At 74.7% G+C, this 115,343-nt stretch carries 99 protein-coding genes and 1 pseudogene (2 of these 100 cut by a window edge); 30 read left to right on the forward strand and 70 right to left on the reverse strand.

Annotation, left to right across the window (positions count from 1 at the left end; all coding sequences use genetic code 11):
* The 3 genes from LPU43_RS10755 to LPU43_RS10765 form a co-directional block, all read left to right on the forward strand.
* Positions 1-306 carry the 3' portion of an Lrp/AsnC family transcriptional regulator gene (locus LPU43_RS10755; protein WP_229400128.1) on the forward strand. It extends 174 nt beyond the left edge of the window, so only the last 306 of its 480 coding nucleotides appear in the window; the start codon falls outside the window, past its left edge; the stop codon is at positions 304-306.
* Positions 307-362: 56 nt separating this feature from the next.
* Complete coding sequence (locus tag LPU43_RS10760) at positions 363-1,367, forward strand: LLM class flavin-dependent oxidoreductase (RefSeq protein WP_305073921.1); 1,005 nt, start codon at positions 363-365, stop codon at positions 1,365-1,367.
* Between the two features lie 297 nt (positions 1,368-1,664).
* Entirely contained in the window at positions 1,665-3,104 is a 1,440-nt protein-coding gene (locus LPU43_RS10765) for a pyridoxal-dependent decarboxylase (protein WP_229400129.1), read from the forward strand.
* Positions 3,105-3,216: 112 nt separating this feature from the next.
* On the opposite strand, the gene LPU43_RS10770 is transcribed toward LPU43_RS10765, so the two are convergent.
* A complete protein-coding gene (locus tag LPU43_RS10770) occupies positions 3,217-4,119 on the reverse strand; it encodes a sulfite exporter TauE/SafE family protein (RefSeq protein ID WP_229400130.1) in 903 nt (300 codons plus the stop codon).
* 131 nt (positions 4,120-4,250) lie between these two features.
* Entirely contained in the window at positions 4,251-4,721 is a 471-nt protein-coding gene (locus LPU43_RS10775) for an RrF2 family transcriptional regulator (RefSeq protein ID WP_229400131.1), read from the reverse strand.
* A gap of 129 nt (positions 4,722-4,850) precedes the next feature.
* On the opposite strand from LPU43_RS10775, the gene LPU43_RS10780 reads away from it, so the two are divergent.
* Both LPU43_RS10780 and LPU43_RS10785 read left to right on the forward strand, forming a co-directional pair.
* On the forward strand, positions 4,851-6,155 hold the full coding sequence (locus tag LPU43_RS10780) for a serine/threonine-protein kinase (protein WP_229400132.1): 1,305 nt from the start codon (positions 4,851-4,853) through the stop codon (positions 6,153-6,155).
* Between the two features lie 29 nt (positions 6,156-6,184).
* Positions 6,185-7,951 (forward strand): vWA domain-containing protein, encoded by a 1,767-nt coding sequence (locus LPU43_RS10785; RefSeq protein WP_229400133.1) that lies wholly within the window; start codon positions 6,185-6,187, stop codon positions 7,949-7,951.
* Here LPU43_RS10785 and LPU43_RS10790 read toward each other — a convergent pair whose 3' ends face one another.
* Positions 7,952-8,821, reverse strand: a complete 870-nt coding sequence (locus tag LPU43_RS10790) for an acyl-CoA thioesterase (protein ID WP_373321692.1) — start codon at positions 8,819-8,821, stop codon at positions 7,952-7,954.
* A gap of 8 nt (positions 8,822-8,829) precedes the next feature.
* On the reverse strand, positions 8,830-10,278 hold the full coding sequence (gene pyk, locus LPU43_RS10795) for a pyruvate kinase (RefSeq protein WP_229400135.1): 1,449 nt from the start codon (positions 10,276-10,278) through the stop codon (positions 8,830-8,832).
* A gap of 395 nt (positions 10,279-10,673) precedes the next feature.
* Between pyk and LPU43_RS10800 the strand changes: the two genes are divergently transcribed.
* The 4 genes from LPU43_RS10800 (at position 10,674) to LPU43_RS10815 (ending at position 14,500) form a co-directional block, all read left to right on the forward strand.
* Positions 10,674-12,299 (forward strand): GMC family oxidoreductase, encoded by a 1,626-nt coding sequence (locus LPU43_RS10800; protein WP_229400136.1) that lies wholly within the window; start codon positions 10,674-10,676, stop codon positions 12,297-12,299.
* 10 nt (positions 12,300-12,309) lie between these two features.
* A complete protein-coding gene (locus LPU43_RS10805) occupies positions 12,310-12,930 on the forward strand; it encodes a hypothetical protein (protein WP_229400137.1) in 621 nt (206 codons plus the stop codon).
* Positions 12,931-13,047: 117 nt separating this feature from the next.
* A complete protein-coding gene (locus LPU43_RS10810) occupies positions 13,048-13,920 on the forward strand; it encodes an aldo/keto reductase (protein ID WP_229400138.1) in 873 nt (290 codons plus the stop codon).
* A gap of 136 nt (positions 13,921-14,056) precedes the next feature.
* Entirely contained in the window at positions 14,057-14,500 is a 444-nt protein-coding gene (locus LPU43_RS10815; protein ID WP_229400139.1) for a nitroreductase family deazaflavin-dependent oxidoreductase, read from the forward strand.
* Between the two features lie 86 nt (positions 14,501-14,586).
* Here the strand turns inward: LPU43_RS10815 and LPU43_RS10820 are convergent, their stop codons facing one another.
* The 5 genes from LPU43_RS10820 to LPU43_RS10840 all read right to left on the reverse strand — a co-directional run bounded on the left by LPU43_RS10820 (position 14,587) and on the right by LPU43_RS10840 (position 18,317).
* Complete coding sequence (locus LPU43_RS10820; RefSeq protein ID WP_229400140.1) at positions 14,587-15,087, reverse strand: effector-associated constant component EACC1; 501 nt, start codon at positions 15,085-15,087, stop codon at positions 14,587-14,589.
* A 14-nt stretch (positions 15,088-15,101) separates the two neighbouring features.
* The gene (locus LPU43_RS10825; protein WP_229400141.1) at positions 15,102-17,345 is read right to left on the reverse strand and encodes a M48 family metalloprotease; all 2,244 of its coding nucleotides are present in this window, start codon (positions 17,343-17,345) and stop codon (positions 15,102-15,104) included.
* A gap of 281 nt (positions 17,346-17,626) precedes the next feature.
* On the reverse strand, positions 17,627-17,920 hold the full coding sequence (locus LPU43_RS10830; RefSeq protein WP_229400142.1) for a hypothetical protein: 294 nt from the start codon (positions 17,918-17,920) through the stop codon (positions 17,627-17,629).
* Positions 17,917-18,135 (reverse strand): hypothetical protein, encoded by a 219-nt coding sequence (locus tag LPU43_RS10835; protein ID WP_229400143.1) that lies wholly within the window; start codon positions 18,133-18,135, stop codon positions 17,917-17,919. The genes LPU43_RS10830 and LPU43_RS10835 overlap by 4 nt, the downstream gene beginning before the upstream one ends.
* On the reverse strand, positions 18,132-18,317 hold the full coding sequence (locus tag LPU43_RS10840; protein ID WP_229400144.1) for a hypothetical protein: 186 nt from the start codon (positions 18,315-18,317) through the stop codon (positions 18,132-18,134). Before LPU43_RS10840 ends, LPU43_RS10835 begins: the two co-directional genes overlap by 4 nt.
* Positions 18,318-18,396: 79 nt before the next feature.
* Between LPU43_RS10840 and LPU43_RS10845 the strand changes: the two genes are divergently transcribed.
* Positions 18,397-18,612 carry a helix-turn-helix transcriptional regulator gene (locus tag LPU43_RS10845; protein WP_229400145.1) on the forward strand — a complete coding sequence of 72 codons (216 nt, stop codon included), beginning with the start codon at positions 18,397-18,399 and terminating at the stop codon, positions 18,610-18,612.
* Between the two features lie 207 nt (positions 18,613-18,819).
* On the opposite strand, the gene LPU43_RS10850 is transcribed toward LPU43_RS10845, so the two are convergent.
* The 5 genes from LPU43_RS10850 to LPU43_RS10870 form a co-directional block, all read right to left on the reverse strand.
* The gene (locus tag LPU43_RS10850) at positions 18,820-19,140 is read right to left on the reverse strand and encodes a helix-turn-helix domain-containing protein (protein WP_229400146.1); all 321 of its coding nucleotides are present in this window, start codon (positions 19,138-19,140) and stop codon (positions 18,820-18,822) included.
* A 74-nt stretch (positions 19,141-19,214) separates the two neighbouring features.
* Positions 19,215-20,453, reverse strand: coding sequence for a hypothetical protein (locus LPU43_RS10855; protein ID WP_229400147.1), 1,239 nt, complete (start codon positions 20,451-20,453; stop codon positions 19,215-19,217).
* A complete protein-coding gene (locus LPU43_RS10860) occupies positions 20,446-21,945 on the reverse strand; it encodes a type I restriction-modification system subunit M (protein WP_229400148.1) in 1,500 nt (499 codons plus the stop codon). Before LPU43_RS10860 ends, LPU43_RS10855 begins: the two co-directional genes overlap by 8 nt.
* Positions 21,942-23,342 carry a restriction endonuclease subunit S gene (locus tag LPU43_RS10865; protein ID WP_229400149.1) on the reverse strand — a complete coding sequence of 467 codons (1,401 nt, stop codon included), beginning with the start codon at positions 23,340-23,342 and terminating at the stop codon, positions 21,942-21,944. Before LPU43_RS10865 ends, LPU43_RS10860 begins: the two co-directional genes overlap by 4 nt.
* 14 nt (positions 23,343-23,356) lie before the next feature.
* The gene (locus LPU43_RS10870) at positions 23,357-26,851 is read right to left on the reverse strand and encodes a DEAD/DEAH box helicase family protein (RefSeq protein ID WP_229400150.1); all 3,495 of its coding nucleotides are present in this window, start codon (positions 26,849-26,851) and stop codon (positions 23,357-23,359) included.
* Between the two features lie 179 nt (positions 26,852-27,030).
* Here LPU43_RS10870 and LPU43_RS10875 point away from each other — a divergent pair, with 179 nt between their 5' ends.
* Positions 27,031-27,696 (forward strand): hypothetical protein, encoded by a 666-nt coding sequence (locus tag LPU43_RS10875; RefSeq protein WP_229400151.1) that lies wholly within the window; start codon positions 27,031-27,033, stop codon positions 27,694-27,696.
* A gap of 247 nt (positions 27,697-27,943) precedes the next feature.
* Here LPU43_RS10875 and LPU43_RS10880 read toward each other — a convergent pair whose 3' ends face one another.
* A complete protein-coding gene (locus tag LPU43_RS10880) occupies positions 27,944-28,846 on the reverse strand; it encodes a LysR family transcriptional regulator (RefSeq protein ID WP_229400152.1) in 903 nt (300 codons plus the stop codon).
* 110 nt (positions 28,847-28,956) lie between these two features.
* Here LPU43_RS10880 and LPU43_RS10885 point away from each other — a divergent pair, with 110 nt between their 5' ends.
* Positions 28,957-29,910, forward strand: a complete 954-nt coding sequence (locus LPU43_RS10885; RefSeq protein ID WP_229400153.1) for an FAD-dependent oxidoreductase — start codon at positions 28,957-28,959, stop codon at positions 29,908-29,910.
* 12 nt (positions 29,911-29,922) lie between these two features.
* Here LPU43_RS10885 and LPU43_RS10890 read toward each other — a convergent pair whose 3' ends face one another.
* From LPU43_RS10890 to LPU43_RS10900, 3 genes are all read right to left on the reverse strand, one after another.
* Positions 29,923-30,783 carry a hypothetical protein gene (locus tag LPU43_RS10890; protein WP_229400154.1) on the reverse strand — a complete coding sequence of 287 codons (861 nt, stop codon included), beginning with the start codon at positions 30,781-30,783 and terminating at the stop codon, positions 29,923-29,925.
* A 3-nt stretch (positions 30,784-30,786) separates the two neighbouring features.
* The gene (locus LPU43_RS10895) at positions 30,787-33,342 is read right to left on the reverse strand and encodes an FtsK/SpoIIIE domain-containing protein (protein WP_229400155.1); all 2,556 of its coding nucleotides are present in this window, start codon (positions 33,340-33,342) and stop codon (positions 30,787-30,789) included.
* Between the two features lie 103 nt (positions 33,343-33,445).
* Positions 33,446-34,264: an SGNH/GDSL hydrolase family protein gene (locus LPU43_RS10900; protein ID WP_229400156.1), complete on the reverse strand. Its 819-nt coding sequence runs from the start codon at positions 34,262-34,264 to the stop codon at positions 33,446-33,448.
* A 188-nt stretch (positions 34,265-34,452) separates the two neighbouring features.
* Here LPU43_RS10900 and LPU43_RS10905 point away from each other — a divergent pair, with 188 nt between their 5' ends.
* The gene (locus tag LPU43_RS10905) at positions 34,453-35,997 is read left to right on the forward strand and encodes a M1 family metallopeptidase (protein ID WP_229400157.1); all 1,545 of its coding nucleotides are present in this window, start codon (positions 34,453-34,455) and stop codon (positions 35,995-35,997) included.
* Positions 35,998-36,600: 603 nt separating this feature from the next.
* On the opposite strand, the gene LPU43_RS10910 is transcribed toward LPU43_RS10905, so the two are convergent.
* Entirely contained in the window at positions 36,601-38,106 is a 1,506-nt protein-coding gene (locus LPU43_RS10910) for a glutamate synthase subunit beta (protein ID WP_229400158.1), read from the reverse strand.
* The gene (gltB, locus tag LPU43_RS10915; RefSeq protein ID WP_229400159.1) at positions 38,099-42,808 is read right to left on the reverse strand and encodes a glutamate synthase large subunit; all 4,710 of its coding nucleotides are present in this window, start codon (positions 42,806-42,808) and stop codon (positions 38,099-38,101) included. Before gltB ends, LPU43_RS10910 begins: the two co-directional genes overlap by 8 nt.
* Positions 42,809-43,027: 219 nt before the next feature.
* Here gltB and LPU43_RS10920 point away from each other — a divergent pair, with 219 nt between their 5' ends.
* On the forward strand, positions 43,028-43,804 hold the full coding sequence (locus LPU43_RS10920) for a GNAT family N-acetyltransferase (protein ID WP_229400370.1): 777 nt from the start codon (positions 43,028-43,030) through the stop codon (positions 43,802-43,804).
* A 20-nt stretch (positions 43,805-43,824) separates the two neighbouring features.
* Here LPU43_RS10920 and LPU43_RS10925 read toward each other — a convergent pair whose 3' ends face one another.
* From LPU43_RS10925 to trpC, 5 genes are all read right to left on the reverse strand, one after another.
* On the reverse strand, positions 43,825-45,012 hold the full coding sequence (locus LPU43_RS10925; protein ID WP_229400160.1) for an FAD-dependent oxidoreductase: 1,188 nt from the start codon (positions 45,010-45,012) through the stop codon (positions 43,825-43,827).
* A 14-nt stretch (positions 45,013-45,026) separates the two neighbouring features.
* The gene (gene lgt / locus LPU43_RS10930) at positions 45,027-46,139 is read right to left on the reverse strand and encodes a prolipoprotein diacylglyceryl transferase (protein WP_229400161.1); all 1,113 of its coding nucleotides are present in this window, start codon (positions 46,137-46,139) and stop codon (positions 45,027-45,029) included.
* Positions 46,140-46,220: 81 nt separating this feature from the next.
* Positions 46,221-47,024, reverse strand: a complete 804-nt coding sequence (gene trpA, locus LPU43_RS10935) for a tryptophan synthase subunit alpha (protein WP_229400162.1) — start codon at positions 47,022-47,024, stop codon at positions 46,221-46,223.
* Between the two features lie 4 nt (positions 47,025-47,028).
* Positions 47,029-48,264 carry a tryptophan synthase subunit beta gene (trpB, locus tag LPU43_RS10940; protein WP_229400163.1) on the reverse strand — a complete coding sequence of 412 codons (1,236 nt, stop codon included), beginning with the start codon at positions 48,262-48,264 and terminating at the stop codon, positions 47,029-47,031.
* A 40-nt stretch (positions 48,265-48,304) separates the two neighbouring features.
* Positions 48,305-49,168, reverse strand: coding sequence for an indole-3-glycerol phosphate synthase TrpC (trpC, locus tag LPU43_RS10945; protein WP_229400164.1), 864 nt, complete (start codon positions 49,166-49,168; stop codon positions 48,305-48,307).
* A gap of 453 nt (positions 49,169-49,621) precedes the next feature.
* On the opposite strand from trpC, the gene LPU43_RS10950 reads away from it, so the two are divergent.
* Positions 49,622-49,882, forward strand: a complete 261-nt coding sequence (locus tag LPU43_RS10950; RefSeq protein WP_229400165.1) for a hypothetical protein — start codon at positions 49,622-49,624, stop codon at positions 49,880-49,882.
* Between the two features lie 17 nt (positions 49,883-49,899).
* Here the strand turns inward: LPU43_RS10950 and LPU43_RS10955 are convergent, their stop codons facing one another.
* From LPU43_RS10955 to LPU43_RS28770, 4 genes and pseudogenes are all read right to left on the reverse strand, one after another.
* Entirely contained in the window at positions 49,900-50,517 is a 618-nt protein-coding gene (locus LPU43_RS10955) for a Trp biosynthesis-associated membrane protein (protein ID WP_229400166.1), read from the reverse strand.
* The gene (locus tag LPU43_RS10960) at positions 50,514-52,067 is read right to left on the reverse strand and encodes an anthranilate synthase component I (protein ID WP_229400167.1); all 1,554 of its coding nucleotides are present in this window, start codon (positions 52,065-52,067) and stop codon (positions 50,514-50,516) included. Before LPU43_RS10960 ends, LPU43_RS10955 begins: the two co-directional genes overlap by 4 nt.
* Positions 52,064-52,492: a phosphoribosyl-AMP cyclohydrolase gene (hisI, locus tag LPU43_RS10965; protein WP_229400371.1), complete on the reverse strand. Its 429-nt coding sequence runs from the start codon at positions 52,490-52,492 to the stop codon at positions 52,064-52,066. Before hisI ends, LPU43_RS10960 begins: the two co-directional genes overlap by 4 nt.
* Before the next feature lie 336 nt (positions 52,493-52,828).
* Positions 52,829-53,494 (reverse strand): annotated as a pseudogene (locus LPU43_RS28770) (phosphoribosyl-AMP cyclohydrolase); the annotation flags it as partial.
* Between the two features lie 250 nt (positions 53,495-53,744).
* Between LPU43_RS28770 and LPU43_RS10975 the strand changes: the two are divergent.
* The 3 genes from LPU43_RS10975 to LPU43_RS10985 are packed head-to-tail and all read left to right on the forward strand — an operon-like array spanning position 53,745 to position 55,876.
* Positions 53,745-54,488 (forward strand): ABC transporter ATP-binding protein, encoded by a 744-nt coding sequence (locus LPU43_RS10975; RefSeq protein ID WP_229400168.1) that lies wholly within the window; start codon positions 53,745-53,747, stop codon positions 54,486-54,488.
* Positions 54,485-55,240, forward strand: coding sequence for an ABC transporter permease (locus LPU43_RS10980; protein WP_229400169.1), 756 nt, complete (start codon positions 54,485-54,487; stop codon positions 55,238-55,240). The genes LPU43_RS10975 and LPU43_RS10980 overlap by 4 nt, the downstream gene beginning before the upstream one ends.
* A 24-nt stretch (positions 55,241-55,264) precedes the next feature.
* The gene (locus LPU43_RS10985; RefSeq protein ID WP_229400170.1) at positions 55,265-55,876 is read left to right on the forward strand and encodes a TetR/AcrR family transcriptional regulator; all 612 of its coding nucleotides are present in this window, start codon (positions 55,265-55,267) and stop codon (positions 55,874-55,876) included.
* A 73-nt stretch (positions 55,877-55,949) separates the two neighbouring features.
* On the opposite strand, the gene LPU43_RS10990 is transcribed toward LPU43_RS10985, so the two are convergent.
* The 3 genes from LPU43_RS10990 to LPU43_RS11000 all read right to left on the reverse strand — a co-directional run bounded on the left by LPU43_RS10990 (position 55,950) and on the right by LPU43_RS11000 (position 60,491).
* Entirely contained in the window at positions 55,950-56,726 is a 777-nt protein-coding gene (locus LPU43_RS10990; RefSeq protein WP_229400171.1) for a DUF2470 domain-containing protein, read from the reverse strand.
* 127 nt (positions 56,727-56,853) lie between these two features.
* Complete coding sequence (locus LPU43_RS10995) at positions 56,854-58,638, reverse strand: ABC transporter ATP-binding protein (RefSeq protein ID WP_229400172.1); 1,785 nt, start codon at positions 58,636-58,638, stop codon at positions 56,854-56,856.
* Positions 58,635-60,491 carry an ABC transporter ATP-binding protein gene (locus LPU43_RS11000; protein ID WP_229400372.1) on the reverse strand — a complete coding sequence of 619 codons (1,857 nt, stop codon included), beginning with the start codon at positions 60,489-60,491 and terminating at the stop codon, positions 58,635-58,637. The genes LPU43_RS10995 and LPU43_RS11000 overlap by 4 nt, the downstream gene beginning before the upstream one ends.
* Before the next feature lie 175 nt (positions 60,492-60,666).
* Here LPU43_RS11000 and LPU43_RS11005 point away from each other — a divergent pair, with 175 nt between their 5' ends.
* From LPU43_RS11005 to LPU43_RS11015, 3 genes are all read left to right on the forward strand, one after another.
* Positions 60,667-61,296: a TIGR03085 family metal-binding protein gene (locus tag LPU43_RS11005; protein ID WP_229400173.1), complete on the forward strand. Its 630-nt coding sequence runs from the start codon at positions 60,667-60,669 to the stop codon at positions 61,294-61,296.
* A gap of 125 nt (positions 61,297-61,421) precedes the next feature.
* The gene (locus LPU43_RS11010) at positions 61,422-62,360 is read left to right on the forward strand and encodes a terpene synthase family protein (protein WP_229400174.1); all 939 of its coding nucleotides are present in this window, start codon (positions 61,422-61,424) and stop codon (positions 62,358-62,360) included.
* 113 nt (positions 62,361-62,473) lie between these two features.
* Positions 62,474-64,300, forward strand: coding sequence for an AMP-dependent synthetase/ligase (locus LPU43_RS11015; protein ID WP_229400175.1), 1,827 nt, complete (start codon positions 62,474-62,476; stop codon positions 64,298-64,300).
* Positions 64,301-64,544: 244 nt separating this feature from the next.
* Here LPU43_RS11015 and yczR read toward each other — a convergent pair whose 3' ends face one another.
* Positions 64,545-66,002, reverse strand: a complete 1,458-nt coding sequence (gene yczR / locus LPU43_RS11020; RefSeq protein WP_229400176.1) for a MocR-like transcription factor YczR — start codon at positions 66,000-66,002, stop codon at positions 64,545-64,547.
* 58 nt (positions 66,003-66,060) lie between these two features.
* On the opposite strand from yczR, the gene yczE reads away from it, so the two are divergent.
* Both yczE and LPU43_RS11030 read left to right on the forward strand, forming a co-directional pair.
* The gene (gene yczE / locus LPU43_RS11025) at positions 66,061-66,825 is read left to right on the forward strand and encodes a membrane protein YczE (RefSeq protein WP_229400177.1); all 765 of its coding nucleotides are present in this window, start codon (positions 66,061-66,063) and stop codon (positions 66,823-66,825) included.
* A gap of 67 nt (positions 66,826-66,892) precedes the next feature.
* Positions 66,893-67,354, forward strand: coding sequence for a hypothetical protein (locus LPU43_RS11030; protein ID WP_229400178.1), 462 nt, complete (start codon positions 66,893-66,895; stop codon positions 67,352-67,354).
* A gap of 95 nt (positions 67,355-67,449) precedes the next feature.
* On the opposite strand, the gene hisF is transcribed toward LPU43_RS11030, so the two are convergent.
* The 10 genes from hisF to hisD all read right to left on the reverse strand — a co-directional run bounded on the left by hisF (position 67,450) and on the right by hisD (position 74,839).
* Entirely contained in the window at positions 67,450-68,217 is a 768-nt protein-coding gene (gene hisF, locus LPU43_RS11035) for an imidazole glycerol phosphate synthase subunit HisF (RefSeq protein ID WP_229400179.1), read from the reverse strand.
* A 55-nt stretch (positions 68,218-68,272) separates the two neighbouring features.
* Positions 68,273-69,271 carry an NADP-dependent oxidoreductase gene (locus LPU43_RS11040; RefSeq protein WP_229400180.1) on the reverse strand — a complete coding sequence of 333 codons (999 nt, stop codon included), beginning with the start codon at positions 69,269-69,271 and terminating at the stop codon, positions 68,273-68,275.
* Between the two features lie 141 nt (positions 69,272-69,412).
* Positions 69,413-69,802, reverse strand: a complete 390-nt coding sequence (locus LPU43_RS11045) for a RidA family protein (RefSeq protein ID WP_229400181.1) — start codon at positions 69,800-69,802, stop codon at positions 69,413-69,415.
* A complete protein-coding gene (gene priA, locus LPU43_RS11050; protein ID WP_229400182.1) occupies positions 69,799-70,524 on the reverse strand; it encodes a bifunctional 1-(5-phosphoribosyl)-5-((5-phosphoribosylamino)methylideneamino)imidazole-4-carboxamide isomerase/phosphoribosylanthranilate isomerase PriA in 726 nt (241 codons plus the stop codon). Before priA ends, LPU43_RS11045 begins: the two co-directional genes overlap by 4 nt.
* Positions 70,525-70,589: 65 nt before the next feature.
* Entirely contained in the window at positions 70,590-70,910 is a 321-nt protein-coding gene (locus tag LPU43_RS11055; RefSeq protein WP_229400183.1) for a hypothetical protein, read from the reverse strand.
* A gap of 50 nt (positions 70,911-70,960) precedes the next feature.
* Entirely contained in the window at positions 70,961-71,584 is a 624-nt protein-coding gene (gene hisH, locus LPU43_RS11060) for an imidazole glycerol phosphate synthase subunit HisH (RefSeq protein ID WP_229400184.1), read from the reverse strand.
* Positions 71,584-71,754: a CG2302 family histidine operon protein gene (locus LPU43_RS11065; protein ID WP_229400185.1), complete on the reverse strand. Its 171-nt coding sequence runs from the start codon at positions 71,752-71,754 to the stop codon at positions 71,584-71,586. The genes hisH and LPU43_RS11065 overlap by 1 nt, the downstream gene beginning before the upstream one ends.
* A gap of 28 nt (positions 71,755-71,782) precedes the next feature.
* A complete protein-coding gene (gene hisB / locus LPU43_RS11070; protein WP_229400186.1) occupies positions 71,783-72,394 on the reverse strand; it encodes an imidazoleglycerol-phosphate dehydratase HisB in 612 nt (203 codons plus the stop codon).
* Positions 72,395-72,449: 55 nt separating this feature from the next.
* Positions 72,450-73,520, reverse strand: coding sequence for a histidinol-phosphate transaminase (locus LPU43_RS11075; protein ID WP_229400187.1), 1,071 nt, complete (start codon positions 73,518-73,520; stop codon positions 72,450-72,452).
* Positions 73,517-74,839 carry a histidinol dehydrogenase gene (gene hisD, locus LPU43_RS11080; RefSeq protein WP_229400188.1) on the reverse strand — a complete coding sequence of 441 codons (1,323 nt, stop codon included), beginning with the start codon at positions 74,837-74,839 and terminating at the stop codon, positions 73,517-73,519. The genes LPU43_RS11075 and hisD overlap by 4 nt, the downstream gene beginning before the upstream one ends.
* Positions 74,840-74,946: 107 nt before the next feature.
* Here hisD and LPU43_RS11085 point away from each other — a divergent pair, with 107 nt between their 5' ends.
* Positions 74,947-75,648 carry an LON peptidase substrate-binding domain-containing protein gene (locus LPU43_RS11085; protein WP_229400189.1) on the forward strand — a complete coding sequence of 234 codons (702 nt, stop codon included), beginning with the start codon at positions 74,947-74,949 and terminating at the stop codon, positions 75,646-75,648.
* Here LPU43_RS11085 and LPU43_RS11090 read toward each other — a convergent pair.
* The 25 genes from LPU43_RS11090 to mraZ all read right to left on the reverse strand — a co-directional run bounded on the left by LPU43_RS11090 (position 75,563) and on the right by mraZ (position 102,590).
* The gene (locus tag LPU43_RS11090; RefSeq protein WP_373321693.1) at positions 75,563-76,333 is read right to left on the reverse strand and encodes a DUF2567 domain-containing protein; all 771 of its coding nucleotides are present in this window, start codon (positions 76,331-76,333) and stop codon (positions 75,563-75,565) included. The genes LPU43_RS11085 and LPU43_RS11090 overlap by 86 nt on opposite strands.
* 515 nt (positions 76,334-76,848) lie before the next feature.
* Positions 76,849-78,687: a MinD/ParA family ATP-binding protein gene (locus LPU43_RS11095; RefSeq protein WP_229400190.1), complete on the reverse strand. Its 1,839-nt coding sequence runs from the start codon at positions 78,685-78,687 to the stop codon at positions 76,849-76,851.
* 76 nt (positions 78,688-78,763) lie between these two features.
* Positions 78,764-79,636: a hypothetical protein gene (locus tag LPU43_RS11100; protein WP_229400191.1), complete on the reverse strand. Its 873-nt coding sequence runs from the start codon at positions 79,634-79,636 to the stop codon at positions 78,764-78,766.
* Positions 79,637-79,651: 15 nt separating this feature from the next.
* Positions 79,652-80,533 (reverse strand): RluA family pseudouridine synthase, encoded by an 882-nt coding sequence (locus tag LPU43_RS11105; protein WP_229400373.1) that lies wholly within the window; start codon positions 80,531-80,533, stop codon positions 79,652-79,654.
* A gap of 50 nt (positions 80,534-80,583) precedes the next feature.
* A complete protein-coding gene (gene lspA, locus LPU43_RS11110) occupies positions 80,584-81,186 on the reverse strand; it encodes a signal peptidase II (RefSeq protein ID WP_229400192.1) in 603 nt (200 codons plus the stop codon).
* Positions 81,187-81,249: 63 nt separating this feature from the next.
* Entirely contained in the window at positions 81,250-81,666 is a 417-nt protein-coding gene (locus LPU43_RS11115; protein ID WP_229400193.1) for a TraR/DksA family transcriptional regulator, read from the reverse strand.
* A 225-nt stretch (positions 81,667-81,891) separates the two neighbouring features.
* Positions 81,892-83,397, reverse strand: coding sequence for a potassium/proton antiporter (locus tag LPU43_RS11120; protein ID WP_229400194.1), 1,506 nt, complete (start codon positions 83,395-83,397; stop codon positions 81,892-81,894).
* 22 nt (positions 83,398-83,419) lie between these two features.
* Positions 83,420-83,719 carry a DUF167 domain-containing protein gene (locus LPU43_RS11125; protein ID WP_229400195.1) on the reverse strand — a complete coding sequence of 100 codons (300 nt, stop codon included), beginning with the start codon at positions 83,717-83,719 and terminating at the stop codon, positions 83,420-83,422.
* A 6-nt stretch (positions 83,720-83,725) separates the two neighbouring features.
* Positions 83,726-84,358, reverse strand: coding sequence for a hypothetical protein (locus LPU43_RS11130; RefSeq protein ID WP_229400196.1), 633 nt, complete (start codon positions 84,356-84,358; stop codon positions 83,726-83,728).
* Between the two features lie 75 nt (positions 84,359-84,433).
* On the reverse strand, positions 84,434-85,243 hold the full coding sequence (locus LPU43_RS11135) for a DivIVA domain-containing protein (RefSeq protein WP_229400197.1): 810 nt from the start codon (positions 85,241-85,243) through the stop codon (positions 84,434-84,436).
* A gap of 55 nt (positions 85,244-85,298) precedes the next feature.
* On the reverse strand, positions 85,299-85,598 hold the full coding sequence (locus LPU43_RS11140) for a YggT family protein (RefSeq protein ID WP_229400198.1): 300 nt from the start codon (positions 85,596-85,598) through the stop codon (positions 85,299-85,301).
* Between the two features lie 29 nt (positions 85,599-85,627).
* Positions 85,628-86,353, reverse strand: a complete 726-nt coding sequence (locus LPU43_RS11145) for a cell division protein SepF (protein ID WP_229400199.1) — start codon at positions 86,351-86,353, stop codon at positions 85,628-85,630.
* Between the two features lie 189 nt (positions 86,354-86,542).
* Positions 86,543-87,289, reverse strand: a complete 747-nt coding sequence (locus LPU43_RS11150) for a YggS family pyridoxal phosphate-dependent enzyme (protein WP_229400200.1) — start codon at positions 87,287-87,289, stop codon at positions 86,543-86,545.
* A 9-nt stretch (positions 87,290-87,298) separates the two neighbouring features.
* Positions 87,299-88,414 (reverse strand): cell division protein FtsZ, encoded by a 1,116-nt coding sequence (gene ftsZ / locus LPU43_RS11155; protein ID WP_229400201.1) that lies wholly within the window; start codon positions 88,412-88,414, stop codon positions 87,299-87,301.
* Between the two features lie 275 nt (positions 88,415-88,689).
* Positions 88,690-89,505 carry a cell division protein FtsQ/DivIB gene (locus LPU43_RS11160; protein ID WP_229400202.1) on the reverse strand — a complete coding sequence of 272 codons (816 nt, stop codon included), beginning with the start codon at positions 89,503-89,505 and terminating at the stop codon, positions 88,690-88,692.
* On the reverse strand, positions 89,502-90,983 hold the full coding sequence (gene murC / locus LPU43_RS11165) for a UDP-N-acetylmuramate--L-alanine ligase (RefSeq protein ID WP_229400203.1): 1,482 nt from the start codon (positions 90,981-90,983) through the stop codon (positions 89,502-89,504). The genes LPU43_RS11160 and murC overlap by 4 nt, the downstream gene beginning before the upstream one ends.
* Before the next feature lie 139 nt (positions 90,984-91,122).
* Positions 91,123-92,232, reverse strand: coding sequence for an undecaprenyldiphospho-muramoylpentapeptide beta-N-acetylglucosaminyltransferase (gene murG, locus LPU43_RS11170; protein ID WP_229400204.1), 1,110 nt, complete (start codon positions 92,230-92,232; stop codon positions 91,123-91,125).
* Positions 92,232-93,647: an FtsW/RodA/SpoVE family cell cycle protein gene (locus tag LPU43_RS11175; protein ID WP_373321694.1), complete on the reverse strand. Its 1,416-nt coding sequence runs from the start codon at positions 93,645-93,647 to the stop codon at positions 92,232-92,234. Before LPU43_RS11175 ends, murG begins: the two co-directional genes overlap by 1 nt.
* A gap of 281 nt (positions 93,648-93,928) precedes the next feature.
* Positions 93,929-95,065, reverse strand: a complete 1,137-nt coding sequence (mraY, locus tag LPU43_RS11180; protein ID WP_229400205.1) for a phospho-N-acetylmuramoyl-pentapeptide-transferase — start codon at positions 95,063-95,065, stop codon at positions 93,929-93,931.
* Positions 95,062-96,462: a UDP-N-acetylmuramoyl-tripeptide--D-alanyl-D-alanine ligase gene (locus tag LPU43_RS11185; protein WP_229400206.1), complete on the reverse strand. Its 1,401-nt coding sequence runs from the start codon at positions 96,460-96,462 to the stop codon at positions 95,062-95,064. The genes mraY and LPU43_RS11185 overlap by 4 nt, the downstream gene beginning before the upstream one ends.
* Positions 96,459-98,021 (reverse strand): UDP-N-acetylmuramoyl-L-alanyl-D-glutamate--2,6-diaminopimelate ligase, encoded by a 1,563-nt coding sequence (locus LPU43_RS11190; RefSeq protein ID WP_229400207.1) that lies wholly within the window; start codon positions 98,019-98,021, stop codon positions 96,459-96,461. Before LPU43_RS11190 ends, LPU43_RS11185 begins: the two co-directional genes overlap by 4 nt.
* A 52-nt stretch (positions 98,022-98,073) precedes the next feature.
* The gene (locus LPU43_RS11195; protein WP_229400208.1) at positions 98,074-100,272 is read right to left on the reverse strand and encodes a peptidoglycan D,D-transpeptidase FtsI family protein; all 2,199 of its coding nucleotides are present in this window, start codon (positions 100,270-100,272) and stop codon (positions 98,074-98,076) included.
* A gap of 5 nt (positions 100,273-100,277) precedes the next feature.
* Entirely contained in the window at positions 100,278-100,880 is a 603-nt protein-coding gene (gene ftsL, locus LPU43_RS11200) for a cell division protein FtsL (RefSeq protein ID WP_229400209.1), read from the reverse strand.
* On the reverse strand, positions 100,877-101,956 hold the full coding sequence (rsmH, locus tag LPU43_RS11205; protein WP_229400210.1) for a 16S rRNA (cytosine(1402)-N(4))-methyltransferase RsmH: 1,080 nt from the start codon (positions 101,954-101,956) through the stop codon (positions 100,877-100,879). Before rsmH ends, ftsL begins: the two co-directional genes overlap by 4 nt.
* 202 nt (positions 101,957-102,158) lie before the next feature.
* Complete coding sequence (mraZ, locus tag LPU43_RS11210; protein ID WP_229400211.1) at positions 102,159-102,590, reverse strand: division/cell wall cluster transcriptional repressor MraZ; 432 nt, start codon at positions 102,588-102,590, stop codon at positions 102,159-102,161.
* Between the two features lie 356 nt (positions 102,591-102,946).
* Between mraZ and LPU43_RS11215 the strand changes: the two genes are divergently transcribed.
* Genes LPU43_RS11215 through LPU43_RS11225 form a run of 3 tightly spaced genes read left to right on the forward strand, consistent with a single transcriptional unit; the run spans position 102,947 to position 105,583 of the window.
* Entirely contained in the window at positions 102,947-104,194 is a 1,248-nt protein-coding gene (locus tag LPU43_RS11215; RefSeq protein WP_229400375.1) for a MurT ligase domain-containing protein, read from the forward strand.
* Complete coding sequence (locus LPU43_RS11220) at positions 104,184-104,903, forward strand: type 1 glutamine amidotransferase (RefSeq protein ID WP_229400212.1); 720 nt, start codon at positions 104,184-104,186, stop codon at positions 104,901-104,903. The genes LPU43_RS11215 and LPU43_RS11220 overlap by 11 nt, the downstream gene beginning before the upstream one ends.
* Positions 104,804-105,583: a TVP38/TMEM64 family protein gene (locus tag LPU43_RS11225; protein ID WP_373321695.1), complete on the forward strand. Its 780-nt coding sequence runs from the start codon at positions 104,804-104,806 to the stop codon at positions 105,581-105,583. Before LPU43_RS11220 ends, LPU43_RS11225 begins: the two co-directional genes overlap by 100 nt.
* A gap of 101 nt (positions 105,584-105,684) precedes the next feature.
* On the opposite strand, the gene LPU43_RS11230 is transcribed toward LPU43_RS11225, so the two are convergent.
* Positions 105,685-106,356: a CHAP domain-containing protein gene (locus tag LPU43_RS11230; RefSeq protein ID WP_229400214.1), complete on the reverse strand. Its 672-nt coding sequence runs from the start codon at positions 106,354-106,356 to the stop codon at positions 105,685-105,687.
* A gap of 296 nt (positions 106,357-106,652) precedes the next feature.
* On the opposite strand from LPU43_RS11230, the gene LPU43_RS11235 reads away from it, so the two are divergent.
* Positions 106,653-109,517: an AfsR/SARP family transcriptional regulator gene (locus LPU43_RS11235; protein WP_229400215.1), complete on the forward strand. Its 2,865-nt coding sequence runs from the start codon at positions 106,653-106,655 to the stop codon at positions 109,515-109,517.
* Between the two features lie 88 nt (positions 109,518-109,605).
* Here the strand turns inward: LPU43_RS11235 and leuS are convergent, their stop codons facing one another.
* Positions 109,606-112,443 (reverse strand): leucine--tRNA ligase, encoded by a 2,838-nt coding sequence (gene leuS, locus LPU43_RS11240; RefSeq protein WP_229400216.1) that lies wholly within the window; start codon positions 112,441-112,443, stop codon positions 109,606-109,608.
* A gap of 561 nt (positions 112,444-113,004) precedes the next feature.
* Between leuS and LPU43_RS11245 the strand changes: the two genes are divergently transcribed.
* Both LPU43_RS11245 and LPU43_RS11250 read left to right on the forward strand, forming a co-directional pair.
* Positions 113,005-114,063, forward strand: coding sequence for an AAA family ATPase (locus LPU43_RS11245; protein WP_229400217.1), 1,059 nt, complete (start codon positions 113,005-113,007; stop codon positions 114,061-114,063).
* A gap of 2 nt (positions 114,064-114,065) precedes the next feature.
* Positions 114,066-115,343, forward strand: the 5' portion of a protein-coding gene (locus tag LPU43_RS11250) for a DUF58 domain-containing protein (RefSeq protein WP_229400218.1). Its footprint extends 21 nt past the window's final position; the window shows 1,278 of its 1,299 coding nt (coding positions 1-1,278); it begins with the start codon at positions 114,066-114,068; its stop codon lies off the right edge, out of view.

Raw genomic sequence — 115,343 nt, forward strand, 5'->3', positions numbered from 1 at the left:
GCGATCCGGGGGTTCCACGCGGAGGTGGACCCGGCGGCGGTGGGGTTGCCGTTGCAGGCGCTGGTGTCGGTGCGGTTGACCGCGCACGAGCGGGCGGCGGTGGACGCGTTCCGGGCCCGGTCGGTGCGGCTGCCGGGGGTGGTGTCGGTGTTCCACGTGGCGGGCGCGGAGGACTACGTGCTGCACGTGCGGGCGGCCTCGGGGGACGCGCTGCGGGACTTCGTGCTGGACCACCTGGCGGTGGATCCGGCGGTGTCGCACACCCAGACGAGTCTGATCTTCGAGCAGGCGCGCGGGATGGGCTGAGGCACACGTAACCGGCGAGGGGAACAATTCCGGCGCGGCGCGGGTTGGATGGTCCCGTGATCGACGTACCGATGTCTGTTCTTGATCTTGCCCCGGTCGCGGCCGGCGCCCCCGTCGGCGAGGCCCTGCGGCACACCACCGAGCTGGCCCGGCGCACCGAGGAGCTGGGCTACCACCGGTTCTGGGTGGCCGAGCACCACAACATGCCGTCGATCGCGAGTTCCGCGCCGGCGGTGCTGCTCGCGCACCTGGCGGCGAGCACCTCGACGATCCGGCTGGGCTCGGGCGGGGTGATGCTGCCCAACCACGCGCCGCTGGTGGTGGCGGAGCAGTTCGGCACCCTGGAGGCGCTGCACCCGGGCCGGATCGACCTGGGCATCGGGCGCGCGCCGGGGACCGACCAGGTGACCGCGCTGGCGCTGCGCCGCACGATGGAGGGGCTGTCGGCCGAGGGGTTCCCCCGGGAGCTGGCGGACCTGATGAACTACTTCTCCGGGGAGCGGCCGGGGCCGATCACGGCGACGCCGGGTCGGGGCCTGCAACCGGCGGTGTGGCTGCTGGGGTCCAGCGGGTTCAGCGCGCAGCTCGCCGGACTGCTCGGGTTGCCGTTCTCGTTCGCGCACCACTTCAGCGCGCAGAACACGCTGCCGGCGCTGGCGCTGTACCGGCAGCACTTCCGGCCGTCGCGGTTCCTGGCGGAGCCGTACGCGATGGTGGCGGTGAACGCGGTCTGCGCGGACACCGACGAGCGGGCGGAGTGGCTGGCGGGGCCGAGTGCCCTGTCGTTCCTGAAGCTGCGCTCGGGACGGCCCGAGCCCCTGGCCACGCCGGACGAGGCGGCGGCGTACCCGTACACGGAGGTGGAGCGGGAGTTCGTGCTGGCCCGGCGGGAGGGGCAGGCGCTGGGGTCGCCGGAGACGGTGCGCCGGCAGCTCGGCGACCTGCTGGCCCGCACGGGCGCGGACGAGCTGATGCTGACCACGCTGGTGTACGACGTCGCGGACCGGGTGCGCTCGTACGAGCTGATCGCGGACGAGGTGGCGGGCGGGCTGCGCCGGTAGGGACAGCCACCGGGGGGAAGCCCGAAACACGATCTTCATATGGGCGTCACCCCCGCGTCGATGTCGCCGCGTAGCTTTGGTCGCGGTGGTGGTAAGGCACTCCCTGGTCGGGACGGGTCGGGGGTGCCGCGGTGTGGTGCACCGGGCCGGAGCTGTGCGGATTCCGCGGCTGCGGCCCGGTGCCTGCCGTTCGGGGTGTTTCCGGCGGATGCCAGGGCACCGTTTTCCCGTGGCAACCGCCGGGCGCTTCCCCGCCGGGGCCTTGCCCGCCGTGGCGGGCTTTGGTCGACTTGGCGGATGGCTGAGCACATGGACCCCGAGGAGTTCCGCCGGGCCGGGCACGCGGTGGTCGACTGGATCGCCGACTACTGGGCGACGCTCGACCAGCGCCCCGTCGCCTCGACGGAACCGCCGGGGTCGCTGGCCGCCGCGCTGCCCGCCGGCCCGAGCGCACACGGCGAGCCGGTGGAGGCGGTGCTGGCCGATCTGGGCTCCCTGGTCGCGCCGAGGCTCACCCACTGGCAGCACCCCGGCTTCTTCGGCTACTTCCCGGCCAACACCTCCGGCCCGAGCGTCCTGGGCGACCTGGTCAGCTCGGGGCTCGGCGTGCAGGGGATGCTCTGGGCCACCAGCCCGGCCTGCACGGAGCTGGAGACGGTGATGATGGACTGGCTGGCGGGGCTGCTCGACCTGCCGCAGCGGTTCCGCTCCACGGGCGCCGGTGGCGGGGTGATCCAGGACTCGGCCTCCTCGGCGACCCTGGTGGCCACCCTCGCGGCGCTGCACCGGGCCGGCGGGGGCCGGTGGCGCGAGGCCGGGATCGACCGCCGTTACCGCGTGTACGCCTCCACCGAGGGCCACTCGTCGATCGAGAAGGCGGCCCGGATCGCCGGCCTCGGCCGCGACGGGGTGCGGACGGTCGACGTCGACCCGGAGACCCTGGCCATGCGCCCCGACGCGCTGCGCGCGGCGATCCGGGCGGACGTGGCGGCCGGTGACGTGCCGGCGATCGTGGTCGCGACGATCGGCACCACGTCCACCACCGCCGTCGACCCGCTGTCGGACATCGGCGCGATCTGCGCGGAGCATGGCGTCTGGCTGCACGTCGACGCCGCGTACGCGGGGGCGGCGGCGGTCTGCCCCGAGCTGCGCTGGTCGCACGTCGGCCTGGAGTACGCCGACTCGTACTGCTTCGACCCGCACAAGTGGCTGCTCACCGGCTTCGACTGCGACGCGTTCTGGGTGGCCGACCGGCGCGAGCTGGTGGAGGCGCTGACGGTGCTGCCGGAGTACCTGCGCAACGCGGCGACCGAGGCCGGCGCGGTGGTCGACTACCGGGACTGGCAGGTGCCGCTGGGCCGCCGGTTCCGCGCCCTGAAGCTGTGGTTCGTGCTGCGCTGGTACGGGGTCGAGGGGCTGCGGGCGCACATCCGGGGGCACGTGGCGCTCGCCGACCGGTTCGCCGCCCGGGTCCGCGCCGACGACCGGTTCGTCCTCGCCGCGCCGCACCCCTTCTCGCTGGTCTGCTTCCGGCTCGCCGCCGGTGACGAGGCCAGCGCTGAGCTGCTGTCCCGGGTCAACGCCACCGGCCGGGTGCTGCTCACCCACACCCGGGTCGCCGGCCGGTACACGCTGCGCCTGGCGATCGGCTCGCCGCTGACGACCCGGGAGCACGTGGACGGGGCGTGGGAGCTGCTCGCCGAGACCGCCGGGACGGTGCTGACCGGGCTGCAGTGATCACACGCCGCGCCCGGGTGCCGGGGCCTCGGGGCGTTCACCGTCGACGCTTTGGAGCTGAGTCGTCCACGACATCGGGAACGCCCGGCCGGATGACACCGGGCGTGGACGTTCAGACCAGGACGGGAACGTCGGCGGCCTCGACCGTGGCACGGGCGCGGCGGGTGCGGCGCAGCGCGCGGACGGCCAGGACGACGGCGACGACCCAGCCGGCGGCGAGCACGCCGTAGACCGCCCACCGCGCGCCGCCGGGCAGGCCCCCGGCCTCGGTCAGGGTGCGGGCGTTGGTCAGCACGATCACGCCGCCGATGGTGGCCCCGAGGAGCTGGGCCGGGACGATGCGGACGAGCCAGGCGGCGACGGGGGCGGCGATCAGGCCGCCGGCGAGCAGCGCGAGGACGGTGGGCAGCAGGAAGCCCTCCGTGCCGAGGCCGATCAGGAAGCCGAGGCTGGCCGCGCCCGCCACCACGAACTCGGCGGTGTCGACGGAGCCGATGACCTTGCGGGGCTCCATCCGGCCGGAGACCAGCAGCGCCGGGGTGGCCACCGGGCCCCATCCCCCGCCGCCGGTGGCGTCGACGAAGCCGGCGACCAGGCCGAGCGGGCCGAGGAAGCGGCCGCGCAGCCGCCCGGCCGCCCGGTTGGCGCGCAGCGGCCGGGAGAAGCGCACCAGCAGGTACGCGCCGAGGGTGAACAGGATCGCGGCCATCCAGGGCGCGGCGGCCTCGGTGGAGATCGAGCTGAGGAAGGTGGCGCCGGCGAAGGCGCCGAGCGCGCCGGGGACGGCGATGCGGGCGACCACCCGCCAGTCGACGTTGCCGAACCGCCAGTGGGCCACCCCGGCGGCGAGCGTGGTGCCGATCTCGGCGAGGTGCACCGAGGCGGACGCGGCGGCCGGCGCGACGCCGGCGACCAGCAGCAGGGTGGACGAGGTCAGCCCGTAGGCCATACCGAGTGAGCCGTCGACGAGTTGCGCGACGAGCCCGACCAGGGCGAGGACCAACAGCTTGCGCACGAGCGCCCCCTACTTTTCGGCATCTCCTATCGACTTGGTCGACAATGCGGCACGAGGACCCCCCGGGTCAAGCCCCTATCGGTTGGTGGGACGCGCCGCACGGCCGGTGCGGCGGGACGGGATCGGGCCCGTCAGATCCAGGCGTCGGGGTCGGCGGCCAGCTCGCGGATCCGATCGGGCAGCGTCCCGTTGGCCACGTCGGCGACGGTGACCAGCTCGAGGATCTCCCGTTCGCTGGCGCGCAGCGCGATCCACACGTCCTGCAACGCCCGGGCGGCGCCCAGGTAGCCGAGCTGCTCGGGGCGCTGGCCCCGCACGTGCGCCAGCGGCCCGTCGATGACCCGGATCACCTCGGCGAGGGAGATGTCGGCCGCCGCCCGGGCCAGCCAGTAGCCGCCCTCGGGGCCGCGCTGGGCGTGCACGATCCCGCCCCGGCGCAGTTGCAGCAGGATGCTCTCCAGGAACTTCGGGGGGATCTCCTGGGCCTTGGCGATCTGTTCGGCGGTAACCGGGCGGGGCCGCCCGGCCCCGGTGCCGTCGCCGACGGCCGCGAGTTCGGCGGCCGCGCGAAGGGCATAGTCGACCCGGGCGGAGAGACGCATACGGCCAGGTTAGTCGGCCCGTCGACCGGCCGGACCGCCGCCCCTCGGCCGAACGGTCGAGCCGGTGTCGTCCGTGCCGCCGATCGGGCGAGCCCCCCACCGTGGCGCGGTCGTGGCACCATACCCGGCATGACACCGTTGGGTCCGCGTGATCCGGACCGGGCGGGCGCCTACGAGCTGCTGGGTCGGCTCGGCGCGGGCGGCCAGGGCGTCGTCTACCTGGGCCGCGACCACCGGGGCGGGCTGGCCGCGGTCAAGATGCTCAACCTGGAGCTGCACCACAACCCGCGCGCCAAGCGGCAGTTCGCCAAGGAGATCGACGCCGCCCGGCGGGTGTCCCCGTTCTGCACCGCGCAGATCCTCTTCGCCGACGTGGACAGCGACCCGCCGTACGTGGTGAGCGAGTACATCGACGGCCCGAGCCTGCAACGGCACGTCGAGGAGCACGGCCCGATCGGCGGCAACGCCCTGCACCGGCTGGCCGTGGGCACCGCCACCGCGCTCGCGGCGATCCACCAGGCCGACGTGGTGCACTGCGACCTCAAGCCCGACAACGTCGTGCTCGGCGCGGACGGGCCCCGGGTCATCGACTTCGGCATCGCCCGGGCCCTCGACGCCACCGAGACGATGACCAGCAGGATCATGGGCACCGCCCCGTACATGGCGCCGGAGCGGTTCCGCGACGAGGAGATCGGCCCGGCGAGCGACGTGTTCGCGTGGGCGGCGACCATCGCGTTCGCCGCGACGGGCCGGCCGCCGTTCGGCACCGGCGCGGTCGTGGCGGTGATGATGCGGGTGCTGCACGACCCGCCGGACCTGGCGGGGCTGCCCGGCCCGCTGGTCGAGCTGGTCGGGCGCTGCCTGGACAAGGACCACCGGGCCCGGCCGGCGGCCCCGCAGGTCCTGCTGCGGCTGCTGGGGCACGCCCCGCAGGCCGGCGCGCCGGTGCCGATCCAGGCGGCGCTGCGGGCGGGCACCGACGCGGCGGCCACCCACCCGGTCGCCGGCCGGCCGACGACCGGCGCGACGGCGGCAGCCCCGGCGTCGCCGGCTGCGACCGTCCCGGCGTCGCCGGCTGCGCCCGTCCCGACGGCACCCGGTGCGACCGTCCCGGCGGCGTCGGCCGCGACGGTGGTGGGCGGGCCGCGCGGGGCCGCGCGGGAGACCTGGCCGCGGCGGCTGCGCCGGGAGTACGCCGACGCGTGGGGCGTCTCGGCGGCCATCTTCCTCGGCGCGGTCGGCGGGGCCGCCGGGTACGTCGCGTCGGCCGCCGCAGGCACCGCCGCCGCCGTCGGGGCAGTGACCTTCGTCGTGGTCTACGGTGTCCGTCTGGTGATCGCCACCGCGCTTCCCGGCCGTGCCGCGCCGCACGCCCCCGCCCCGGCCGATCCGGCGACCGGGCGGGGCGGCCCGCCGCCGCGCCCCGGCGCCTGAACCCGCCGCACCCGCACAGGAGGAACCCGATGGGCACCGGTCAGACTTCCGCCCGGCCGTGGCTGCCGTACACGGCGGCCGTGGTCGCCGGGCTCGCGGTCATCGCCGCGGCGTACGTGATCGTGCGACCGGGCGCGGACCGCTCCGGCTGCGTGCCGCTGGAGGTCAGCTCCTCGACCGAGAAGGACGTCCTCCTCGGGCAGCTCGCCGCGCGGTACAACGCCGCCGACCGGCGCTTCGGCGGGCGCTGCGCCCAGGTGAGCGTGCACGGGCTGAACTCGGGCGAGGCGATGGAGGCGCTGGCCTCGGGGAGCTGGGCCGGCCTGCAGCCGACGACCCCGGCGCCGCAGGTGTGGCTGCCGACGTCGTCGCTGTGGACGGGGCGGCTGCGCCTGCTCGACGAGCAGGTCGGGCGGCCGGCGCAGACCCCCGGGCCGTACCGGTCGATCGCCAACAGCCCGCTGGTCATCGCCATGCCGAAGGACAAGGCTGAGCTGGTGCGCGGGCGCGGCCCGCTCGGCTGGGCGGAGATCCTCGGGCTCTCCGGGGACGCGGGCTGGGCGGCGTTCGGCCGGCCCGAGTGGGGCCGGTTCACCTTCGGCAAGGACAACCCGAACCTGTCCACCTCGGGGCTCGCGGCGACGGTCGCCACCTACTACGCGGCCGTGCGGCGCTCCAGCGACCTGGTCACCGAGGACCTCGCCAGGCCGGCGGTGACGCAGTTCGTCCGCCGCATCGAGGCGAACGTGTCGCACTACAGCGACGACTCGGTGGACCTGCTGCGCGACCTCGCCGAGGCGGACCTGGGCGGCGACGGCGACGCCCGGGGCACCGACATGAGCGCGGTCGTGGTCCAGGAGGAGCTGGTCTACCAGTACAACCAGGGGCAGCTCAGCCCCACCCCGGGCGTGAAGCCCCGGGTGCCGCTGGTCGCGGTGCGCCCGAAGGAGGGCACGTTCAACCTCGACCACCCGTACGTGGTGCTGCCCTCGGCCGACGCCGGGCAGCGCGAGGCCGCGCAGGACTTTCTCACCTTCCTCCAGGAGGCCCCGCAGCAGCGCGCCTTCGCCGAGATCGGCTTCCGCGACCACGAGCGTCGGCCCTCGGACGCGCTGGTCGCCGCGGTGGGGGGCGACTCCGGTGGGGAGGCCGTCTACTTCGACCCGCCCGCCCCGGAGGTGGTCGACGCGATCCTCGCCGGGTGGGGCACGCTGCGCAAGAAGGCGAACATCCTGCTCGCCGTGGACACCTCCGGCTCGATGCGGGCCGCCGTGGGCGGCCGGACCCGGTTCCAGGTGGCGACCACCGCCGCCGACAAGGGCGTCGGCCTGCTCAACTCCGCCGACCGGGTGGCGCTGTGGTCGTTCTCCTCGGAGACGCCGCAGCGGCCGGGCCGGCCGTACAGCGAGGAGGTGCCGCTCGGGCCGTACGACCGGGCGGTCTTCCGGCGCAAGCTCACCGGGCTGCGCGTGGCGGGCGACACCGCCCTGTACGCGACGGTCCGGGCCGCTCACCGGCACCTGCTCGACAACTACGACCCGGACCGGATCAACGCGGTCGTGGTGCTCACCGACGGCAAGAACGACTACCCGAAGGACCGCGACCTGGGGCGGCTGCTCGACGACATCGCCCTGGACCCCCGGCGGCCGGTGAAGGTCTTCTGCGTCGCCTTCGACCAGGAGTCCGACCTCGCCGCCCTGGACCGGATCGCCAGGGCCAGCGCCGGCAAGGCGTTCGACGCCACGGACCCGGCGACGATCGACGAGGCGTTCGTGAAGCTGGTCAGCAGCTTCTGATCAGTCGCCGACCCGGCGCAGCAGGCCCTCCTGCACGGCGCTGGCGACGTGCCGGCCGTCGGTGGTGAACATCCGGCCGGTGGCCAGCCCGCGCGCGCCGGAGGCGGACGGGCTCCAGCAGTCGTAGAGGAACCACTCGTCGGCGCGGAACGGGCGGTGGAACCACAGCGCGTGGTCGAGGCTCGCGCCGACGACGCCGCCGGGCCCCCACACCTCGCCGTGCACCGACAGGACCGAGTCGAGCAGGGTCAGGTCGGAGGCGTAGGTGAGGGCGCAGGCGTGCAGCAGCGGGTCGTCGGGGAGCTTGCCGTCGAAGCGCATCCAGACCCGCTGGTGCGGCTCGGCGGGGCGGTCGCCGGGGCGCACCCAGCCGGGCTCGCCGACGTAGCGCACGTCGATCGGGCGGGGGACCTGCCCCCAGATGCCCAGCCGCTCCGGGTAGCGGGCCAACCGGTCGGCCATGGTGGGTACGTCGTCCGGGCCGGGCACGTCCGGCGGGAGGGGGGCGTGGTGGTCCAGCCCCTCCTCCGCGCGCTGGAACGACGCCGACATGAAGAAGATCGGCTTGTCGTGTTGCAGGGCCACCGCGCGACGCACGGAGAACGAGCGCCCGTCGCGGACGTTCTCGACCTCGTAGTGGATCGGCTCGGAGGCGTCGCCGGGGCGGACGAAGTAGCCGTGCAGCGAGTGGACGAACCGCTCCGGGTCGACGGTGCGCCCGGCGGCGACCAGGGCCTGGCCGGCGACCTGGCCGCCGTACACCCGCTGGGGACCGACCGGGGGGCTGATCCCCCGGAAGGTCGTCCCACCGAGGTGTTCGAGGTCGAGGACGCCGAGCAACTGGTCGACGGCCGCCTGGCCGACGGCCACCTCGTCGCTCACTGCAGCGCCCGCGCCGACGCCGCGTCCACCAGTGAGCCGAGCTGGTGCACGCGCAGGGTGTTGGTGGAGCCGGGGGTGCCGGGCGGGCTGCCGGCCACGATCACCACGTAGTCGCCGGGGTTGGCCCGGTCGAGGCCGAGCAGCGCCTGGTCGACCTGGCGGAACATCTCGTCGGTGTGCTCGACGAACGGCATGAGGAAGGTCTCCACGCCCCAGGAGAGGGCGAGCTGGCTGCGCACCTCGGGCACCGGGGTGAAGGCCAGCAGCGGCAGGTCGCAGTGCAGCCGGCTCAGCCGCCGGACGGTGTCGCCGGTCTGCGAGAAGGCCACCATCGCCTTCGCGCCGATGGCGCGGGCGATCGACGAGGCGGCGATGGTCAGCGCGCCGCCGTGGGTGCGCGGGTCGTGCTGCAACCGGGGCACGCCGATGGAGCCGGCCTCGGTGGTGGTGACGATCTTCGCCATCGTGCTGACGGTGAGCACCGGGTACTTGCCGACGCTGGTCTCGCCCGAGAGCATCACCGCGTCCGCGCCGTCGAGCACCGCGTTGGCCACGTCGGAGGCCTCGGCGCGGGTCGGCCGCGAATTCTCGATCATGGAGTCGAGCATCTGGGTGGCCACGATGACCGGCTTGGCGTTCTCCCGGCAGAGCTGCACGGCGCGCTTCTGCACCAGGGGCACCTGGTCCAGCGGCAGCTCGACGCCGAGGTCGCCGCGGGCGACCATGACGCCGTCGAAGGCCAGCACGATGGCCTCCAGGTGGTCGACCGCCTCCGGCTTCTCCACCTTCGCCAGCACGGGCCGGCGCACGCCCACCTCGTCCATGATCGCGTGGACGAGCTTGATGTCCTCCGCCGAGCGGACGAAGGAGAGCGCGATCATGTCGGCGCCCAGGCCGAGGGCGAAGCGCAGGTCCTCGGCATCCTTCTCCGACAGGGCGGGGACGCTGACCGCCACGTTGGGCAGCGAGACGCCCTTGTTGTTGGAGACCGGGCCGCCCTCGGTGACGAGGCAGCGGATGTCGTTGCCGACCACGTCGCTCACCTCGACGGCCACCCGGCCGTCGTCGATGAGCAGCCGGTCACCGGCCTTGACCTCCTGCGGGAGCTTGCGGTAGGTGCAGGAGACGCGCTCCTTCGTGCCGACGACCTCGTCGCCGGTGATCACCACGGAGTCGCCGGTGCGCCACTCGTGCGGCCCGTCGGCGAAGCGGCCGAGCCGGATCTTCGGGCCCTGGAGGTCGGCGAGCACGGCCACCGGCTGGCCGGCGGCGTCGGATGCCTCGCGGACCAGCCGGTAGACCGCCTCGTGGTCGGTGTGGCTGCCGTGGCTGAAGTTGAGCCTCGCCACGTTCATGCCGGCCTCGACGAGCCCCCGGATGCGCTCCGGGGACGAGGTGGCGGGGCCAAGGGTGCAGACGATCTTCGCGCGGCGTGTCACGCCCATCAGGCTAGTCTCTCCTCCGGGTCGCGCTGCTGGCCGACCCCTTACGAACTGCGGAACTGTTGTCCGACGACGCGCCGCGCCCGCGCCGGCGGCGGGTGCGACCGCACCGGAATCGTCGTCCGGAGTCGTCGTTGTGGGCGGGCATCGGCGACCGCGCGCCCGGAATCGTACCGCCCGGCGTCACCCCCCGTGGGCGCGCTCCCCGCCCCCCACGGACGACGGTAGCAGCGGCCGGCCGGCGACCGCCGTCACGATGACGACACCCCCTGCGGTCCCGCCCGGCGCGCGACCACGCGCCGTGAGCCGGCGGACGCGAAGGGCCACCCGCCCCTTCCCCCTGGGTGACCGGACCACTACCTTCTGAGGGATTCTCACACCCGTCGATCGGGGGTTGCGTGGAGGAGTTCGACTACGTCGTCGTGGGCGCGGGCGCGGCCGGCTGCGTGCTGGCCAACCGGCTCAGCGAGGACCCGGGCACCCGGGTGCTGCTGATCGAGGCGGGCGGCTGGGACAACAGCCCGTTCGTCCGCATCCCCAAGGGGTTCAGCAGGCTGATGGACGACCGGCGCACCGCCTGGCACTACCCGGCGGAGGCGGGGCCGACCCGGCGGGAGGTGTGGCAGCGCGGCCGGATGGTCGGTGGGTCCAGCTCGATCAACGGCATGGTCTACGGCCGGGGCGACCGGGTCGACTACGACGAGCTGGAGCGACTCGGCAACCCCGGCTGGGGGTGGGACACCATGCTGCCGATCTTCAAGCGGCTGGAGGACCACCCGCTGGGCGCCTCCGAGGTGCGCGGCGCGGGCGGGCCGCTGCTGCTGTCGTCGGCGACCGGCACCGACGAGCTCTGCGAGGACGTGATCGCCGCCGGGGAGGCGCTGGGCTGGCGGCGGGCCGACGACCTGAACGCCGACGACGACGAGCGCATCGGCTACCTCACGGCGACCATCCGGGACGGCCGCCGGGTCAGCGCCGCCGACGCGTTCCTGCACCCGGTGCGGAGCCGACCCAACCTGACCGTCGCCGTGGACACGGTGGTGCGGCGGGTCCTCGTCCGGGCGGGCCGGGCGATCGGGGTGCGGGCCCGCAGCCGGGGGCGCACGGTCGACTACGCCGCCGCGGCCGAGGTCGTCCTCGCCGCCGGGGCCATCGCCACCCCGCACCTGTTGCAGCTCTCCGGCATCGGGCCCGCCGACACGCTGCGCCGGGCCGGCGTCGACGTGCTGCTCGACCGCCCCCGCGTCGGACGCGGGCTGCGCGAGCACCGGTCGATGCGGGCGCAGTTCCGGCTGCGGCGGCCCGGCGGCTACAACCACATGCTGGGCAGCCTGGTCGGGCAGGGGCTGGCGGCGCTGCGGTACGCGCTGACCCGGTGCGGCCCGCTGAGCCTGCCGGTGCACGACGTCGGCGCGCACATCCGCTCCACCCCCGACGCCGAGCGCCCCGACGCCCAGTTGCTGGTCGCGCCCTTCTCGGCGGCGCCGCCGAGGCCCGGCCGGGCACTGGAGCTGGAGACGGAGCCGGGAATGATGGGGCTGTGCACGGTGACCCGGCCGGACAGCGAGGGCAGCCTGGCGATCACCTCCGCCGACCCGCTCGCCCCGCCCCGGATCGTCGCCAACTACCTCGACACCGCCCACGACCGGCGGGTCGCCGTGGACGCCTTCCGCCGGCTGCGGGAGCTCTTCGCCACCGCGCCGATCGCCGGGCGGATCGCCGCCGAGACCGTGCCCGGCCCGGACGTGCGCGGCGAGCGGGAGCTCGTGGAGGCGGCGCTGGAGCTGGGCTACTGCGGCTACCACGCGGTCGGCACCGCCGCGATGGGCTCCGGCGACGACCACGTGGTCGACCCCGCGCTGCGGGTGCGCGGGGTGCACGGGCTGCGGGTGGCGGACGCCTCCGTGCTGCCGGTGCTGGTCTCCGGCTACCTCAACGCCCCGGTGATGGCGCTGGCCTGGCGGGCGGCCGACCTGATCCTGGGCCGGGCGGCGCAGCCGCGCGGTGTCGGACGGGCGGCGTAGCGTCCCCGGGATGGGAACGAGCTACCAGAGCATCCTGGCCCTCGGCGAGCTGGCCACCGTGCGCGCGGCGGTGGCGGACGCCGGCCGGGAGGCGTACGTGACGGCGGTCGGGCCGGAGCGGTGGGCGGTCGTGCCGCGCGAGGAGGACGAGATCGGCTACGCCGAGGTCGACAGCCTCGCCGAGCTGATCAGCGTGGCGACGGGCGAGCCGGCGGCGACCTTCGAGGTGTTCGACTCCGACGTCATGTCGGCCACCGTCTACGTCGCGGGCGAGCCGGCGCACCAGTACGTCTCCGACCGCTCCTGGGTCACGCAGTACTGGGACGACGACGACAACGAGTTCTGGGCCGGCTTCGACGGCACGCTGCACCCGGTGGACGGCCCGCTGCCGCCGCCCGGCCCGTCCGGGGCCGACCCGGCGGCGTTCGCGGCGCTGGGCGTGGGCGAGGTCGACCCGCACCGCCTCGGGGCGGCGCTGCGTGGCGAGGTGCCGCTCGACGACGCGCCCCGGCTGTTCGCCGAGTGCCAGCACGCCGAGATCCTCGCCGCGCTGGGCGTGGACCCGTGCCCGCTGACCCGGCCGTTCCGGGCCGCCCACCTCGACCACGCGCCCCTGCACGTGCGGCCCTGACCCGGTGTCCCCGGCCACAGCCGGGGCCGGCGGACGTTGCGGGTGGCGATCCGGGGGAAAGGCACGGTGGGGCGGCGGCTCCGCCGCCCGCGACGCGCAGGGATGGGAGTTCGGCTGATGGGCAACGACGCTGGCGGGCGGCCCGCGAAGGCGTCCGGGACGTACCGGATCGGCGGTGACCTCCAGGTGGACCGGCTCGGCTACGGGGCGATGCAGCTCACCGGGCCGGGCGTGTGGGGCGACCCGAAGGACCCGGCCGAGGCGGTGCGGGTGCTGCGTCGGGCGTACGAGCTGGGGGTGACGTTCATCGACACCGCCGACTCGTACGGGCCGTTCGTGTCGGAGCTGCTGATCAGGGAGGCGCTGCACCCGTACGCCGACGACCTGGTCATCGCGACCAAGGTCGGGCTGACCCGCTCGGGCCCGGGCGACTGGCGGCCGGTCGGCCGGCCGGAGTACCTGCGCCAGCAGTGCGAGCTGAGCCTGCGCCACCTCGGCCTGGACGCCATTGCGCTGTACCAGTTGCACCGCATCGACCCCCAGGTGCCGCTGGCCGACCAGCTCGGCGAGCTGGCGCTGCTGCGGCAGGAGGGCAAGATCCGGCACATCGGGCTCTCCGAGGTGACCGTGGAGCAGATCGAGGCGGCCCGCGAGATCGTGCCGATCGCGTCGGTGCAGAACCTCTACAACCTCGCCGACCGCAGCGCCGAGGCCGTGCTGGAGCACTGCGAGCGCAACGACCTGGCGTTCATCCCGTGGTTCCCGATCGCCACGGGCAACCTGGCGAAGCCGGGCGGCCCGCTGGACGCGATCTCCACCGAGCACGGCGCGACGCCCGCGCAGCTCGCGCTCGCCTGGCTGCTGCGGCGCTCGCCGGTCGTGCTCCCCATCCCGGGTACGTCGTCGGTGGCGCACCTGGAGGAGAACGTCGCCGCCGCCGAGGTGCGGCTCACCGACGACGAGTACGAGGCGCTCGCGAGGGCCGCCTGAGCGCGGTCCGGGCGGGCGGGCCGGGGCGACCCGCCCCCTCGCGGCGGCTCGACGGGGCCCACGGGCGGGGGCGGGGTCGCTAGCCTGCCGTGGGTGGGGCGCAGGGGGCGCCCCGCGAGGGCGAGGAGGCGACGGGATGGCCGCACCGGGTGCAGACGAGTCGATCGAGGAGAGCCCGGTCGGCTGGGTGGCCGAGCACGTCCGGCGCTACCTGGCGACCGACGGGGCGGAGGGGGCCGAGTTCAACGGCTACGACGCGCTCCTGGTCACCACGCGGGGCCGCCGCTCCGGCAAGCTGCGGCGGACCGCGCTGATCTACGGCCGGGACGGCGACCGGGTGCTGCTGGTCGCGTCCAACGGGGGCGCGGCGGCGCACCCGAACTGGTACCTGAACCTCAGCGCCGACCCGGAGGTGGAGATCCAGATCGGCGCCGAGCGGTTCCGGGGCCGGGCCCGGACGGCCTCCGGGCAGGAGCGGGCCCGGCTCTGGGAGCTGATGACGAAGGTCTTTCCCCCGTACGCCGAGTACCAGCGGAAGACCGCCCGGGAGATCCCCGTCGTGGTGGTCGAGCGCGCGTGATCGCCTCCAGGCCGGTGGCACGGGGGTGATCCCGCGACGGGGATGTCCCCATGCCACCGACATGTGAGCGCGCTGGGGCCGGCCCCTCAGGCCGCAGGGCCGGCGTCGCCCTCGGCGGCCGGCGGGAGCGCCCGGTCGGGGTCCTCCCCCGGCGGCAGCGCCCCGTCGCCGTCCTCCCCGGGCGGCAGCGGGCGGCCGGTGCGGGTGGCGTCCTCCGCCGCCCGCCGGAACGCCCGGTTGGCCTGGTCGATCAGCGCGGTGGCGTCCGTGCGGCCGTTGACCTGCAACTCCACCTCGACGTCGCCCGCCTGCACGCGGACGCTGACCTCGGTGCGCTGCTGGTCGACCCAGCTCTGGAGCAGGTTGAACAGCCCCGGCAGCAGCGCCTGGGCCACCACCGCGATGATCACCGCGTCGCTGAACCCGGGCCGGCCGCCGCTGCGACCGCCGCCCGCCTCCCGCACCGACGCGCGCAGCTCCGGGCGCTGGTGGAGCCAGGCCAGCAGCGGCACCCGGACAGGCGCGGCGGCGCGCGGTGTCAGCACCAGCCGCACCGGCTGCCGCGCCCCGGTCGAGGTCTCGGTCACGTGGTTGCTCTCCTTCACTCGTCGCCGGGCTGGAACGTGATCCGGCCGTCGGCCACCGTCAGGACGCCGCCGACCGTGAAGGTGTCGTTGACCGTGAACGGGGTGGTGCCGCCGAAGTAGCCGGTCGTGGTGCCGGTCGCCTGAAGCGCCCCCTGCTTCTCGTACGACGTCGACACCCGGGCCGTGGCGGGCCCGGTCAGCTCCAGCTCGATGTCCGGGTACGTGGTGATCTTCCAGGCGATCTTCTTCACCGTGTCGCCGTTGTAGTAGCGGAAGGGGCACCCGGCCGGGGCGGCCACCTTCTGCGCCGCGCACGCGTCGAGGTACCGGCGCACCTCCGCCTCGGCCGCCGCCCGCGCGGCGGACGTCAGGGTCGGCTCCAGCCGCACGTCGCCCACGCTGTCCTGCCCGGGGAGGACGGCGACGGTCTGCGCCGGGGTCTCGGCGAGCGCGTTGCTCTGCCCGCCCACCGTGTAGAGGCCGGGCAGCAGCGGCACGCTCTCCCCCGTTCCCTCCGGGGCCGCCGCCACGGCCACCCCGTTGATCGTCAGCCCCTCCTGCCCGGCGAGGATTCCCAGCGCGGCCGGGCCGGCGGTGATCCGCCAGCGGTGGAAGAGGCCGAGGGTCGCCGACTCCTCCCGCCGCAGCGGCAGGTCGGCCTTCACCTCCTGGCCGGCGAGGGTGAAGGTGACCCTGGCGACCGCCTCGTCGCCGTCGCGCTCGATCGAGGTCACGTCCACGTCGCCGGGCGGCTGGTAGCCCTTCCCACGGACCAGCGCGGCGAGCCGGTCCACGTCCCCGGCGGCGGGGCGCGCCGCCGGGCTCAGCAGCTCCACGGCCTCGCGGGCGTCGCGGTCGGCCAGCGCCGCGAAGTACCCGTCGACCGCCTCCGCCGGCCGGAACAGCGCCCACTGCGTCACCCCGAGCAGGGTGCCGCCGAGGCCGCAGGCCAGCGCGAGCACGCCGGCCACCAGCACGGCGCGCGGGGAGGCGACCGTTCCCGGCCCCCGGAAGAGACCCTCGGCGGTCACCGGGGCGCGCCCCGGCGCACCCTCGCCGACCGGCGCGGTCAGCAGCTCCAGCCGTTCCAGCCGCAGCTCCGAGGCGGGGTGGGTGGCGCAGACCGCCGCGTCCCAGCCGCTGCGGCCGACCTCGAAGGACCTGTCCCGCTCCAGCATGTCCCGCATCCCCCGGGCGTGCCCGGCGAGCACGGCGCCGGCGTCGGCGCGGTACTCGGCGGCCCGCACGTCGCGGGAGTGCAGCGGCAGCACCGCGTACTTCATGGTGAGCAGCACGGGCCAGAAGAAGAGGAACACCACGAAGTTGGTGGCCGGGTGCGGGAAGGCCCGCATCAGCCACGTCGGCACCGCGTGCACCAGCACCAGCGGCAGCGCCACCCCGCGCACGAACGCGCTGGTCACCTCGTCGCCGGTGCGCCAGTGCACCAGCTCGTGGCTGAGCAGCGCCGCGACGTCCTCGTCGGACTCGGCGAGCAGGCTGGTGTTCACCACCACGTGCCGGGCGTACGCGCGGGCGTTGGTGGGCATCGGGCCGTCCTCGATGAGCAGCCGGGGCACGTTGGGCAGGTCGAGGGCGCGCGCGCAGTCGTACAGGATGGGTCGGAGCCGTTCGGCCTCGCGGCGGCTGAGCCGGCGGGCCCCCGAGACGGTCAGCAGCCACGGCTCCCACAGGAGCCGGTAGAGGGTGTAGAGCACGCCGATCAGCGCGGCGGCCACCACCATCCCGGCGAGGCCGGTGAACAGGTTCGCCGGCTCGTCGAACGCGGCTCGCCACGGGTAGACCAGCACCACCAGGAAGCCGAGCAGGAAGCCGATCGCGAAGCCGGCGAAGCCGCCGAGCACCCCGCCGGAGCGGTCGATGAAGGCGTCGAGCAGCGTGCCCACCAGCGGCGCGTCCCGCAGCGCCTCCGGCACCGCGTCGCCGGCCTGGCTGCCGCCGGCGACCAGGCCGTAGGCGGCGAGACTGATGCCGCCCCAGACCGCCATGAGCAGGGCGACGGGTACGTAGAACCAGGTGGCCAGGAACGCGCCGAGCACCCCGCGCCAGTCGCGCAGGACGCCGGCGCGCAGCCAGACGAGGGCGCTCGGATAGCCGAGCGGACGGTTGGCGAAGCTCTGCCCGAGGCGGGACCGGTCGCCGGGCGGGGCGGCCGGCTCGGGGCCGGCGGGTGTGTCGGTGGTGGCGGGTATGTCGGTGGCGGCGGGTCCGATCTGGGGGTCGTGGTCCGGGTCGCGCACGGCGGCTCCTCGAATCAGCCGCCACCGGGGAGGGTGGCGAATCGTACGGCTCTGGGCACGGCGGATCGGACGGGCGGCGGGGCCGACCGTCTTGAGGAAATGGCGTAGGCGTGATGAATGGCGTCGGTCCCGTTCCCGGGATTCGATGCGGGAGGACATTACCCGCCCTGAATGGATCTCGCCAACAGCCTTTCGGGCCGCACGTCGCGACTGACGTGAAGAGGACAAACGCGAATCGTGGAAGTTCCATGGGCACCATCAGACCCGGTTCTTTGCGTCTCCTACGGATTCGGGGTGGGCTTACCGGCCGGTCGTCTCGGCCGTCCGGACGGCCGGCGGGGCAGGGTCAGCGCGGAGGGGGCCAGCACCCGCAGCCCGTCCGGTCGCACGAAGATCGACCGGCGGGCCACCGCCTCGCCCCGGGCGTCGACCTCGTACCCGTCGAGCCAGACCCAGCCGTGGTACGTGTGCCAGTCGGTGTGCACGCGGATCAGCCGGAAGAAGATCGGCCGGAGAAACTGGACGCTCGCCGCCCGGGTCACGTGCAACAGCGTCCCCGCCCGCAGGTCGGTCACGGCAGCCAGCCGAGGAAGCGACGGCGCAGGGTCGCGGCCGGGGCCCAGCTCATGTCCCGACTGGCGGCGGCGAGGTACGACCGCATGAGGCCCGCCAGGGCGATCGGCGCGGAGGCGTACTCGGCGCGCAGCTCCGCTCGGCGGGCGGAGCAGGGCCAGGGGGCGGAGCAGCCGGCGCAGATCCAGATGGGCAGGACGGGGCCGTGCTCCGTCACCCCTCCTCCCCCGGCCAGTGGCCCCGACTGATCGGGATTCTGTGCCGGTGCCGGCAGGGCAGCTCGCTCCCGCACCTGCAGACGTACCGCCACTTGCCCCACGACCACACCGGCCGGTGCCGCCCGGCCAGCGTCATCGCGGTGACGAGCAGGTATTCCTTGAAGGACACTCTTCGCCGCATGGGGCCACGATGCGCGCTCCCAAAGTGGTCAGTTGGCAATAGCCGATCGAACAGTAGGCATTCAACTACGTTGGGGTTCATGGAGCGTGGCCAGGGGCTGCTGATGGGGCCCTACGAGATCGCAGAGCGCCTGGGTGTCTCGCGGCAGCGGTTCCAGCAGCTCACCCGGCATCCCACCTTCCCGAAGCCCTACCAGGAGCTACGCGGCATGAAGGTGTGGCTGGCCGAGGACATCGAGGCGTGGATCAAGGAGCACCGCCCACCCCGCCCGACCGAGGACGACTCCCCCGAGTAGGTCTACGGCTCCCCCGACAACCGTGCTTCGACAGCGGCTGTCGCGCTCCGGGCGATCGGCCCGGTCGGCATCATCCGCATCGCCCAGGTCGGGACATGGCCTTCGCGGTCGAGCCCGTCGTACTCATCGCCCTTCGCCCGGCAGGTGCACCGCGCCGGGCCCGCAATCCCGTCGACGCGCGCATGCGGCGACTCAGATCCGCAAGTGCTACGCGATAGCGGCGATGTCGCCGTCGTCAAAATAGATCGCTTGGTGGAGGCGCCCACCGAGCGCGGCAGCGTAGCGGGCGAGGACATCCCGTCCGGAGACCTTGCCCTGCTCGATTTGAGAGACGCGACCCTTGGTAACGCCCATCCGGTCGGCGACCTGCTGCTGAGTCAGGCCGCGGGCGCGGCGCAACTCGGCGAGACGGTGCCCGACCACGCTGGCGAGCAGTTCCTGCTTGCCAGCCTCGACAGCCTGTTCGCCGCCGGCTCGTTCGACATGCTCGGCGCGGATGTCCTTCCAACGCATGTGACTGCTGCTCATGACTGGCGGCTCCTTTCCTTTAGCGGTGTTTCGCCACCCAGCATGAGCCCACGAGGCCGACGGTCGGCATCCGCTCATTTTTCGTTGTCCCCGCGCAGACGGAGCGCTTGCTCGGCGATCAGGCTGGAGAGCTTGCCCGTCGCCGTTTTGGCCAGGTCGAGGGTCACGTTGCCGAAGCGCATGGCGGCTTCGACGCCCTCTGCTCCTGTCTCGATCGCCTTGTCCCTCACTTCCATCGCCGCCTCCGTCCATCGCCTCGCCTCCGGCGACTGTTGAGCGCGCTCGATTCCGACCCGCCCGTGGAAGTCGACGATGGCGGCCGAGATCAGGTTGCTCGACTGCACGACGGCCGGGGCATCGAACGGATGCATCAGCACCTCGGCGTTGGCCTTGCCGGCAGCCGCATCCATACGGGCCATCAGGCGTTCGGTGCACCGCGAGATAAGTTCCAGCCGGTTCTTCCGGGCCGTCTTCAGCCCGAGGCGGTGCCCGTCCAACTCGTCCGGAGACATGTCCAGCACCCGGTCGAGTTCAAGCACGGCGACCGCGTCTTGCAACTGGAAGCAGCGGGCCAGAACAGCGAGCCACTCGCGTGCCGTGGACTCTGCCTCCTTGGCCGCCTTGGCGAGATCACCGATCCCGGTCTTGCGCTCCAACTTCTCCGCGAGTGCGTCGAGCTGACGCAACGCGTACGCCTGGGTGTCTGCGATCGTCGTCGGGGCGCCCTGCACCTTCGACCATGTGACCTCGTCGACCCGCCCCTTCTTCGCCTCGCGGACGGTCATGACCTCCTCGATGACGAGGCCCACTCCGCCCATGCGGGCCAGCACAGCGTCCTTCTGGGCGCGGAGCACATCGTCGACCTTCTCCTCGATTCTGGCGAGATAGTCGGTGATCTCCTCCATGGCCTGTTGCATCGCAACCTGCGCCATGATCCCCGCAGCACCAGCCAGAATCGCCGGGTTACCCGCGATCGGTCCGGGCACCTTCGCGATTTGGAGCCATGACTTGATCGAGCCCGGCTGCCCCACCATCGCATGACTGACACCGGGGGTCTTGCTCGGCATCAGCCCAAATTTTTGAACCCGCTCCGCGGACTCCTTGGTCAGCTTTACCCAGCGGCCCGAGTTGGCGGCAACCTCGGAAGCTGCTTGTGCGACCGCAGCTCCCGCGCCGAGAGCAGGCCGGAGCCTTTGCAGTCCGAGGTCCTTCGCCGGCAGCCCCTCAGAGACGAGGAAGAGTTCGACAGCCATCGGATCGCCGATGACCGCCAGCCCATCGCCGTCGCTGATGAGCTGAACCTCGTTATTCACTATCGGCTCCTGGCACAGGGGCTCCGAGGGCTTCGGCGATGGCGGCAAACTCACGCAGCGCCGCCTGAAGGTCCTCGACGATCTCCTGCGCGATGACCTCCGGTGGGAGCAGCGCGTCGGCGTCCTCCAGGGAGGCGTCCTTGAGCCAGGTGATGTCGAGGTTCACCTTGTCGCGGACAATTAGCTCGTCGTACGTGAACGCCTTGAACCGCTCAGTCTCCTCCCGCTTCGACCGGTCCTCGCCCGGCAGGTAGCAGTCCACGAAGTCCTGGAGGTGCTCGCGGCGCAGCGGGTTCTGCTTGAGTGTGAAGTGCTGGTTCGTGCGGAAGTCGTACACCCAGAGCTTTTGGGTCCACGGCTCCTCGCGGGCGCGCTTGCGCTCGAAGAACAGCACGTTGGCCTTCACGCCGCCCGCGTAGAAGATGCCGGTGGGCAGGCGCAGCATGGTGTGCAGGTCATACTGCTTGAGCAGCCGGCGGCGGATCGCCTCGCCCGCGCCGCCCTCGAAGAGCACGTTGTCCGGCAGGACGACCGCCGCCCGCCCGTCGATCTCCAGCAACGAGGCGATGTGCTGGACGAAGTTGAGCTGCTTGTTGGCGGTGGTCGCCCAGAAGTCCGGGCGCTCGATCTCGCGCTCCTCCCGCGTGGCCTTGCCGTCCTTCCCCACCATCCTGATCGAGGAGCTGCGCCCGAACGGCGGGTTGGCGAGGACTAGGCTGACCCGCTGACTCGGCTCCCGGCCGAGCGCGTCTCCCACGGTGATGAGCGATGGGCCGTTCGGGGTGCCGATGCCGTGCAGCAGCATGTTCATGGCTGCCAGGCGCGCCGTGCCGTCGACCAGCTCCGTGCCGGTGATCGCTCCGTTGGCGAGCCGCCTCCGCTGGTCCGGCGTGAGCGCGTCGCCGTGCTCACGCTGTATGTGCTCGAAGGCCGCCAGAAGGAAGCCGCCCGTGCCGCAGGCCGGGTCGGTGATCGTGTCGTCGGGGGTGGGCAGCATGCAGTCGACCATCGCGGCGGTCAGGGCGCGCGGGGTGAAGTATTGCCCCGCGCCGGACTTCGCGTCCTCGGCACCCTTGGCCAGCAGTTCCTCATAGGCGTCGCCCTTGACGTCGACTCCGGCGCTCGACCACTTCTCCTTGTCGATCAGGTCCACGATCAGCCGCTTGAGCTTCGCCGGGTCCTGGATTTTGTTCTGCGCCTTGCGGAAGATGGTGCCGAGGGTGCCACCCTCGCGGGCCAGCCCGGTGAGGATGTGCCGGTACTGCACCTCCAGTGCGTCACCCTCGGCGTCGAGCAGGGTTTGCCAGCTCAGCTCGTCCGGCACGATCTGCTCCGGCCGAAGCCTCCGGTTGGCCCGCTCGTCGGCCATCTTGAGGAACAGCAGATAGGTCAACTGCTCCACGTAGTCGATGGTCGAGACGCCGTCGTCGCGGAGCACATCGCAGTAGTTCCAGAGCTTCTGCACCAGCCGGCGCGAATCCACAGTGCTCACAGCCGCAAAGCCTCCTGCTGGTAGTCGTCGCCGGTCACGCTGGTCGGCGGAGCCGACAGTTCCTTCGCGGTACGCCGAGAGCGCCCCCGCTGCTGCGGGACGCTGGCCGCCCGTTGGGCCTTGATCCGGGCCAGCAACTCCGACGCCGGCTCGTCGTCTGGGTCCTGCGGCACGAGCCTCCCCGCAAACGCCTCAATGAGAAGGCTCCGTTGCAGGCGGACTCCACGCTCGATTAGGAGTCCAAGCATCTCGCCCGAGTAGGTCAATCCAGAAGCAACGGCAGTCCACCGCGCAAGGACCGCATCCTGCTCAATCAAATTAGGCACAGGGAGCACCACCCCTTCCAACATTCGCTGATTAATCTTATATATCCCAGCAGTCGTCCGGGCCATATTTTCAATTTGCCGCCTCACGAAGGATGAGCTCCAGGCAAGCGACAAATAATCAGGCCGAATCTTAAGAACATCCGGGCGAACGCGAATCAAAGTGTCAGGAAATGCGACTGGACTTAACACATCACCAACCAAACCACCACGGCCGACCAAGCGCAGGGAGCCATTTCCACGACTTACCAAGAAATCCCCTTGCCGGACAAGGAACGGCGCAGCCTGAACATCATCCCAATCACCTGATTTTTGTTTTGTCAGATCAATGCCGCCGTCATGCAAGGCGGTCAGCCGGAGGACGGGAAAACCTCCGACACGCGTCGGTACAGAACGGCCATTAATGAGCCGCTCAGCCAATAACGACTTCAGAGGCAACCTCGGAACCCACGAAGCCTCAAGGAGTTGATCCCGCAGGCGATGTGCCAAAGAACCGCCCCTCATGCGAGCAGCACGGAGTCCCTGAACAGCAGCGCTGGCTCGCGAAAGGTGGTCATCGAGCTCAGCGACGATGCGGCACTGCTCAGAGAGCGGCGGAAGCGGCAGAGGAATATCTTCAACCGTACGCGACGACAGATGCTTGACCGTCACTGAAGAAGTTTTATCTCGAATTGCATCTAAATAACCTTGCAACACGAGAACCAGGAAACGTGCGCTATAGAGCTCGGGATTGCGGACAGACAATCTGCAGACACGCTGATTTAATAAGCCTCGGGGACCCTTCCATATCGCCACGCGGAAATCGCCGTCCATCCCGATGAGAATGTGGCCCGGATAGACCAGATAGCACGACTCGTAACCGCCAGCATAGTAGGTACCCGATTCAGCCTTGCCCACATCACGAATTCTAATCAGCGGCAGACCTTCTCCATCTTGGTTGAAGTGCCTCGACGAAAAAGCAGCACCGTTTTGGACGTTGGCGATATCACCCAGGCGAACGCGCTCCCAGGACTCGTGTTTCGATAGCAGCCCGGGATTGAGGCGGGACTCAGCCTCGTCCACGATTTCCTGCACACTTAGAGTAAGCGTCACGCCGGCAGCTCCCGGTTCAGCTCGTCCAGTAGTGGCTCGCCGCGGTCGCCGAACGTGTTCGCGTACCCGTCGATGCCGCCACGTTCCGTGAACGGCGCGCCCTCCAGGTCGTCGGGGGTGATCTCCACGCTGACCGCTATCACGTTCTTAATCCTCTCCAGCCACCACACCTGGTCGGCAGTGAAGGTAGCCCCCGCCTGCTCCTGCCGCAGCAGCCACCCACGGAAGCGCTCCTCAACGGACGTCCGGTATGGATGAAGCTCCTGGTCAAGCCCCAGTTCGTACCGGATGAGGGAAACCAGGTCGGTCACCCCGCGCGGGCCTGGCTGCGCCGAGGTCCGTCCGAGCAGGACGTATGCCTTCCACAGCGACTCCGGCGTCCACGCCTGCGGGGGCCGGCCGATACGGGCGGCCAACTCCCTGAGCTGGTCGTAGCTGATCCGGCCGCGGCTCTCGTAGAAGACCTGCAACACGGCGATCTCGTCGCGGTGCTGCTCCAGGTAATCGCGCCAGCTCCGCACGATCACCCGCGCGCGTTCCTCGGGCGGCACGCCGGCCGCCGAGACGAGCTGGTCGACGTTGACCTCGTCGATCGTGATGTCGTGCGAGCGCCGGATCTCCAGGATGCGGTCGCGCAGCGGCAGGTTCGCGGCGAGCGGGCGCAGCGCGCCCGCCAGCAGATCCCGTACGGCCTCCGGTCCGGACTGGTTGGCCGGGTGGAGGCGCTCGGGGGCGACCGCGTCGACCATGCCGCGCACGATCGCCCGCAGCGACTGGCCGCCCAGCTCGGCCAGCTCGGCGCGCTCGGGGTCGGTGAGCTGGCGGTCGAGCCGGGCCAGCCGGGACGCGAGGGTGGCCACCTCGTCCGCGTCGGCGGTGAGCGTGCCGGCCTTGCGGAGCAGGTCGCGCAGCGAGACCTGCTTCTCGGAGTGGTGTTGCAGCGGCGACGCCGCGTCCAGGTCGGCCTCGGTGACACCGACCGCGTCCACGATCACGAAGCGGTCCTTGACCTGCGCGTCGGGGGTGACGGCCTGGAAGTCGGCCGGGTCGATGGTGCGAGCCCCGCGCCCCTTCATCTGCTCGAAGTAGGTGCCGCTGCGCACCGGACGGAGGAAGAAGACGCACTCCAGGGGCTTGACGTCCGTGCCGGTGGCGATCATGTCGACGGTCACCGCGATCCGCAGCTCGGGGCTGTTGCGAAACGCCTGGATGAGGGCGTCGGGGTTGTCGCCGTCCCGGCGCGACGAGTAGGTGATCTTCTTGGCGAAGTCGTTGCCGCGCCCGAAGACGTCGCGGACCATCGCCACGATCTCCTCGGCGTGGTTGTCGTCGCAGGCGAAGATCAGCGTCTTCGGCACGGTGGAGCGGCCCGGGAAGATCTCGGTGAAGAGGCGCTTGCGGAAGGTATCCAGCACGAGCTTGAGCTGCCCCTTGGAGATTACCGACCGGCCGACCTGGCTGCCGCCGTACGTAAAGTCGTCCTCCAGCTCCTCGTAGCGCTCGGCGCGGGTGCGGCGGTCCCGGCGCGGCACGACGGTGCCGGGCTCGATGGTTCCGCCGGACTCGGTGATCTCGGTCTTGATCCGGTACACGTCGAAGTCGACGTTGACGCCGTCGGCGACCGCCTGCTCATAGGTGTACTCCGAGACGAGGTTCTGGCCGAAGAAGCCGAGGGTCTGCGCGACGGGCGTGGCGGTCAGCCCGACCACGAACGCGTCGAAGTACTCGATCACCGCCCGCCACTTGCCGTAGATCGAGCGGTGGCACTCGTCCACTACGATCAGGTCGAACGTCTCCGGCGGGAGCTGCGGGTTGTAGCCGACCTCGGCCGGGGCGTCCAGGTCGTAGCTGTCGTACCTCTGGTCGTCGGCGTCGGGGTCGGGCAGCTCCGCGCCGCGCAGCGCCCCGTACAGCCGCTGGATCGTGGAGATCACCACGTTGGACGAGTCGAGCATCCCGGCCCCGGTGAGCCGGTCGACGGCGTACAGCTCGGTGAACTTCCGGCCGTCGTCCGGCGTCTGGTAGCCGGCGTACTCGCGGAGGGTCTGCTTGCCCAGGTTGTTCCGGTCGACCAGGAAGAGGACGCGGCGGGCGCGGGCGTGCTTGAGCAGCCGGTAGCTGGCCGTCACCGCCGTGAACGTCTTTCCCGCGCCCGTGGCCATCTGCACGAGAGCGCGCGGCCGGTCCTCGGCGAGCGATTGCTCCAGGCCCTCGATGGCATCGGCCTGCGCGTCGCGCAGGCCGGCCCGCTTCAGCTCCGGCATCCGGCGCAGCCGGGCGCGCAGGGTGGGCGCGGCCGGGTCGTCGTCCGCCTCCCGCATCCACCGCGCGAGCGTCTCCGGCCGGTGGAAGGCGAAGACCTCCCGGGTACGCGGGAACGGGTCGAGCCCGTTGACGAAGGCGGTCTCGGTGCCGGTGGCGACGTACCCGAACGGAAGGAGCGCGTCGTCGCGCCGCCAGGCGCTCAGCTTCTGCGCGCGGGTCAGCCCGGCGCGGTACCGGTCGAGCTGCGCCTCCACGCCGCGCGGGGCGGTGCCCTCCCGCTTGGCCTCGATCACGCCGACGAGCTTCTGGTCGACGTAGAGCAGGTAGTCGGCGCGGCCCGTCGCCAGGGTCACCTCGCGCACGGCGACGCCCCGCCCGGCGAACAGATCGATTCGGTTGAGGTCCTGCACCAGCCAGCCGGCGGCGGTGAGCTGGCGGTCGATCTCGACGCGGGTCTGCGCCTCGTTCAGCGGCTCCCGGGAGGCTCGGCGCGCGCGGGCGATGAACGCCTCCCGCCCGGCGGCGGAAACCTTCGCCGGTTTCGCGCTGTCGAATGCCCGCTGCGCCGCCTCGGCCGCCGGCTCCAGGCGGGCCACCAGCGCGGCGGCCTCCGTCCGACCGGCGTCGGCGGCCCGTACCGCCGCCTCGGCGGCTTGGGCGGCCTCGGCCTGGGCCTGGGCCAGGGAGGGCTTCCCCGCCAGCAGCAGCTTGGCCTCGGCGAGTTCCCGCTTGTACCGGTCGATCTCGGCCTGAAGGCCGGCCGCGATGGCGGCGGGGACCTGGGCGGGCGGCGGGGTGGGCGGCACGAAGCCGATCGGTGAGCGGTCGTCGGTCGTGGCGCGGTGGAACCACAGGCCCAGCTCGAAGCAGGTACGCAGCAGCTCCAGCGCCGCGCGCAGCTCGCTGAGGTGCCCGTGCACCGCCTCGTTACCGACGTTGCGCAGCCGCTCGAAGGCGGCGAACACGTGCGGCACGAGGGTGCCATCGGCGTCGAGCGCCTGCACCTGGTGCACGAAGTTGGTGCTCTGTGCCTTCGCCCCGGTGCGCCGGACCAGGTCCCGGGCCAGCACCTCGCCGAAGCTGCGGGTCTTGACCATGGCGGCCTGGGCGTCGACGTAGACGAGCGACTCGGCGCCCGCGCCGTACCAGAGCAGCAGCGGGTGCCGCGCCAGAAAGCCGAAGTTGGCGGACTGCTTCGCCAGGCGGCGCAACTCTTCAGGATCCACGACGCTCCACGTCCAATGTCGACAGTGAACACGACAGGATATGGATCACCACACATGTTGTCGAGCGCACGTGTATCGGCTATCCGACAGATCTTCACGACAGGCATCGGTGGTCGTCGCCGACCGATCGGCCAAGATTCTTTTGATCATCGTGGGACCGACAGGAGACGGGGAGAGCCATGCCGGACAGCGTTCCCAGCACCGAGGACGAGGTGTTGGAGCGGCTCGAAGATGAGATCGCGTTCCTGGCCGAGAACCTGGCCGTAGCATGCGGAGAGATCGACGAGTTGGCCTACGAGCTCGACGACCATCTCGCCGAGAACGACCTCGAGCGGGTGGAGAGCGCCGTCAATCAGCTCGAGGGCCTCCTGGACGAGGAGGTGGCCGGTGACCTGGTCAGCTTGGCAAGACTTTGCGCCGTCCGCGACGGGCACCCCGCCGACGAGGACAGGAACGACCCGCCGGTCCCCACGCTGACCGCTGACGAGCTTCCTCCTTTCGTCCCCGACCAGGACCAAGAGGACGAGGACGAGGCCCGGATCGACAACCTGCGGGAGCGGATGGGCACCGTCGCCGATCACCTCCGCTCACTGTTCAGCTTCACCAGCGACCGGTTCGGGTCGGCCAGAACGGCGGCCGAGCATGGGTACGTCGGGCGGTCACTGAGCGAGCTGCGGCTGGCGCGGAAGGCAGCGGCGGAAGTGCCCCCCGGCTACAAGCTCTGGATGCGGTGCCTGAACGACCTGTATCTCGTCAGCCCGAGCAGCCTGGGTGCATACGGGCACATGCTGATGGATTTTGAGGCATTCCTCCAGGCCGAGCGCCCAGGGCGCGCCAGCGGGTGATCGACTCCGCAGCACGGCCCCGGGGGCCGCCCTTGATCGACTCGGTGTCGGCGACATTGCGCCTTCACCCGCCAACGGAACACCCCATGTCGGCGACATGGTGTCGGTCAAGGGCTCGCTCGCTCACACGCAGGCGGCCCACGGACTCGGTCGCTGACGACCGCCCGGCTGCGGCGAGCCGGGCAGCGGGCCACGGGACCGGGGCTTGGCGGCGGGAGCCGTCATGGATATCACCACGGCGCGGGCGTCAGTCGAGAAGGGCGATCAGGTGGTGGACTACCGGGTTCGTCGTGTCGCGCCGCCACGCCAGCCGGACGTCCACCGTGGGCACCGGGTCGGTGAAGCGGCGTAGGCGTACCCCCTTGACCCGCAGCGCGCGGGCGCGGCCCGCCGGGACGGCCGCGACCACGTCTCCCCCGGCCACCGCCCGCAGCAGTTGCTCGTCGTCGGGCTCGTGGCGGACGAGGCGGAAGCCGCCGTCGGGCCACACCTGGGCGATGGTGCGATCGAACATGCCGGGGCCGTTCTCGCGCGGCCACATCACCGCCGGGAGGTCGACCACCTCGGGGCGGCTGATCCGGCGGCGCCCGGCGGCGAGGGGGTGCCCCGCCGGGACGGCCAGCAGCAGTTCCTCGGAGTCGACGAACCGGCAGGTCAGGCCCGGTTCGTCGACCGGTGTGCGGACGAACGCGGCGTCGAGGCGGCCGGCGAGCAGGCCGGCGACGTTCCGCGCGGTCCAGGCGGTCTCGGAGGCCACCTCCACGTCGGGGTGGGCGGAGCGGAAGCGGGCCACCAGGGCGTCCGTCCGGCCGCCCCGGGCCGATCGGGTGTACGCCAGCCGCAGCCGCCCGCCGCGCCCCCGGACCAGGTCGCGGATGCGCTCGGTGCCCGCCCCGACCTCGGCGAGCAGCCGGGTGGCCTCGGCGGCGACCCGCTGGCCGACCTCGGTCAGCGTGCAGCCCCGCCGGCCGCGGTGCACGAGCGGCACGCCGAGTTGGCGTTCCAGGGCCCGGATCTGCTGGCTGAGCGCCGGCTGGGCGATGTGCAGGCGGTCGGCGGCCCGGGTGAAGTGCAGCTCCTCGGCGAAGACCGCGAAGTAGCGCAGCCGCCGCAGGTCCCACCACCCGTCCCGGCCAGCGGAGTCCAACATGGCCGCCATCATAAGCGCCGCTTATGGTCGACCGCCGTTTCCGTCTTGGACGCCGCGCCGCGCATCCCGGCAAGATCCAGGGCCAACGGACGCGACGAGGGGAGGACGCGATGACGGACGCGACGGACGTGGTGGTGGTCGGCGGCGGGGTGGTCGGGCTGACCGCCGCCGTCCGACTCCAGGAGCGGGGCGCGCGGGTGACGGTGTGGGCCGCGGACGAGCCGGCGGACACCGTCTCGACGTTGGCGGCGGCCGTGTGGTACCCGACCCGCACCGACGCCGACCCCCGGGTGCTGCGCTGGGCCGGGGAGACCTACGCGGAGCTGGGCCGCCAGGCGGAGCGGGGCGTGCCGGGGGCGGTGCGCAGGCCCACCCGGATGCTGCTGCGCCGCCCGGTCGACGGCCCGCCGTGGTGGGCGGGGGCGACCGGGGACCTGGTGGTCGAGCCGGCCGAGGCGCCGTACACGGCGCTGCTGCGGTTCACCGCGCCGACGGTGGAGATGACGCCGTACCTGGAGTGGCTTCGGGAGCGGGTCGGGGCCGGGGGCGGGCGGGTGCTGCGCCGCCGGGTGGACCGGCTCGACGAGGCGTTCGAGGCCGCGCCGGTCGTGGTCAACGCGACCGGGCTGGCCGCCGGCCGGCTCGCCGACGACCCGGCCGTGCACCCGGCGCGCGGGCGTGTGGTGCTGGTGGCGAACCCGGGGCTGACCACCTCGTACCGGGACGAGGAGAACCCGGAGGGGATGACCTACGTCCACCCGCGCCGGCGCGACGTGGTGCTCGGCGGCACGTACGAGGAGGGGTTGTGGAGCACCGCCCCCGACCCGGAGGCGGCGGCGGCGATCCTGCGGCGGTGCGTGGCGCTGGTGCCGGAGCTGGCCGGCGCGCCGGTGCTCGGCGAGCGGGTCGGGCTGCGGCCGGCCCGGCGCGGCGGGCCGCGGGTCGAGGCCGGGCCGGGGCCGGGCGGGGGGCGGCTGGTGCACGCCTACGGGCACGGCGGCGCGGGCGTCACCCTCTCCTGGGGCTGCGCCGACGAGGTGGCCCGCCTCGCCCTGGACGGCTGACCGGGTGGAGCGTCAGGGCATCAGGCGGGACAGCGCGAGGTAACCGCACTGGGCCAGCGGCAGGAGGAGCCCGCAGGTCACGAAGCCGAGCGGGACGAACCGGGGCGGCGGCGCGTCCGCGCCCAGCGCGGGCCGCCCCCACCGGCCCAGGGCCAGGTACCCGGCGACGAAGGAGAGCACCGGAAGCCCGGCACAGGTGGCGGCGTAGAGCGCCGCGGGGTTGACCGCGATGCCACCGACGCTCAGCATGACCAGCGCCAGCAGCACGCCGGCCACCGCGCAGCCGGCGTACACGGCCAGCGCCCGGGCCAACGGCGACCAGGTGGGCAGCAGCGGCGGGTGCCGGGCGACGGCCTCGGTGACCTGCACCAGGCGGTCGGTCTCGTCGGTGAGCCGCTGGGCCTCGGCCAGCTCACCCGCCGGGTCGACATCCCCGGCGCGGGGCGCGGGCACGCCGGCCGCCGCCGGCAGCGCCACCACCGCCCCGCCCGGGGCCCCCGAGGGGTACGGCCCGACGCCCGGCCGCCCCGGGGCGGCGGCTGCCGGGGCCGCCACGTTCGGCCCGGCGACGGTCGACCCGGGGATGGGTGGCCCGGGGGCGGTCGGCCCGGGAGCCGTCGGGGCGGCGGCGGTCGACGCGGAGGCTGCGGGGGTCGGGGCAGCGGGGGTCGTCAGCGCGGGGACGGGCAGGTTGATGGCCCGGCCGAGCTGGGCGAGGCGGTGGGACTGGGCGGTGAGTCGCCCGGTGAGCTGGTCGAGCGCGGTGTGCAGGGCGCGCTTGCGGGCGGCCTCGGCGGCGGCGTCCTGGTCGGTCTCGCGGCGCTGCTCGGCGAGCTGCCGGGCCAGCGCGGCGTACTCGGCGAAGGTGGACACGGCTCAGCGCTCCTCGTCCCGTTCGGACCCCGGCCCGGCGAACGGCACGATCAGCGCGGTGCGCCGGTCGTGCCGGTCCACCAGCAGCGCCCGGTCGGGGCGCGGGGTGTGGGCGAGGTCGTGCTCGCCCAGGTGCAGCCCCAGCTCCGCGCCGGGGACGTTCAGCGCGACGAGGCAGGCGACGTCGTCGCGGTGGTGCGCGCCGCCGAGGTCGTCGGCGAGCCGGCGCAGCCCGCGCCACCAGCCGAGCACGTGCACCCCGCGCCCGGGGCCCTCGCGCAGCAGGGCGCGCAGGTCGTCGTGGCCGGAGCGGAACGTGGTCGGGTCGGTGGCGGCGAGGGCGGCCGAGGCCGCGTCCGCGCCGAAGACCACGAGATAGGTGCGGCCGACGGGCGGGCGACCGGCGGCGGGTTCGTCGGCGAAGGAGCCGGCGAGGGCGCCGATCCGGTCGCGCAGGCCGGCCGCGTCGAGTCGCTCGACCGGGTGGCCGGCGGCGGTGAGCGCGGCGGCGGTGGCGTGGGCCACCGGGTCGACGGCGGCGACCAGCCCGGCGAGCAGGAACCGGGCCGTGCCGGGGGCGTGCTGCCGGGCGAGGCCCAGCGCGGCGGCCCACAGCACGTCCGCGCCGGCGGCCGAGGTGGCGACCACGGCCAGGTGCCGGCCCGGGGTGGCGTCCAGGGTGAACGAGGCCGTGCTGCCGGCCACGTCGACCGTCCGGCCCACGAGGGCGACCGGGGGCCCGGCACCGGGGTGCAGCCCGGCGAGGGTGGGATCGTCGGCCAGCCGCGCGGCGGCGTACCCCCGGAAGACGGCGGGCGGTGCGTTGTCGGCCGGCCGGTCCCGCCACAGCTCGTGGCGCAGCCGAGCCAGCTCGTCTCGGGCGGCGTACGCGTCGGGGAAGCGGATCACCGTGTCCGCGCCGGCCGCCCCGGCGGCCGTGTTGAGCACGGCGGCACCGACCGGCAGCGCGTCGGCGGCGGTGTTGAGCGGGTCGAGCACTCCCCCGCCGCCGGGCAGCGCCACCCGCAGCGGGAACTGCCCGAAGATCGCCTCGGCCCGGCCGTACAGCGACTCGATGCCGGTGGTGGACTGGCTGGCCAGGACCAGGTGGACCCCGTACGAGCGGCCCTTGCGGGCCAGCTCCTCCAGCAGGTCGACGGCCTCCCGGGCGAGGGCGTCGGTGCCGGCGAGCAGCACCTGGAACTCGTCGACGACCGCCACGATCCGGGGCACCGCCGCGTCGGCGGGCAGGTCGGCCAGCTTGGTGACGCCGTACCGCTTGAGGACGGTCGCTCGCCGGTTCAGCTCCCCGCGCAGCTCGCGCAGGACGGCCAGGCCGTACTCCCGGTCGGACTCGATGCCGACCACGCGGGCGTGCGGCAGCCAGGACGGGTCCCGCTCGGTGGGGACGAACTCGGTGAAGCTGACGCCCTCCTTGAAGTCGAGCAGCCAGAGCTGGAGCTGCGCCGGGGAGTAGCGGGCGGCCAGCCCGTACAGGGCGTCGAGCAGGAAGACCGTCTTGCCGGCGCCGGTGCGCCCGGCGACCAGCCAGTGCGGGGTGGCGTCGTCGAAGGCGACGGTGACCGGCTGCCGCCCGGCCCGGCCGACCACGGTGGACAGCCCGGCGGCGGCCGAGCCCGCCCAGCGGCGGCCCGGCAGCAGGTCGGCGAAGGCGGGTGGGAGGTCGCGGCGGGCCGCCGGGGCGAGGTGCGCGGCGAGGGCGGTCACGGTGGCCGGCGGCAGGTCGCCGTCGGGCACGACGGGGGCGGCCAGCCCGGAGCCGTCGGGGCTGAACGGGTGGCCGGGCGGGTCGCCGACGTGGGCGTACCGCTGCATCAGGCGCAGCGCGGTGGCCGCGCCCAGCGGCGGCGGCGCGTCGGCCCCGGCGGCGGCCCGGTGGCCCGCGAGCAGGACGCAGACCGCCGCCGACGGGCCGGCGTGGGTGAGCGCGGCGAGCCGGGCCAGTTCCCGGGCCGGGGGCGCGGCGGCGGCGACCAGCACCAGCAGCTCCCGGTCGGTGGCGGTGGCGTGCTGCGCGGCGCGGGCGTGCCGCTCGGCGGAGTCGAGCAGCGCGGCGACCTCGGCGTCGGTGGTGGCGGTCGGGGCGAGCACCCCGGCGTCGACGAGGGGGCGCAGCGGCAGGAAGGCGGCCCCGAAGGCGACCGTGTCGATCCCGGCGACCCGCACGGTGCCGGCGGGGGCGGTGGCGAGCAGCCGCAGCACCACGGCGCGCAGCAGCTCGCCGACGCGCGGGTCGCGGGCGTCGGCGTCCACGGTGAGGTGGCAGCCGCCGCCGAGCGGCACGACGACGGGGAAGCCACCGTCGAGGGTGGTCGCCTCGCCGATGCGCACGGCGGCGGGGACGTCGGTGAGGGCGGTGACGCCCGGGGTGGGCGCGGCGAGCCGCCCGCCGACGCGGGCCAGCCCGGCGACGAGGTCGGCGGCGGTCGGGGCGGCGGGCCCTGGTGCGCCGAGGGCCCCCCGTGCCCGTTCCAACCGGTCCCGGGCCTGCCGGTGCGCGGTGACCGCCTGGCCGTACGCCGCCGCGAGCCTGCCCACCCTTGCCCCCCACGGAATGGACGCCTGGTTCAGCGAACCCTAGCGGACTCGCGGCGGCGACGGACAGCCCGCCGCCGGTGTCTGCGGGGGCGGGCGGGGCGGGTCAGCCGGTGACGGCGGTCAGCGCGCGCAGGTAGCCGTGGCGGTAGCCGTCGGCGTTCGGGTGGTACGCCTCGATGACCCCGCTGACGTCGCGGATCCAGGGCGCGGCGGCGCAGACCCCGTGCCCGGCGAAGTACGGGCGGGTGTCGGCGAACGTGGCCCCGGCGGCGGCGGCCCGGCCGGCGGTCACCGAGGCGAGCACGTCGGCGGCCTCGTTGAGCAGCGTCCGCTTGTAACTGCTCATGGCCAGCAGGCCGCAGGAGGTGGTCTCGAACAGCCGCGGGTAGCCCAGGACGATCAGCCGCGCGTTCGGGGCCCGGTTGCGGATCGCGGCGTAGGTGCGGTCGAGCCGGCCGGGCAGCTCCGTGGTGGCGAAGGTCTTCGCCCCGGCGACCGCGCTCTCGCAGGAGCTGGTGCTGCCGAACCGGCAGCTCGTCATCACGTCGGCGAAGCCGGCGTCGTTGCCGCCGATGGTGATGGTGACCAGGGTGGTGCCGGCGCTGAGCGCGTTCACCTGCCCGCCGATGACGTCGGCGGTGACCGCGCCGCCGCAGGCGGGGAACGCGAAGCTGGTGACCGCGTGGGCGGCGGCCCACAGCGGGGCGTAGGACTTGTCGCTGCGCAGGCAGGTGGAGAGGTCGTACGGGCCGGCGCCGACGCCGGAGGAGTACGAGTCGCCGAGGGCCACGTAGTTGACGGCGGCGGCCTGGACCCGGGGGCGCTCGGCGTGGGCGGCGGCGGGGACGGCCGCCGCGCCGAGGGTGGCGGCGGCGAGGGCGGCCAGCGCGGTCAGGGCGCGGGCCAGCGGGCGGTGACGCATGGAGAACCTCCACGGGACGGGGGTGGTGGATCCTCGACGACCGCGCGCGTGGCCAAGGGAAACGGTGTTACCGCCCGGTAATGCTATCGAAACATCTCCATAGAAGGAATAGTTCGCGGAGCGCACAGCCGTTCACAAGTTTCGATTAGCTTGATCGATGCTTAACCCCGACGGAGGGAGTCCATCTCGTGCGACGCGTGTTCGCGGCGGCCCTCGCCGCCCTGACCGTCACCACCGCCGGCACGGCCGTGGCCGGCGCTCCCGGCCAGGCCGCCGCCTCCTCGGGCTGGGGCCGCCCACCCGTCGCCCAGGCCGCGCCCACCCCCGGCAGCCCCGGCCTGGGCGACAGCTACTTCCCCGACTACGGCAACGGCGGGTACGACGTCAGCCACTACGACATCCGGCTGCGCTACGAGCCGGTTACCGACCAGCTCAGCGGCACCACCACGATCCTCGCCCGGGCCACCCAGGATCTGTCCCGGTTCAACCTGGACTTCGTGCTCGGCGTCGAGTCCGTGAAGGTCAACGGCTGGACGGCGAGCTTCGCCCGCGAGGGCGCCCACGAGCTGGCGATCACCGCGCCCCGCCCGATCGTCAAGGGACAGTCGCTGACCGTCGTCGTGCGCTACGCCGGCGTGCCCTCGCAGACCCGGGTCGACGGCTACAGCGGCTGGACCCGGACGGCCGACGGCGGGCTCGCCGTCAACGAGCCCGAGTCGGCCTGGTGGTGGCACCCGAGAAACGACCACCCCCTCGACAAGGCCACCTGGGATGTCTCGGTCTCCGTGCCGACCGGCGTCGAGGTGATCAGCAACGGCGTGCAGCCGCGCCCGCCGCTGGCCGAGGCGGGCAACCGGACCCGGTGGAGCTGGCGCAGCACCAGCCCCGGCACGGGGTACGAGTCGTTCCTGGCCATCGGGCAGTACGACATCGTCACCGACACCGCCCCGAACGGGCAGCCCGTGATCAACGCGTACAGCACCACGCTGGGCACGCTCGGGCCGGCGGCACGGGCCAGCATCGAGCGGACCGCCGAGGTCAACGAGTGGGCGAGCGGGCTGTTCGGGCCGTACCCGTTCGAGGCGCAGGGCGGCGTGGCCGGGCCGGTCGACGGCATCGGCTTCGCCCTGGAGACGCAGACCCGCCCGGTGTACGGGCCGGGCTTCTGGCGGCGCGGGTCGAACCTCTACATCGTCGTCCACGAGAACGCCCACCAGTGGTTCGGCGCCTCGGTGTCGGTGGCGGACTGGCGGCACATCTGGCTCCACGAGGGCTTCGCCTCGTACGCCGAGTGGCTCTGGTCGGAGGAACAGGGCGAGGGCACCGCGCAGGAGTTGTTCGACTTCACCTACGCCAGCTACCCGGCCGACGACGAGTTCTGGCAGGTCCTGCCCGGCGACCCCGGGGCCGCCAACATCTTCGACGCCGCGGTCTACGACCGAGGTGCCCTGGCCCTGCACCAGCTCCGGCTCGCCGTGGGTGACGAGGCGTTCTTCCGCGTCCTGCGCCAGTGGACGGCCGACCGCCGGCACGGCAACGGCACCACGGAGCAGTTCCAGGCCCTCGCCGAGCGGATCTCCGGCCGGGACCTCGACGCGCTCTTCACCACCTGGCTGTTCACCCCGGGCCGCCCGGAGCTGACGGACTCGGCCGCCGCCCGCGCCGCCACCGCGCCGGCCGAGCCGAGGTCGTGGTCCAAGATCCGCGACACCCACCGGCTCCACGCCCGCTGACCCCTCGCCCACGGGCCCTCGGGCCTGCGAACGGTCCAGCAGCGGGCCGGCGAGCCGTCCGCTGCTGGTCCGATCGCGCGCCTTTGGAGCTGATGTCCTGAACGACTCACCGGGCCGACCCGCATGGTCGGCCCGGCGACGGGCAACCAGGCGACTCTGAGACTCGGCAACCAGGCGACCCGGCGACCAGGCGGTCTGGCGGTCTGGCGGTCTGGCGACCCCGAAACCCGATGGCCAGGCGACCTTCGGCCATACGACCCGGAGACCCCGGCGGCCCAGGTCGAGCTGGGAGACGTCGCCGCCGGTCGGGGCGGCGATGGCGGCAAGCCCGCCCACTGCCGAGCCGCTGGCGACATCAGCTCCAAAGGGGCCACAGACACCACCGGCAGCCGACCGGAGGCAGGTGCCGGGCGCGGGTTCGTCGCCGGGTAACCGGACCGAGGCGCTCCGGGTGATCGCGTCGGCGGCCCACAGGGCGGCACTGGCTACCCGGGAACTGGAACGCGAGAGCGCCCGTCGACGCGGCGCCGCACGTGTCGGACCGCCGCCGGGCGGGGCGGGGCACGGGGCCCCGCTCCGCCCGGCGGCGCGGGTCCGGGTGGGTCAGCGGGCCGCTAGGGGCTGCTGCGCCGGGTCGACCGGGGCGGGCAGGTCGCCCACCCCGCCGAGGTACGCGTGGATCGCGGCAGCCGCCGCGCGGCCCTCGGCGATGGCCCAGACGATCAGGGACGCGCCCCGGTGCATGTCGCCGGCGACGAAGACGCCGTCGGCCTCGGTCTGCCAGTCCGGCCGGGCGTCGATTGCGCCCCGGGCGTTGCGGGCGACGCCGAACTGCTCCAGCAGCGGCTGCCGCTCGGTGCCCTCGAAGCCGATCGCGAGCAGCACCAGGTCGGCGGGGAGTTCCCGCTCGGAGCCGGGCAGCGCGGTCACGATCCGCCGGCCGTCGCGCTTGGAGACGGTCACCTCGGCGATCCGCACGGACTTGACCTGGCCGGTGCCGTCGTCGACGAACTCCTGCACGGCGACGGCGAACAGCCGGTCGCCGCCCTCCTCGTGGGCGGGGTAGTTGCGCAGCACCCATGGCCAGGTGGGCCACGGGTCGCGCTCGGCGTCGCGGGAGTGCGGCGGTTCCGGGTACAGGTCGAGCTGGTGCACCCCGGCCGCGCCCTGGCGGTGGGCCACCCCGAGGCAGTCCGCGGCGGTGTCGCCGCCGCCGATGATCACCACGTGCTTGCCGGCGGCGTCGATCGGGGTGCCGTCGGGCAGCACCGCGAGCGCCGACCGGCCCTCGTCGGCCGCCGCGACCACCCGGTTCGCCGCGACGAGGTGTGCCATGGCCTGGTGCACGCCGCGCAGGCCCCGCCCCGGGGTCTCCGGGGTGTCCCGACCCTGGAGGGCTCCGCAGGCGAGCAGCACCGCGTCGTGCGCCTCGCGCAACTGCTCGGCGGTCACGTCGACGCCGACCTCGACCCCGGTGCGGAACCGGACGCCCTCGGCCTCCAGCTGGGCCAGCCGCCGGTCGATGTGCCGCTTCTCCAGCTTGAAGTCGGGGATGCCGTACCGGAGCAGGCCGCCGATCGCGTCGTCGCGCTCGTACACCGTCACGGCGTGGCCGGCGCGGGCGAGCTGCTGGGCGGCGGCCAGGCCGGCGGGCCCGGAGCCGACCACCGCGACGGACCGGCCGGTCGGCTCGGCCGCCGGGCGGGGGGCGAGCCCGCCCCGGGCCGCCGCGTCGGCGATCTCCACCTCCACCTGCTTGATGGTGACCGGATTGCCGCCGCCGATGCCGAGCACGCACGCGGCCTCGCACGGCGCCGGGCAGAGCCGGCCGGTGAACTCGGGGAAGTTGTTGGTGGCGTGCAGCGACTCCACCGCGGCGTCCCAGCCGCCGGTGCGGACCAGGTCGTTCCAGTCGGGGATGCGGTTGCCCAGCGGGCAACCGTCGTGACAGAACGGGATGCCGCAGTCCATGCAGCGGGTGGCCTGCTCACGGATCAGCTCCTCGCCGGCCGGCGGGTACACCTCCCGCCAGTCGGAGATCCGCACCGGCACCGGGCGGCGCCCGGGCAGCCGCCGGTCGTAGCGCAGGAAACCGTTCGGGTCAGGCACGAGCCACCTCCTGGGCGACCGCCCGCGGGGCGGGCGGCACCGGCAGCGCCGGTTGGGCCGGCCCAGCGGGCGCTGTCAGTTCTTTCATGACCGCGTCGTCGACGTCGCGGCCGGCGGCTTCGGCGGCCCGCATGATCTCCATTACCCGGCGGTAGTCCCGGGGCACCACGGCGGTGAACTCCTCCACCGCCTCCGGCCAGCGCTTCAGCAGGGCCTCGGCGACCGCCGAGGCCGTCTCGGCGAAGTGCCGCCGCACCAGCTCGTGCAGCCGGTCCCGCTCCTCGGCGCGCAGCGGGGACAGGTCGACCAGCTCGGTGTTGACCCGCCGCCGGTCGAGGTTCCAGACGTAGGCGGTGCCGCCGGACATGCCGGCGGCGAAGTTGCGCCCGGTCCCGCCGAGCACCACCACCGTGCCGCCGGTCATGTACTCGCAGCCGTGGTCGCCGACGCCCTCGACGACCGCCACCGCGCCGGAGTTGCGCACCGCGAACCGCTCGCCGACCCGGCCGCGCAGGAAGACCTCGCCCGCCGTGGCCCCGTACAGGATGGTGTTGCCGGCGATGATCTGGTCCTCGGCGCGCTCGCCGGGCGCGGACCCGCCGTCGACGAACGGCGCGGCGGCGTCCGGGCGCACGACGATCCGGCCGCCGGAGAGGCCCTTGGCGACGTAGTCGTTGGCGTCGCCGTGCAGGCGCAGGGTGACCCCGGCCGGCAGGAACGCGCCGAACGACTGCCCGGCGGTGCCGCGCAGCAGGAACTCGATCGTGTCGGCGGGCAGGCCGGCCCCGCCGAAGCGGCGGGTGACCTCGCCGCCGAGCATCGCGCCGACGCTGCGGTGCTCGTTGCGCACCGCCACCTCGACCCGCACCGGCGTGCCGTCGGCCAGCGCCGGCTGGGCCAAGGCGATCAGCTCGTTGTCCAGGGCCAGCTCCAGGCCGTGGTCCTGGGCCCGCACGCCGCGCCGGGCGGCGTCGGCCGGCAGCTCCGGCAGGTACAGGACCCGGTGGAGGTCCAGGCCCTTGGCCTTCCAGTGGTCGATCGCCGGTACGACGTCGAGCAGCTCGGTCTGCCCGATCGCCTCCTCGATCGAGCGCAGGCCCAGCTCGGCCAGGTATTCCCGGACCTCCTCGGCGAGGAAGAGGAAGAAGTTCTCCACGAACTCCGGCCGGCCGGTGAACCGCTCGCGCAGCACCGGGTTCTGGGTGGCGATGCCGACCGGGCAGGTGTCCAGGTGGCAGACGCGCATCATCACGCAGCCCTCGACGATCAGCGGGGCGGTGGCGAAGCCGAACTCCTCGGCGCCGAGCAGCGCCGCGACCAGCACGTCCCGGCCGGTCTTGAGCTGGCCGTCGACCTGCACGGTCACCCGGTCGCGCAGCTTGTTGAGCAGCAGGGTCTGCTGCGCCTCGGCCAGGCCCAGCTCCCAGGGGGTGCCGGCGTGCTTGAGCGAGTTCAGCGGGGACGCGCCGGTGCCGCCGTCGTGACCGGAGATCAGGATGACGTCGGCCTTGAGCTTCGCGACGCCGGCCGCGACGGTGCCGACGCCGGTCTCGCTGACCAGCTTGACGTGGACCCGGGCGGCCGGGTTGACGCACTTGAGGTCGTGGACGAGCTGGGCCAGGTCCTCGATCGAGTAGATGTCGTGGTGCGGCGGCGGGGAGATCAGGCCCACGCCCGGGGTGGCGTGCCGGGTCCGGGCGATCCACGGCCAGACCTTGTTGCCGGGGAGCTGGCCGCCCTCGCCGGGCTTCGCGCCCTGGGCCATCTTGATCTGGAGGTCGTCGGCGTTGACGAGGTATTCGCTGGTCACGCCGAACCGGCCGCTGGCGATCTGCTTGACCGAGGAGCGGCGGGCCGGGTCGTGCAGCCGCTCGACGTCCTCGCCGCCCTCGCCGGTGTTGGACTTGCCGCCGAGGCGGTTCATCGCGATGGCCAGGGTCTCGTGCGCCTCTGCGGAGATCGACCCGTACGACATGGCGCCGGTGGCGAACCGCTTGACGATCTCGGTGGCCGGCTCGACCTCCTCGATCGGCACCGGCGGGCGCGCGCCCGTGCGCAGGGTGAACAGCCCGCGCAGGGAGCCGGCCTTCGCGGCCAGCTCGTCGACCTTGGCCGTGTAGCGGCGGAACACGTCGTACTGGCGGCTGCGGGTGGCGTGCTGGAGCAGGAAGACCGTCTCCGGGTTGAACAGGTGCAGCTCGCCCTCGCGGCGCCACTGGTACTCGCCGCCGACCTCCAGCCGGTCCGAGGCCATCGCGCCGGGCGCGGGCCAGGCCAGGGAGTGCCGGGCGGCCACCTCGGCGTGGATGCCGTGCAGGTCGACGCCGCCGATGGTGCTCGGGGTGCCCCGGAAGTACCGCTCGACGAGGCGGGCGTTCAGGCCGACGGCCTCGAACACCTGCGCGCCGCAGTACGACGAGACGGTCGAGATGCCCATCTTCGACATGATCTTCAGGACGCCCTTGCCGAGCCCCTTGACGTAGTTGCGCACCGCCTTGCCCGGGTCCACGCCGACCAGCGCGCCCGTGGAAATCAAGTCCTCCACCGACTCGAAGGCCAGGTAGGGATTGACCGCGGCGGCGCCGTACCCGATGAGCACGGCCGCGTGGTGCACCTCGCGGCAGTCGCCGGACTCGACGACCAGCGCGACCTGCGTGCGGGTCTGCTCACGGACCAGGTGCTGGTGCACGGCGGCGGTGAGCAGCAGGGACGGGATCGGGGCGAGGTCGGCGTTGGAGTCCCGGTCGGAGAGCACCAGGATGCGCACGCCGTCCTCGATGGCCTCGGAGACGTGCCGGCAGATCTCGGTGAGCCGGGCCTTGATGCCGGCCCCGCCGTCGCGGACCCGGTACAGCCCGGAGACCCGCACGGCCTTGAAGCCGGGCAGGTCGCCGTCCTCGTCGATGCAGAGGATCTTGGCCAGCTCGTCGTTGTCGATCACCGGGTACGGCAGCACGATCTGCCGGCAGCTCGCCGGGCCCGGGTCGAGCAGGTTGCCCTCGGGGCCGATGGTGGTCTGGAGGCTGGTCACCAGCTCCTCGCGGATGGCGTCCAGCGGCGGGTTGGTGACCTGGGCGAAGAGCTGGTGGAAGTAGTCGTAGAGCAGCCGGGGCCGGGTCGACAGCGGGGCGATCGGGGTGTCGGTGCCCATCGAGCCGAGCGGCTCCGTGCCGGTGCGGGCCATCGGCGCGAGGAGGATCTTCAACTCCTCCTCGGTGTAGCCGAACGTCTGCTGACGGCGGCGCACCGAGTCGTGGGTGTAGACGACGTGCTCGCGCGGCGGCAGGTCGGCCAGGTCGATCAGCCCGGCGTGCAGCCACTCCGCGTACGGCTGCGCGGCGGCCAGCTCGGTCTTGATCTCGTCGTCGGAGACGATCCGGCCGGCGACCGTGTCGACCAGGAACATCTTGCCCGGCTGGAGCCGCCCCTTGGCGACCACGGTGGCCGGGTCGAGGTCGAGCACGCCGGCCTCGCTGCCGAGCACCACCAGGCCGTCGGAGGTGCGCCACCAGCGGCCCGGGCGCAGGCCGTTGCGGTCCAGCACCGCGCCGACGACCTCGCCGTCGGTGAACGCGACCGACGCCGGGCCGTCCCACGGCTCCATCAGGCTCGCGTGGAAGCGGTAGAAGGCGCGCTTGTCGGCGCGCATGTCCGGGTCGTTCTCCCACGCCTCGGGGATCATCATGAGCACCGCGTGCGGCAGGCTCCGCCCGGCCAGGTGCAGCAGCTCCAGCACCTCGTCGAAGTTCGCCGAGTCGGAGGCGGCCGGGGTGCAGACGGGGAAGACCCGGCGGATGTTGCCGGGCACGTGCCCGCCGGCTCCGCCGGCGGCAGCGGAAGCGCCGCTGAGCATCGACTCTCTTGCCTGCATCCAGTTCCGGTTGCCCCGGATCGTGTTGATCTCGCCGTTGTGCGCGATCAGCCGGTACGGGTGCGCCAGCGGCCAGGACGGGAACGTGTTGGTGGAGAACCGGGAGTGCACCAGCGCGATGGCGGAGACCACCCGCTCGTCGGTCAGGTCGGGGAAGAATTCGGGGAGCTGGTCGGGGGTGAGCATCCCCTTGAAGACCATCGTGCGGCAGGACAGCGACGGGAAGTACGCCGGCACGCCCCGCTCGGCGCTCTCCCGCTCGGTCTGCTTGCGCACGCAGAACGCCACCCGGTCCAGGTCGAGGCCGGTCAGCGGGGAGCCGGCCGGGCCGGCCGGGGTGTCGGTGAGCCGGCGCGCGGCCAGGAAGACCTGCCGCACCCGGGGCAGCGCCGCGAGCGCGGTCTCCCCCAGGCCGCCCGGGTCGGTCGGCACGTCCCGCCAGCCGAGGACGTCGGCGCCCTCGACGAGGGCGTACTTCTCCAGCACCCGGCGGGCGCGGGCCTCGCCGTCGTCGTCGGTCGGCAGGAAGACCAGGCCGGTGGCGTACTCGCCCTTGGGCGGCAGCGGGAAGTCGACCACCTCGCGGAGGAACGCGTCCGGCACCTGGATCATGATGCCGGCGCCGTCGCCCGTGTTGTGCTCCGCGCCCCGGGCGCCCCGGTGGTCCAGCCGGAGCAGGGCACCGAGGCCGTTGGCCACGACCGCGTGGGAGCGTCGCCCGTACAGGTCGGCCACGAAGGCGACGCCGCACGCGTCGTGCTCGTGCGCGGGGTCGTAGAGCCCGGCCGCGCGCGGGACCGACTGCGGGCTGTGAGGGTACGGAAAGGCCACCGGGCCTCCTGTCGTCACTCAGGTTGGATCATGTCGGGACGACGTCGGCCCTTATGGGTCTATTGAGTCTACGTTAGGGGTTGCGGCGCAAGGCCACTTCAGATTGATCACACTTCCAGATGTTGGGAAGAGTAGTCTCGCGGCGTGGATCACGTGGGTAGTGGCACGACCGTCACCTTCGACCGGTTGGAGCAGTTCTACGACGCGGTGCCCCGCGATATGGCGCGCGTGGAGGAGCACGGTCCCCTCGTACTGTTCGTCCGGGAAGGGGCCGGTTGGCCGTTCTACGCGCGTCCCCGCCTCGACGCCACCACGACGCCGTCCGCGGCGGACCTGACCGCCGTCCGGGCGCGGCAGCGGGAGCTGGGCCAGCCGGAGGCGTTCGAGTGGGTGCACGAGCGCGTCCCCGACCTGCTGCCGGTGGCCCGCGCGGCCGGGCTGACCGTGCTGGAGGCGCCGCTCATGGTGCTCGACCCGGCCGCGCTGGCCGCCCCCGGGGACTTCACCGACGTACCGGTGCGGCTGCTGGACGCGGGCGCGCCCGGCTTCGCCCGGGACGTGGCCGTGCGGCGGGCGGTCGCCGCCGTGGGCTTCTCCGCCGCCGGCACCGCCCGGGGCGACGCCGGCCCGGCGCAGCGCGACGCGGCCGTCACCGGGCTGGACGCGGCGGCGCTGGAGGAGGAGCGGGCCCGCCTCGCCGACGGCAGCCGCCTGTCGGTGCTCGCCGGGACGCCGGAGGAGGGCGCGCTGGCCAGCGGGATCGCGATGCGGGTCGGGGACACCGCGGAGGTCGCCGGGGTGGCCACCCTGCCGGCCGCCCGCCGCCGGGGGCTCGGCGCGGCCGTCACCGCCGCCCTCGCCCGCGCGCTGCGCGACGCCGGCACCGACCTGGTCTTCCTCTCCGCCGGCAGCGAGGAGATCGCCCGCGTCTACGTCCGGGTCGGCTTCCGCCGCCTGGGCACCGCCTGCATAGCCGAACCCCCCGCCGTCCTCTGACCCGTCCGCCCGGCCGGGGGCTAGGCGGGGGGGCGCCAGGCGGCGGCGGTGGCGGCGGCGGCGGAGAGCAGGCGCGGGGTGAGCGTGCCCAGGGCGGCGTCGCGGGCCCGCAGGGCGAGCCGGCCCCGGGTCTGGAGGACCGCCGACATCCGGCGGGTCTGCCGGACCACCGTGGCGGCCCGGGGGCGGCGCAGCCGGTCGTACGCGGCCACGGCGTCCGGCAGGCGGGACTCGCGCAGCAGCGAGGCCAGGGTGGCCGCGTCCTCGAAGGCGAGGCAGGCGCCCTGGCCGAGGTGCGGGGGCATGGCGTGGGCGGCGTCGCCGAGCAGCACCACCCCGCCCGGCCCGGCCGGGAAGCCGTACGCGCGGGGCAGGGGGCGCAGCTCGCGGATCTCCCGCTGCACCAGGTCGGCCGGGTCGGTGGCCTCCAGCAGCTCGCCGATCGGCGCGGGCCAGCCGGCGTACCAGCGGCGCAGCAGCGCGAGCTGCGTCTCCGGCGACTCCGGCCGGGGTGCGCCGGCCGCGGTGGCCACCCAGTAGATGCCGCCCCGGCTCGACGCGCCGGAGGAGCCGCGCTCGCCCAGCGAGGCGGCCACGAACCGGTACCCGGCGCCGAGGGTCTCTCCGCCGACCGGCTGGTCGGCCGGCAGCCGGGGCGCCCGGTACCAGGGGATCACCGCCCGCCAGGCGGCGCTGCCGGAGCTGACCACCCGGGCCTCGGGGGCGAGCCGCCGGCGGATCTCGCTGTCGGTGCCGTCCGCGGCGACCACCAGGTCGGCCTCGTAGCTCTGCCGGCCGTCGCCGACGGACGGGCGCTGCCCCGCCTCGGCCCGCACCGTGCGCACCGCCACGCCGGTGCGCAGCTCCACCCGCTCGCCGAGCCCGGCGATCAGGGTGTCGTGCAGGTCCTCCCGGTGCACCACCACCGGCATCCGGTCGGCCGGGGTGGGGCGGGGCTGCACGAGCCACTGCCCGTCGGGCCGGCGCACCCCGCCGTCGGGCAGCGGGGTGGCGATCGCGTCCAGCCCCGCGCCGAGGCCGAGGGCGCGCAGCGCGCGTACCCCGTTGGGCCAGAGCACGACGGCCGCCGGCTCCGGGCGGACCCGGTCGGCGCGCTCCAGGAGCGTGACCTGCCAGCCGGAGCGGGCCAGCGCGCCGGCGACCGCCAGGCCACCGACACCGGCCCCGACCACCACCGCGGTACGCATGCGCCCTCCCCCGTTCAGCTCTCGCGGTCGGCCGCGCCGCGACCCGGCGCCCCGGCGGACTCGTCGCCGCCCGCCCCGGGGCCGGCGGTCCCGTCGTCGGTCGCGTCGGGGCCGTCGTCGGGGGCGACCCCGGTCTCCCGGTACGCCCGGAACTGTTCCTCGTCGACCACCCGGTACCCCTGCGGCGCGGCGGCGGCCGGCCGGGCCTCCCGCTGCGACAGGTCGAGCTGGGACACGTCGCCGCCGGTCGGGGCGGCGACGGCGGTGGGCATGCCCACCGGGACCAGGTACTCCCGGGGGCCGCGCGCCCGCAGGAAGTAGACCAACGCGCCGACGAAGACCAGGGCGGCCGTGAAGACGTTGAGCCGGACGCCGAGGATCCGGGTGGCCTCGTCGGTGCGCATCATCTCGATCCAGAACCGGCCGGCGGTGTAGCCCATCACGTAGAGGGCGAACGCGCGCCCCCGGCCCAGCCGGAGCCTCCGGTCGAGGACGAGGACCAGGGCGGCGACGCCGACGTTCCACAGCGCCTCGTAGAGGAAGGTCGGGTGGTACAGCCCGGGCAGCAGCACCGGCTCGCCGTCGACGACCTTCGCCCGGCCGCCCGAGCCCATGGCGTGGACCTCAAGGCCCCAGGGCAGGGTCGTCGGGCCGCCGTACAGCTCGTTGTTGAACCAGTTGCCGAGCCGACCGACCGCCTGGGCCAGCGGCAGCCCCGGGGCGAGCGCGTCGGCCACCACCGTGAGGGGGATGCCGAGCTGGCGGGCGGCGAGCCAGGCGCCGACCGCCCCGCCGGCCACCGCGCCCCAGATGCCGAGCCCACCCTCCCAGATCGCGAACGCCTTGAGCGGCTCGCCGCCGGCCCCGAAGTACTTCTCCGGTGAGGTGATCACGTGGTAGATCCGCGCGCCGACGATGCCGAACGGCACCGCCCAGACGGCGATGTCCAGCACCGCCCCGGGGGCGACGCCCCGGGCGCGTAGCCGGCGCTCGGTGACCACGCAGGCCACCACGATGCCGGCGATGATGCAGAGCGCGTACGCCCGCAGCGGCAGCGGGCCGAGCTGCCACACCGCCGTGCTGGGGCTGGGCAGGGCCGCCTGGGGGATCGTCGAGGCGAGGGTCACGGATGCACACGCTACCGTCGCCGCCCCCACCACCGGCAACCCCGCTCGGGAGCGGGCGGTGCGGGGCGGGTGGGCGGCGGGTCAGGGGCGCGGGGTGCGGACGCCCTCGGCCAGCTCGGCGCTGAGCGCACGCAGGGCGGTGAGGCCGCCGGCCTCGTCGGGCGCGTCGAGCAGGCAGCGGATCAGCGCGCTGCCGACGATCACCCCGTCGGCGTACCCGGCGACCGTGCCGGCCTGCGCGCCGGTGCCGACGCCGAGCCCCACGCCGACCGGCAGGTCGGTGGCCTCCCGCACCCGGGCGACCAGCACCGGCGCGGCGTCGGAGGTCCGCGACCGGGCCCCGGTGACACCCATGATCGCGGTGGCGTAGACGAAGCCCCGGCAGTGCTCCACCGTCATCCTCAGCCGCGCGTCCGTCGAGGACGGGGCGACCAGGAAGGTGCGGTCCAGCCCGTGCGCGTCCGAGGCGGCCAGCCACTCGTCGGCCTCCTCGGGGATGAGGTCCGGGGTGATCAGGCCGGTGCCGCCGGCCGAGGCCAGGTCCCGGGCGAACGCGTCGACGCCGTACTGCTCGATGGGGTTCCAGTAGGTCATCGTGACCACCGGCGCGCCCGTGGCCGCGACCGCCTCGACGATGCGCAGCGCGTCGGCGGTGCGGACGCCGCCGGCCAGCGCGATGTCGCTGGCCCGCTGGATCACCGGGCCGTCCATCACCGGGTCGGAGTACGGGATCTCCAACTCGATGACGTCCACGCCCGCCTCGACCATCGCCTTCATCGCGGCGATGCTGCCCTCGACGGTCGGGAACCCGGCCGGCATGCAGCCGACCAGCACGGCCCGCCCGTCGGCACGGGCCTTGTCGAACGCCACCCCGATCCGGCTCACGATGTCACTGCTCCCTGTCGAGGATGCCGAAGTACTCGCCGGCGGTGTGCACGTCCTTGTCGCCCCGCCCGGAGAGGTTGACCACGATGACCGGCTCCCGGCCCAGCTCGGCCGCCAGCGCCGGGGCGATCTTCAGCGCCCCGGCGAGCGCGTGGGAGCTCTCGATCGCCGGGATGATCCCCTCGGTGCGGCAGAGCAGCTCGAACGCGGCCATCGCCTCGGCGTCGGTCACCGGCAGGTAGGTCGCCCGGCCGCTGTCGTGCAGCCACGCGTGCTCCGGCCCGACGCCCGGGTAGTCCAGGCCGGCGGAGATCGAGTGCGACTCGATCGTCTGCCCGTCGGCGTTCTGGAGCACGTAGGTGCGGGTGCCGTGCAGCACCCCGGAGGTGCCGCCGGTGATGCTGGCCGCGTGCCGGCCGGTCTCCACGCCCTCGCCGCCGGCCTCGAAGCCGTACAGCCGGACCCCGGCGTCGGGCACGAAGGCATGGAAGATGCCCAGCGCGTTGGAGCCGCCCCCGACGCAGGCCGCGACCGCGTCCGGCAGCGCGCCGGTCAGGTCGAGGCACTGCGCGCGGGCCTCGTCGCCGATGCCCCGGACGAAGTCGCGCACCATCTCGGGGAACGGGTGCGGCCCGGCGGCGGTGCCGATCAGGTAGTGGGTGTCGTCGACGTTGGCGACCCAGTCCCGCATCGCCTCGTTCATCGCGTCCTTGAGGGTGCGCGAGCCGGTGGTAACCGGGACGACGGTGGCGCCGAGCATCCGCATCCGGGCCACGTTGAGCGCCTGCCGCTGCGTGTCGACCTCGCCCATGTAGACGACGCACTCCAGGTCGAACAGGGCGGCGGCGGTCGCGGTGGCCACGCCGTGCTGCCCGGCGCCGGTCTCGGCGATCACCCGCCGCTTGCCCATCCGCCGGGTCAGCAGCGCCTGGCCGAGCACGTTGCGCACCTTGTGCGCCCCGGTGTGGTTGAGGTCCTCCCGCTTGAGCAGCACCCGGGCGCCGATCTTCGCGGAGAACCGCTCGGCCCGGTAGAGCAGCGAGGGGGTGCCGGCGTAGTCGCGCAGCAGCGCGTCGAACTCCGCGAGGAAGGACTCGTCCGACATCGCCTTGCGGTACGCGGCGTCCAGCTCGTCGAGGGCCGCGACGAGCGCCTCCGGGACGAACCGGCCGCCGAACCGGCCGAAGTGACCGGCGGCGTCGGGAACCTGGCCGGCCGGGGTCGGGTCGGTGGCGCTCATCGCGTCTCCTCTCGCTGCTGACTGGGCGCCCCGGCGCGGCTCAGCGCGCCGGGCGGGGCGTTGCCGGGTGGTTCCCGGCGTTGACCAGCGCGGCCACCGCCTCGCGGGGGCTGGCCTGGGTGACCAGGCCCTCCCCGACCAGGACGGCGTCGGCACCGGCCGAGGCGTACCGGATCAGGTCGTGCGGGCCACGCACGCCGGACTCGGCGATCTTGACGACGCTGCTGGGGAGGCCGGGGGCGATGCGCTCGAACACCGACCGGTCGACCTCCAGCGTGCGCAGGTCGCGGGCGTTGACCCCGATCACCTGCGCGCCGGCCTCCAGCGCCCGGTCGGCCTCCTCCTCGGTGTGCACCTCGACCAGCGCGCACATGCCGAGGGACTCGATGCGCTCCAGCAGCCCGACGAGGGCGTTCTGCTCCAGCGCGGCCACGATTAGCAGGACCAGGTCGGCGCCGTGGGCGCGGGCCTCGTGCACCTGGTAGCTGGAGACCACGAAGTCCTTGCGCAGCACCGGCACCTGCACGGCGGCCCGCACGGCGGCGAGGTCGTCCAGGGAGCCGCCGAACCAACGCCCCTCGGTGAGCACGCTGATCGCCCGCGCGCCGCCGGCGGCGTACTCGCCCGCCAGCTCGGCCGGGTCGGCGATGTCGGCGAGCTGCCCCCGCGACGGCGACGAGCGCTTCACCTCGGCGATCACCGCCACGCCGGGCCGGCGCAGGGCCGCGTACGCGTCGAGCGGCGGCGGCGCGGCGGCGGCGAGTTCGCGGACGCGCTCCAGTGGCACCTGCTCCTGCCGTCGCGCGACGTCCTCGCGCACGCCGGCCAGGATCTCGTCCAGGACGTTTCCGGACGCCGCCTCGGCGGCCCCGTCCCCTTCCGCGTGCGCATGCTCAGCAGTCACCAACGGACTCCCCTCTCCGGGTGTCATGGGCCGATGCTAGGGGGCGCCACCTGGCAGCATGTGCCGGGGGTATGGCGCTCCTCACGAGATGGGCTGCGGCATAATGGCCGACTTCCGGTGAACGGCAGGTCACCCAGCGCCACCGGGCCGACCGGTCACGGTGACCCCGGCGACGACGCCCGCGCCACCCGACCCATCGACGACCGCCCATCCCCATCGGATCATTCTCCGCCCGAACCCACCCCGCGCGCACGTCGATCGATGCGCGGAGGCGCGCTCGTCGGCGCGCTGTGACGAAGATCAAGGCGGAACGGCCCTGTCCGGGCGGCCCGGGCCGGCGCACAGTTGACCTCGCGGTGACCGTCACGAAACGTGAGCGGGGCACCGTGGTGTTCGGGCAGACTCGACGATGCGCCTGCCCGAACCGTCGGAACGAGAGCGTGCGGGGTGAGCATGAGCACGAGCACCGGGCCCGAGCCGAGCATCGGACTGACCACCATCTCCCGGACCGTGGCGTCACTGGCCGTCGCGGTGGTGCACACGCTGGAGCGCGCCGCGACCGGCGACGGCCGGGTCCGCACCGCGCGGGACAACGCCTGGGAGGCGGTCTGCGCCGACCGGGCCCGCGCCGAGCGCCGCGCCGAGCTGGACCGCCTGGTGGCCGAGCTGGCCGCCGCCCGAGCCGCCGCGCGGGACCGCCAGCCGGTCGGCTGACACCCGGTCCGGCCGGGTCAGTGCTCCGTCGGGTCCTCGCCCCGGTCCAGCGCGTCCCACGCCTGGGTGGTGCGCCGCCCGGTCACCGGGCCGGTCGCCGCCTCCCCCTCCTGCGGGTCGGCGGCGCGGCGGACCGGCCGCTCGTACCGTGCGCCCATCGCCGGCCAGGTCGCGCCCCGCAGCGCGGTGAGCGCCCCGCCACCGGCGGCGAGCGCGCCGCCGGCCAGGCAGAGCGCGGGCCACTGCCGGCTCACCTCGCCGTCGAACGCGGCCACCAGCCCGTAGCCGCCGCCGGCCGCCACGGCCGCGCCGAGCGCCAGCAGCAGGACGCCGAGCAGCCGGCGGACCGCCCCCCGGGTGGCCAGCACCGCGCCGCCGCCGGCCAGCGCCACCACGGCGAGGGCGGGCAGCCAGGGCAGCAGCCCGGCCCCGGTGCGGGCCTGCCGCACCGGGGGCAGCGGGACGGGCCGCGCGGTCAGCTCGACCGACCAGGTCCGGGTGGACGCCCACAGCGCCAGGCCCGCGCCGGCCAGGCAGAGCAGCACCGCGTACGTCAGCTCGCGCCGCCGCCGCGCGTCCGGCGTCACCGCGCCGGCGGCGGGGTCGGTCGCCGGTTCCGTCGCCGGGCCGGTCATCGGGCCGGCCGCAGGGTCTCGGCGGCGGCGATGGCCGCCAGCACGGCGGCGGCCTTGGCGCGGGTCTCCCGGTCCTCGGCGGCCGGGTCGGAGTCGGCCACCACCCCCGCGCCGGCCTGCACGTACGCCCGGCCGTCGCGGATCAGCGCGGTGCGGATGGCGATGGCCATGTCCAGGTCGCCGCCGAAGCCGAAGTAGCCGACGGTGCCGCCGTAGAGGCCCCGCCGGACCGGCTCCAGCTCCTCGATGATCTCCATGGCCCGGACCTTGGGCGCGCCGGAGAGGGTGCCGGCCGGGAAGGTGGCCGCGAGCGCGTCGAAGGCGGTGCGGTCCGGGCGCAGCTCCCCGGTGACCGTCGAGACGATGTGCATCACGTGGCTGTACCGCTCGATGGTGGCGAACTCCGGCACCTCGACCGTGCCCGGCCGGCAGACCCGGCCCAGGTCGTTGCGGCCCAGGTCGACCAGCATCACGTGCTCGGCGCGTTCCTTCGGGTCGGCCAGCAGCTCGGCGGCGAGCCGGGCGTCGGCCTCCGGGGTGCCGCCGCGCGGGCGGGTGCCGGCGATCGGGTGCAGCAGGGCCCGGCGCCGCCCGTCCGCGCCGACGCTCACCTTCAGGTGCGCCTCCGGCGAGGAACCGACGACGTCGAAGCCGTCGAAGCGCAGCAGGTACATGTACGGGCTGGGGTTGGTGGTGCGCAGCACCCGGTAGACGTCCAGCGGGTCGGCGTGGGTGCGCCGCTCGAAGCGCTGGGAGAGCACGATCTGGAAGCACTCGCCCGCCCGGATCGCCTCCTTGGCCGCCTCGACCGCCTTCGGGTACCCGCCGTCGTCGGTGCGGCTGACCACCTCGCCGACGGCCGGGCGCTCCACCGTGGAGATCATCGGCGGGATGGGCCGGGACAGGGCGGTGGTCATCGCGTCCAGCCGCCCGACCGCGTGGTGGTAGGCGGCGGCGACCAGGGCGGCGCGGTCCGGCTGCTCCGGCGGCGGGAGCACCGCGTTGGCGACCAGGATCGCCGAGCCGTCGTAGTGGTCGAGGACCACCAGGTCGGTGGCGAGCATCATGCCCAGCTCGGGCACACCGAGGTCGTCCTCGGCCAGCTCGGGCAGCCGCTCGAAGCGGCGGACCAGGTCGTACCCGAGGAAGCCGACCATGCCGCCGCTGAGCGGCGGCATCCCGCTGGCCGGGTCCCAGGCCGGGCCGGCGAGGGCCGCGACCGTCTCGCGCAGCACCCGCACCGGGTCGTCGCCGGTGGGCAGCCCGGCCGGCGGGTTCCCGGTCCAGTGCGCGACGCCGCCCCGCTCCGTGAGGGTGGCGCTGCTGCGCACCCCGATGAAGGAGTACCGCGACCAGGCCGAGCCCGCCGGGCCGGCCCCCTGCTCGGCGGACTCCAGCAGGAACGTGCCGGGGCCGCCGGCCAGCTTCCGGTAGACCCCGACCGGGGTCTCCGCGTCGGCGAGCAACCGCCGGGTGACCGGGACGACCCGCCAGCGGGCCGCCAGGTCGGTGAACGCGCCCAGGTCGGGGCTGACCACGCCGTCGGTCACCCCGGCTCCCCGGCGGTGACCGGAAGCTCCGTGAAGAAGCATGTGCGCTCGCCGGTGTGGCAGGCCGCCCCGACCTGGTCGACGCCGACCAGCAGCGCGTCGCCGTCGCAGTCCAGGGCCACGGAGCGGACGTACTGGTGGTTGCCGGAGGTCGCGCCCTTGACCCAGTACTCCTGCCGGCTGCGCGACCAGTAGGTGGCCCGGCCCGTGGTGAGGGTGCGGTGCAGCGCCTCGTCGTCCATCCAGGCGACCATCAGCACCTCGCCGGTGTCGTGCTGGCGGACCACGGCGGCCACCAGGCCGTCGGGGGTGCGGCGCAGCCGGGCGGCGACGGCCGGGTCGAGCCGCGACGGGCGGGCGGGCCCGCCGGTCGTCGGCGGGTTCGCGGTGGTGGCGCCGGTCGCCGGCGCGTCAGGTACGGGCACAGTGAGCCATTCTCCCGCACGCGGCGCGGGCACGGGCGACGGCTCCCGCCGGGGGCGCGACGTGGCCTCGGCGCGTCCCGGCTCGGGACGGGGCACGGCCCCCGCGCGCTCCCGCTCGGGGCGCGGCGCGACCCCCGCGCATCCCGGCTCGGGGCGCGGCGCGGTCTCGGCGTCGGCGGTGAGCTGGGCGAGGTAGCGGTCCAGCCGCCCGTCCGACAGGGCCTCGGCCAGGTCCGCCCCGGCCACTGCGGCGATCTCGTCGGCGTACGGGCGCACCAGCGGGACGGTGCCGGTGACCAGCCGCCCGGCGGCGGCCCAGAGCTGCCCCGTGGCTCCGGGGCGCGCGCCGAGGCATAGCAGCATGTCGTCGCGGTAGCCGGGCGGGGCGACCGGGAGGTCCAGCGCCGCGGCGAACGCCGCCCGCCGGGAGACCACCCGCACGCCCGGGTTGGCCAGCCGCAGCACGCACGGGCAGAGCCGGGCCAGGTCGGCGGCGGCCAGCCGGACGCCGAGGTGGTCGCCCCGGGCCCGCGCCCCGGCGACCTTACCGAGCGTGGCGATCAGCTCCTCCAGCCTCGGCTCGTCGGCGGGTTGGCAGAGCACCGGCAGGTCGATGCGGGCGCGCCAGCGCTCGTCGGCCCAGAGCAGCCGGACCGGCGCGGTGACCGGCAGCCCGAACGCCCAGTCGGCGGGCTGCGCGAGCCGGGTCAGCCAGGAGCGGATGTCCCGCACCGCCACCGAGACGTGGGTCAGCCGCCCCCCGGACTCGGCGAGGTAGGCCCGGCGGACCGCGTACGGCGCGTTGACCGGCGCGCCGGTCGACGGGGCCGGCGGCTCGGCGCTGACCAGCACGTCGAGGTCCACGTCGCTGTGCGCGGTGGCGGCCCGGCGGGCGTGGCTGCCGCGCAGCAGGATGCCGACGACGGGCCGCTCGGCGGCCCGCCGCAGCCGGGCTACCCAGTCGTCGAGGAACCCACCATCGCGTGACGCTGCGTGACCCACCGCGCCATCGTGCCGTACGCCCGATCGGGGCGCAATGCCCGTTGCCGGACCTGCTGTCCGGTCCGAAGGCTACCGCCCGTTCCGAAGGCTGGTGCCCGACCGTTCTCATTCCTGCCTCCGGGCACCTTTCGCCACACGCCGTGCCCCGGCGTCGCCGCGCGGTCGGCCGGCCGCGCGGATCCCTTGCGGGCGGAAGCTCAATTCATCTAGCGTTGATTTCATCGGGTGATGAGTTTTTTGGAGGTGGGCGATGGAGCATGCGATAGCGGTCCGCGACCTGGTCGTGGAGCGCGGCCGGCGGCGGGTGCTGCACGGGCTGACCTGCTCGGTGCCGCGCGGCGCGGTCACCGGCCTGCTCGGGCCGAGCGGCAGCGGCAAGACGACCCTGATGCGCGCCGTCGTCGGGGTGCAGACGGTCCGCTCCGGCTCGGTGACCGTGCTCGGCCGGCCCGCCGGCTCGTCCACGCTGCGCAGCCGGGTGGGCTATCTGACCCAGGCCCCCAGCGTCTACGCCGACCTCTCCGTCCGGCAGAACGCCCGCTACTTCGCGGCGCTGCACGGCCGGGGCCGGGCCGAGGCGGACCGGGCCGTCGCCGACGTGGGGCTGGCGGAGGCGGCCACCCAGCTCGTCGGCACGCTCTCCGGCGGGCAGCGCAGCCGGGCGTCGCTGGCCTGCGCCCTGGTCGGGGAGCCGGAGCTGGTCGTCCTCGACGAGCCGACCGTCGGGCAGGACCCGGTGCTGCGGGCCGACCTGTGGGCCCGGTTCCACGCCCTGGCCGCCGCCGGGACGACCCTGCTCGTGTCCAGCCACGTGATGGACGAGGCGGCCCGGTGCGACCGGCTGCTGCTGATCCGCCGGGGCCGGCTGATCGCCGACGACACCCCGGACGCGGTCCGCGCCGCCGCCGGCGTCGACGACCTCGACGAGGCGTTCCTGCGCCTGATCCGGGCCGGCGGGGCGAACCCGGCCGGAGCCGACGGGGACCCGTCGTGAACCCGCGCATCCTGGCCGCCACCACCGGCCGCATCCTGCGCCAACTCCGGCACGACCGGCGCACCGTCGCCCTGCTCGTGGTGGTCCCGGGCCTGCTGCTCACCATCGTCTACCACATGTACGTCGACCAGCCCGTCCCGCCCGGCCGGCCGAGCCCGTTCGACCGGGTGGCGCTGATCATGCTCGGTGTCTTCCCGTTCCTCATCATGTTCCTCGTGACCAGCATCGCCATGCTGCGCGAGCGCACCTCCGGCACCCTGGAGCGGCTGCTCACCACCCCGCTCAACCGGCTCGACCTGCTCTTCGCCTACGGCCTCGCGTTCGGCCTCGCCGCCGCCGGGCAGGCCGCGATCGCCTCGGCCGTGGCGTACTGGGTGTTCGGGCTGACCACCGCCGGCAACAGCGCCCTGGTGATCGCCATCGCGGTGGTCGACGCGGTGCTCGGGGTCGCCCTCGGCCTGCTGTGCAGCGCCTTCGCCCGCACCGAGTTCCAGGCCGTACAATTCATGCCGGTCGTCGTGGTCCCCCAGTTGCTGCTGTGCGGCCTCTTCGTCGCCCGGGGCCAGATGGCCGGCTGGTTGCAGGCGGTCAGCGACGTCCTCCCGTTGTCGTACGCGGTCGAGGCGTTGCAGGAGGTCGGCGCGCACGCCGAGCCGACGGCCACGTTGTGGCGCGACCTCGCGGTGGTGGCCGGGGCCGTGGTGCTGGCGCTGGTGCTCGCCGCCGCGACCCTGCGTCGGCGCAGCGGCTGAGGCGCGACGGGACGAAGGGCGGAGATGGCGGGGCGGACGGGCCGGAGACCCGGCAGACCGGGCACCCGGGAGGCGATCCTCGACGCGGCGCGGGCCGCCTTCGCGGAGCGGGGCTTCGACGCGGCCTCCGTCCGGTCCATCGCCGGCGCGGCCGGGGTCGACCCGGCGCTGGTGCACCACTACTTCGGCAGCAAGGACCAGCTCTTCCTGGCCACGTTGGACGCCCCGATGGACCCGGGCGACCTGCTGCCCCAGGTGCTGGCCGGGGACGACGACGGCATCGGCGAGCGGCTGGTCCGCGGGTTCCTCGGGCTCTGGGACTCCCCGGCCGGCGCGGGCGCGGTGGCCCTGCTGCGCTCCGGGATGAGCAACGAGTGGACCGCCCGGCTGCTGCGGGAGTTCCTGGTCACCCAGGTCCTGCGCCGCGTCCTGCACCACCTCGGCGGCGACCCGGCGGAGCTGCCGCTGCGCGGGTCGCTGGTGGCCAGCCAGCTGATCGGCCTGGCGGTGATGCGGCACGTGGTCCGGCTGGAGCCGGTCGCCTCCGCCCCGGCGGAGACCCTGGTCGCGGCGGTCGCCCCGACGATCCAGCGCTACCTGCGCGGCGACCTGGCGGAAGGAAGTACGCCTTCCTGACGCCTGCGGCAGAGAAGCCTCTCCCCCGGGCGACGGCGACGGCGCGGCAGGGGAGGGAGCGGGGCGGGCGGGGTCAGGCCGGGTCGGTGAGGCGGGTCGAGTCGGAGTGCCGGCACAGCATCGGATGCAGCAGCCGGGCCAGTTCCCGCTGGTCGGCCACCGGGCGCGGGAAGGCCAGCCGGGCCCGCCGCCGCGCGCCGGGGCGGCCGAAGGAGACGACCATTCCGTACCGGTCGAGCCGGACCACGCGGGGCGAGCCGTCCCGGGTGGACTCGGCCAGGCCGAGCTGCCGCCGGAGGTACGCGGCCAGCTCGTGGCCGTGCTGCACGGCCAGCTCGGTCAGCAGCTCAGTCTCCACCGGGTGCAGCGGGTCCGGCTCGGCCTCGGCGTACGCGCCGGGGTCGACCCGGCACAGGCCGTCGGGGCGCTCCAGGCGGGCCTCCGCCACCTCGAAGCGGTGCAGCCGGAACCGGGTGCCCACGTCGAGCAGGTCGCCCACGGGGTCGACCTCGGCGAAGTCCAGCACGGCGCGGCGGGCGTCGCCGCCGTGCAGCGCGACGGCCCAGCCCGACACCCAGGCCCGGCCCAGCGAGGGGGCGCCGGCCGCGGGCGGCAGGTCGAGGACGTCGAGCGCGACGGCCACGTCCTCGCCCGCCTCGCCGGGCAGCGCGGCGGCGAGGTCGCTGTGCGACGGCACGAGCAGCAGCACCCGCCCGTCGGCGTCGGTGACGTGCCGGACGTGGAACGGGCCGGGCCGCTGGGCGAGGTGGACCAGGGCCGGGAGCCGGCCGGCGACCAGCGTCCGGACGGTCTCGGCGGGGCTCGGGCGAAGGACGGGGCTCGGGCGCATGACCCACCTCCGAAGGTTAGGCTTACCTAACAGCACGGTAGACCAACCGGCCCCACCGGGTCCACCGACCCCCGGTTTTCCCCGTCCGCCCGGTCAAGCAGCCGCCCTCGTCAAGCGGCCACCCTGGTCAACGCGTCTGCTCCAGCCAGGACGCGTAGAGCAGCCCGTAGACCGACTCCGGGTCGCGGACCAGCTCGTCGTGCGGCCCGCGCTGCACGATCCGACCCCGGTCCACCACGATCACCTCGTCGGCGGACTCGGCGGTGGAGAGCCGGTGGGCGATCACGAGGGTGGTCCGGCCCCGGGTCACCGCGTCCAGGGTGCGTTGCAGGCGCACCTCCGTGGCCGGGTCGACCGCGCTGGTCGCCTCGTCCAGCACCAGCAGGTCGGGGTCCGCCACGTACGCCCGGGCCAGCGCCACGAGCTGCCGCTCGCCCACGCTCAGCGCCTCGCCGCGCTCCCCGACCGGCGTGTCCAGCCCGGCCGGCAGCCCCTCCAGCCAGTCGGCCAGCCCCAGCTCGGTGAAGGCGGCCGTGAGCTGCTCGTCGGCCAGCTCCGGCCGGGCGAAGCGGACGTTCTCGCCGACCGTGGCGTCGAACAGGAAGCCGTCCTGCGGCACCATCACCACGCGGGAGCGCAGCGAGGCGAACCGCACCTCGGTCAGCGGCACGCCGGAGAGCAGCACCCGCCCGGTCGTCGGGTCCATCAGCCGGGTCAGCAGCTTGGCGAAGGTGGTCTTGCCGCTGCCGGTCTCGCCCACCACGGCGACCCGGCTCTTCGCCGGGATCTCCAGGTCGACGTCGTGCAGCACCGGCGGCCCGCCCGGGTAGGCGAAGCCGACCCCGGCGAAGTGGATGTCCAGCGGGCCGGACGGCAGGTCCCGACCCTGCTCGCCCGGGTCGGCCACGTCGGGGGCGACGTCGAGCACGTCGAGCACCCGCCGCCAGCCGGCGATGGCGTTCTGCGCCTCGTTGAGCACCTCGGTGGCGATCTGCACCGGCTGGATGAACAGGGTCACCAGGAACAGGAACGCGGTGAGCTGCCCCACCGACAGCGCGCCCTCCACCCCGAGGTTGACCCCGAGGACCACCACGCCGGCCAGCGCCAGGCCGGCCGCCAGCTCCCCCACGGAGCTGCCCAGGATGCTGATCCGGATCGCCCGCTGCTGCGCCAGCCGCTGCCCCTCGATCGCCGCGTCGAGCCGGCGGGCGGTCCGCCCCGAGATCCCGTACGCCCGGATCACCGGCGCGCCGACCACGCTCTCCGCGATCGTGCCGAGCAGGGCGCCCGTCCGCTGCCGGACCGTCCGGTACGCCGCACCGAGGCGGCGCTGGAGCAGCCGGATCACCAGCACGGCGGGCGCGAACGCCGCGAACACCACGAGCGTCAACTTCCACGAGTACGCGAGCATGACGGCCGTCGTCACCAGGAGCTGACCGAGGTTGACGATCAGGATCACGCCGCCCCACTGGAGGAACTGGGTGATCTGGTCGACGTCGCTGGTGACCCGGGAGACCAGGGAGCCGCGCCGCTCGGACTGCTGGTGCAGCATCGACAGGTCGTGCACGTGCCGGAAGGCCCGGGTGCGCACGTTGGCCAGGGCCGTCTCGCTGACCGTGAACAGCCGGCGCATCATCAGGTAGCCGCAGACGGTGGTGGCCACCAGCACGGCGGCGGTCACGGCGACCACCCGCCACACCACGTCGAGGTCCAGCCCGCCGACGATGCCCTCGTCGATGCCCCGCTGCACGGCGACCGGGACGGCCACCCGGCCCACCATGTAGATCAGGGCCAGGGCGACGGTGCCGAGCAGCCCGGTGCGCAGCTCCGGGGAGAGGGCCAGGCCCCGCCGCAGCGTCCGCCAGGTGCTCTCCGCCGCCTCGTCCCGCCCGCCCTGCGCGTCCGCCGTCACTGCTCCAGCCCTTCGTTCGCGACGGCCGCCGAGGGCAGCGGCCCGACCTCGTCGTACGTCCCCTGTTGCGCGCGGTCGGTCTCCGCCTGCTCGTAGGCGGTGACCAGGTCGGCGTAGCCGCCGACGGTGGCGAGCAGCTCGGTGTGGGTGCCCCGGGCGACCACCCGGCCGTGCTCCAGGTAGATCACCTCGTCGGCGAGCGCGATGGTGGCCCGCCGGTACGCCACCACCAGGATCGAGGCGGCCGGGCCGCCCGTGTCCGGGGCGCGCAGCCCGGCCAGGATGGCCGCCTCCACCCTCGGGTCCACCGCGCTGGTCGCGTCGTCGAGGACGAGCAGCCGGGGCCGCCCCGCGAGCGCCCGGGCCAGGGTGAGCCGCTGCCGCTGCCCGCCGGAGAGCGAGGTGCCCCGCTCGCCGACCATGGTGTCCAGCCCCTCGGGCAGCGCGGCGACGAAGCCGTCCGCCTCGGCCAGCCGCAGCGCGGCCCACACGTCGTCGTCGGTGACGCCGGGGCGGTCCAGCGCGATGTTGGCCCGGACCGTGTCGTCGAAGACGAACGGCACCTGGGCCACCAGCGCGACGGAGCCGGCCAGCGAGGCGGCGGTGAGGGCGCGCACGTCGACGCCGTCGATGCCGACCGTGCCGGCGCGCGGGTCGACCAGCCGCACCGCCAGCGCGGCGACGGTGGACTTCCCCGCGCCCGTGGGCCCGACCAGGGCCACGGTCTTCCCGGCGGGGACGGTGAAGGTGACCTCGCCGAGCACCTCGGTGCCGGGCAGGTGCGCCTCGGCGGGCTCGTAGGCGAAGCTCACGTCGGTGAAGGCGAGCGTGGCGGGGGTCGGGTCGGCCGGGTCGAGGGTGCGCTCGCCGTACGGCATCTCGCCGGTGGCGTCGAGCACCCGGCTCACCCGGTCCCAGCCGGCGACGCTGCGCGGCAGCTCGGCCAGGACCCAGCCGATGGCCCGCACCGGGAAGGCCAGCACGGTGAAGAGGAAGGCCACGCTGACCAGGTCGGTGACCGTGATCGCGCCCTGGCTCAGCCGGATCGCGCCGACGACCAGCACGGCGAGGGTGCCGAGGCTGGGCAGGGTCTCCAGCGTCGGGTCGAAGACGCCGCGCAGCCGGCCGACGGAGATCAGCGCGTCGCGCAGCTCGCCGGCCCGGGCGGCGAACCGGGCGGTCTCCTGCGCCTCGCGGCCCATCGTCTTGACCACCAGGGCGCCGTCGAAGCTCTCGTGCGCGATGCCGCTGACCTCGGCGCGCAGCCGCTGGGCGCGGGCCTGGCGGGGGGCCATCCGGCGGGAGTAGACGACGTTGAGCGCGAACAGCGCGGGGAAGACGGCGAGCCCGACCAGGGCGAGCGCCCAGTCGGTGACGAAGAGCGAGACGATCGCGCCGACGAGCATCACCAGCGTGCCGACGGCGAACGGCAACGGGGCGATCGGGTACCAGGCCGCCTCCACGTCCGAGTTGGCGTTGGAGAGCAGGGTGCCGGTGGCGTTGCGCTGGTGCCACGACAGCGGCAGGTCCAGGTAGCGGCGGGTGACCCGGCGGCGGTACGCGGCCTGGAGCCGGTACTGCATGTAGCCGGCGCCGAGCCGGCGGCCGAGGATGCCGACCACCCGCAGCACGCTCATGCCGAACAGGACGCCGGCGGCGAGGGCGAGCGCCGCCACGCCGACCGACCCGCGCTCGATCGCCGGCACCACCACGTCGCCGACGACGGCGCCCACCACGTACGCGCTGGCGATCACCAGCAGGCCGAACAGCACGCTGCCGGCCACCGCGACCGCGAAGATCCGGGGTTGTTCCCGGACGGCCCGGCCGAGCACGGACATCCCCCTGCGGAGCACGTCCCGACTTGTCCTGCTGGTCACGCTCTCCCCCGCCGTAAGCCGCAATCATCTACCCCCATCCTTACCGGACGGGCCCCACCGCGCCGCCCCGGAACGGATATGTCGGCGATCACGCCGACGGCCGCGTCGGCGTCACCGGGCCGAACGCGCCGGCCCGGCATACGATCGGGCCATGCCGCGGTACGCCCGGTCGGAGCGCGAGGCGCTCGCCGACCTGATGCTCAGCCTGGGACCGGACGCGCCGACGCTCAACGAGGGCTGGACGGTCCGGGATCTCGCCGCCCACCTGCTCGTGCGGGAGCGGCGGCCGGACGCCGCCGGGGGGATCATGCTACCGCCGCTGCGCGGGTACGCCGAGCGGGTCCGCGCCCGGGTCGCGGCGCGGCCGTTCGCGGAGCTGGTGGCGGGGGTGCGCCGCCCGCCGGTGTGGAGCCCGGTGAGCAACCCGCTCACCGACGAGCTGGCCAACACGATGGAGTTCTACATCCACCACGAGGACGTCCGCCGGGCCCGGCCCGGGTGGCAGCCGCGCGACCTTCCGGCCGGGCTGCACGCCGTGCTGTGGCGGCGGGCCGCGCTGCTGGGCCGGTTGGCGCTGCGCCGCTTCCCGGCCGACCTGCTGGTGCAGGCGCCCGGGTACGGCGAGCTGTCGGCGGGCCGGGGCGGGCCACGGGTCCGGCTGGTCGCCGCGCCGGGCGAGCTGGTCCTCTTCCTCACCGGCCGGCAGCGGGCGGCCCGGGTCCAGGTGGACGGGCCCGCCGCGCTGGCCGAGCGGCTCCGCGCCGCCGACCTGGGCCTCTGACGGGGCGCGTCGGGGCGGTCCCGCGCGGGCGTCGGAAACGGCGGCAACCGAACTATGAATGTCGATCGCGCTGGCGTACCCTCGTGCGGTCGCCCGCCCGGGGTGACCACACCCGAGAGGGCGGCATGCGAAGCTTCGCGGTCTCGGCGCTGGACGAACCGCCGTTCTCCCCGTCCCGGCACGCCGGCACCGGCGCAGCCGGCGAGGAGAGCCTGCGCTGGGCGCAGTCGTTCGGGTTGATCACCAACGGACGCCGGCTGCACCGGCTGCGGCAGGCCGCCACGGCCGAACTGGCCGGGCGCGCCTGCCCGGACGCCGACGACGACCGCCTGCGCCTCCTCACCGACCTGGTCACCTGGCTCTTCGTCGTCGACGACGCGTGCGACGAGGACGGCCTCGGCGACGCGCCGACCCGGCTGGCCCCGGTCGTCGCCGACCTGCTCGACGTGCTCGACGGGCACGGGGCGGGCGACCGGGGCGACGGGCCGCTCGGCGCCGCCCTGGCCGACCTGTGCCGGCGGACCCGGGCGCTGGGCCGCCCGGCCCTGCTGCTGCGCTTCGTCGGCCAGGTGCGCGACTACCTGCTGGCCCTGCTCTGGGAGGCGGCCAACCGGGAGCACCGGCGGGTGCCCGGGGTGGCCGAGTACGTCCGGCTGCGCCGGCACACCGGCGCGGTGCACCCGGCGCTCACCCTGACCGACCTGGCGTACGACGCCCCGCCGGAGGCCGCGCACCGGGTCGAGCCGGCGCTGGTCGACGTCGAGACGCTGGCCGTGGACCTGGTCTGCTGGTGCAACGACCTCTTCTCGTACGGCAAGGAGAACCGCTCGGGGCCGGACGCGCACAACCTGGTCAGCGCGATCGCGGCCGAGACCGGCGGTGACGAGCCGGCGGCGCTGCGGGCCGCCGCCGAGCGGTTCAACCGGGCGCTGGCGGCGTACGCCGAGCGGGAGGCCGCCCTGCTCGCCGCCGACGACCCGGCGGTGCTCCCGTTCCTGGCGGCGCGGCGGAACTGGGTCCGGGCCACCTACGACTGGTCGATGCGCGCCGGCCGGTACGCCTGAGCGCCGGGCGTGGCGCGGAGGGCTAGCCGACGCCCCGCGCAGGCAATACCCTTCGGTAACCGCAAACGACGTGACCTCAGTCACGCCTCCACCCCCTGAAGGCGGCTACCGCGATGGCTCTCGATGTCCCATACCGCTCCATCCCCGACATGTTCCTCAGGCGGGTGGCCGCCTCCGCCGACCGGCACGCCTTCGGCCACCCCGCGCCCGACGGCTCCGGGCCGCTCTGGCTGACCTGGGCCCAGGTCGGGCACCGGGCGAAGGCGGTCGCGGCCGGGCTGCACGGGCTCGGCGTGGGCCCGGAGGACCCGGTGGCGATCCTGTCCAACACCCGGCTGGAGTGGGTGCTCGCCGACTTCGGCGTCATGTGCGCGGGCGGCGCGACCACCACCGTCTACCCGACCACCGAGCCCGAGGACGCGACGTACATCGTCGCCGACTCCGGCTCCCGGGTGCTGTTCGCGGAGAACCCCGCCCAGGCCGCGAAGGTGGCCGGGGCGGCCCTGCCGGCGCTGACCCACGTGGTGCTCTTCGACGGCGCGCCCGACCCCGCCGCGGCCGTCCCGCAGCTCACCCTGGCCGAGCTGGAGGAGCGGGGCGCCCGCGCGCTCGACGCCGATCCGGGGCTGGTGGAGCGGCTGGTCGAGGGCATCGGGCCGGACCACCTGGCCACCCTCATCTACACCTCGGGCACCACCGGGCGACCCAAGGGCGTCGAGCTGCTGCACGGCGGCTGGTGCTGGGAGGGGGTGGCGCAGGCCGAGCTGGGGCTGCTGCGCGAGGACGACCTCCACTACCTCTGGCTGCCGCTGTCCCACTCGTTCGGCAAGACCCTGCTCTGCGGCGCCACCCACGTCGGCCTGCCGACCTACGTCGACGGCCGGGTGGAGAAGCTGGTCGACCTACTCTCCGTCGTCCGGCCGACGCTGATGTGCGGCGCGCCGCGGGTCTTCGAGAAGGTCTACAACAAGGCGGTCACCACCGCCCGGGACGGCGGCGGAGCGAAGGCGAAGATCTTCGCCTGGGGCGTGCGGGTCGGCCTGGAGAAGGTCGCCCTGGAGCAGGAGGGCCGGCCGGTCCCGGCCGGGCTGCGGCTGAGGTACGCGCTGGCCGAGAAGCTGGTCTTCAGCAAGCTCCAGGCCCGCCTGGGCGGGCGCATCCGCGTGCTGGTCTCCGGCTCCGCGCCGCTGAGCAAGGAGATCGCCGCCTTCTTCGCCGCCGCCAACCTGCCCATCTCCGAGGGGTACGGCCTGACCGAGAGCAGCGCCGGCAACTTCGTCAACCCGCCCGGCGGGCTGCGCATCGGCACCGTCGGCCGGGCGATGGGCGACCTGGAGTGCCGGATCGACACCGACGGGGAGATCCTGCTCCGCGGCCGGCCGGTGATGCGCGGGTACCACAACCTCCCCGAGGAGACGGCGGCGGCGTTCACCGAGGACGGCTTCTTCCGCACCGGCGACATCGGCAGCCTCGACGCCGACGGCTACCTGCGCATCACCGACCGGAAGAAGGACCTGGTCAAGACCTCCGGCGGCAAGTACGTCGCCCCCTCGCACATCGAGGGCATGTTCAAGGCGCTCTGCCCGTACACCTCGCAGGCGGTGGTCATCGGCCACGCCCGCAACTACTGCACCATGCTGGTCACCCTCGACCCGGACGCGATCCGGGGCTGGGCGGCCGGCGGCCCGCTGGAGGGCCGCGGCTACGCCGAGATCGCCGCCTCTGACGAGGCCCGCGCCATGGTCGAGGAGTACGTCGCCCAGCTCAACGCGAAGCTCAACCGCTGGGAGACGATCAAGAAGGTGACGGTCCTCCCCCGCGACCTGACCATCGAGGACGGCGAGATGACCCCCTCGCTGAAGATCAGGCGGCGGAGCGTGGAGAGCAACTTCGCCTCCGAGATCGACAAGATGTACGAGGGCAGCCTCGCCGAGCTCTGACCCGCCCGGCCGGGCTCACCCGCACCCGACCCGCCGGCGGCCGTGCCCCTCCCTCCCGGGGCACGCCCGCCGGCCCGCGTACCGGCGCTCCCGCCGTCCGGGCCACGTACCGCCGCCAACCCGCCTACCCCGCGCCTCTCGCCGCCGGTCCGCGTGCCGGTGCTCCCGCCGCCGCCGGTCCGCACGTCGGCGCCGCCGCCGGCCCGCGCGGCGTGATCCGGCGCGGTGCGCGTGGCCCTCGGGCTCAGGCGATGACGGCGGGTTCGCGCCAGCGCGGGCGGCCCGCGCGGTCCAGGTCGTAGCGGACCGCGGCGAGCCGGGCGACGGCCTCGACCAGGTCCCCGGCGGGCAGGGTGAACGGCAACCGCAGGAAGCGCTCCAGGGTCCCGTCCAGGCCGAAGCGGGGGCCGGGGGCCAGCCGCACGCCGACCTCCTCGGCGGCCCGCGCGAGGGCGCTGGAGACCGGGCCGTCCAGCTCGACCCAGAGGGTCACCCCGCCGCGCGGCGCGGTGAACCGCCAGTCGGGCAGGCGCTGGGCGAGCGCGGAGGTCAGGGCGTCGCGCTGGACGGCGAGCTGCGTCCGGCGGGCGGCCACGATGGCAGGCGCGTCGGCGAGCAGGTGGACGGCGACGAGCTGGTCCAGCACCGGGCTGGCCATGTCCACCCCGACCCGGGCGGCGGCCAGCCGCTGCACCTGCGGGGCGGAGGCGCGCACCCAGCCGATCCGCAGCCCGCCCCAGTACGGCTTGCTCATCCCGCCGATGGAGATCACCCGGGAGTGCCGGTCGAAGGTGGCGACCGGCGGCGGCAGCGCCGTGCCGTCCAGCGGCAGGTCCACGAACGACTCGTCGATGACCAGGTCGGTGCCGGCGGCGTGGGCCGCGCCGACGGTCCGCTCGCGTAGCTCGGCCGGCATCAGGTGGCCGGTGGGGTTCTGGAACTCGGGGATCAGGTACGCCAGCTTCGGCCGGCCCTGCCGCAGGCTGCCCAGCAGCAGGTCGGCGTCCCAGCCGCCCCCGTCGAGGGCGAGGCCGTGGGTGGTGATCCGGGCCCGCCGGGCGGCCAGCGCGGCGAGGGCGTTCGGGTACGTCGGCGACTCGACCAGGACGCTGCCGCCGGGGGCCAGGGCGAGGCGCAGCACCAGGTCCAGCGCGTGCTGGGTGCCGCTGGTGACCATGATCTGGTCGGGCGAGGTGGGCAGGCCCCGGGCGGTGTAGCCGGCAGCGACCGCCTCGCGCAGCTCGATGATGCCCGTCGGGTGGTAGCCGGCGCCGCCGAGGTAGCGGGGCAGGTCCTCGGCGGCGGCGCGGGCGGCGGGCACGAGGTGCGGCGGCGCGGCCAGCGCGGCCATCCCGAGGTCGATCATGTCGCGGTCGTCCTGCGGGGTCCAGAGCCCGGTGCTGGCGACCCGGTGGGTGCCCGGGAGCATGGTCCAGCTCCCCGCCCCGCGCCGGCTGGCCAGGTGGCCGCTCTCCCGGAGCTGCCGGTACGCGGCGGTCACCGTGGTCCGGCTGATCCGCAGCGCCTCGGCCAACTCCCGCTCGGCCGGCAGGCGCACCCCCAGCGGCAGGCGGCCGTCGGCGAGCAGCCCCCGGACGGCGTCGGCGAGCGCGGCGTAGTCGGGGCTGCGGCGGCGGCCCGGCAACGCGTGCCACTGGCCGAGGAGCCGGGCCAATTGTGCGCCACGTACCTGACTGCTCATGGCCACCCTCCCGATATTGGCTCTCGTACCCGCTGAATTGGCACCTAGAGTGGCATGGGTGACGGCGATTGGCAATCTCCGGTCCCGGCCGGTACGGCGGCTCACCCAGCTCTATGCGGGGCTGGTCCTCTACGGGGTCAGCATGGCGCTGCTGGTCCGCTCCGAGCTGGGCCTGGACCCGTGGGACGTGTTCCACCAGGGCGTGGCCCGATGGACCGGGCTGTCCTTCGGCACCGTCACGATGGCGGTCGGGGCGGTGGTGCTGCTGCTCTGGCTCCCGCTGCGGCAGCGCCCCGGCCTGGGGACGGTCAGCAACGTGCTGGTGGTCGGGCCGGTGGCCGACGGCGCGCTCGCCCTGCTGCCCGGCGGTCTTCCGGTCCCGGTGCGGGTGGCGCTGCTGCTCGCCGGCATCGTCGCCAACGGCGCGGCCACCGGGCTCTACCTCGGCGCGCGGCTCGGCCCCGGCCCCCGCGACGGCCTCATGACCGGGTACGTGGCCCGCCGCCCCGGTCGGTCCGTGCGGCTGGTCCGCACCGTCATCGAGGTCACCGTGCTGGCCCTCGGCTGGCTGCTCGGCGGCACGGTCGGCGTGGGCACGGTGGCGTACGCCCTCGCCATCGGGCCGCTGGTGCAGCTCTTCCTGCCCGCCTGCACGGTCGACCTGGCACCCCGGGGCGGGCCGCCGGAGCCGGTGGCCGCTCCGGCCGGCGCGGTGGTGCCGGGACCGGCCGCGCCAGGCGTGCGCCCGGCGGCGGGGGCGGCCTCGGCGACGGGATCGGCGGCGGGGGAATCGGCGGCGACGGATCGCGGGCGACCCTGCTGAGCTGGGGCGACGCGCCCGCGCAAAAGTGGGTGTTTCCTCCGGGGGCGAGGCGCGGCATCATTCCTGCATGGGGGAGAACGGATGGCGCTGGACCGACGCCTGGATCTTCGTTTCACTGGTTATCGCCAACGGCGCGGGGCGGCACCGCCGGTCGGCGTCCACCCGGCGGCCCGAGGGCGTCCGGCTCGCTGACGTGCTCTCCACAGCCGACCATCTCAACCAGGCCATCCCCGAGCGACACGAGGTGGAGACCGCGGTCCGGCGGCTCGTCGGCGCCGGTCTGGTGAGCGTCAGCGACGGCTGGTTCCGGCTCACCCCGGACGGGGAGCGGCTCTGGCGCACCCGGCCGAGCGCCGGCCTGGCCACCGCCGTGGACACGCTACAGGGCGTGCTGAGCCGGCGGCACGCGCCGGGCAGCGCCGACTGGACGCTGGAGGAGGAGGAGCACGCCGCCGCCGTGCAGGAGTACGCGGTCCGCTCGATCCCCGCCCCCCGGCGCTCCCCCGAGGGCCACCTGGGGCGCGGCTGACCGTACGGCCGGGGCAGCGGCACCTGCGGGCGGCCTCGCCGGGATGGGACCGCCGTCGACCCCCGGCCGACGGCGTGGCCGGGGCGCGGCGGGTGTCAGCGGACGGGGTGACCCGCGCCGCGCAGGGCGTCCTTGACCTCGCCGACGCTCAGCTCGCCGAAATGGAAGACGCTGGCGGCCAGGACCGCGTCCGCGCCGGCCGCGACCGCAGGCGGGAAGTGGGCGACCGCGCCCGCCCCGCCGCTGGCCACCACCGGCACGTCGACGGCGCGGCGGACCGCGCCGATCAGGCCCAGGTCGAAGCCGGCCTTCGTGCCGTCGGCGTCCATCGAGTTGAGCAGGATCTCCCCCGCGCCCAGCTCCGCGCCGCGCCGCGCCCACTCCACCGCGTCGATCCCGGTGCCACGGCGACCGCCGTGGGTGGTCACCTCGAAGCCGCTGTCGGTGGTGCCCGCCGGGGCCCGCCGCACGTCCAGGGAGAGCACCAGCACCTGCCGGCCGAACCGGTCGGCGATCTCGGCGATCAGCTCGGGGCGGGCGACGGCGGCCGTGTTCACCCCGACCTTGTCGGCGCCGGCCCGCAGCAGGGTGTCGACGTCGGCGACCCGGCGGACGCCGCCGCCCACCGTGAGCGGGATGAAGACCGACTCGGCGGTGCGGCGCACCACGTCGAGCGTCGTGCCCCGGTCGCTGGAGGAGGCGGTGACGTCCAGGAACGTCAGCTCGTCGGCCCCCGCCCGGTCGTACGCCGCCGCCAGCTCCACCGGGTCGCCGGCGTCGCGCAGGTCGACGAAGTTGACCCCCTTGACCACCCGCCCGGCGTCCACGTCCAGACACGGGATCACCCGTACCGCCACCGTCATGCCGCGAAGCCTATCCCTCTCGCCCGCGCCGCCGCCCCGCCCGTGCCGCCCCTCCTCACAAGCGGACGAGCATCTTGCCGAGGTTCTCGCCACGCAGGAGGCCGAGGAACGCGTCCGGCGCGTTGGCGACGCCGTCGACGATCGTCTCGTCGTAGGAGATCCTCCCCTCGCGCAGCCAGCCGGCCACCTCCCGCTCGAACCCGTCGCGCAGGTGCTGGTGGTCGCGGACGAGGAAGCCGCGCAGGGTGATCCGCTTGCCGATGATCAGCCCCAGGTTGCGCGGGGCGGCCGGCGGCTCGGTCGCGTTGTACTGGGAGATCATGCCGCAGATCGCGGCCCGCCCGTGCGCTCTCATCGCGCCGATGGCGGCCTCCAGGTGCTCCCCGCCGACGTTGTCGAAGTACACGTCGATCCCGTCCGGGGCGGCGGCCCTCAGGGAGTTGCCTACCGGGCCGTCGTGGTAGTCGAAGACCGCGTCGAAGCCGAGGGCCCGCAGCCGCTCGACCTTGGCCGGCGAGCCCGCGCTGCCGACGACGCGGGCGGCGCCCCGGAGCTTGGCGATCTGGCCGACCACGCTGCCGACCGCGCCCGCCGCCCCGGAGACGAAGACGGTCTCGCCCGGTTGCATGGCGGCCACGTCGAGCAGCCCCGCGTACGCGGTCAGCCCGGTCATGCCGAGCACGCCCAGGTACGCGGTCACCGGCGCCAGGTCCGGGTCGACCTTCCGCGCGCCCTGGGCGTCGACCAGGGCGTACTCCCGCCAGCCGAGGCCGTGCAGCACGGTGTCGCCGGGGGCGATCCCGTCGGCCTCGCCGGCGACCACCTCGCCGATCGCGCCGCCGTCGAGCGGCGCGTCGAGCGCGAACGGGGGCACGTACGACTTGACGTCGTTCATCCGCCCCCGCATGTACGGGTCGACGGACATGAACTGGTTGCGGACCAGGAGCTGGCCGGGGCCCGGGGTGGGCACCTCGGCCTCCACGAGCCGGAAGTTCTCGGCGGTCGGCCAGCCGTGCGGGCGGGAGGCCAGGTGGATCTCGCGGTTGACGGTCACGCTGTCGTCCTCTCGGTCGGGATGGGGCGGGGCGGCCCGCCGTTGGTCGGGCCGCACCCGCGCGGCGAGGCGCCCGCCCGAGGCGTGAGAAGGGCACCCTTCTCCACCGTAGGCGTTAACAGGGTGCCCTTCCTTACAAGCTCAGCGGTCGCCGAGGTATGCCTCCAGCTCCACCTCGACCAGGTGCTCGGGGTCGAGCAGGGCGGCGACCACGACCAGGGTGGCGACCGGGCGGACGGCGCCGAGGACCGCGTTGTGCGCCCGGCCCACCTCGTCGGCGTACGCCCGGTCGGTCACGTACATCCGGGTGCGCACCACGTCCCCCGGCTCGGCGCCGACCTCGGCCAGGGCGGCCAGGCCGATCCGCACCGCCTGGGCGGTCTGCGCCGCCGCGTCGCCGACGTGCACGACCTTCCCGTCGACCGTGGCCGTGCACCCCGCTGTCCAGGCCAGGTTCCCCGCCCGCACCACCCGCGAGTAGCCGTAGAGCTGCTCCCAGGGGCCGCCCGAGCCCAGCCGGGTGACGGTCACGCGGCGGCCAGCGCGTCGAGGGCCTCCCGCACGGTGAACGCGCCCGCGTAGAGCGCCTTGCCGGCGATCACGCCCTCCACGCCGACCGGCTCCAGGGCGGCCAGGGCGCGCAGGTCGTCCAGCGTCGAGACGCCGCCCGAGGCGATCACCGGGGCCTTCGTGCGGGAGCAGACCTCGCGCAGCAGGTCCAGGTTCGGTCCGCGCATCGTGCCGTCCTTGGTGATGTCGGTCACCACGTACCGGGACGCGCCCGCCGCGTCGAGCCGCTCCAGCACCTCGTACAGGTCGCCGCCGTCGCGGGTCCAGCCCCGGGCCGAGAGGGTACGGCCCCGCACGTCCAGGCCGATGGCGACCCGGTCGCCGTACTCGCCGCAGATCCGGTCGCACCACTGCGGGTCCTCCAGCGCGGCGGTGCCGATGTTGACCCGGGCCGCGCCGGTGCCCAGGGCGGCGCGCAGCGACGCGTCGTCGCGGATGCCGCCGGAGAGCTCCACCTTCACGTCGAGCCGGCCGACCACCTCGGCCAGCAGGGCGGCGTTGGAACCCCGTCCGAAGGCCGCGTCCAGGTCCACCAGGTGGATCCACTCCGCGCCGTCGCGCTGCCAGGCCAGCGCCGCCTCCCACGGGTCGCCGTAGGCGGTCTCGCTACCGGCGGCGCCCTGCACGAGCCGGACGGCCTGGCCGTCGGCGACGTCCACGGCGGGCAACAGGGTGAGACTCAACGATCTTCTCCTTGCTCGGGGAAAACGCTTCGGGAAACGACGTGGGCCACCGCGACGACGACGCGTCAGTAACGGCGGCCCAGCACGATCACCACGGCTGCCGGCAGGACCAGCAGCAACAACACGACCAGCGCAAGCCGCAGCGCGAGCGGGTCGACGAAGGTCCAGATGGCGGCCAGGGCCACGCCGGTCAGCCCGACGATCGCGGCCCGCTCGCCCCTGGTGTGCCGGGCCAGCCGGCCGGTGCGCCGGCGCGCTCGGGGCGTCAGCCGGCGTACCAGGGCGCGGCGGCGCTCCCGGCGGGCCACCCGGCGGCGGCGCACGGCCCGTTCCCGCTCCAGCTCGGCCTCGCGGGCGGCCCTGCGGCGGGCCCGCTCCCGGCTCACGCCGCGCCCCGGCCGCCGGGGCGCGGGGCGCCCCGCTCAGCCACCGGCGGTCACAGCGTCGCCAGCCAGTTGCGCAGCAGCGCCGCGCCAGTGTCGGCCGACTTCTCCGGGTGGAACTGGGCGGCCGACAACGCGCCCCGCTCGACCGCGGCCACGAAGTCCGCCCCGTGGCGCGCGGTGGTCACCGCCGCCCCCGACGAGGCCAGCGGCGCCGGGTCCACCACGCCGTAGGAGTGCACGAAGTAGAACCGGCTCTCCGCCGGCAGGCCCGCGAAGAGCGTCGACGACGCCGGGGGGCGCACGGTGTTCCAGCCCATGTGCGGCAGCCGGTCGGCGGGCAGTCGGGTCACCGCGCCCGGCAGCAGCCCGAGCCCCTTGGTCACCACCCCGTGCTCGTCGCCGTGCTCGAAGAGCACCTGCATACCGACGCAGATGCCCAGCACCGGGCGGCCCTCGGCCACCCGGTCGGCGATCACCGGGCCGGCGCCGAGCGCCTCGATCCCGGCCATGCAGGCGGCGAACGCGCCCACTCCCGGGACCACCAGGCCGTCGGCGGAGGCGGCGGCGGCCAGGTCGTCGGTCACGGTGACGTCCGCGCCGGCCCGCGCCACGGCCCGCTCGGCCGAGCGCAGGTTCCCCGAGCCGTAGTCCAACACCACCACGTTCTTCGCCATCAGCTCTCCCCCGGCAGCATCCAGAGGATCCCGCCGACGGTGGCCAGCACCGCCAGCAGCGCGGTGATCACCACCGCGCTGCGCGGGGCGCCCTGGCGGTGCAGGGACCACGTCCCGCCGACCAGCACCCCGGCGAGGATCAGCAGCAACGTCGGCAGCACGCTTCCCATCAGGCCCCCTCCTTCCGCGCGCCCGGTCTCACAGCGCGCCCTTCGTGCTCGGGATCGCGCCCGCCGCGCGCGGGTCGATCGCCGTGGCCTCGCGCAGGGCGCGGGAGACGGCCTTGAACTGGGCCTCCACGACGTGGTGGGCGTCCGGGTGGCCGCCGGGGCGGGCCGCGCGCAGCACGTCCACGTGCAGGGTGATCCGGGCCGCCTGGCCGAAGGACTCCCAGATGTGCCGGGTCATGCTCGTCGGGTAGACCGGCCCGATGTACGGGGCGAGCGCCGGCTCGTCGTGCACCACGTACGGGCGGCCGGAGAGGTCGACGGCGGCCCGCACCAGGACCTCGTCCATCGGGACGGTCGCCGAGCCGTACCGCCGGATGCCGGCCTTGTCCCCCAGCGCCTGGTCGAACGCGGCGCCCAGGGCCAGCGCCGTGTCCTCCATCGTGTGGTGTGCGTCGATCTCCAGGTCGCCGACGGTCTGCACGGTCAGGTCGAAGCCGCCGTGCCGGGCGATCTGGTGGAGCATGTGGTCGTAGAAGCCGACCCCCGTGGAGATGTCGGCCGCTCCGCCGCCGTCGAGGTCGATCTCGACGAGGACCTTGGTCTCCTTGGTGATCCGCTCAACCCGGGCGGTGCGACTCATTGCTTACCTCTCGGTCGTGACTGCGGGGCTCGCAAGCTCGCTCCTCGCACTCCCACTAGATCTTCTCCATCGCGGTGAGGAAGGCGTCGGTCTCGGCGGGGGTGCCGGCGGTGACCCGGAGCCAGCCGGGCAGCCCGACGTCGCGGACCAGCACGCCGGCGTCGAGCAGCACCCGCCAGGCCGCCGCCTGGTCCCCGCCGACGTGGAACAGCACGAAGTTGGCGTCGCTGTCGGCCACCCGGCGGCCCCGGGCGCGCAGCTCGGCGACGATCCGGTCCCGCTGCTCCATGATCGCGGCGACCGTGCCGAGCAGGGCGTCGCGGTGGGCCAGGGCCGCGCGGGCGGCGGCCTGGGTGAGCGCGGAGAGGTGGTACGGCAGCCGTACGAGCTGCACCGCCGCCACCACGGCCGGGTCGGCGGCCAGGTAGCCGAGCCGACCGCCGGCGAAGCCGAACGCCTTGCTCATCGTGCGGGTCACCACCAGCCTCGGGTGACCGGGCAGCACCGCCAGGGCGCTGACGGTGCCGGGCCGGGCGAACTCGGCGTACGCCTCGTCGACCACCACCATGCCGGGGGCGGCGTCGAGCACGGCGGCCACCACCGCCGGGTCGAGCGCCGTGCCGGTCGGGTTGTTCGGCGAGCAGAGGAACACCACGTCGGGACGGTGCTCGCGGACCTGGGCGACCGCGTCGGCGGCGGTCAGCCCGAAGTCCGCCCCGCGCGCCGCCGGCACCCAGCCGGTGCCGGTGCCGAGCGCCAGCAGCGGGTGCATCGAGTACGCCGGGGTGAAGCCGAGCGCGGTGCGCCCCGGGCCGCCGAACGCCTGGAGGAGCTGCTGCTGGATCTCGTTGGAGCCGTTGGCCGCCCAGACGTGCGCGACGCCGAGCCCGTGCCCCAGGTACGCGGCCAGGTCGGCCCGCAGCGCCACGGCGTCGCGGTCCGGATAGCGGTTCAGGTCGCGCAGCTCCGCCGCGAGGGCCTTGCCGATCGCCTCGACGACCGGCTCCGGCACCGGGTAGGAGTTCTCGTTGGTGTTCAGCCGCACCGGCACGTCGAGCTGCGGCGCCCCGTACGGCGAGAGCCCGCGCAGGTCGTCGCGGATCGGCAGGTCGTCGAGGGTGGTCACGGGGCCTCCCCCGGGAAACGCGCGCCGACGGCCTCGCCGTGGGCCGGCAGGTCCTCCACCCCGGCGAGGGTGATCACGTGCGGGGCCACCTCGCGCAGCGCCGCCTCCGTGTACTCCACCAGGTGCACGCCGCGCAGGAAGGACTGCACGGAGAGGCCGGAGGAGTGCCGGGCACAGCCGCCGGTGGGCAGCACGTGGTTGGAGCCGGCGCAGTAGTCGCCGAGCGACACCGGCGACCAGGGGCCGACGAAGACCGCCCCGGCGTTGCGCACCCGCAGCGCCCACTCGCGGGGGTTCTCGGTCTGGATCTCCAGGTGCTCGGCGGCGTACGCGTCGACCACCCGCAGCCCGGCCTCCAGGTCGTCGACCAGGACCACGCCGCTCTGCTCGCCGGTCAGCGCGGTGGTGACCCGGTCGGCGTGCTTGGTCGCGGGCACCCGCCGGGCCAGCTCGGCGTCGACCGCGGCGGCCAGGTCGACCGACGGGGTGACCAGCACGCTGGCGGCGAGGGGGTCGTGCTCGGCCTGGCTGATCAGGTCGGCGGCGACGTGCGCCGGGTCGGCGGTGTCGTCGGCGAGGATGGCGATCTCGGTGGGGCCGGCCTCGGCGTCGATGCCGACCACCCCGCGCAGCAGCCGCTTCGCGGCGGTGACCCAGATGTTGCCCGGGCCGGTGATCATGTCGACGGGGTCGCAGCGCCCGACGCCGTCCGCGTCGACCGTCGACCCGTACGCGAGCATCGCCACCGCCTGCGCGCCACCGACCGCGTACACCTCGTCGACGCCGAGCAGGGCGCAGGCGGCGAGGACCCGGGCGTCGGGCAGGCCCCCGTTGTCCTTCTGCGGCGGGCTCGCCACCACCAGCGACCGGACGCCGGCCGCCTGGGCGGGGACCACGTTCATCACCACGGTCGACGGGTACATCGCGAGGCCGCCGGGGACGTACAGGCCGACCCGGTCGACGGGCAGCCAGCGCTCGGTGACCGTGCCCCCGGGCACCACCCGCGTCGTGTGGTCGACCCGCCGCTGGTCGTCGTGGACCCGCCGGGCCCGGGCGATCGACTCCAGCAGCGCGGCGCGGACCCGCGGGTCGAGCGTGCCCTCGGCCGCCCGGATCGCCTCGACCGGCACCCGCAGCCGCTCGGGGCAGACGCCGTCGAACCGCTCGCTCGCGTCGCGGATCGCCGGGTACCCATGCTCCCGGACCGCCTCCACGAGGGGGCGGATCCGCTCGACGGCCACGGAGACGTCGAGTTGGGCACGGGGCAGCAGGCGGCGGGGGTCACGGTCGCCGCCGCGCAGGTCGATCCGATTCAACACCCCTGCGAGTCTAGGCGGGCCGGCCCGGCGTCGGCCCGCGCCGTCCGCACGCCGGGACGGTGAGCCGAGCCACGCCGGGGCGGCGCGGGCGGGCTAGGCTCGACGGCGTGACCCAGCGGCTGCCGCTCTTCCCCCTCGGAACGGTGCTCTTCCCCGGCCTGGTGCTGCCGCTGCACATATTCGAGGAGCGCTACCGCGCCCTGGTGCGCCACCTGATGGGCCTGCCCGAGGGCGCCCCGCGCGAGTTCGGCGTGGTGGCGATCCAGGCCGGCTGGGAGGTCGCCCCCGGCTCCCCGGAGCGGCCCGTCCCGGGCGTCGGCGAGGTCACCCTGCACGAGGTCGGCTGCACCGCCGAGGTGCGCCAGGTGACCGAGCTGCCCGACGGCGGGTTCGACATCGTCACCGTGGGGCGGCGGCGGTTCCGCGTCGTCGACGTCGACGAGCAGGCCGCGCCGTACCTGACGGCCGAGGTGGAGTGGCTGCCGGAGCCGAGCGGCCCGGACGAGGCCGCCGACCTGCTGGCGGCCCGGGTGATCTCGGTGTTCCGGCAGTACCTCGGGCTGGTCCGACCCGACCCGGGCGAGATCTCCGAGCAGCTCCCGGAGGACCCGACGGTGCTGTCCCACCTGGTCGCCGCGACCGCCATGCTGACCGTCGACGACCGGCAGCGGCTGCTCGCGATCGACGACACCGCCGCCCGGCTCCGCGCCGAGTTGCGGCTGCTCAGCCGCGAGGCGGCTCTGCTGCGCCAGGTGCGGGCGGTTCCGGTGCCGCTGTCGGAGCTGGCGAGCCCGCCGGCCCCGAACTGACCCCGGGCGTCGGCGGCCCGGGCACGCCCCCCGCCGGGCCGGGATCGCCCGCCGCCAGGCCGGGACAACCCACCGCCGGGCCGTCGAGCGGGGCCCAGGCCGGGTGGGGCTCCGGCTCGGCGCGCAGCGACGGCCAGCGCGACCAGCCGGCCAGCAGCGTGTACGTCACAGCGACGGCGAACGCCGGCAGCAGCAGGTTGCCGTACGGCACCGGGAGCACGTCGAGGAACCGGTGCAGCCCCCCGGCGCGCAGGTCGGCCGGCTTGGTGAACGCCTGCCCGTCCGGCGCTTCGGCCAGCAGGCGCTGGTACGTCGACAGGCCGATCCGGCGGCCGACCTGCCAGGCCACCAGCGCCGCACCGAGGCCGCCGACCGCCCCGGCGAACAGCCCGCCCGGTCCCCGCCACCGGCGCAGCAGCACCCACAGGGCCAGCGCGGCCAGCACGCCGAAGCCGAGCCCGAGCAGGCTGAACCAGCCGTCGGCGGCGATCGGCTGTTCCGGCTGCGGCTCGGCGTAGACGGCTCCCCGGGCGGTCATCACCACCGGCGTGTCGGGCGCGACGGCCGCCCAGAGCAGCCCCAGCGGGAGACCCAGCACGGTCAGCGCCGCCGTCGCGCCGAGCGCCGCCGCGACCGCCCGCCCGAGCCGCTGCCGCGTCCGGCCCCCCGCCGGGGGATACGCCACGGCCCAGGGATGCTGCGCGCTCGGCTGCCAGCGCCCGGGATGCTGCGCGGTGGGCTGCCCGGCCCCGGGATGCTGCGCGGTCGGCTGCCCGGCCCCGGGATGCTGCGCGGTCGGCTGCCAGCCCCCCGGGTGGTGCCCGGTCGGCTGACCGGCCCCGGGCGCGGGGGTAGGCCGGTCCGGTGCGTCGGCGGCGGTCCCGGGGGTCGGCCAGGCCCGTGGGTCGGCGCCGGGCGCGGCGGCCGGGGTGCCGGCGGGCGTCGGCAGGCCGGCGGACCAGGCCGGGGCCTGCGGGCCTCCCGTCGGGGCGGGCCCCGGAGCGCCGCCGGCCGGACCGTTGCCGATCGGAGCGCCGTCGGCCGGACCGCCGTCAGCCGGACCGCCGTCAGCCGGGCTGTCGGCCGGGCCCGGGGCTTCGGGACGGGACTCGGGGCGGTCGGGACCGGAGGCGTCGGGGCTCACCCGATGATCCTCTCAGGCTCGGGCAGCCCCGGGCAGGCGGTGCCGGCGGACGGCCCTCAGCGGGCGAACGGTTCGAGCATGGTCGACGCGGCCCGCAGCCACGCCTGGCGGGTCTCCGGCTGGAGCTGGTGGTACTCGATCGAGGAGCCGGTCTCCAGCGCCGGGTCGTACGGCACCACGGCAACGGCGCGCGTGCGGGTGGCGAAGTGCCGCTCCAGGTCGTCCTGCAACGGGGAGCGGCCCGGGGTCGGGCAGGAGATCAGGGTGACGGCGTTGTCGGCCAGCTCGCCCATGCCCACCTCGTGCAGCAGGTCGAGCATCCAGTCGGCGCTGAACGCGGCGTCCTCCCGGGGCACGGTGGTGACCACCAACTGGTCGGCGGCCTGCATGACCGTGCGCCAGTTCGGGCTCTCCACGTTGTTGCCGGTGTCCACGCAGACCACGTCGTGGGTGCGCCGCAGCAGCTCCAGCACCCGCTTCACGGTGAACTGGTCCAGCCGCTGGGCGAACCGGGGGCTCTCCTCCCCGGCCAGCACGTCGTACGAGCCGTCGGAGGCGTGCCGCAGGTAGTCGTCGAGGCTCTCCAGGAGGTCGGCGCCCTCGCGGATCTCGACCTGGGCGAGGTCGTGGATCAGGTGCCGGATGGTCCGCGCGTGCCGGGCGCTGCCGGCGCGCAGCCCGAGGGTGCCGCGCAGCTCGTTGTCGTCCCAGGCGAGCACGCCCCGGCCGCGCACGCTGCCCACGGTGGCGGCGGCCAGCACGGTGGCGGTGGTCTTGTGCACCCCGCCCTTGGGGTTGGCGAAGGCCAGCACCCGGGGGCTGCCCAGCTCGCGGCGCAGCACCCCGGCGGCCCGCTCCAGCTCGCTCTCGACGCTCTGCGCCCGCCACTCGATCCGGGCGGGGTAGCCCTGGTCGGCGACGGCCGGGGGCCCCGGCGGGGGCGACTGGTAGGCCGGCTCCGCCACGGGCTGGTACACCGGCTCGACCTGGTACGCCGCCTCCGCCCGGTAGGTCGGTTCGGCCCGGTAGGTCGGTTCGGCCCGATAGGTCGGCTCGGCCCGGTACCCCGGCGGAACCGGACGGGGAGGCACCGCCGGCTGATCCAGGTAGGAGGGCACCGCCGCCTGCGCGGCGGGCTGGGAGGGCACCGCCGGCTGAGCCGGGTAGGAGGACACCGCCGGATAAGGGGACGCCGCCGGCTGCGCCGGATGAGAGGACGCCGCCGGCTGCGCGGGATGGGCCGGCTCCGCCGGAGGCGGCTGGTAGGCCGGCTCGGGTCGGTAGCCACCCCCGTCCAGCAGCGCGTACCGCGACTGGGCCGACGGGGCCGGGTCGGGGCGGTAGCCGTTTTCCAGCGCGGCGTACCGGGACCGGGCGGGCGGGGGCGGCTCCGGCTCGGCCCGCCACGTCGGCTCCGCCGGTCGGGACACCCCGGCCCGGTAGGACGGCTCGGCGGGAAAGGAGGGCTCCGCCGGGCCCGGCTCCGCCCGGTACGGCGGCTCCGGCTGGTGGGCGGGCTCCGGCTGGTAGGACGGGTCGATCCGATGGGCCGGGTCCACCCGGTAGCTCGCCCCGGCCCGGTACCCGCCCCGGGCCGGCTCGGCCGGGTGAGCGGGCTCCGCCGCGCCGTACGGCGACTCGGTCGCCCCGTACGACGGCTCGGCGGCGGGGCCGATCGCCGCCGCGCGCCCCGCGTAGCCGTTGCGCGTGCGCCGGGGCAGGGGCTCCGGGGTCGGCCGGGGCGGCTCCTCGGCGTGCCGGTCGGCCTCGGCGTGCTCCTCGGTGCGACCGCCGTGCCGGGCCCGGTCGAGCAGCGCCCGCCACCGGGGTGCTGGCTCGGCGGGCCGACCCCAGCCGGTCTCCGTGCCGTCCAAGGCTCGCCCTCCCAGCGCCATCGATCTCCGCCTGACAGGCTACGAACGAAACCCTATTCGGACCACACCGGTCCGCGCACATCCTGCTTCTTCTTCGTCACCGGGGCAATGCCTCCCGGCCGCCGCCGGTCGCGTCCGTCGAGGTCGCGGGCGGGGACGGGACCCGCCCGGGGGACCCCGGGCCGCCGCCCGGCGCGGTGGCCGTCGGTGCCGCTTCCGACGTTTCGCCCACCCCCGGCGTCAGCCCGGTGTCGAGCGGCGGGCGGGCCACGTCCCGCTGCTCCGGCAGCGGCGGGGTGACGACCGTCCGGTCCAGCCGGCGCAGCTCCGGGGCGGGGTCGACGGCGCGGGCGGCGGGCCGCCCGGCCAGGACCCTCAGCGCGTCGGGCGTCCCCCGCACCACGGCCGCGTAGGCACAGGCGCAGGTCGCCCGGTACGCCGCCGCCTCCCCCGCCGCGACCTGCGCCCCGGTCTCGTACACCCGGCGCAGTTCGGGGTCGGCGGCCCCGGCGGCCCGGGTCCGCTGGTCGGCGGCCTCGCGGTCCTTGCGCTCGGCCAGCCCGGCCATGCCGGCGGCCACGTCCCCCGGCAGGCGCTCGGCCGGCAGGCGCACGATCTCGGTCTGCCGGCCGGGCAGCGGCACCCGGACGACCACCTCGGCGACCGCGGCCCCGGCGAGCAGGTCGGCCAGCCCGCCGGGCGCGACGTAGTCCGCGAACGACACCAGCGCGTACGTGCCGGGCGGCGACCCGGCGGCCGGCAGGGCGGCCAGCTCGGCGCGGGCGGCCCGCAGGTAGTCGGGGATCGAGTCGCCCGCCGGCACCCCGACCCGGGTCACCTCGCCCACCGTGCGGTCACCCACCGGCCGGTCGCGGCGGCTCGCCCAGCCGGCCGTGAGCAGCACCGCCGCCACCGACAGCAGCGCGGCGGCGGCGAGCCAGCGGGGCCAGCGCCCGGTCGCGGGAGTCATCGGCTTCGCGCCCGGTCAGTCGCCGCGGAGGATCCGCAGCGCCCGGTCCAGGTCGTCCGGGTAGTCGCTGACGAACGTCACCTCGTCGCCCGTGCGCGGGTGCGCGAAGCTCAGCGACCGGGCGTGCAGCCACTGCCGGCTCAGGCCCAGCCGGGCCGACAGCGTCGGGTCCGCGCCGTAGGTGAGGTCGCCCACGCAGGGGTGCCGCAGGGTGGAGAGGTGCACCCGGATCTGGTGGGTGCGCCCGGTCTCCAGCCGCACGTCCAGCAGGCTCGCCGACGGGAACGCCTCGACGGTGTCGTAGTGGGTGATGCTCGGCTTTCCGCCGGAGACGACCGCCCAGCGGTAGTCGTGGTGCGGGTGCCGGTCGATGGGGGCGTCGATGGTGCCGCGCAGCGGGTCGAGGTGCCCCTGCACCACGGCGTGGTAGCGCTTCTCCACCTCACGCTGCTTGAAGGCCCGCTTCAACGCGGTGTACGCCTGCTCGCTCTTGGCCACCGCCATGATCCCGGTGGTCCCGACGTCGAGCCGGTGCACCACGCCCTGCCGCTCGGCGGCGCCGCTGGTGGAGATCCGGTGGCCGATCGCGGCCAGGCCGCCGATCACGGTGGGGCCGGTCCAGCCGGGGCTGGGGTGGGCGGCGACGCCGACCGGCTTGTCCACCACCACGATGTCGTCGTCGGCGTACACCACGGTCAGGCCGGGCACGGCCTGCGGCACCACGGTCGGCGGGGCGGGCGGCGCGGGCAGCGTCACGTCCAGCCAGGAGCCGGCCTTGACCTTGTACGAGTTGGCGCGGACGACGCCGTCGACCAGCGCGTCCCCGGCGTCGACCAGGGCCGCGGCGGTGGTGCGGGAGAGCCCGAAGAGGCGGGAGACCGCCTGGTCGAGCCGCATGCCGTCCAGCCCGTCCGGCACCGGCAGGGACCGGTGGTCGCCCCCGGCGCTCACGCCGCCTCCCGCTGCTCGACGGGGGCCTCGGCGGCGGCGCCGTCGCGGCCGAGCCGGGAGCCGTCGCGCTGCCGGCCGGTCAGCTCCAGGAACACGGCCAGCACGACGCCGCAGACCAGGGAGCTGTCGGCCAGGTTGAACACCGGCCACACCTGCCCGTACGGGTCGAAGAGGCTGATCATGTCGACGACGTGGCCGACGAAGTGGCCCGGGGCGCGGAAGATCCGGTCGGCCAGGTTGCCCAGCGCCCCGCCGAGCACCAGGCCGAGCGAGATCGCCCAGGGCACCGAGCGCAGCCGCACCGCCATCCACCCGATCCAGCCGATCACCGCGAGGGTGATGATCGAAAAGACCCAGGTGTGGTCGCTGCCGATGTTCCACGCCGCCCCGCTGTTGCGGGTGAGGCTCAGGTAGAGCGCGCCACCGAGCAGCCGCACGGGCTCGTGGTCGCTGAGCGTGAGCAGGGCGAGGTGCTTGGTGAGCAGGTCGGCCAGGAAGGAGAACCCGGCGACGGCGGCGAGGACCACCACCGCCCGACGCCGGGGCTGTCCGCCGCCCGGATCGGCGGTGTCGGGTCCGGCGGGCGGTGTGGCCGTCATGTGCTCCCCATCGACGCTTCTCGGCGGTGATCGCTCACCGTCTGACCGGCCGGGGAGCGCCGGTCAGCGCCGCTCCTCCAGCTGCTTGCACCTCACGCAGAGGGTCGCCGCCGGGAAGGCGGCCAGCCGCTCCACCGGGATCGGGTCGCCGCACCGCTCGCACCAGCCGTAGCCGCCCTCGTCGAGGCGCTCCAGGGCCCGCTCGACCTGCGTGATCCGCTCCCGGATGCTGTTGGCGAGTGAGATCTCCTGCTCCCGCTCGAACGTCTTCGTGCCGGTGTCGACCTGGTCGTCCCCGGCCGAGTCGGTCAGCCGGTCGCGCTGCAGCTCGGTGATCTCGCTCAACGTCTGATCGTACTCGGCGCGCAACTCGTCCCGCCGGGCCGCCAGGGCCGCCCGGATCTTCTCGGTCTCGGCGGTGCTGCGGGTGGCCTTGGCCACCGGCTTGCGTGCGGTCCTGGTGTCGGCTGGCTTCGCCATGGTCGCTCCCTCGCACCGCGGACGCGCGGCGACGCCGCGGCCTCTGGACAGGGGTCACCGACCTGGCGCCCCCGGGTAACAGAACGGGGCGCGCGGCGTCGGCCGCCGCGCACTCCGGAGGTTGGCAAGAATACGGAACGTACAGACGTCGGACAACGCGCCGCACCGACGCCCCGCTATTCCACCTCGAAAAGCCCTCAAAAGGGCAAAACGAACGCTAGCAGATCAGCCGTCCCGGTCGTCGCCGTACTCGCCAAACCACCGGGCCAGGCGGCCCCGGCGGCTCACCGCGCGCAGCCGCCGCTCGGCGGCGTCCCGCACCCCGGCGGTGGCCACGATGAGCAGGCTGTCGCCGGTCAGGAGCCGGGTGTCCGGGCCGGGCACGAAGCCCGCCCCGTCGCGCAGCACCAGGGTCACCGACGCCCCCGGCGGCAACCGCAGCTCATCCACGTGCACCCCGCCCAGCCGCGAACCCGCCGGCACCTCCAACTGGAGCAGGTCGGCCCGCATCCGCTCCAGCGGCGCGGTCTCCACCCGGATCTCCGCCGGCTCGGCCGGCGCGGTCACCCGCAGCCACCGGGCGGCCGGGGCGAGCGTGCCCGCCTGGACCGCCGTGAAGATCACCACCAGCACGAAGACCGCGTCGAAGAGCCGCTCCGCCCCCGGCACCCGCTCCGACAGCGGGACGGTCGCCAGCACGATCGGCACCGCGCCGCGCAGCCCGGCCCAGGACAGGAACGCCTGGTCGCGCGGGCCGAGCCGGAACGGCAGCGCCGAGACCGCCACCGACAGCGGGCGGGCAACCAGCAGCAGGGCCAGCCCGGCCACCACCGCCGGCAGCACCGCCGTGCCCAGCCGGCCCGGCGAGACCAGGAGCCCGAGCAGCACGAACAGGCCGATCTGGGCCAGCCAGGCCAGCCCGTCGGCGAAGCCGAGGATCGCCTGCCGGTGGGGCAGTCGGGCGTTGCCCAGCAGCACCCCCGCGACGTACACGGCCAGGAAGCCGGAGGCGTGCAGCACCGCGCCGGCGGCGTACGCCAGCACGGTGAAGCCGACCACCGCGATGGGGTACAGCCCCGCCGAGGGCAGCGCCGCCCGGCGCAGCGCCGCCCGCCCGGCGAGCCCCACGCCCACCCCGACGGCGGCACCCACGCCCAGCTCGTAGCCGAGCAGCAGCACCTCCTGCCACCAGGGGTGGGCGGCCTCGTTCGCCGAGCGGGACAGCAGCACCACCAGCAGCACCACCGGGGCGTCGTTCATCCCCGACTCGGCCTCCAGGGTGGCCACCAGCCGGGGCGGCAGACGCAGCCGGCGCAGGGTGGCGAAGACGGCGGCGGCGTCGGTGGAGGAGAGCACCGCGCCGTAGAGCAGGGCCAGCCGCCAGTCCAGCCCGAGCAGCAGGTGCACCGCCAGCCCGACCACCAGGATGCTGACCACCACCCCGACGGTGGACAGCGTCGCGGCCAGGCCGAGCACCGGGCGCAGGGTGCTCCACCGGGCGCTCAGCCCACCCTCGGCGATGATCACGACGAGGGCGCAGAAGCCGAGGGTACGGGTCAGCGCCGCGTCGTCGAACCGGATGCCCAGCCCGGACTCCCCGATCGCCACCCCGAGCGCGAGGTAGACCAGCAGGCTCGGCAGGCCCAGCCGGGTGGAGAAGCGCACCGCGCCGATCGCCACCAGCAGCACCGCGGCCCCGAGCAGCAGCGTGAGGTCGAAGCCGGGGGTCATGCCGGCCCGGGGCGGCCAGCCGTCACCGGCCCACCCCGTCGCGCAGCCGGCGCAGCGCCTCCGCCAGCTCTGCCGGGGGGCGCTCGACGAGGAAGAGTTTGTCCCGGCTGGCCGCGCCGGCCCGCAGCGACACCGCCGCCGGCCGGACCCCGAGCGCGTCGGCCAGCGCCCGCCGGGCCGCCTCCGTGGCCCGGCCGTCGACCGGCGGGGCGTTCACGGCGATCACCAGGGCGGGCCCGTGCGGGCCGTCGTGCCGGCCGCCGACCCGGACCCGCGCGGCACCCGGCTTCACCCGCACGGCCACGGTGAGCGTGTCGTCCATGGAGGGTCAGAACGGCCCGGCGTCGGCGAGCAGGACGGTGTCCGGCGCGCAGCGGGCGCACGGCGTGAAGCCCAGCCGCACGGCCTCGGCCACCGGCAGCGGCTCGGCGTCCAGTGCGTACAGGTGGGGGCAGTCGGGGAGGTGGTAGCGGGGCCGCCCGTCCACCACGTGGACCTCGGCGTCGAGCTCCGCGACCAGCGCCGCGTCGGCCGGGGAGACCGGCAGGACGGGCGGCTCGTCGGCCGGCGTGGGCGCCCCGGCCGGGGACACCGGCTCGGCGTACGGGTCGTAGGGGTCGCCCCCGGCGACCGGCGACCCGGGCGGTTGCCGCCACCCGGTGTCGTCGGCGCCGACCGTGGGGGGAACGTGCTGGGCGGGGATGTCCGACCCCGGCGGTGGGTACGCCCCGGCGGGCGGGACGCCACCGGCCGGCGGCCGGTCCCCAGGCGCAGTGTCGGGGTCGACCCGCCCGGCTGCCGCCCGGCTGGCGGCTGCCTGGCGGGCACCCGCCACCAGCGCGACGGCGGCCAGCAGGCTGGCCGCGATGGACGTCGTCAGCAGCGGGCTGGACCCGCTGGTCAGACCGAGCACCAGGAGCACGACGGCGACGAGGATGAGCAGCAGGCTTGCGACTATCACGGCTCACCCCCGCCGCGTCGGATTCTCCAGTGGTCGCGGTCGGTGGCCGCCCCACGACGGCCACCGCACCGCAGATCAGCGGCCGGACTCCAGCGCGCCGGAGCGACCGCCGCCGTACGAGCCGGCGAGCCCGGCGGCGGCGAGGCCGTTGCTGCCGCCACCCACCGCCCGGCTGCCCTCGGTCCGGGTCATCTCGGCCTCGAGGCCCTGGCCACGACCGTCGAGGTCGCGGAGCTGGCTCTCCAGGTACGCCTTGAGGCGGGTCCGGTACTCGCGCTCGAACTGCTTGAGCTCCTCGATGTGCTTCTGCAGCGCGGTGCGCTTGGCGTCCAGGCCGCCCATGGCCTCCTGGTGCCGCTGGCGGGCGTCGCGCTCCAGCGCGTCGGCCTTGGCGCGGGCCTCGCGGGTGACCTCCTCGGCCGTGGTGCGGGCCTCGGTGAGCAGCTGGTCGGCCTCGCGACGGGCGTCGGAGACGTGGTCGTCGGCGGTGCGCTGGGCCATCATCAGCACCCGCAGCGCCTGCTGCTCGCCGTCGCCGGTCACGGCGGCCGGGCCGCCCTGGGCGCGGACCTGCTCCAGCTCGGCCTGCATGGCGCGGGCGGCCTGCTCGGCCGCCGCCTTGTCGCGCTGCACCCGGTCGAGCTGGGCCTTGACGTCGTTGAGCTCCGCGGCGAGCCGGGCGTCGCCGCCGGGGCCGGCGGGGGCACCCCCACGGCCGCCGCGCTCCACCTGGGCGCGCAGCTCGTTGTTCTCCTCGATCAGACGGGCGAGCTCGCGCTCGACCTCGTCCAGAAAGGCGTCGACCTCCTCCTCGTCGTACCCCCGCTTGCCGATCGGTGGCTTTTTGAAGGCGACGTTGTGGACGTCGGCCGGGGTCAGCGGCATCGAAACTCCTCGGGTCAGTTGCGGCCGCGTAGCGGGCTGGACCTGCGGGTGTTCGTCACCCGAGGATCAGCCGCTTCAACACGAACTCCATCAGCACGAACAGGATAACCAGGAGCACAAGGGAGGCCAGGTCGATGCTCACGGTACCAATTCGCAGCGGAGGGATCACCCGCCTCAACGCCTTCAGAGGCGGATCAGTGACGCTCCACACGGATTCCAGCCCGGCTGTCGCACCCCGCCCCGGCTGCCAGCGGCGGCCGTAGGCGAGGACCGCGCTGAGGACAAACCGGGCCAGAAGAATGATCAGAAAGACATACAGAATCAGGTACAGGACTTGCAGCACGATCGACAACACAGCAGGCGACGTCCCTCGGTCGGGCGGGTCTAACTCAGGCTGAAGAACCCGCCCTCGGCGATCTTGGCCTTGTCCTCGGCGGTGACCTGGACGTTGGCAGGTGAGAGCAGGAACACCCGATTGGTCACGCGCTCGATCGTACCGCGCAGGCCGAACGCCAGCCCGGCGGCGAAGTCGACCAGCCGGCGGGCGTCGGCCTCGTCCATCTCGGTGAGGTTGATGATCACCGGAACGCCGTCGCGGAAGTGCTCCCCGATCGTGCGGGCCTCCCGGTACGTGGTCGGGTGCAGCGTGGTGATCTGGTAACGCTGCTCCTCCTGCTCGACCGGCGCCACCCGCTCGCGCGACTGGCTCTGCGGGGCCAGGGCCAGGTTGTCGCGCGTGTGGTAGGTCAGCGCGCCGGAACCGTCCGCGCCGGAGCTGCGGGTGATCGACCGGACGCTGGAGCGGTCGGCGCGCTCGACCCGCTCGCCGCGCTCGCCGCGCTCCGGGCGGTCGGCCTCGCCGCGCTCGCCCTCCAGGGGGCGGGTCGCGGAACGCTCGGTCAACCGGCCCCGCTCGCCGACCCGGGACCGGGGCGCCGGGGGCTCCTCGGAGTCGTCGTCATCGTCGTCGGGGAACTCCTCGCCGTACCGGCCCGACCGGTAACGCGACTCGCGGTAGCCACCCTTGTCGTAGCCACCGTCGTCGTAGACCCGCTCGTCGTCCTCCTCGACGAGACCGAGCCAGACCCCCGCCTTGCGCAGTGCACCCATCCCGCGCCCTTCCGTCCGCCGTGCGGCACGCGCCCCCGTGCCGTGTCGCTTCTCGCGAGTGGACAACTGCCCATCGGACCGGAGCGGCAATCCTCCGGCCCGCGATTCGCGGTCACGGGCCGTGCCCCCTGACATCGGGACGCCGTTCCTGAAACAACACTGATGTAATTTGCTTCTCTCGTGGTCAGGCTACCGCAGCGTGGTACGCATTCCGAGCAACGCGCTGCCGACGCGGACATGTGTCGCGCCGTACCCGATCGCGGTCTCCAGGTCCCCGCTCATCCCGGCGGAGAGCGCGACCGCCTCGGGGTGCGCCGCCCGGAACTCCCGCGCCACCTCCGCCAACCGGGCGAACGCCCGCTCCGGCTCCCAGCCCAGCGGGGCCACCGCCATCAGGCCGGCCAGCCGCAGCCCGGGCGCGCCGGCCACCGCCTCGGCCACCGGGTGCAGCCCCGCGTCCGGATCGACCGAGCCCGGCAGGGCGCCGCCGCGCGCCGCGTCGCCGTCCACACTGACCTGCACCAGCACGTCCAACGGGCGGTCCCGCTCGGCCGCCGCCGCGGCGTCCAGCGCCCGGGCCAGCCGGACGCTGTCGACCGACTGGACGACGTCGGCGTACCGGACGACCGAGCGGCACTTGTTGCGCTGCAACCGGCCGATGAAGTGCCAACGCGGGGTCGCCCCCGCGGCGGCCACCTCGGCGGCCTTGCCGGCCGCCTCCTGGTCGCGGTTCTCCCCCACGTCGGCGACCCCGAGCCCGGCCAGGGCCACCACGTCGGAGGCGGGGTAGGTCTTCGTGACGGCGATCATGGTGACCTCGGACCGGTCCCGCCCGGCCGCCGCGCAGGCGTCGGCGATCCGGGCCCGGACGCGGGCCAGCCCGGCCGCCAGTTCGGCCCGGCGGTCCGGGGGCGCCGACGGGTTCGTGTCGGTCATCGTGGCGGGTCAGGACCCGTTCTTGAGGAAGTCCGGCACGTCCACGTCGTCGAAGAGCACGCGGCGCGGCGACTGCGCCGGCGCGGGCATCGTGGTCGGCGGCGGCACGGGCGGGGCCGGCGGGGCGGGCTGGTTCTGGTTGGACTTGCGGACCGGCTCGACCGACTTGTACGCCGGCGCCCCGCCGTCGAAGCCGGCGGCGATCACGGTGACCCGCACCTCGTCGCCGAGGGCGTCGTCGATGACCGCGCCGAAGATGATGTTCGCGTCCGGGTGGGCCGCGTCGGTGACCAGCTGGGCCGCGTCGTTGATCTCGAACAGGCCGAGGTCGGAGCCGCCGGCGATGGAGAGCAGCACGCCGCGCGCGCCGTCCATGCTCTGCTCCAGCAGCGGGCTGGAGATGGCCGCCTCGGCCGCCTCGACCGCGCGGTTCTCCCCCCGGGCGCTGCCGATGCCCATCAGCGCGCTGCCCGCGCCGCTCATCACGCTCTTGACGTCGGCGAAGTCCAGGTTGATCAGACCCGGCGTGGTGATCAGGTCGGTGATGCCCTGGACACCGGAGAGGAGCACCTGGTCGGCGGTGCGGAACGCGTCCATCATGCTGATGTTGCGGTCGCCGAGCGCGAGCAGCCGGTCGTTGGGAATGACGATCAGCGTGTCGCACTGGTTGCGCAGCTCGTCTATTCCGGCCTCGGCCTGCACCTGGCGGCGCTTGCCCTCGAAGGAGAACGGCCGGGTGACCACGCCGATGGTCAGCGCGCCGAGCTTGCGGGCGATGTTGGCCACGACGGGCGCGCCGCCGGTGCCGGTGCCGCCGCCCTCGCCGCAGGTCACGAAGACCATGTCGGCGCCCTTGAGCACCTCCTCGATCTCGTCGCGGTGGTCCTCGGCGGCGTTCTTGCCGACGTCCGGGTTGGCGCCCGCGCCGAGGCCGCGGGTCAGCTCGCGGCCGACGTCGAGCTTCACGTCGGCGTCGCTCATCAGCAGCGCCTGCGCGTCGGTGTTGATCGCGATGAACTCGACGCCCTTGAGCCCAACCTCGATCATCCGGTTGACGGCGTTGACGCCGCCGCCCCCGATGCCGACGACCTTGATGACCGCCAGGTAGTTGTGCGGAGGTGTCATCTCCGGTCCTTTCCCTTCGAGATTGGCATGGGCCGACCCCACACGGCTTGGCCAGACCAGCGCCGACGCGACTGTTCCCCGCGAAGCCGAGAGCGGAACCCTCACCCTCTACTAGAGGCTTACAGTTATGTCAACTACCGATCCTCTTCGGGGCAACGTAAGCGGCCCCACGCCCGCTGCCAAGGACCCGCCCGGCGTGTCGCCGTCGGAGAGGGCCACGCCTCACTTCCCCGCCCGTCCATCGGCCGTCGCGGCCGGGGCCGCTGACCGACCGGTCACTTGAAGGTGACCACGTCGGGAGCGCTGACGTCGATCGTGTCGGCCTCCCGGCCGAGCAGGGCGGTGGCCACCCGCGCCTTGTCCTCGCCCCGTGTGGCGTCCCCCCAGACCACCACCCGGTCGCCGCGCAGCCGCAGGCTGATCCGGGCCAGCCCCTCCACGCTCACCTCCACGAGCTGCGCGCGCAACTGCGGGGTGAGCGCGGCCAGCACCTCCAGCCCGGCGGCCGTGCCCGGGTCGTCCGGGCCCGGCCGGCCCACCCGCACCACCGGCAGGCCGTCCGGCTGCGCCACCGAGCGGAAGACCACCCCGGCGCCGTCGACCACGGCGAACGCGTCACCCTGCGGCACCGCCGCCACCGGCGTGCGCTCCACCACCCGCACCACCAGTGCGCCCGGCCACTCCCGGGTCACCGTCGCCCGCTCCACCGGCGCCAGCTCCCCCACCCGCCGGGCGGTGCCGGCCAGGTCCACCCGGGCCAGCGGAAAGTCGTCGGGCACGGCGGCGGCCTCGCGGACCTCCACCGCGGAGACCAGCCTCGCGCCCTCCACCCTGACCTCGCGCACCCCGAGCAGGCCCGTGCCCAGCACCGTCCAGGCCACCAGCGCGGCCAGGACGAGCACCCCGGCCGCCACCGCCCAGGGCAGCGCCGCGCGCATCCGGCGCTGCCGGGCCCGGGCCATGAACCGCCGGGTGGACGCCGGCACCGCGTCGGTGCCGGCCCGGACGAGCTGCCAGCGCCGCACCGGCCCCCGCCGGGCGCCGCCCGGCTCCGCCCCGCCGGTGCGACCGCGCGCCGGACCCGGGCTCATCCGGCGGTGGCCACCGGGCCGTCCGGGTCGCCGGCAGGGCCGACGCCGGCGCCGTCACCCGCGCGGGCCGTCAACGCGTCCAGGAGGAGGTCGCCCATCAGCGAGATCGGCGGGGCGCCCATGGTCACCACCACGTCGCCGGGGCGCGCCCGGCGGGCCACCTCGACCGGGGCGTCGTCCCAGGAGCCCACGAAGACCTTCCGGTCGGCCGGCAGCGGCACCGCCTCCACCAGCGCCGCCGAGCCCTCGCCGGGCTGGCGCAGCTCGCCCGGCCCGAAGACCTCCAGCAGCACCAGCTCGTCGGCGATCCCCAGCGCCGCGGCGATCTCCGCCTGGAGGTCGCGCGTGCGGTAGAGCCGGTACGGCTGGAAGACCACGATCAGCCGCCCCTCGCCGGCCACCTCGCGCAGCGTCCGCAGTGCCAGCGTCATCGAGGTCGGATGGTAGGCGTACTCGTCGTAGACCAGCACCCCGTCGGCGACACCCTTGCGCTCGAAGCGCCGCCGCACCCCGGGGAACGTGCCGAGCGCGGCCTCCGCGGCCTCGACCGGCAACCCCAGCAGGTACGCGGCCAGCACGGCCGAGGCGCTGTTCAGCCCCATGTGCCGCCCCGGCACCGGCAGCCGGAACTCGCCCAGCGACCGGCCGTCGATCTCCGCGAGGTAGCGCACCCCCTGGGCGGAGGAGACCATGTCGCTCAGCCGCAGGTCGGCGTCCGCCGCCTCGCCGTACGTGTGCACCCGCCGCCCCTCGGCGCGCAGCGTCTCGGCCAGCCGACGCCCGCCCGGGTCGTCGGCGCAGGTGACGATGAACCCGTCCGGGTCGGTGAGCCGGGCGAACTCGGCGAACGCCGCCTCCAGGGTGGCCAGGTCGCCGTAGGTGTTCAGGTGGTCGGCCTCGACGTTGGTGATGATCGAGACGAACGGGCGGTAGATCAGGAACGAGCGGTCGCTCTCGTCCGCCTCGACCACGAAGTGCTCGCCGGTGCCGTGGTGCGCGCCCGAGCCGACCTCGGAGATCTCCCCGCCGATCACGAACGACGGGTCCGCCCCGGCCTGCTGGAGCACCATCGTCACCATCGAGGTGGTGGTGGTCTTGCCGTGGGTGCCGGCCACCGCCACCGTGCGGCGGCCGGTCATCGCGGCGGCCAGGGCCTCGGAGCGGTGCAGCACCCGCAGCCCGCGTCGACGCGCCTCCACCATCTCCAGGTGGTCCTGGGGGATCGCCGAGGAGTACACGACGGTGTCGACCCCGTCGAGGTTGGACGCCTCGTGGGTCATGTGGACGGTGCCGCCCAGCGCCCGCATCCCCGCCAGCGACGGCCACTCGCGCAGCTCGCTGCCGGAGACCGGCAGGCCCCGGGTCAGGAACAGCCGGGCCAGCCCGCTCATGCCGACCCCGCCGACCCCGATCAGGTGGATGCGGCCGAGGTCCTCGGCGGTCAGTGTGCCGGCCGGGGTGAACTGCGCGGTGTTCATGACGGGTACCTTCCGGTCAAAGCGGCGCTCACTGGGCCACCGCCTCGGTTCGCGACTGCGGGGCTCGCAAGCTCACTCCTCGCGCTCACCACGCCAGCCCTGTTCGCGACTGCGGGGCTCGCAAGCTCACTCCTCGCGCTCACTTGGCAGCCACCGCCTCGTAGACGAAGTTCAGCAGCGCCTCGTCGCCGTCGCGCCGGCCGTACGCGGCGGCGGCGGCGCCCATCGCGGCGAGCCGGTGCGGGTCGCGGATCAGCGGGACGACCGTGCGCTCCAGCCAGGCCGGGGTCAGCTCCGCGTCGTCGACGAGCAGCCCCCCGCCGGCCTCCACCACGGGCAGCGCGTTGCGCTTCTGCTCCTGGTTGCTGTGCGGGTACGGCACGTAGATCGTGGGCAGCCCGATCGCGGCGACCTCGGCGCAGGTCATCGCCCCGCCCCGGCCCAGCATCAGGTCGGCGGCGGCGTAGCCGATCTCCATCTGCGACAGGTACGGCAGCGTCACGTACGGCACCGGCAGGTCGGTGGGGATCGGTACCGGCTCGTTGCGGGCGCCCATCACGTGCAGCACCTGCACGCCGTTGCGGGCCAACTCCTTGGCCGCCCCGGCGACGGCGAGGTTGATCGACCGCGCGCCCTGCGAGCCGCCGGCAACGAAGAGCACCGGCAGGTCCGGGCGGAGGCCGAAGTGGGCGCGGGCGGCGGCGGCGTTGGCGGCCCGGTCCAGCCCGGCGATGCCCCGGCGCAGCGGCACGCCGACCACCCGGGCGTCGCGCAGCGCCTCGGCCTGCGCCGGCTGGTGCGGGAAGCCCACCGCGACGTTCTTCGTGAACTTCATCCCGAGCCGGTTGGCCACCCCCGGCGGCACGTTCACCTCGTGGATGACGATCGGCAGGTCGCGCCGCCAGGCGGCGAGGTAGCCGGGCACCGAGACGTACCCGCCGAAGCCCACGACCACCTGGGCGCCGACCTCGTCGACCACCTGGCCCGCCGCGCGGGCCGCCTTCCACATCCGGTCGGGGGTGCGGACCAGGCTCATGTTGATCGACCGGGGAAGCTGGTAGGCGGGGATCTGCCGCAGGTCGTAACCGGCCGGCGGGATCAGCTCGTTCTCCAGGCCCTTCGGTGTGCCGAGGCAGGTGATCCGGACGCCCGGGTCGTGTCGGCGCAGGCAGTCGGCGAAGGCGAGCAGCGGGTAGATGTGGCCACCCGTGCCCCCTCCGCAGAGCACCACCGAACGCAGCGGACCCATCAGCGTCTCCTCTCGCTCGCCGCCCCGCCCCGGGCCCGGTTCGGCCGGGCGCCGCGGGATGCGGCCTGGTCGTCCTCCCGCCGCGCCCGGGACCTGGGCACGGACCCACGGTCCGCCGGTGGCGACGCCGGTCGGCGACGCCGGCCGGGAAGCGGCGGCAACGGGGCCCAGAGTAGTCGGACCCATCGGGCGGGCGGACGGGCGTGCAGGGCTCGGGCGGCGTCGGGCTCCGCGCGGGCGAACGAGGCCAGCATCCCGATCGCCGCCAGGGTCACCACCAGGGCGCTTCCGCCGTCGGAGATGAACGGCAGCGGCACGCCGGTCAGCGGCATCAGGCCGGTGACCCCGCCGATGTTGATGACGGCCTGGCCGACCAGCCAGGCGGTCACGCCGGCGGCGGCGAGCCGGCGGAACGGGTCCTCCACCCGGCGGGCGATCCGCAGCCCGCTGTACGCGAGCACGGCGAAGAGCACCAGGACCACGGTGCAGCCGACCACGCCCAGCTCCTCGGCGACGATCGCGAAGATGAAGTCGTTGTGGGCCTCGGGGAGCCAGCCGAACTTGAAGCTGCTCTGCCCCAGGCCGACGCCGAACCAGCCGCCGTTGCCGATCGCGTAGCGGGCCTGGATGAGCTGGTAGCAGTTCTCCAGTTGCAGGTCCATGCAGGTCTGCGGGGAGGGTGGGTCGAGCCACACGGTGAGCCGGCCCAGCCGGTAGTTCTCGGCGTCCCGGGAGCCGGAGCCGGCCCCGAGCGAGGCCGCGGCGACCAGCAGGCCGATGCCGGCCAGGCCGACCGCGGTGAGCGCGGCGAAGATCCGGGCCCGCACGCCGGCCGCCCAGAGCAGACCGACGACCAGCGCCAGCAGGCAGAGCATGCTGCCCAGGTCGTTGTAGCCGACCAGCACGAACAGCAGGCCGACGACCGGGAAGAACGGGGTGGCCAGCTCCTTCCACCAGCCCAGCCGGGCCCCCTTGCGGGCCAGCACGTGCGCGCCCCACAGCACGAGGGCGAACTTCGCCAGCTCGGAGGGCTGGAGCTGGATGCCGCCGAGGCCTAGCGAGAGCAGGTCCGCCTCCAGCGGGCCGACCCGCTTGATGCCGAAGAACGATTTCAGGGCCGTGAGGAGGTTCAGCAGGAGCAGCAGCGTCACCGCGACGCCGAGGGCGATGCGGGCGACCGAGCGGTAGGTGCTCGCCGGCAGCCGCTGGCAGACCCAGAACGCCAGCACGCCGATCACCGCGAAGATCGCCTGCTTCGTGGCCTCGGCGAAGGCGTTGCCCTCCTCCGCGTAGCTCTTCACGCTGGTGGCCGAGAAGACCATGGTCAGGCCGATCACCAGCAGCAGGCCGACGCTGGAGATCAGCAGGTAGTACGACGCCAGCGGTCGGGCCAGCAGGCCGCGCAGCGCGGCCAGCCCGCCGCCGGCGTCCAGGCCGAGCGCCGGCGCCGGGGCGGGCGGGTCGGTGGCCCGTGCGGCCCCTGCGGCCCGCCGGGGCGCTGTGTCGGATGTCGTCGTGCCGGTGCCTCGGTCCTCCCCCACCCGCCCATCATCGCGGTTGCGGCCGGTCCGAACCTGTCGAACGCCGTGGTCGGCGTGTCGTCCTGGCGAAAGGAAGGGCACCTTGTCATCGCATTTCGCATGACAAGGTGCCCTTCCCCACATCCGCGCAGCGCGGAGCGGGCCGCCCCGGCGGGTCAGCCCATCGCGGCCAGGAAGTCGCTGTAGAACAGGCCGAGGGCGACGGCCACCCCGATCCCCGCGATGATCCAGAACCGGACGACGATGTTGACCTCGCTCCAGCCCGCGAGCTCGAAGTGGTGCTGCAACGGGGACATGCGGAACACCCGCTTGCCGGTGGTGCGGAACGAGATGATCTGGATCACCACCGACATCGTGATGATCACGAAGAGCCCGCCGATGATCGGCAGCAGCATGATGGTCCGGGTGGACATCGCCATGCCGGCGATCAGCCCGCCCAGGCCCAGCGCCCCGGTGTCGCCCATGAAGATCCGCGCGGGCGAGGTGTTCCACCACAGGAAGCCCACGCAGGCCCCCGCCGCCGCCCCGGCGATCAGCGCGATCTCCAGCGGGTCACGGACCGTGTAGCAGTAGTTGTTCGGGTTCGCCGTGTACGTCGGGTCGGCGCACCAGTGCCGGTACTGCCAGAACGCGATCAGCGCGTACGCCGCGAGGACCATCACCGACGCGCCGGTGGCCAGGCCGTCGAGGCCGTCGGTGAGGTTCACGCCGTTGGTGGCCGCCATCACCACGAAGATGAAGATGACCACCGCGCCGATCTTGGTGACGTCCAGCGCGGGGATGTCCCGGATGAAGCTCAGCGTCGTGGCGCCCACCGTCTCGGTGTTGGTGGCCTCGCCGCTGGCGTCGGTCATGCTGCTCGGGAAGTACAGCGCCACGATGCCGAAGATCGCCCCGACGGCGATCTGCCCGGCCAGCTTGCCCCGCTTGTTGAGCCCGCCGCTGTTCCGCTTGCGGACCTTGAGGAAGTCGTCGATGAAGCCGACCGCGCCGGAGAAGACCATCAGGCCCAGCAGCACCAGCGCCGTGATGGTCGGCTCGACCTGGGCGATCTGCGCGTCCGGCAGGGTGGTCAGGGCCAGGTGCCCCGCGACGTACGCGATGACCGTGGCCAGGATGAAGACCACGCCGCCCATCGTCGGCGTGCCCTTCTTGCCCTGGTTGCTGGCGAGCCCGAGGTTGGATCGGATCGGCTGGCCGGCCTTGAGCCGGGTGAACACCCGGATCGCGATGGGCGTGCAGAACAGCGAGACGAGGAAGGCCACCCCGATCGCGACGATCACCGCCCTCATCCGGCGGCTCCCTTGCCCGCGGCGTCCGCGCGCAGCGCGTCGGCCACCTCCCAGGTGCGGTACCTCGAGCCCTTCACCAGGACGACGTCGCCCGGCCGTAGCTCGCTCCGCAGCACCTCGACGGCCGCTGCCTGATCGGTGAGCAGCACCGACTCTCCTCCCCAGTCCTCTACCGCTGTCGCGCCCTCATGGATCGGCGCCGCCGGCTCACCCACCACGAGCAGCCGGTCCACGCCCAGCTCGGCCGCGAGCCGGCCGACCTCCAGGTGCCCCTGGCGTTCGTACGGCCCCAGCTCGGCCATGTAGCCGAGCACCGCGACCGTGCGCCCCCCGCCGCCCATGCCGGCCAGCGCCCGCAGCGCGACCGCCATCGAGGCAGGGTTGGCGTTGTACGAGTCGTCGATCATCGTGACGCCGTCGGGCCGCTCGACGACGTCCATCCGGCGGGTGGACACCAGACCCAGCTCGCCCAGCGCGGCGGCCAGCTCGGCCAGAGGCATCCCCAGCTCCCGGGCCACGGCGGCGGCGGCCAGGGAGTTGGAGACCTGGTGCCGGCCGGTCAGCCCGAGCCGCACGGCCGCGCTCCCCTCCGGCGTCACCAGCCTGTACGACGCCCGGCCCCGCCCGTCCAGGCTCACGCCCTCGGCGCGGACGTCGGCCTGCGTGGCCTCGCCGTAGCGGACCACCCGGGCCCGGGTGCGGTCGGCCATGGCGTCCACGAGCGGGTCGTCGGCGTTGAGCACCGCCAGCCCGTCGGCCGGCAGCGCCTCGACCAGCTCCCCCTTGGCCAGCGCGATGTTCTCCACCGAGCCGAACTCGCCGATGTGCGCCACGCCGACGTTGAGCACCACGGAGATCCGGGGCGGCACCACCTCGCACAGGTAGCGCACGTGCCCGACCCCCCGGGCGCCCTTCTCCATCACCAGGAAGCGGGTGTCGGCGTCGGCGCGCAGCGCCGTCCACGGGTGCCCCAGCTCGTTGTTGAACGACCCGGGCGGGGCCACCGTGGGGCCGAGCCGGGTGGTGAGCTGGGCGATCAGGTCCTTCGTGGTGGTCTTGCCGGACGAGCCGGTCAGCCCGATCACGGTGAGCCCGGGCAGCCGGTCCACCACGGCCCGGGCCAGCCGGCCCATCGCGTCGAGGGCGTCGGCGACCAGCACCATCGGCACCCCGGGTACCTCCCGGGTGCCGAGCACGGCCACCGCGCCGGCGGCGACGGCGGTGGCGGCGTAGTCGTGGCCGTCCACCTTCTCGCCGGGGAACGCCACGAACAGCGCGCCGGGCGCGGCCTTGCGCGAGTCGAATTCGACCGGGCCGGTGACCCGGGCGGCGGGGTCAGCGTCGAGCAGCCGGCCGCCGACGGCCTCGGCCACCTCGGCCAGCGTCAGCGGGATCACCGGCGGCCCGCCAGGTCCCCGAAGCGGGCGCGCAGCGCGTCGGCCAGCTCCGCGCGGTCGTCGAACGGCAGCACCTCGCCCCCCACCTCCTGCCCGCGCTCGTGCCCCTTGCCGAGCACCGCGACCACGTCCCCCTCCCCGGCCAGGCGGACCGCCTCGGCGATGGCCGCCCGCCGGCCGGCCACCTCCACGATCCGGGTTCCGGTGCCCGCGTCGTGCGCCCCGGCCAGCACCTCGGCCCGGATCGCCGCCGGGTCCTCGGTGCGCGGGTTGTCGTCGGTCACCAGCACCACGTCGGCCCCCCGGGCGGCGGCGGCGCCCATCGCCGGCCGCTTGCCCCGGTCCCGGTCGCCGCCCGCGCCGAGGACGCAGATCAGCCGCCCGGAGCTCAGCTCACGCAGCGCGGCCAGGGCCGCCACGATCGCGTCCGTCTTGTGCGCGTAGTCGACCACGCCGCGCACCGGGCCGGTCGTGGCGACCAGCTCCAGCCGGCCGGGCACGCCGCCGCACGCGGCCACCCCCTCGGCGGCGGTCGGGGCGTCCACCCCGGCGGCGACCAGCGCCGCGATGGCGAGCAGCGCGTTGGCCACGTTGTGCCGCCCGGGCAGCGCCACGCGGGCCGGCACGGTCAGCCCGCCGGGGCCGTGCGCGGTGAAGCGCTGCGCGTACCCCTCGCCCTCGACGTCCGTGGCGTACCAGGTGGCGGTCGGGTCGCCGGCCGCCGAGTAGCTGATCGTGGCCGGGGTGAACAGCGGGCGCAGCGCCGGGTCGTCGTGGTTGAGCACCTCGGCGGCGCAGCGGCCGTCGAAGAGCTGGGCCTTCGCGGCGAAGTAGTCCGCCGAGTCGGCGTGGAAATCCAGGTGGTCGGAGCCGAAGTTGGTGTACCCGCCGACGGTGAACCGCACCCCGCCCACCCGGCCCATGGCCAGGGCGTGGCTGGAGACCTCCATGACCAGCGCGGTGACCCCGCGCTCGCGGGCGGCGGCGAGCATCGCGTGCAGGTCGGTGGCCTCCGGCGTGGTCCGGACGCTGTCGATCACCAGGTCGCCGAGCCGCGTCTCCACGGTGCCGATCAGGCCGGTGACGTGGCCGGCGGCGCGCAGCCCCGCCTCGACCAGGTACGCCGTGGAGGTCTTGCCGGCGGTGCCGGTGATCCCGATGACGGTCAGCCCGTCGGTCGGGTCGCCGTAGACGGCGGAGGCGAGGCCGCCGAGGGCCGCGCGGGGATCGGGCACCACCAGCGCCGGCAGGCCCGCCGCGGCCACCACCGGCGCGCCGGCTGGGTCGGTGAGGGCGGCCACCGCGCCCGCGGCGGCGGCCCCGGCGGCGAACTCCGCGCCGTGGCGGCGGGCGCCGGGCAGCGCGGCGTACAGGTCGCCGGGGCGGACCTCCTGGCTGGCGTGGGTCACCCCGGTCACCGTGACGTCGGCGGCGCCGGGCGGGGCCTGCGCGGCCAGCCGGTCGGCGAGGTCACCGAGGCGGAGACCGACGACGGTACGGGGGCGTGGATTGCCGGACACGGCGTCAGACCCTACCCGGTCGTCCGGTTCCGACCGCACAGCCGCCCCGGTGGTTCGTCCCCACCTACCGATGATGTCCCCCCGCGCCTGCTCAGCGCGGAAAGACCTCGAACTTCGGCGCGGGGGCGGTCGACGGCGGAACCCGGTGCCGGCTCAGCGTGAAGCCCATGATCTCGCGGAAGGCCGGCGCGGCGACGTCCCCGCCCCCGCCGACGGGGCTCCACACGAAGACCGCGACCACGAACCGGGGCTTGTCGGCGGGGGCCATCCCGATGAACGAGCCGACCTCGCCGGGCTGCTGCTTGCCGTCGACGTACCGGATGCCGGTGCCGGTCTTGCCGGCGACCCGGTAGCCGGGCACCGCCGCGGCGCGGCCGGTGGCCCCCTCGACGGTGGTGACCGCCTCCAGCATGGTGCGCAGCGCCGCCGCGTTGGCGGGGCTGAGCACCGAGCGGGTGACCGGGGCCTTGCCCGGGGTGCGGCTGCCGTCCTTCCCGTCGATCACTTCCTTGATCAGGTGCGGCTGCACGTACGTGCCGTCGTTGGCGATCGCGGCGTAGGCGGCGGCCATCTGCAACGGTGTGGCGTCGACGCTGTGCCCGATCGGCACCGACCCGTACGACGAGCCGCTCCACGCCTCGGCGGGCAGCAGCCGGCCGCCGGCCTCCCCCGGCATCCCCTCGCCCGTGGGCTGGCCCAGCCCGAACCGCTTCTGGTAGTCGATGAGCCGTTCCTTGCCGAGCTTGTCGGCGATCTCGATGGTGCCGACGTTCGACGAGAACGCCATCATCCCGGCCAGGCTCATCCGCCGCCCGTTCGCCGGGTGGGTGTCGCGGAAGGTGGTGTCGCCCCTGACGATGCTGTCGGCGATCGGCAGCGCCGTGTCCGGGGTGATCACCCCCTCCTGGAGGGCCGCGCCGAAGGTGATCGCCTTGTGGACCGAGCCGGGGTCGACGACGAAGCTGGTGGCGGCGTCCTCCCGGGCGGTCGGCTCGCTCTCGTTCGGCTTGGCCGCGTTGTAGGTGGGGTGGCTGGCCTGGGCCAGCACCTCGCCGTTGGTCACGTCGAGCACGATCGCCGCGCCCACGCTGCCCCGGGCCTTGGCCATCTGGTCCTTCAGCGCCTGCTGCGCCTTGAACTGGAGGTCCCGCTCGACGGTCAGCGCCAGCGAGCTGCCCGGCTTGGCGGGGGTGGTGCGGCTGTAGCCGCCGGGGATGGGGGCGTCCAGCTTGCCCAGCCCCGCCTCGTACACCTTGCGGCCGATCTCGCCGCGCAGCAGGTCGTCGTAGCGGGCCTCCAGCCCCTCCAGGCCGACCATGTCCTGGCTGGTGAAACCGAGCAGGTTGGCGGCCAGGTCGCCGCCGGGCACCTCGCGCCGCTCGTCGCGGTGCACGCCGATGCCCGCCAGTTCCAGCGCCACGATCTTCTTGGCGACGGGGACGTCGACCCCCCGGGCCAGGTACTCGAACTGGGAGTTGCGGCCGTTCTCCAGGGTGCGCGGGCGCATCCGGTCGGCCAGCTCCGAGACGGGCAGGCCGAGCAGGGGCGACAGCGCGCGGGCGGTCGCCGCGCGGTCCTTGACCTGGGTGGGGTCGGCGAAGACGTACCGGGCCTCGACGCTGTTGGCCAGCGGGGCGCCGGTGCGGTCGTAGATGGCGCCCCGGGGGGCGGGCAGGTCGATCCGGATCAGCCGGTCGGCCAGCCCGCCGCCCGCGTACGCCGGGGTGTCGACGGCCTGGAGGAAGACCAGCCGGACGCCGATGGTGGCGAAGAGCGAGAGGACGAGCAGGGTGCCCAGGCGCAGCCGGCGCCGGGGATCGGCCAGCCGGGGCGGCTTGCGGGGCTTGCGCGGCGAGCGCCGGGCGGCGGGGCGCTCCGGGCGGCGCGGGCCGGGCCGGCGGCGCGGCGGGACGTCGTCGGGCGCGGCCCGGTCCGGCCGGGCCGTGACGGTGCGGACCACGGTGGAGCGGCCCGCCGGGGCGGTCTCTCGGCGGCCGGCGCGGGTCGCACCGGCCCGGCCGCCGTCGAGCACCTGCAACGCCGGCCGGAACGGGTCGCCGGCGCGGGTGCTGCGGGGGGTGCGTCGCTGCTCGCCGCCCCCCACCCCGGCGCGGCCCGTCCCGCGCTCCTCGCGGATGGTCCGGCCCCGGGGGGTGTACGCCCGCGCGTCGGAGATGCCCCCCGCGCCGGGCTCGCCGGAGCGCGGCTCGCCCCGCCCGCCGGTGGCCCGGGACGAACCGCGCCGGGAGCCCGTGGCGTCCCGGCGCGGTTCGTCCGATCTCGGCGGCACGTCGCTCAGCCCCCCGCGCCCTGCTGGCTGGTGACCGAGGGCTGGCCGTTGGCCGGCTGCGGCACCCCGATCATCTTGCCGTCGGGCAGCCGGATGTACGCCGGCTCCTCCGACTGGACCATGCCGAGCTTGCGGGCGGCGGCGGTCAGGTTGCCCGGCGCCTTCGCGTCGGCGATCTCCTTGTCGAGCTGCTGCTGGTCGACGTCGAGCTTGGCCTGCTGCTGCTGGAGCCGCTCGATCCGGAAGGAATTCTCGTTGATCTTGGTGTTGACCAGGAGGATGCCGAGCACCCCGCCGACGACCAGCACCAGGATCAGCGCCGCGAACGGCGCCCGGGGCACCGACACGGGCGGCGGCGGCGCCACCCGCAGTCGCGGCGACGGGGTCGCCGTCGGGCGGACCCGCTCGGTCGGACGCAGCGCGGCGCTGCCGTTGGTCGGGAACTCGCGCGCCCCCCGGGCGCCAGTCTCCCCCTGCCGGTCGAGCCGGCCGGCCCCCGCCGCCGGAACCCCGGCCCGCGTGGTCCGCTGCGCCGCGGTCCGGCCCCCCGACCGCGGTGCGCGCTGCCCGACGCCGGTGTCCCGGCCGCCGCGCTTGTCAACGTTCATCTTCCCTCCCCCTCTTCGTCCGTCCCTGCCCCGTCGCCCGGGCCCCCCGTCCCCGGCTGGTGCATCGCCCTTACCCGCCGGCGGTACCGTTCGCGGTCGGCCCGCCCCTGTTGCTCCGCTCCCGGATCGATCCTCTCCGCAGCCCGCAAGCGCACCGAGGCGGCGCGCGGGTTCGCGGCGACCTCCTCCTCCCCGGGCAGCTCCGCGCCCCGGCTCAACAGCCGGAACGTCGGGGCCGAACCGGGAAGTTCGACCGGGAGGTCGACCGGGCCCTTGCTGCGGACCCGGTCGGCGAGGGCCGCCTTGGTGAGCCTGTCCTCCAGCGAGTGGTAGGACAGGACCACCATGCGGCCACCCACGGTGAGCTTGTCGAGAGCGGCCGGCAGCGCCGTCTCCAGCGCTGCCAGCTCCTTGTTTACCTCGATCCGTAAAGCCTGAAACGTTCTCTTGGCCGGGTGTCCGCCGGTTCGTCGTGCTGGTGCCGGGATGCTCTCCCTGACCAGCTCCGCCAGCCGCGCCGACGAGGTGATCCGGGCCCGCTCGCGCTCCCGGATGATCGCCGAGGCGATCCGGCCGGCGAACTTCTCCTCGCCGTAGACCCGCAGCACCCGGGCCAGGTCCGGGTGCGGGTAGGTGTTGACCACCTCCTCGGCGGTCACCCCCCGGGTCTGGTCCATCCGCATGTCCAGCGGCGCGTCCTGCGCGTAGGCGAACCCGCGGTCGGGCGCGTCCAACTGCAACGAGGAGACACCCAGGTCGAACAGGACCCCGTCGACCGCCGGGTAGCCGAGCCGGCCCAGCACCTCGGGCAGCTCGTCGTAGACGGCGTGTTCGAGGTGGACCCGGTCGGCGAAGCGCGCCAGCCGGACCCGCGCGTGGGCGAGGGCCTCGGTGTCGCGGTCCAGGCCGATCAGCACCGTGCGCGGGTGCCGTTGCAGCACCGCCTCGGCGTGGCCGGCCAGGCCCAGCGTGGCGTCGACGTGGATCGTGCGGTCGCCCCTGTCCAGCGCGGGGGCCAGCAGCTCGAGACACCGCTCGAGCAGCACGGGCACATGCGTGCCGCGTAACTCCCCCATGTCGACCCCCACTGGTTGCAACCGTCCGTTTCTCTTCGCGCCCGTCGCGGCGACGCCTTCGTCGTACCGCCAGATCCCCATCCGCTTCCCGCCCGCCGGAGGCCGCGGCCCTCCGGTGAGATCGTGCGCCTGGCACCGGGGAAGGGGTGCCAGGAACTCGAAAGCGGCTGGAGATCTCGCAGTACGTCGTGCGTCGCCACGCCTACAGGCCGCCGGGCAACACCCCCTCGGAGATGTCGGCGAAGTCGTCCTCGCTCTCGGCGAGGTAGGTCTCCCAGGCCGACCTGTCCCAGATCTCCACCCGCGTGCTCGCCCCGATGACCACCAGGTCGCGTTCGAGCCCGGCGTACGCCCGCAGGTGGGCCGGGATGGTGACCCGGCCCTGCTTGTCCGGGACCTCGTCGTGCGCGCTGGCGAAGAAGACCCGGCTGTAGGCGCGGGCCGCCTTGTGCGTCATGGGTTGCGCGCGCAACTGGTCGGCGATGCGCTGGAACTCGGGCATCGGGAAGACGTAGAGACAGCGCTCCTGCCCTTTGGTGATCACGACACCCCCCGCCAGCTCATCCCGGAACTTCGCCGGAAGGATCAACCGGCCCTTGTCGTCCAGGCGCGGGGTGTGGGTGCCGAGGAACATCGGCCCAACCCCCTCGCCCTTTCAGCGGCGTTCGCGGCGCCGCCTCCCCCCGGGCCGGTGGGCCCTCCCGGCCTCACCATCGCGCCCCACTCTACTCCACTTCCCTCCACCCGCAACCGGAATCGCCCGCGTGGCGCGCCGTTTCGAAGGACAAAACCGCACGTCAGAGGGGGTGGAGCGGAGTGGAGGGGCGCGGCGGCCCCCGCCGCGCCGTCCGCTACCCGACATAGATCGACTCCTTACGGTCGGGTGCCCGGCGGCCGTTCGCCCGACGGCCCCGGCCGAACGGTTCGCCGTCCGCGCCGATCTGGCGGGCGCGGCGGTCCGGTAACCTCGCTCGCGTGACGGACGCGAAGATGCCCCTGCGGGCGAAGGTGGCCAGCTCCGTGTCGCGGACCGCCGCGGCGCTGTCCCGGGCAGCGGGTCGTGGCGACGGTTCGGTGATCGGCGGCTGGATCGGCCTGAAGATCGACCCCGACCTGCTGGCCCACCTGGCTGCCGGACGCGCCATCGCGCTCGTCTCCGGCACCAACGGCAAGACCACCACCACCCGGCTGACCACGGCGGCGGTCGGCGTGCTGGGCCGGGTGGCCACCAACTCCTTCGGCGCCAACATGCCCACCGGGCACACGTCCGCGCTGGCCAAGGCGGGCAGCACCCCGTACGCGGTGCTGGAGGTCGACGAGCACTACCTGGCCCAGGTCCTCCAGGCCACCGAGCCGCACGTGGTCGCGCTGCTCAACCTCTCGCGCGACCAGCTCGACCGGGCCAAGGAGGTCGCCATGATGGCGCAGCTCTGGCGCGCCGCGCTGGTCAACCACCCGGACGTGCGGGTCGTGGCCAACGCCGACGACCCGATGGTGGTGTGGGCCGCGACCCCGCCCGGCGACCCGGCGCGCGGCCTCCGGCCGCCCCACGTGACCTGGTTCAGCGCCGGCCAGCGCTGGCACGACGACTCCTGGGTCTGCCCCGAGTGCGGGCACACCATCCAGCGCAACGGCGAGCAGTGGTGGTGCAGCGGCTGCCCGCTGCGCCGCCCCCAGCCGCAGTGGGCCGTCGAGGACGACGGGGTGCTCGACCCGACCGGCGCCTGGCACAAGGTGACGCTCCAGCTCCCCGGCAAGGTCAACCTCGGCAACGCGGCCACCGCCCTCGCGATCGCCGCCGAGTTCGGCGTCCGGCCGGTCGACGCGGTCTCCCGGCTCGGCGCGGTCACCTCGATCGCCGGCCGCTACGCCCAGGTCGACCGCGACGGGCGCAACATCCGGCTGCTGCTGGCGAAGAACCCGGCGAGCTGGCTGGAGGCGTTCGACATGGCCGACGTCGCCCCGACACTGCTCTCCATCAACGCCCGGGACCCCGACGGGCTGGACACCTCCTGGCTCTTCGACGTCGACTTCGCCCCGCTGCGCGGCCGGCAGGTGATGATCACGGGCGACCGGGCGTACGACCTGGCGGTCCGCCTCGACGTCAACGGCGTGCCGTTCCAGCACGTGCGGACGTTCGGCGAGGCGGTCCGGGCCGTGCCGCCCGGCCGGCTGGAGGTCATCGCCAACTACACCGCCTTCCAGGACATCCGAGCGGAGCTGGACCGTGTCAACTGAGAGCCTGCGTATCGTCTGGATCTACCCGGACCTGCTGTCCACCTACGGCGACCGGGGCAACCTGCTGATCCTGGCCCGCCGGGCGCAGCTTCGCGGGATGCCCGTTGAGGTGATGGAGGTCCGCTCCGACCAGCGGCTGCCCGCCACCGCCGACATCTACCTCATCGGCGGCGGCGAGGACGGCCCGCAGGCGCTCGGCGCGCAGCGGCTGCGCGCCGACGGCGGCCTGCACCGGGCCGTCGCCCAGGGCTCGGTGGTGTTCGGCGTCTGCGCCGGCTACCAGCTCCTCGGCACCTCGTTCTTCGCCAAGGGCGTCCAGTGCGCCGGGCTGGAGCTGCTCGACCTCTCCTCCGACCGGGGCCCCAGCCGGGCCGTCGGCGAGCTGGCCGGCGACATCGACCCGCGCCTCGGCGTGCCGGCGCTCACCGGGTTCGAGAACCACGGCGGCCGGACCCACCTCGGCCCGGGGGTGTCCCCGCTGGCCCGGGTCACCGCCGGGGTCGGCAACGACGGGGCGACCGAGGGGGCGTGGCGGGGGAAGCTGCTCGGCACGTACTCGCACGGCCCGGCCCTGGCCCGCAACCCCGCCCTGGCCGACCTGCTGCTGCGCTGGGCGACCGGCGCGCACCAACTCCCGCCGCTGGACGACACCTGGGCCGAGCGGCTGCGCGCCGAGCGCCGCGCCGCGGTGGCGGCCGCCCGGGCGTGATCCCGGCCGTCCGGCGGCTGCTGCGGCAGCCGCCGGCGCGCCGGTTCGCCCTGCTGCTGCTCCTGCTCGCCGCCCTCGGGGTGGTGCTGGGCGTCGTCGGCCCGCCCGACGCGGACGGGCTGCCCCGGCTGGCCGACCGGCTGGGCGGGCTCGCCCCCGTGGCGGCGATCCTCGGCGGGGCGCTGCTGCTGGTCGCGCTGGTCCCCCGCACCTTCGTCACGCTCGCCTCGGGGGCGATCTTCGGCCCCCTCGAAGGCGCGGCGTACTCGCTCGGCGCGGCCCTGCTGGCCGCCGCGCTCGGCTTCGCGGTGGGCCGCGTGCTGGGCCGGGAGTTCGTGGCCGAGCGGGTACGCGGCCGGCTCGCCCGCCTCGACCGCTGGTTCGCCCGGCAGAGCGTGCTGGGGGTGGCGACGGTCCGGCTGCTGCCGATCTCCGGGTACGGGCTGACCAGCTACGGCTACGGCACCACCGGCGCGCGGCTGCTGCCGTTCCTGACCGGCAGCGTCCTCGCCTCGGCCCCGACCGCGTTCGGCTACGCCGCGCTTGGCGCGTCGGCCACCGCTCCGGGCGGCGTCAACTGGTACGCCGCCGCCCCCGCCAGCCTGGGCCTGATCGCCAGCGCGGTCCTGCTCCACCGCTGGTGGCGCGCGGAGCGGCGACGTCGGCCCGCCCCGGGCTGACCCGTCGGCCGGACCGGCCGCCCCGGCCGCCCGCACGGTGGCCACAAGGCGGCCGGCCCGGGCCGCGAGGCACCGGACCGGCCGCGTACGCGGGCGGGGAGCTACTTGTTCGCCGGTGACGTGTAGCCGACGATTCCCGACGCCCAGTTGCCGTGCAGGACGTGGGTCACCGCGTTCGACTGGTTGCCGCCGACCACGTAGTGGTCGCCGTCCGTGGTGGTGTCGTAGTACGAGGTGACGATCGCCACGTGGTCGATGACCCCGTCACCCTCCCAGTCGTAGACCGCCGCGTCGCCCTTGCGGGGGATGTAGCCACTGCCCCGGGCGTGCCAGGTGCCGTTGTTGATGCCGTAGGTGCGGAAGCTGGAGGCGAGGGCGTTGAGGCCGGTGTACTTCGCGCCGCCCCAGTAGAAGGCGAACTTCGCGAAGTCCGCGCACCACGCCCGCGCGCGCCACTTCACGTCGTCCCAGGTCTTCGACCCGTCCCGGTACATGTAGCCCGGGCTCACCGGCCCGCAGGTGCCGGTGCCCGAGCCGTCGTAGCGGTCGTTCTTCGGGTCGGCCCAGAAGCCGGTGTAGAAGTTGCAGTTCCCGCTCGTGCGCTCCTTCAGGCGGTAGGCCACGTCCTCGTTGGTGGAGGTGAACTGCTCCCAGGCGATGTTGCCGACGTCGATGCCGAGCTGGGTGTCGGCGGCGTGCGCGGCCCCGGGCCCGACGAAGAGGCCCACGGCGACGGTGAGCGCCGTCACCAGGGCCATGCGGATGGATCTCATCACGTTCTCCTTGCTCCAGAGCCGGGAACCGCGCTGTCGATCGGTGTCGGCGTCACCGGCGCAGCCTCCGAGGTGGACGCCCGTGCCGCGGACTCCGCGCACGTTCCTCCCGCCGGTGTGCCGGCGCCGCTCCCGGCGTCTCGTGGCGGAGCTTCTCCCCGCCCGTGCGACACACCGTCGCGCCGGCGGGTGGAAACCACGTGGAAGACGGGTGCAAATCCCGCACGCGGCGATCCGCCCGGCTCGATAGACTGGAACGACGCGGGCGAATGCGACGGGCACGGGGGTGCATCCGATTGGCACAGCTGCGGATCACCGTGCTCGGTCCGCTGGAGGTCGAACGCAACGGCGAGGTCGTGCGCCTCGGCCCCCGGCAGGCGGAGCTCCTCTCCGTGCTCGTCCTCGCGCTGGGCCGGCCGGTGCTGGCCAACCGCCTGGTCGCCCTCCTCTGGGGCGCCGGGGCGGGCGACGGCGCGGCGGCGACCCTGCGCAGCCACGTCTCGCACCTGCGTCGTGCCCTCGCCTGCGGCCGGTCCGGGCCCGCCGCGGCCCCGGTCGTCGCCACCGTCGGCGCGGGCGCCGGCCTGGCGTACCGGCTGGACCTCGCCCCCGACCAGCTGGACGCCCACCTCTTCGAACGGGAGATCACGCAGGGGCGGGGGCTGCTCGACGGCGGCGACCCGGCGGCCCTCTCGCGCGCCGCGGAACTCTTCGGCACCGCGCTGGCCCGCTGGCGCGGGGCACCCTTCGCCAACGTCGCCGACCGGCCGTTCGCCCTCTCCGAGGTGGCCCGGCTGGAGGCGCTGTGCCGCACCGCCCGGCGGGGGCACGCCGAGGCGCTGATCGCGCTCGGGCGGCACGGCGCGGCGATCGGCGACCTGACCGGCGCGGTCGCGCAGTTCCCGTACGACGAGGGCCTGCGCCACCTGCTCGCGCTCGCCCTCTACGCCGAGCAGCGGGTGGACGAGGCCGCCGAGGTCTGTCGCCACGGCGCGGCCCTGCTGCGCGAGCGCGGCATGGACGCGCCGCGCCTGCAGCGGCTGCACGGGGCGATCCTTCGCCGCGAGGAGTTGCCCGTCGGCCCGCCGGCACCGGCCGGCGCCGGGTCCACCCCGATGGCCCCGCCGAGCCTGCTGCCTGCGGACCCACCGCACTTCGTCGGCCGGGCCGCAGCGCTCGACGACGCCCGGCGGCACTGCCTGGCTCCGGGCCCGCGCCGGGTCCTGCTGGTCACCGGCGCGGCCGGAGTGGGCAAGACCAGCTTCGCCGTCCGGCTCGCGCACCTGCTCGCCCCGGACCTGCCGGACGGATGCCTGTACGTCAACCTGCGGGGCTTCGACCCCGGCGGCCCGGCGCTGTCGAGCGACGAGGCGGTGCGGCTCTTTCTCGACGCGTTGCAGGTGCCGCCGGAGCGGATCCCGGCGAGCCGGGAGGGCCGGGCCGGACGCTACCGCGCCCTCCTGTCGCAGCGGCGGATGTTGGTCGTGCTCGACAACGCCCGGGACGCCGAGCAGGTGCGCCCGCTCCTGCCCGGTGCGCCCGGGTGCGCGGTGGTGGTGACCAGCCGCTCGCAGATGCCCGGCCTGGTGGCCATCGAGGGCGCGCGCCCGGTCACGCTCGGCCTGCTCACCGCAGCCGAGGCCCGCGAGCTGCTGGTGGCGCGGCTGGCCGACGGCCGGGTGACGGCCGAGCCGGGGCCGACGGACGGCATCATCGAGCGGTGCGCCCGGCTGCCGCTGGCCCTGGCGATCGTGGCGGCCCGCGCGGCCGCCAACCCCGGCTTCCCCCTCGCCGCGCTGGCCCGGGAGCTCGCGGAGTCGCAGGGCAGCCTCGACGGCTTCGCGGCCGGCGATCCCGCCACCGACCTCCGGGCGGTCTTCTCCTGGTCGTACCGCGCGCTGGACGAGCCGGCCGCACGGGTGTTCCGCCTGCTCGGGCTGCACCCGGGGCAGGACATCTCGGCGCCGGCCGCCGCCAGCCTCGCCGCCATGCCCGAGCGGCAGGCGCGCCCCGTCCTGGCGGAGCTGGCGCGCGCGCAACTGGTGATCGAGCGGGCGCCAGGCAGGTACACCTGTCACGACCTGCTGCGCGCGTACGCCGCGGAGCTGGTGGGGTCGGAGCCGGACGCGGTACGCCGCGCGGCCCGGCACCGGATCGTGGACCACTATCTGCGCAGCGCGCGTGCCGCCGACGAGCGGTTCTCCCCGCTGCGGAAGCCGACCACGCCGCCGCCGGCCCAGCCCGGAGTGACCCCGGAGGAACCGGCGGACAACGGGCGGGCGCTGGCCTGGTTCGCCGAGGAACACGACGTCCTCGGCCGGGTGGTGGAGATGGCCGCCGGGCACGGCTTCGACCGGCACGTCTGGCAGCTCGCGTCGGCGCTGACCACCTTCCTGAGCCGCCGAGGCTACTGGGAGGACCTGATCGTCGCGCAGAACCACGCGCTGGCCGCGGCCGAGCGCACCGACGACCGGGCGGCGACGGCGCGGGCACACGGTGACATCGCCGCCGCCTACGCGGAGACGAGCCGGCTGGGGTCGGCCCGGGCGCATCTGGAGTCGGCCCTGGCGCTGCTGGACGAGCAGGGCGACCGGGCCGGTCAGGCGCAGACGCTGCTGACCCTGAGCTGGGTCAGCGAGAAGGAGGGCGACCAGGCGACCGCGCTACGCCACGACCAGCTCGCGCTGCGGCTCTTTCGCGCCGCCGGGCACCCGGCCGGGGAGGCCCGGGCGTTGAACGCGGTCGGCTGGGACCATGCGGTGCTCGGCGAGCACCGGGAGACGGTCCGCTACTGCCAGTGGGCGCTGATCCTGCAACGGCGGCTCGGCGACGCGGTCGGCGAGGCGAACAGTTGGGACACCCTGGGCTACGCGCACCACCACCTCGGCAACCACCGGAGGGCGGCCCGCTGCTTCCGGCGGGCCCTGGCCCTCAATCAGGAGTTGGGGCACCGGTACAACGAGGCGGAGACGCTGGAGCACCTCGGCGACAACTACGAGGCCCTCGGTGACCCGGTGGCCGGCCGGCACTGCTGGCTACAGGCACTGGAGATCCTCACGGAGATGGGGCATCCGATGGCCGAGCGGCTCCGCGACAAGCTGGCCGCCGGCCACCGCGAGCCGGCGGTCGAGTCGGCGGCGATGGCCGGCCGGGCGGGCTGACCCGGCTGGTCGGTCGGCGGGCCGGGCACGGGTAAGGAAGGGCCCCTTCCTATCGCTTTTGCGATAGGAAGGGGCCCTTCCTTGCACCTCAGGCGACGACCGAGACCATCCGGCCCTTCACCACGATGACCTTGCGGGGCTCCTTGCCGGCCAGCGCGGACGCGACCGCCTCCAGGGCCGCCGCCCGCACGGTCTCCTCGGACGCGTCGGCCGCCACCTCGATCCGGCCGCGCACCTTGCCGTTGACCTGCACCGGGTACGTCACCGTCTCGGCGACCAGCAGGGCCGGGTCGGCGACCGGGAAGTCCGCGTACGCCAGGGAGGCGTCGTGGCCCATCCGCCGCCACAGCTCCTCGGCGACGTGCGGGGCGAACGGGGCAAGCATCAGCACCAGCGGCTCGGCCACCTCGCGCGGCGTGGCCGGCAGCCGGGTGAGCGCGTTGGTCAGCTCGATCAGCTTGGCGATGGCGGTGTTGAACCGGATGCCCTCCATGTCGCCGCGCACGCCGTCGACCACCCTGTGCAGCAGCCGACGGGTCACCTCGTCGGCCGGGTCGTCGGTGACCCGCAGCTCACCGGTCTGCTCGTCGACGACGGCCCGCCAGACCCGCTGGAGGAACCGGTACGAGCCGATGACCGCCCGGGTCTCCCAGGGGCGGGACACCTCCAGCGGGCCCATCGACATCTCGTACACCCGGAAGGTGTCCGCGCCGTAGGCGGCGCACATGTCGTCGGGGGTGACCACGTTCCGCAGGGACTTGCCCATCTTGCCGTACTCGCGGCGCACCGCCTCGTCGCCCAGGTACCAGCCGCCGTCGCGCTCGACGACCTCCTCGGCCTGCACGTAGGAGCCCCGGGCGTCGGTGTACGCGTACGCCTGGATCATGCCCTGGTTGAACAGCTTGCGGAACGGCTCGAACGACGAGACGTGACCCAGGTCGTAGAGCACCTTGTGCCAGAAGCGGGCGTACAGCAGGTGCAGCACGGCGTGCTCGGCGCCGCCGACGTACAGGTCGGTGCCGCCGCAGTCGCCCTCGCCGCGCGGGCCCATCCAGTACCGCTCGTTCTCGGCGTCGACGAAGCGCTCGCTGTTGGTCGGGTCCAGGTAGCGCAGCTCGTACCAGCAGGAGCCGGCCCACTGCGGCATCACGTTGGTCTCCCGCGTGTACCGCTTCGGCCCGTCGCCCAGGTCCAGCTCCACCTCGACCCAGTCGCGGCGGCGCGACAGCGGCGTCTCCGGGTTGCTGCCGGCGTCGTCGGGGTCGAACGTCTTCGGGGAGAAGTCGTCCACCTCGGGCAGCTCGACCGGCAGCATCTCCTCCGGCAGCGCGATGGCCGCCCCGGTGGAGTCGTACACGATGGGGAACGGCTCGCCCCAGTAGCGCTGCCGGGAGAACAGCCAGTCGCGCAGCCGGTAGGTGACCGCGCCCGTGCCGTGCCCGTTCGCCTCCAGCCAGGCGACGATCGCCGCCTTGGCCTCGGCGACGCCCAGGCCGTCCAGGTCCAGGCCGCGCTCGGGCGCGGCGCTGTTGATCGCCGGCCCGTCCCCCGTGTACGCCGTGCCGTCGAAGCCCTCCGGCGGCTGCACGGTGCGCACGATGGGCAGCTCGAAGACCTCGGCGAACGCCCAGTCCCGCTCGTCCTGCGCGGGCACCGCCATGATCGCGCCGGTGCCGTAGCCGGCCAGCACGTAGTCGGCGACGAAGATCGGGATCTGCCTGCCGGTGACCGGGTTCGTGGCGTACGCGCCGACGAAGACGCCGGTCTTCTCCTTCGTCTCGGCCTGCCGCTCCACGTCGGTCTTGGCCGCCGCCGCCTTCCGGTACGCCTCGACGGCCGCCCGGGGGTTGGCGTGCCCGCCGGTCCAGGCGTCCCTCGTCCCCTCCGGCCAGGCGGCCGGGACCAGCGCGTCGACCAGCTCGTGCTCGGGCGCCAGCACCATGTAGGTGGCCCCGAAGATCGTGTCCGGCCGGGTGGTGAAGACCCGGATCGGCGCGGCGGCGGTCGGGAAGTCGACGTGCGCGCCGGTCGACCGGCCGATCCAGTTGCGCTGCATCAGCTTGATCGGCTCGGGCCAGTCCAGGACGTCCAGGTCCTCCAGCAGCCGGTCGCCGTACGCGGTGATCCGCATCATCCACTGCTTCAGGTTCCGCTTGAAGACCGGGAAGTTGCCCCGGTCGGAGCGGCCGTCGGCGGTGACCTCCTCGTTGGCCAGCACGGTGCCCAGCCCCGGGCACCAGTTGACCGGGGCCTGCGAGACGTACGCCAGCCGGTGCCCGTCGACGACCTCCCGCCGCTCGGCAACGGTCAGCTCCGCCCACGGGCGGCCGTCGGGGGTCGGCCGGTTGCCGCCCTCGAACTCGGCGATCAGCTCGGCGATCGGCCGGGCCCGGCGCGCGTCCCGGTCGTACCAGGAGTTGAAGATCTGCAGGAAGATCCACTGCGTCCAGCGGTAGAAGTCGGTGTCGATCGTCGCCACCGACCGGCGCTCGTCGTGGGCCAGCCCCAGCCGGCGTAGCTGCGCCTTGTACCGGGCGATGTTCTGCTCGGTCGTGGTCCGGGGGTGGGTGCCGGTCTGCACCGCGTACTGCTCGGCGGGGAGCCCGAACGCGTCGAAGCCCATCGTGTGCAGCACGTTGCGCCCGGCCATCCGCTGGTAGCGGGCGAAGCAGTCGGTGCCGATGTAGCCCAGCGGGTGCCCGACGTGCAGGCCCGCCCCGGACGGGTAGGGGAACATGTCCTGCACGTACAGCTTCTCGGCGCCCGCCCGGGGGTGGTCGGGGTCGGCCAGCGGCCCGGTCGGGTTCGGGGCGTGGAAGGTGCCCTCCCGCTCCCAGGTGTCCTGCCAGCGCTGCTCGATCTCGCCGGCCAGGGCCGCGGTGTACCGGTACGGGGGGATGTCGCCCGCCGGTGCTGCCTCACTCATGGCGTCTCCTCGCTTCGCTCGTCGCCGCCGGCCACGCCACGGCCGGGCTGGGTGCTGACCTCGCTCGGCGCGGTCATGTCGGTCCGGGAGTGGACCCGCCCGCCCGCCGCCGGCCGCCCGGCGGGGGCGTGCCGCCCGACGGCCGGAACGGCCGACGGAGGGCACAAAAAAGCCCCTCGCGCAGGAGGGGCCGCCGTGCTGTCGCGCTGTCAGCGCATCAGCACGGCCCGGTAAGGAGCAGGAAGACTCCGGCCATGCGGGGAGTCTACCCCGCCGGCCCGCCGCGCACGTCGCCCGGACCGGGAGGTGGCACGCCGCGCACGTCGCCCGGACCGGGAGGCGGCCCGCCGACGCCCGGCGGATCGCGCCACTCCTCCCTTCCGGCGAATATTCCGGGGCGTAACCGACCGACTTGCTGCGGGGGTCGGCGATGACGACAAACATGGTTAGCCTGAGGTGCCAGTGCGATCCCTGCGGCAGACGATGCTTCTCGTCGGCAACCAGACGGCGGGTCCAGGTGCTCTTGTACAGCGCTGCCGTTCCGCGACGAGGAGGAGGCCCGTGACCCAACAGACCTGGGACGAGGTGGGCGGCGAACTGCTGCCGCACGACGAGTTCCGCGCCGCCAGCGAGGCCATCGTGGCCAACATCGAGCGGGTCATCGAGGGCAAGACCGCCACGGTGCGCCTCGCCCTCGCCGTCCTGCTCGCCGAGGGCCACCTCCTCATCGAGGACGTGCCGGGCGTCGGCAAGACCAAGCTGGCGAAGGCCCTCGCCCGGTCGATCGACTGCACCGTGCGGCGCATCCAGTTCACCCCCGACCTGCTGCCCAGCGACGTCACCGGGGTCAGCGTCTACAACCAGGAGACGCACGACTTCGAGTTCCGCACCGGCGCCGTCTTCGCCAACCTGGTCGTCGGCGACGAGATCAACCGGGCCTCGCCGAAGACCCAGTCCGCGCTGCTGGAGTGCATGGAGGAGCGGCAGGTCACCGTCGACGGGGTCACCTACCAGCTCCAGACCCCGTTCATGGTGATCGCCACCCAGAACCCGATCGAGATGGAGGGGACGTACCCGCTGCCGGAGGCGCAGCGGGACCGGTTCACCGCCCGCATCGCGATGGGTTACCCGGACCCCGGGGCCGAACTGGCCATGCTGGACGGCCACGGCGCCGCCGACCCGCTGCGGGAGCTGCGGCCGGTCTCCGACGCGGACACCGTGCGCCGGCTCATCGCCACGGTCCGCGAGGTGCACGTCGCCGACGCCGTGAAGCAGTACGCGGTGGACCTGGTGACCGCCACCCGGGAGGCCCCCGACCTGCGGCTGGGCGCGTCCCCCCGGGCCACCCTGCAACTGCTGCGCACCGCGCGGGCCGTCGCCGCCCTGGAGGGGCGCGACTACGTGCTCCCCGACGACCTCCAGGCGCTGGCGGTGCCGGTGCTGGCCCACCGGATCATCCCGACCGCCGACGCCCAGCTCGCCCGGCGCACCACCGACGCGATCGTCTCCGAGCTGGTGCACCGGCTCCCGCTGCCGCACGACCGCCAGCGCTCCCCCTACGACACCCGGCCCGCCGCCGAGGGCCACGGCCGAGGCCCGTACGAGCCGCGGAAGGGGTGAGCGTGCGCGACGGACTCCGGGGCCTGACCACCCGCGGCCGGTCGTTCCTGGCTGCCGCGCTGGCCGCCGCGGTCTCCGCTGCCATCCTCGGCGAGCGGGACCTGCTGCGGGTGGCCGTGCTGCTGGCCGCGCTGCCGCTGCTCGCCGCCGCGTACGTCGGGCGCAGCCGGTACCGGCTGGCCTGCAACCGGTCGCTGGAGCCGCACCGGGTTCCGGTGGGCGCCAACTCCCGGGTGGTGCTGCGGTTGCAGAACCTGTCCCGCCTGCCCACCGGCACGCTGCTGCTGGAGGACCGCCTGCCGTACGCGCTGGGCAGCCGGCCCCGGGTGGTGCTGGAGCGGCTCGGCGCGCACCAGGCCAGTTCGGTGGCGTACACGGTCCGCGCGGACGTGCGCGGCCGGTACGAGGTGGGCCCGCTGGTGGTCCGGCTGACCGACCCGTTCGGGCTGTGCGAGCTGAGCCGCGCCTTCCCCAGCACCGACCACCTCACCGTGATCCCGCAGGTCACCCCGCTGCCCTCGGTGCGCCTCCCCGGCGAGTACGCGGGCAGCGGCTCCAGCCGGGCCCGGTCCGTGGCGGTGCACGGCGAGGACGACGTGGCGACCCGGGAGTACCGGGTGGGCGACGACCTGCGCCGGGTGCACTGGAAGTCGACCGCCCGCACCGGGGAGCTGATGGTCCGCCGCGAGGAGCAGCCCTGGGAGAGCCGGGCGACCGTCGTGCTGGACACCCGGGGGTACGGCCACCACGGCGACGGCCCCACCGCGAGCTTCGAGTGGGCGGTCTCCGCGGCGGCCAGCATCGCCGTGCACCTGCGCCAGGCCGGCTACAAGCTGCGCCTGGTCACCGGCGACGGCGCGGACGTCGACGCGACCGAGGCAGTCGGGGACGGCGTGCTCCTCGACCAGCTCGCCGACGTCCGGCTCGACCCGCGCGGCGAGATCACCTCGCTGGTGCGGCAGGTGCGGCAGCGCGCCGACGGCGGGCTGATCATCGGCCTGTTCGGCACGGTGGACACCGCCGAGGCGGAGCTGCTGGCCGGTCTGCGGGGCAACGGCGCGACCTGCGTCGGGTTCCTCTTGGACAGCTCGACCTGGCTGCACCTCACGCCCCGGGCCCGGGCCGAGGCCGACCACGCGCACGCCGCCGCCGCGCTCGCCCTGCTGGGCAGCGGGTGGCGGGTGGTGGGGGTCGACCACGGCGCCCAGCTACCGGCGCTGTGGCCGCAGGCCGGCCGGGGCCAGCAGGGCTTCGCCCTGCGGGCGGCGCTGGCCGAGACC

This window comes from Micromonospora okii (genome assembly GCF_020884795.1).
Lineage (GTDB): Bacteria > Actinomycetota > Actinomycetes > Mycobacteriales > Micromonosporaceae > Micromonospora > Micromonospora okii.

Excerpts from the sequence above, each read along its gene's own strand:
- LPU43_RS10765 (WP_229400129.1), top strand. The coding sequence starts at position 1,665 with ATGGCTGAGCACATGGACCCCGAGGAGTTCCGCCGGGCCGGGCACGCG.
- LPU43_RS10775 (WP_229400131.1), bottom strand. The coding sequence starts at position 4,721 with ATGCGTCTCTCCGCCCGGGTCGACTATGCCCTTCGCGCGGCCGCCGAA.
- LPU43_RS10780 (WP_229400132.1), top strand. The coding sequence starts at position 4,851 with ATGACACCGTTGGGTCCGCGTGATCCGGACCGGGCGGGCGCCTACGAG.
- LPU43_RS10785 (WP_229400133.1), top strand. The coding sequence starts at position 6,185 with ATGGGCACCGGTCAGACTTCCGCCCGGCCGTGGCTGCCGTACACGGCG.
- pyk (WP_229400135.1), bottom strand. The coding sequence starts at position 10,278 with ATGGGCGTGACACGCCGCGCGAAGATCGTCTGCACCCTTGGCCCCGCC.
- LPU43_RS10805 (WP_229400137.1), top strand. The coding sequence starts at position 12,310 with ATGGGAACGAGCTACCAGAGCATCCTGGCCCTCGGCGAGCTGGCCACC.
- LPU43_RS10810 (WP_229400138.1), top strand. The coding sequence starts at position 13,048 with ATGGGCAACGACGCTGGCGGGCGGCCCGCGAAGGCGTCCGGGACGTAC.
- LPU43_RS10815 (WP_229400139.1), top strand. The coding sequence starts at position 14,057 with ATGGCCGCACCGGGTGCAGACGAGTCGATCGAGGAGAGCCCGGTCGGC.
- LPU43_RS10840 (WP_229400144.1), bottom strand. The coding sequence starts at position 18,317 with ATGCGGCGAAGAGTGTCCTTCAAGGAATACCTGCTCGTCACCGCGATG.
- LPU43_RS10845 (WP_229400145.1), top strand. The coding sequence starts at position 18,397 with ATGGAGCGTGGCCAGGGGCTGCTGATGGGGCCCTACGAGATCGCAGAG.
- LPU43_RS10850 (WP_229400146.1), bottom strand. The coding sequence starts at position 19,140 with ATGAGCAGCAGTCACATGCGTTGGAAGGACATCCGCGCCGAGCATGTC.
- LPU43_RS10875 (WP_229400151.1), top strand. The coding sequence starts at position 27,031 with ATGCCGGACAGCGTTCCCAGCACCGAGGACGAGGTGTTGGAGCGGCTC.
- LPU43_RS10880 (WP_229400152.1), bottom strand. The coding sequence starts at position 28,846 with ATGTTGGACTCCGCTGGCCGGGACGGGTGGTGGGACCTGCGGCGGCTG.
- LPU43_RS10885 (WP_229400153.1), top strand. The coding sequence starts at position 28,957 with ATGACGGACGCGACGGACGTGGTGGTGGTCGGCGGCGGGGTGGTCGGG.
- LPU43_RS10900 (WP_229400156.1), bottom strand. The coding sequence starts at position 34,264 with ATGCGTCACCGCCCGCTGGCCCGCGCCCTGACCGCGCTGGCCGCCCTC.
- LPU43_RS10920 (WP_229400370.1), top strand. The coding sequence starts at position 43,028 with ATGGCGCGCGTGGAGGAGCACGGTCCCCTCGTACTGTTCGTCCGGGAA.
- LPU43_RS10925 (WP_229400160.1), bottom strand. The coding sequence starts at position 45,012 with ATGCGTACCGCGGTGGTGGTCGGGGCCGGTGTCGGTGGCCTGGCGGTC.
- trpB (WP_229400163.1), bottom strand. The coding sequence starts at position 48,264 with ATGAGCGCCACCGACCCGACCCCGGCCGGCCAGGTTCCCGACGCCGCC.
- LPU43_RS10950 (WP_229400165.1), top strand. The coding sequence starts at position 49,622 with ATGAGCACGAGCACCGGGCCCGAGCCGAGCATCGGACTGACCACCATC.
- LPU43_RS10955 (WP_229400166.1), bottom strand. The coding sequence starts at position 50,517 with ATGACCGGCCCGGCGACGGAACCGGCGACCGACCCCGCCGCCGGCGCG.
- LPU43_RS10975 (WP_229400168.1), top strand. The coding sequence starts at position 53,745 with ATGGAGCATGCGATAGCGGTCCGCGACCTGGTCGTGGAGCGCGGCCGG.
- LPU43_RS10985 (WP_229400170.1), top strand. The coding sequence starts at position 55,265 with ATGGCGGGGCGGACGGGCCGGAGACCCGGCAGACCGGGCACCCGGGAG.
- LPU43_RS10990 (WP_229400171.1), bottom strand. The coding sequence starts at position 56,726 with ATGCGCCCGAGCCCCGTCCTTCGCCCGAGCCCCGCCGAGACCGTCCGG.
- LPU43_RS11005 (WP_229400173.1), top strand. The coding sequence starts at position 60,667 with ATGCCGCGGTACGCCCGGTCGGAGCGCGAGGCGCTCGCCGACCTGATG.
- LPU43_RS11010 (WP_229400174.1), top strand. The coding sequence starts at position 61,422 with ATGCGAAGCTTCGCGGTCTCGGCGCTGGACGAACCGCCGTTCTCCCCG.
- LPU43_RS11015 (WP_229400175.1), top strand. The coding sequence starts at position 62,474 with ATGGCTCTCGATGTCCCATACCGCTCCATCCCCGACATGTTCCTCAGG.
- yczR (WP_229400176.1), bottom strand. The coding sequence starts at position 66,002 with ATGAGCAGTCAGGTACGTGGCGCACAATTGGCCCGGCTCCTCGGCCAG.
- LPU43_RS11030 (WP_229400178.1), top strand. The coding sequence starts at position 66,893 with ATGGGGGAGAACGGATGGCGCTGGACCGACGCCTGGATCTTCGTTTCA.
- hisF (WP_229400179.1), bottom strand. The coding sequence starts at position 68,217 with ATGACGGTGGCGGTACGGGTGATCCCGTGTCTGGACGTGGACGCCGGG.
- hisH (WP_229400184.1), bottom strand. The coding sequence starts at position 71,584 with ATGGCGAAGAACGTGGTGGTGTTGGACTACGGCTCGGGGAACCTGCGC.
- LPU43_RS11065 (WP_229400185.1), bottom strand. The coding sequence starts at position 71,754 with ATGGGAAGCGTGCTGCCGACGTTGCTGCTGATCCTCGCCGGGGTGCTG.
- hisB (WP_229400186.1), bottom strand. The coding sequence starts at position 72,394 with ATGAGTCGCACCGCCCGGGTTGAGCGGATCACCAAGGAGACCAAGGTC.
- LPU43_RS11095 (WP_229400190.1), bottom strand. The coding sequence starts at position 78,687 with ATGGCGCTGGGAGGGCGAGCCTTGGACGGCACGGAGACCGGCTGGGGT.
- LPU43_RS11100 (WP_229400191.1), bottom strand. The coding sequence starts at position 79,636 with ATGACTCCCGCGACCGGGCGCTGGCCCCGCTGGCTCGCCGCCGCCGCG.
- LPU43_RS11105 (WP_229400373.1), bottom strand. The coding sequence starts at position 80,533 with ATGCGGCTCGACCAGGCGGTCTCCCGCCTCTTCGGGCTCTCCCGCACC.
- lspA (WP_229400192.1), bottom strand. The coding sequence starts at position 81,186 with ATGACGGCCACACCGCCCGCCGGACCCGACACCGCCGATCCGGGCGGC.
- LPU43_RS11115 (WP_229400193.1), bottom strand. The coding sequence starts at position 81,666 with ATGGCGAAGCCAGCCGACACCAGGACCGCACGCAAGCCGGTGGCCAAG.
- LPU43_RS11120 (WP_229400194.1), bottom strand. The coding sequence starts at position 83,397 with ATGACCCCCGGCTTCGACCTCACGCTGCTGCTCGGGGCCGCGGTGCTG.
- LPU43_RS11125 (WP_229400195.1), bottom strand. The coding sequence starts at position 83,719 with ATGGACGACACGCTCACCGTGGCCGTGCGGGTGAAGCCGGGTGCCGCG.
- LPU43_RS11135 (WP_229400197.1), bottom strand. The coding sequence starts at position 85,243 with ATGCCGCTGACCCCGGCCGACGTCCACAACGTCGCCTTCAAAAAGCCA.
- LPU43_RS11145 (WP_229400199.1), bottom strand. The coding sequence starts at position 86,353 with ATGGGTGCACTGCGCAAGGCGGGGGTCTGGCTCGGTCTCGTCGAGGAG.
- LPU43_RS11150 (WP_229400200.1), bottom strand. The coding sequence starts at position 87,289 with ATGACCGACACGAACCCGTCGGCGCCCCCGGACCGCCGGGCCGAACTG.
- ftsZ (WP_229400201.1), bottom strand. The coding sequence starts at position 88,414 with ATGACACCTCCGCACAACTACCTGGCGGTCATCAAGGTCGTCGGCATC.
- LPU43_RS11160 (WP_229400202.1), bottom strand. The coding sequence starts at position 89,505 with ATGAGCCCGGGTCCGGCGCGCGGTCGCACCGGCGGGGCGGAGCCGGGC.
- murC (WP_229400203.1), bottom strand. The coding sequence starts at position 90,983 with ATGAACACCGCGCAGTTCACCCCGGCCGGCACACTGACCGCCGAGGAC.
- murG (WP_229400204.1), bottom strand. The coding sequence starts at position 92,232 with ATGGGTCCGCTGCGTTCGGTGGTGCTCTGCGGAGGGGGCACGGGTGGC.
- mraY (WP_229400205.1), bottom strand. The coding sequence starts at position 95,065 with ATGAGGGCGGTGATCGTCGCGATCGGGGTGGCCTTCCTCGTCTCGCTG.
- ftsL (WP_229400209.1), bottom strand. The coding sequence starts at position 100,880 with ATGAACGTTGACAAGCGCGGCGGCCGGGACACCGGCGTCGGGCAGCGC.
- rsmH (WP_229400210.1), bottom strand. The coding sequence starts at position 101,956 with ATGGGGGAGTTACGCGGCACGCATGTGCCCGTGCTGCTCGAGCGGTGT.
- mraZ (WP_229400211.1), bottom strand. The coding sequence starts at position 102,590 with ATGTTCCTCGGCACCCACACCCCGCGCCTGGACGACAAGGGCCGGTTG.
- LPU43_RS11215 (WP_229400375.1), top strand. The coding sequence starts at position 102,947 with ATGCCCCTGCGGGCGAAGGTGGCCAGCTCCGTGTCGCGGACCGCCGCG.
- LPU43_RS11230 (WP_229400214.1), bottom strand. The coding sequence starts at position 106,356 with ATGAGATCCATCCGCATGGCCCTGGTGACGGCGCTCACCGTCGCCGTG.
- leuS (WP_229400216.1), bottom strand. The coding sequence starts at position 112,443 with ATGAGTGAGGCAGCACCGGCGGGCGACATCCCCCCGTACCGGTACACC.